This is a genomic window from Streptomyces sp. JH14 (genome assembly GCF_029428675.1).
GTDB lineage: Bacteria > Actinomycetota > Actinomycetes > Streptomycetales > Streptomycetaceae > Streptomyces.
Genome location: NZ_JAJNEL010000001.1, coordinates 972,754 through 1,088,096, shown reverse-complemented (window position 1 = coordinate 1,088,096; position 115,343 = coordinate 972,754). Strand labels below are relative to the sequence as shown.

The 115,343-nt window shown below is 70.5% G+C and carries 99 protein-coding genes, 1 tRNA gene and 2 pseudogenes (2 of these 102 only partly in view); 63 read left to right on the top strand and 39 right to left on the bottom strand.

From position 1 onward, the window contains the following. The first annotated feature begins 117 nt into the window (after positions 1-117). Both LRD69_RS04925 and LRD69_RS04920 read left to right on the top strand, forming a co-directional pair. On the top strand, positions 118-1,407 hold the full coding sequence (locus LRD69_RS04925) for a glucarate dehydratase family protein (protein WP_277325317.1): 1,290 nt from the start codon (positions 118-120) through the stop codon (positions 1,405-1,407). 105 nt (positions 1,408-1,512) lie between these two features. Further along, entirely contained in the window at positions 1,513-2,448 is a 936-nt protein-coding gene (locus tag LRD69_RS04920) for an NADP-dependent oxidoreductase (protein WP_277325316.1), read from the top strand. Positions 2,449-2,518: 70 nt separating this feature from the next. Here the strand turns inward: LRD69_RS04920 and LRD69_RS04915 are convergent, their stop codons facing one another. The 4 genes from LRD69_RS04915 to LRD69_RS04900 all read right to left on the bottom strand — a co-directional run bounded on the left by LRD69_RS04915 (position 2,519) and on the right by LRD69_RS04900 (position 4,922). Then, positions 2,519-2,830: a DUF202 domain-containing protein gene (locus tag LRD69_RS04915; protein ID WP_277325315.1), complete on the bottom strand. Its 312-nt coding sequence runs from the start codon at positions 2,828-2,830 to the stop codon at positions 2,519-2,521. Continuing rightward, positions 2,827-3,222, bottom strand: coding sequence for a DUF202 domain-containing protein (locus LRD69_RS04910; protein ID WP_277325314.1), 396 nt, complete (start codon positions 3,220-3,222; stop codon positions 2,827-2,829). Before LRD69_RS04910 ends, LRD69_RS04915 begins: the two co-directional genes overlap by 4 nt. Positions 3,223-3,231: 9 nt before the next feature. Further along, positions 3,232-3,777, bottom strand: a complete 546-nt coding sequence (locus tag LRD69_RS04905) for an NUDIX domain-containing protein (RefSeq protein ID WP_277325313.1) — start codon at positions 3,775-3,777, stop codon at positions 3,232-3,234. Between the two features lie 251 nt (positions 3,778-4,028). Next, positions 4,029-4,922 (bottom strand): DMT family transporter, encoded by an 894-nt coding sequence (locus LRD69_RS04900; RefSeq protein WP_277325312.1) that lies wholly within the window; start codon positions 4,920-4,922, stop codon positions 4,029-4,031. Positions 4,923-5,147: 225 nt separating this feature from the next. Between LRD69_RS04900 and LRD69_RS04895 the strand changes: the two genes are divergently transcribed. Further along, positions 5,148-6,806, top strand: a complete 1,659-nt coding sequence (locus LRD69_RS04895) for an FAD-binding dehydrogenase (RefSeq protein WP_277325311.1) — start codon at positions 5,148-5,150, stop codon at positions 6,804-6,806. A 22-nt stretch (positions 6,807-6,828) separates the two neighbouring features. Here LRD69_RS04895 and LRD69_RS04890 read toward each other — a convergent pair whose 3' ends face one another. Continuing rightward, entirely contained in the window at positions 6,829-7,275 is a 447-nt protein-coding gene (locus LRD69_RS04890; RefSeq protein WP_277325310.1) for an ASCH domain-containing protein, read from the bottom strand. A gap of 249 nt (positions 7,276-7,524) precedes the next feature. On the opposite strand from LRD69_RS04890, the gene LRD69_RS04885 reads away from it, so the two are divergent. The 4 genes from LRD69_RS04885 (at position 7,525) to LRD69_RS04870 (ending at position 11,565) form a co-directional block, all read left to right on the top strand. Further along, complete coding sequence (locus LRD69_RS04885; RefSeq protein ID WP_277325309.1) at positions 7,525-8,484, top strand: hypothetical protein; 960 nt, start codon at positions 7,525-7,527, stop codon at positions 8,482-8,484. An 87-nt stretch (positions 8,485-8,571) separates the two neighbouring features. Further along, positions 8,572-10,134, top strand: coding sequence for an APC family permease (locus tag LRD69_RS04880; protein WP_277325308.1), 1,563 nt, complete (start codon positions 8,572-8,574; stop codon positions 10,132-10,134). A 137-nt stretch (positions 10,135-10,271) separates the two neighbouring features. Next, the gene (locus tag LRD69_RS04875) at positions 10,272-10,937 is read left to right on the top strand and encodes a molybdopterin-dependent oxidoreductase (RefSeq protein ID WP_277329626.1); all 666 of its coding nucleotides are present in this window, start codon (positions 10,272-10,274) and stop codon (positions 10,935-10,937) included. After that, complete coding sequence (locus LRD69_RS04870) at positions 10,879-11,565, top strand: cytochrome b/b6 domain-containing protein (RefSeq protein ID WP_277325307.1); 687 nt, start codon at positions 10,879-10,881, stop codon at positions 11,563-11,565. The genes LRD69_RS04875 and LRD69_RS04870 overlap by 59 nt, the downstream gene beginning before the upstream one ends. Here the strand turns inward: LRD69_RS04870 and LRD69_RS04865 are convergent. Both LRD69_RS04865 and LRD69_RS04860 read right to left on the bottom strand, forming a co-directional pair. After that, the gene (locus LRD69_RS04865) at positions 11,562-12,959 is read right to left on the bottom strand and encodes a gluconate:H+ symporter (RefSeq protein WP_277325306.1); all 1,398 of its coding nucleotides are present in this window, start codon (positions 12,957-12,959) and stop codon (positions 11,562-11,564) included. The genes LRD69_RS04870 and LRD69_RS04865 overlap by 4 nt on opposite strands. A gap of 11 nt (positions 12,960-12,970) precedes the next feature. Continuing rightward, entirely contained in the window at positions 12,971-13,480 is a 510-nt protein-coding gene (locus LRD69_RS04860) for a gluconokinase (RefSeq protein WP_277325305.1), read from the bottom strand. 144 nt (positions 13,481-13,624) lie between these two features. Here LRD69_RS04860 and LRD69_RS04855 point away from each other — a divergent pair, with 144 nt between their 5' ends. Continuing rightward, on the top strand, positions 13,625-14,326 hold the full coding sequence (locus LRD69_RS04855) for a FadR/GntR family transcriptional regulator (RefSeq protein WP_277325304.1): 702 nt from the start codon (positions 13,625-13,627) through the stop codon (positions 14,324-14,326). A 106-nt stretch (positions 14,327-14,432) separates the two neighbouring features. Here the strand turns inward: LRD69_RS04855 and LRD69_RS04850 are convergent, their stop codons facing one another. Continuing rightward, a complete protein-coding gene (locus LRD69_RS04850; protein ID WP_277325303.1) occupies positions 14,433-15,161 on the bottom strand; it encodes a TetR/AcrR family transcriptional regulator in 729 nt (242 codons plus the stop codon). A 100-nt stretch (positions 15,162-15,261) separates the two neighbouring features. On the opposite strand from LRD69_RS04850, the gene LRD69_RS04845 reads away from it, so the two are divergent. From LRD69_RS04845 to LRD69_RS04830, 4 genes are all read left to right on the top strand, one after another. Continuing rightward, positions 15,262-16,767 carry an APC family permease gene (locus LRD69_RS04845; RefSeq protein WP_277325302.1) on the top strand — a complete coding sequence of 502 codons (1,506 nt, stop codon included), beginning with the start codon at positions 15,262-15,264 and terminating at the stop codon, positions 16,765-16,767. 48 nt (positions 16,768-16,815) lie between these two features. Next, positions 16,816-18,459: an amidohydrolase gene (locus tag LRD69_RS04840; protein WP_277325301.1), complete on the top strand. Its 1,644-nt coding sequence runs from the start codon at positions 16,816-16,818 to the stop codon at positions 18,457-18,459. Between the two features lie 165 nt (positions 18,460-18,624). After that, positions 18,625-19,710, top strand: coding sequence for an S-(hydroxymethyl)mycothiol dehydrogenase (locus tag LRD69_RS04835; protein WP_277325300.1), 1,086 nt, complete (start codon positions 18,625-18,627; stop codon positions 19,708-19,710). Beyond that, positions 19,710-20,339, top strand: coding sequence for an MBL fold metallo-hydrolase (locus tag LRD69_RS04830; RefSeq protein ID WP_277325299.1), 630 nt, complete (start codon positions 19,710-19,712; stop codon positions 20,337-20,339). The genes LRD69_RS04835 and LRD69_RS04830 overlap by 1 nt, the downstream gene beginning before the upstream one ends. A gap of 10 nt (positions 20,340-20,349) precedes the next feature. Here the strand turns inward: LRD69_RS04830 and LRD69_RS04825 are convergent, their stop codons facing one another. After that, positions 20,350-21,285, bottom strand: coding sequence for a pseudouridine synthase (locus LRD69_RS04825; RefSeq protein ID WP_277325298.1), 936 nt, complete (start codon positions 21,283-21,285; stop codon positions 20,350-20,352). Positions 21,286-21,476: 191 nt separating this feature from the next. After that, a complete protein-coding gene (locus LRD69_RS04820; RefSeq protein ID WP_277325297.1) occupies positions 21,477-24,362 on the bottom strand; it encodes a glycoside hydrolase family 2 TIM barrel-domain containing protein in 2,886 nt (961 codons plus the stop codon). Positions 24,363-24,782: 420 nt separating this feature from the next. Here LRD69_RS04820 and LRD69_RS04815 point away from each other — a divergent pair, with 420 nt between their 5' ends. Beyond that, positions 24,783-25,622 (top strand): SDR family oxidoreductase, encoded by an 840-nt coding sequence (locus tag LRD69_RS04815; RefSeq protein ID WP_277329625.1) that lies wholly within the window; start codon positions 24,783-24,785, stop codon positions 25,620-25,622. Positions 25,623-25,913: 291 nt separating this feature from the next. Here LRD69_RS04815 and LRD69_RS04810 read toward each other — a convergent pair. After that, a pseudogene (locus LRD69_RS04810) lies at positions 25,914-26,366 on the bottom strand (glycoside hydrolase family 15 protein); the annotation flags it as partial. A 409-nt stretch (positions 26,367-26,775) separates the two neighbouring features. On the opposite strand from LRD69_RS04810, the gene LRD69_RS04805 reads away from it, so the two are divergent. Both LRD69_RS04805 and LRD69_RS04800 read left to right on the top strand, forming a co-directional pair. Further along, on the top strand, positions 26,776-27,699 hold the full coding sequence (locus LRD69_RS04805; RefSeq protein ID WP_277325296.1) for an aldose 1-epimerase family protein: 924 nt from the start codon (positions 26,776-26,778) through the stop codon (positions 27,697-27,699). Positions 27,700-27,792: 93 nt separating this feature from the next. Further along, a complete protein-coding gene (locus tag LRD69_RS04800) occupies positions 27,793-29,583 on the top strand; it encodes a cation:proton antiporter (protein WP_277325295.1) in 1,791 nt (596 codons plus the stop codon). Between the two features lie 233 nt (positions 29,584-29,816). On the opposite strand, the gene LRD69_RS04795 is transcribed toward LRD69_RS04800, so the two are convergent. Beyond that, positions 29,817-29,904: transfer RNA gene (locus LRD69_RS04795), tRNA-Leu, on the bottom strand. A gap of 183 nt (positions 29,905-30,087) precedes the next feature. Here LRD69_RS04795 and LRD69_RS04790 point away from each other — a divergent pair. The 3 genes from LRD69_RS04790 to LRD69_RS04780 all read left to right on the top strand — a co-directional run bounded on the left by LRD69_RS04790 (position 30,088) and on the right by LRD69_RS04780 (position 32,774). Continuing rightward, positions 30,088-31,413 (top strand): M20/M25/M40 family metallo-hydrolase, encoded by a 1,326-nt coding sequence (locus tag LRD69_RS04790; RefSeq protein ID WP_277325294.1) that lies wholly within the window; start codon positions 30,088-30,090, stop codon positions 31,411-31,413. A gap of 141 nt (positions 31,414-31,554) precedes the next feature. Beyond that, positions 31,555-31,788: a chaplin gene (locus LRD69_RS04785; RefSeq protein ID WP_277325293.1), complete on the top strand. Its 234-nt coding sequence runs from the start codon at positions 31,555-31,557 to the stop codon at positions 31,786-31,788. Positions 31,789-31,925: 137 nt separating this feature from the next. After that, a complete protein-coding gene (locus LRD69_RS04780) occupies positions 31,926-32,774 on the top strand; it encodes a chaplin family protein (RefSeq protein ID WP_277325292.1) in 849 nt (282 codons plus the stop codon). A 70-nt stretch (positions 32,775-32,844) separates the two neighbouring features. On the opposite strand, the gene LRD69_RS04775 is transcribed toward LRD69_RS04780, so the two are convergent. Further along, on the bottom strand, positions 32,845-33,033 hold the full coding sequence (locus LRD69_RS04775) for a DUF5703 family protein (protein ID WP_277325291.1): 189 nt from the start codon (positions 33,031-33,033) through the stop codon (positions 32,845-32,847). Positions 33,034-33,080: 47 nt separating this feature from the next. On the opposite strand from LRD69_RS04775, the gene LRD69_RS04770 reads away from it, so the two are divergent. Further along, positions 33,081-33,740: a hypothetical protein gene (locus LRD69_RS04770; protein ID WP_277325290.1), complete on the top strand. Its 660-nt coding sequence runs from the start codon at positions 33,081-33,083 to the stop codon at positions 33,738-33,740. Positions 33,741-33,812: 72 nt separating this feature from the next. Here the strand turns inward: LRD69_RS04770 and LRD69_RS04765 are convergent, their stop codons facing one another. After that, on the bottom strand, positions 33,813-36,074 hold the full coding sequence (locus tag LRD69_RS04765; RefSeq protein WP_277325289.1) for an ATP-dependent RecD-like DNA helicase: 2,262 nt from the start codon (positions 36,072-36,074) through the stop codon (positions 33,813-33,815). After that, positions 36,071-37,054 carry an aldo/keto reductase gene (locus LRD69_RS04760; RefSeq protein WP_277325288.1) on the bottom strand — a complete coding sequence of 328 codons (984 nt, stop codon included), beginning with the start codon at positions 37,052-37,054 and terminating at the stop codon, positions 36,071-36,073. The genes LRD69_RS04765 and LRD69_RS04760 overlap by 4 nt, the downstream gene beginning before the upstream one ends. A gap of 140 nt (positions 37,055-37,194) precedes the next feature. Between LRD69_RS04760 and LRD69_RS04755 the strand changes: the two genes are divergently transcribed. Both LRD69_RS04755 and LRD69_RS04750 read left to right on the top strand, forming a co-directional pair. Beyond that, positions 37,195-38,244 carry an LLM class F420-dependent oxidoreductase gene (locus tag LRD69_RS04755; protein WP_277325287.1) on the top strand — a complete coding sequence of 350 codons (1,050 nt, stop codon included), beginning with the start codon at positions 37,195-37,197 and terminating at the stop codon, positions 38,242-38,244. A gap of 210 nt (positions 38,245-38,454) precedes the next feature. Beyond that, the gene (locus tag LRD69_RS04750; RefSeq protein ID WP_277325286.1) at positions 38,455-39,243 is read left to right on the top strand and encodes a ferritin-like domain-containing protein; all 789 of its coding nucleotides are present in this window, start codon (positions 38,455-38,457) and stop codon (positions 39,241-39,243) included. A gap of 26 nt (positions 39,244-39,269) precedes the next feature. Here LRD69_RS04750 and corA read toward each other — a convergent pair whose 3' ends face one another. Next, positions 39,270-40,265, bottom strand: coding sequence for a magnesium/cobalt transporter CorA (gene corA / locus LRD69_RS04745; protein WP_277325285.1), 996 nt, complete (start codon positions 40,263-40,265; stop codon positions 39,270-39,272). A gap of 60 nt (positions 40,266-40,325) precedes the next feature. Between corA and LRD69_RS04740 the strand changes: the two genes are divergently transcribed. From LRD69_RS04740 to LRD69_RS04720, 5 genes are all read left to right on the top strand, one after another. Then, positions 40,326-41,024, top strand: a complete 699-nt coding sequence (locus tag LRD69_RS04740) for a histidine phosphatase family protein (protein WP_277325284.1) — start codon at positions 40,326-40,328, stop codon at positions 41,022-41,024. Between the two features lie 108 nt (positions 41,025-41,132). Further along, positions 41,133-41,723, top strand: coding sequence for a DUF3090 domain-containing protein (locus tag LRD69_RS04735; RefSeq protein WP_277325283.1), 591 nt, complete (start codon positions 41,133-41,135; stop codon positions 41,721-41,723). Then, a complete protein-coding gene (locus LRD69_RS04730; protein ID WP_277325282.1) occupies positions 41,687-42,532 on the top strand; it encodes an SCO1664 family protein in 846 nt (281 codons plus the stop codon). The genes LRD69_RS04735 and LRD69_RS04730 overlap by 37 nt, the downstream gene beginning before the upstream one ends. 310 nt (positions 42,533-42,842) lie before the next feature. After that, positions 42,843-44,072, top strand: coding sequence for a cysteine--1-D-myo-inosityl 2-amino-2-deoxy-alpha-D-glucopyranoside ligase (mshC, locus tag LRD69_RS04725; protein WP_277325281.1), 1,230 nt, complete (start codon positions 42,843-42,845; stop codon positions 44,070-44,072). Positions 44,073-44,181: 109 nt separating this feature from the next. Next, positions 44,182-47,226: an NPCBM/NEW2 domain-containing protein gene (locus LRD69_RS04720; protein WP_277325280.1), complete on the top strand. Its 3,045-nt coding sequence runs from the start codon at positions 44,182-44,184 to the stop codon at positions 47,224-47,226. A 64-nt stretch (positions 47,227-47,290) separates the two neighbouring features. Here LRD69_RS04720 and LRD69_RS04715 read toward each other — a convergent pair whose 3' ends face one another. Then, positions 47,291-48,358 (bottom strand): PAC2 family protein, encoded by a 1,068-nt coding sequence (locus LRD69_RS04715; protein WP_277325279.1) that lies wholly within the window; start codon positions 48,356-48,358, stop codon positions 47,291-47,293. 256 nt (positions 48,359-48,614) lie between these two features. On the opposite strand from LRD69_RS04715, the gene LRD69_RS04710 reads away from it, so the two are divergent. The 5 genes from LRD69_RS04710 (at position 48,615) to LRD69_RS04690 (ending at position 54,444) form a co-directional block, all read left to right on the top strand. After that, positions 48,615-49,961, top strand: coding sequence for an enolase C-terminal domain-like protein (locus LRD69_RS04710; protein ID WP_277325278.1), 1,347 nt, complete (start codon positions 48,615-48,617; stop codon positions 49,959-49,961). Beyond that, positions 49,958-50,737, top strand: coding sequence for an SDR family oxidoreductase (locus LRD69_RS04705; RefSeq protein WP_277325277.1), 780 nt, complete (start codon positions 49,958-49,960; stop codon positions 50,735-50,737). The genes LRD69_RS04710 and LRD69_RS04705 overlap by 4 nt, the downstream gene beginning before the upstream one ends. 88 nt (positions 50,738-50,825) lie before the next feature. Beyond that, a complete protein-coding gene (locus LRD69_RS04700; RefSeq protein WP_277325276.1) occupies positions 50,826-51,866 on the top strand; it encodes a sugar ABC transporter substrate-binding protein in 1,041 nt (346 codons plus the stop codon). A 2-nt stretch (positions 51,867-51,868) separates the two neighbouring features. Further along, a complete protein-coding gene (locus tag LRD69_RS04695) occupies positions 51,869-53,395 on the top strand; it encodes a sugar ABC transporter ATP-binding protein (protein WP_277325275.1) in 1,527 nt (508 codons plus the stop codon). Beyond that, on the top strand, positions 53,392-54,444 hold the full coding sequence (locus LRD69_RS04690; RefSeq protein ID WP_277325274.1) for an ABC transporter permease: 1,053 nt from the start codon (positions 53,392-53,394) through the stop codon (positions 54,442-54,444). The genes LRD69_RS04695 and LRD69_RS04690 overlap by 4 nt, the downstream gene beginning before the upstream one ends. Before the next feature lie 57 nt (positions 54,445-54,501). Here the strand turns inward: LRD69_RS04690 and LRD69_RS04685 are convergent, their stop codons facing one another. The 5 genes from LRD69_RS04685 to LRD69_RS04665 form a co-directional block, all read right to left on the bottom strand. Beyond that, entirely contained in the window at positions 54,502-55,173 is a 672-nt protein-coding gene (locus LRD69_RS04685) for a FadR/GntR family transcriptional regulator (RefSeq protein ID WP_277325273.1), read from the bottom strand. A gap of 313 nt (positions 55,174-55,486) precedes the next feature. After that, a complete protein-coding gene (locus LRD69_RS04680) occupies positions 55,487-57,097 on the bottom strand; it encodes a glycerol-3-phosphate dehydrogenase/oxidase (RefSeq protein ID WP_277325272.1) in 1,611 nt (536 codons plus the stop codon). A 5-nt stretch (positions 57,098-57,102) separates the two neighbouring features. Next, complete coding sequence (glpK, locus tag LRD69_RS04675; protein ID WP_277325271.1) at positions 57,103-58,629, bottom strand: glycerol kinase GlpK; 1,527 nt, start codon at positions 58,627-58,629, stop codon at positions 57,103-57,105. 55 nt (positions 58,630-58,684) lie between these two features. Beyond that, positions 58,685-59,476 (bottom strand): MIP/aquaporin family protein, encoded by a 792-nt coding sequence (locus tag LRD69_RS04670; protein ID WP_277325270.1) that lies wholly within the window; start codon positions 59,474-59,476, stop codon positions 58,685-58,687. A 230-nt stretch (positions 59,477-59,706) separates the two neighbouring features. Continuing rightward, the gene (locus LRD69_RS04665; protein ID WP_277325269.1) at positions 59,707-60,471 is read right to left on the bottom strand and encodes an IclR family transcriptional regulator; all 765 of its coding nucleotides are present in this window, start codon (positions 60,469-60,471) and stop codon (positions 59,707-59,709) included. A 239-nt stretch (positions 60,472-60,710) separates the two neighbouring features. Here LRD69_RS04665 and metH point away from each other — a divergent pair, with 239 nt between their 5' ends. The 3 genes from metH (at position 60,711) to LRD69_RS04650 (ending at position 67,010) form a co-directional block, all read left to right on the top strand. Further along, a complete protein-coding gene (gene metH / locus LRD69_RS04660) occupies positions 60,711-64,223 on the top strand; it encodes a methionine synthase (RefSeq protein WP_277325268.1) in 3,513 nt (1,170 codons plus the stop codon). A 120-nt stretch (positions 64,224-64,343) separates the two neighbouring features. Further along, positions 64,344-65,045, top strand: a complete 702-nt coding sequence (locus tag LRD69_RS04655; RefSeq protein ID WP_277325267.1) for an HAD family phosphatase — start codon at positions 64,344-64,346, stop codon at positions 65,043-65,045. A gap of 363 nt (positions 65,046-65,408) precedes the next feature. After that, positions 65,409-67,010, top strand: a complete 1,602-nt coding sequence (locus LRD69_RS04650) for an ABC transporter substrate-binding protein (RefSeq protein ID WP_277325266.1) — start codon at positions 65,409-65,411, stop codon at positions 67,008-67,010. A gap of 45 nt (positions 67,011-67,055) precedes the next feature. Here LRD69_RS04650 and LRD69_RS04645 read toward each other — a convergent pair whose 3' ends face one another. Next, positions 67,056-67,727: a response regulator transcription factor gene (locus tag LRD69_RS04645; protein ID WP_277325265.1), complete on the bottom strand. Its 672-nt coding sequence runs from the start codon at positions 67,725-67,727 to the stop codon at positions 67,056-67,058. Positions 67,728-67,736: 9 nt separating this feature from the next. Further along, a complete protein-coding gene (locus LRD69_RS04640; protein ID WP_277329624.1) occupies positions 67,737-68,582 on the bottom strand; it encodes a PD-(D/E)XK nuclease family protein in 846 nt (281 codons plus the stop codon). 171 nt (positions 68,583-68,753) lie between these two features. Here LRD69_RS04640 and LRD69_RS04635 point away from each other — a divergent pair, with 171 nt between their 5' ends. From LRD69_RS04635 to LRD69_RS04625, 3 genes are all read left to right on the top strand, one after another. Further along, positions 68,754-69,998, top strand: a complete 1,245-nt coding sequence (locus tag LRD69_RS04635) for a site-2 protease family protein (protein WP_277329623.1) — start codon at positions 68,754-68,756, stop codon at positions 69,996-69,998. Between the two features lie 119 nt (positions 69,999-70,117). Beyond that, a complete protein-coding gene (locus tag LRD69_RS04630) occupies positions 70,118-71,023 on the top strand; it encodes a tRNA (adenine-N1)-methyltransferase (RefSeq protein WP_030918422.1) in 906 nt (301 codons plus the stop codon). Between the two features lie 258 nt (positions 71,024-71,281). Continuing rightward, the gene (locus tag LRD69_RS04625) at positions 71,282-71,863 is read left to right on the top strand and encodes a hypothetical protein (protein WP_277325264.1); all 582 of its coding nucleotides are present in this window, start codon (positions 71,282-71,284) and stop codon (positions 71,861-71,863) included. A 39-nt stretch (positions 71,864-71,902) separates the two neighbouring features. Here LRD69_RS04625 and LRD69_RS04620 read toward each other — a convergent pair whose 3' ends face one another. Next, a complete protein-coding gene (locus LRD69_RS04620) occupies positions 71,903-72,214 on the bottom strand; it encodes a ferredoxin (protein WP_277325263.1) in 312 nt (103 codons plus the stop codon). 241 nt (positions 72,215-72,455) lie between these two features. Between LRD69_RS04620 and arc the strand changes: the two genes are divergently transcribed. The 6 genes and pseudogenes from arc (at position 72,456) to prcA (ending at position 78,273) form a co-directional block, all read left to right on the top strand. Continuing rightward, positions 72,456-74,222 (top strand): proteasome ATPase, encoded by a 1,767-nt coding sequence (arc, locus tag LRD69_RS04615; RefSeq protein WP_277325262.1) that lies wholly within the window; start codon positions 72,456-72,458, stop codon positions 74,220-74,222. 236 nt (positions 74,223-74,458) lie between these two features. After that, positions 74,459-75,970, top strand: coding sequence for a depupylase/deamidase Dop (dop, locus tag LRD69_RS04610; RefSeq protein WP_346771897.1), 1,512 nt, complete (start codon positions 74,459-74,461; stop codon positions 75,968-75,970). A 120-nt stretch (positions 75,971-76,090) separates the two neighbouring features. Beyond that, positions 76,091-76,309, top strand: coding sequence for a ubiquitin-like protein Pup (locus tag LRD69_RS04605; RefSeq protein ID WP_037701567.1), 219 nt, complete (start codon positions 76,091-76,093; stop codon positions 76,307-76,309). Positions 76,310-76,409: 100 nt separating this feature from the next. Then, positions 76,410-76,598: pseudogene (locus LRD69_RS04600) on the top strand (endonuclease domain-containing protein); the annotation flags it as partial. After that, on the top strand, positions 76,550-77,395 hold the full coding sequence (prcB, locus tag LRD69_RS04595; RefSeq protein ID WP_277325261.1) for a proteasome subunit beta: 846 nt from the start codon (positions 76,550-76,552) through the stop codon (positions 77,393-77,395). The pseudogene LRD69_RS04600 and the gene prcB, both read left to right, overlap by 49 nt. Positions 77,396-77,454: 59 nt before the next feature. Next, positions 77,455-78,273, top strand: a complete 819-nt coding sequence (gene prcA, locus LRD69_RS04590) for a proteasome subunit alpha (protein ID WP_277325260.1) — start codon at positions 77,455-77,457, stop codon at positions 78,271-78,273. A gap of 54 nt (positions 78,274-78,327) precedes the next feature. On the opposite strand, the gene LRD69_RS04585 is transcribed toward prcA, so the two are convergent. Further along, a complete protein-coding gene (locus LRD69_RS04585; RefSeq protein ID WP_277325259.1) occupies positions 78,328-79,359 on the bottom strand; it encodes a LacI family DNA-binding transcriptional regulator in 1,032 nt (343 codons plus the stop codon). Between the two features lie 141 nt (positions 79,360-79,500). On the opposite strand from LRD69_RS04585, the gene LRD69_RS04580 reads away from it, so the two are divergent. From LRD69_RS04580 to LRD69_RS04525, 12 genes are all read left to right on the top strand, one after another. Beyond that, positions 79,501-80,760 (top strand): MFS transporter, encoded by a 1,260-nt coding sequence (locus LRD69_RS04580; RefSeq protein WP_277325258.1) that lies wholly within the window; start codon positions 79,501-79,503, stop codon positions 80,758-80,760. Positions 80,761-80,769: 9 nt separating this feature from the next. Further along, a complete protein-coding gene (gene pafA / locus LRD69_RS04575) occupies positions 80,770-82,131 on the top strand; it encodes a Pup--protein ligase (RefSeq protein ID WP_277325257.1) in 1,362 nt (453 codons plus the stop codon). A gap of 126 nt (positions 82,132-82,257) precedes the next feature. Continuing rightward, positions 82,258-83,202 carry an FKBP-type peptidyl-prolyl cis-trans isomerase gene (locus LRD69_RS04570; RefSeq protein ID WP_277325256.1) on the top strand — a complete coding sequence of 315 codons (945 nt, stop codon included), beginning with the start codon at positions 82,258-82,260 and terminating at the stop codon, positions 83,200-83,202. A 43-nt stretch (positions 83,203-83,245) separates the two neighbouring features. Next, entirely contained in the window at positions 83,246-83,617 is a 372-nt protein-coding gene (locus tag LRD69_RS04565; protein ID WP_277325255.1) for an FKBP-type peptidyl-prolyl cis-trans isomerase, read from the top strand. A gap of 137 nt (positions 83,618-83,754) precedes the next feature. Further along, a complete protein-coding gene (locus LRD69_RS04560) occupies positions 83,755-84,708 on the top strand; it encodes a WYL domain-containing protein (protein WP_277325254.1) in 954 nt (317 codons plus the stop codon). Positions 84,709-84,723: 15 nt separating this feature from the next. Beyond that, the gene (locus LRD69_RS04555) at positions 84,724-85,680 is read left to right on the top strand and encodes a WYL domain-containing protein (RefSeq protein WP_277325253.1); all 957 of its coding nucleotides are present in this window, start codon (positions 84,724-84,726) and stop codon (positions 85,678-85,680) included. 18 nt (positions 85,681-85,698) lie between these two features. Beyond that, positions 85,699-85,968 carry a hypothetical protein gene (locus tag LRD69_RS04550; RefSeq protein ID WP_277325252.1) on the top strand — a complete coding sequence of 90 codons (270 nt, stop codon included), beginning with the start codon at positions 85,699-85,701 and terminating at the stop codon, positions 85,966-85,968. Between the two features lie 42 nt (positions 85,969-86,010). Continuing rightward, positions 86,011-86,208, top strand: a complete 198-nt coding sequence (locus tag LRD69_RS04545; protein WP_266745226.1) for a hypothetical protein — start codon at positions 86,011-86,013, stop codon at positions 86,206-86,208. Positions 86,209-86,448: 240 nt separating this feature from the next. Beyond that, positions 86,449-86,739 (top strand): Sec-independent protein translocase subunit TatA, encoded by a 291-nt coding sequence (gene tatA / locus LRD69_RS04540; protein ID WP_277325251.1) that lies wholly within the window; start codon positions 86,449-86,451, stop codon positions 86,737-86,739. 63 nt (positions 86,740-86,802) lie between these two features. Next, positions 86,803-87,753, top strand: coding sequence for a twin-arginine translocase subunit TatC (tatC, locus tag LRD69_RS04535; RefSeq protein WP_277325250.1), 951 nt, complete (start codon positions 86,803-86,805; stop codon positions 87,751-87,753). 18 nt (positions 87,754-87,771) lie between these two features. Continuing rightward, positions 87,772-88,659 carry a diacylglycerol kinase gene (locus LRD69_RS04530; RefSeq protein WP_277325249.1) on the top strand — a complete coding sequence of 296 codons (888 nt, stop codon included), beginning with the start codon at positions 87,772-87,774 and terminating at the stop codon, positions 88,657-88,659. 50 nt (positions 88,660-88,709) lie between these two features. Beyond that, positions 88,710-91,553, top strand: a complete 2,844-nt coding sequence (locus LRD69_RS04525) for a DEAD/DEAH box helicase (RefSeq protein WP_277325248.1) — start codon at positions 88,710-88,712, stop codon at positions 91,551-91,553. A gap of 188 nt (positions 91,554-91,741) precedes the next feature. Here LRD69_RS04525 and LRD69_RS04520 read toward each other — a convergent pair whose 3' ends face one another. The 4 genes from LRD69_RS04520 to LRD69_RS04505 are packed head-to-tail and all read right to left on the bottom strand — an operon-like array spanning position 91,742 to position 98,372. Next, on the bottom strand, positions 91,742-93,403 hold the full coding sequence (locus tag LRD69_RS04520; RefSeq protein WP_277325247.1) for an allophanate hydrolase: 1,662 nt from the start codon (positions 93,401-93,403) through the stop codon (positions 91,742-91,744). Between the two features lie 9 nt (positions 93,404-93,412). After that, the gene (locus LRD69_RS04515; protein WP_277325246.1) at positions 93,413-96,937 is read right to left on the bottom strand and encodes a 5-oxoprolinase/urea amidolyase family protein; all 3,525 of its coding nucleotides are present in this window, start codon (positions 96,935-96,937) and stop codon (positions 93,413-93,415) included. Continuing rightward, positions 96,934-97,557 (bottom strand): urea amidolyase associated protein UAAP2, encoded by a 624-nt coding sequence (locus LRD69_RS04510; RefSeq protein WP_277325245.1) that lies wholly within the window; start codon positions 97,555-97,557, stop codon positions 96,934-96,936. The genes LRD69_RS04515 and LRD69_RS04510 overlap by 4 nt, the downstream gene beginning before the upstream one ends. Then, entirely contained in the window at positions 97,554-98,372 is an 819-nt protein-coding gene (locus tag LRD69_RS04505; protein ID WP_277325244.1) for an urea amidolyase associated protein UAAP1, read from the bottom strand. Before LRD69_RS04505 ends, LRD69_RS04510 begins: the two co-directional genes overlap by 4 nt. A 159-nt stretch (positions 98,373-98,531) precedes the next feature. On the opposite strand from LRD69_RS04505, the gene LRD69_RS04500 reads away from it, so the two are divergent. Further along, a complete protein-coding gene (locus LRD69_RS04500; RefSeq protein ID WP_277325243.1) occupies positions 98,532-99,164 on the top strand; it encodes a TetR/AcrR family transcriptional regulator in 633 nt (210 codons plus the stop codon). Positions 99,165-99,524: 360 nt separating this feature from the next. On the opposite strand, the gene LRD69_RS04495 is transcribed toward LRD69_RS04500, so the two are convergent. The 6 genes from LRD69_RS04495 to LRD69_RS04470 form a co-directional block, all read right to left on the bottom strand. Then, positions 99,525-99,980: an SPW repeat protein gene (locus LRD69_RS04495; protein ID WP_277325242.1), complete on the bottom strand. Its 456-nt coding sequence runs from the start codon at positions 99,978-99,980 to the stop codon at positions 99,525-99,527. Between the two features lie 111 nt (positions 99,981-100,091). Next, positions 100,092-101,051 carry an ADP-ribosylglycohydrolase family protein gene (locus LRD69_RS04490; protein ID WP_277325241.1) on the bottom strand — a complete coding sequence of 320 codons (960 nt, stop codon included), beginning with the start codon at positions 101,049-101,051 and terminating at the stop codon, positions 100,092-100,094. Positions 101,052-101,242: 191 nt separating this feature from the next. Further along, positions 101,243-102,811 (bottom strand): amino acid permease, encoded by a 1,569-nt coding sequence (locus LRD69_RS04485; protein WP_277325240.1) that lies wholly within the window; start codon positions 102,809-102,811, stop codon positions 101,243-101,245. Positions 102,812-102,860: 49 nt separating this feature from the next. Continuing rightward, on the bottom strand, positions 102,861-103,241 hold the full coding sequence (locus tag LRD69_RS04480) for a hypothetical protein (RefSeq protein ID WP_277325239.1): 381 nt from the start codon (positions 103,239-103,241) through the stop codon (positions 102,861-102,863). A gap of 321 nt (positions 103,242-103,562) precedes the next feature. After that, a complete protein-coding gene (locus tag LRD69_RS04475; protein WP_277325238.1) occupies positions 103,563-104,927 on the bottom strand; it encodes a deoxyribodipyrimidine photo-lyase in 1,365 nt (454 codons plus the stop codon). Further along, complete coding sequence (locus LRD69_RS04470; RefSeq protein WP_277325237.1) at positions 104,924-105,205, bottom strand: hypothetical protein; 282 nt, start codon at positions 105,203-105,205, stop codon at positions 104,924-104,926. Before LRD69_RS04470 ends, LRD69_RS04475 begins: the two co-directional genes overlap by 4 nt. A gap of 190 nt (positions 105,206-105,395) precedes the next feature. On the opposite strand from LRD69_RS04470, the gene LRD69_RS04465 reads away from it, so the two are divergent. The 3 genes from LRD69_RS04465 to LRD69_RS04455 all read left to right on the top strand — a co-directional run bounded on the left by LRD69_RS04465 (position 105,396) and on the right by LRD69_RS04455 (position 108,082). Further along, on the top strand, positions 105,396-106,058 hold the full coding sequence (locus tag LRD69_RS04465; RefSeq protein WP_277325236.1) for a PadR family transcriptional regulator: 663 nt from the start codon (positions 105,396-105,398) through the stop codon (positions 106,056-106,058). A gap of 234 nt (positions 106,059-106,292) precedes the next feature. Then, entirely contained in the window at positions 106,293-107,306 is a 1,014-nt protein-coding gene (locus LRD69_RS04460; protein WP_277325235.1) for an ATP-binding cassette domain-containing protein, read from the top strand. Continuing rightward, complete coding sequence (locus LRD69_RS04455) at positions 107,303-108,082, top strand: ABC transporter permease (RefSeq protein ID WP_277325234.1); 780 nt, start codon at positions 107,303-107,305, stop codon at positions 108,080-108,082. Before LRD69_RS04460 ends, LRD69_RS04455 begins: the two co-directional genes overlap by 4 nt. Positions 108,083-108,174: 92 nt before the next feature. Here LRD69_RS04455 and LRD69_RS04450 read toward each other — a convergent pair whose 3' ends face one another. Both LRD69_RS04450 and LRD69_RS04445 read right to left on the bottom strand, forming a co-directional pair. After that, a complete protein-coding gene (locus LRD69_RS04450; RefSeq protein WP_277325233.1) occupies positions 108,175-109,017 on the bottom strand; it encodes a siderophore-interacting protein in 843 nt (280 codons plus the stop codon). A gap of 46 nt (positions 109,018-109,063) precedes the next feature. Continuing rightward, a complete protein-coding gene (locus LRD69_RS04445; protein WP_277329621.1) occupies positions 109,064-109,972 on the bottom strand; it encodes a 5'-3' exonuclease in 909 nt (302 codons plus the stop codon). Between the two features lie 287 nt (positions 109,973-110,259). Between LRD69_RS04445 and LRD69_RS04440 the strand changes: the two genes are divergently transcribed. The 4 genes from LRD69_RS04440 to LRD69_RS04425 form a co-directional block, all read left to right on the top strand. Then, a complete protein-coding gene (locus tag LRD69_RS04440; RefSeq protein WP_277329620.1) occupies positions 110,260-111,327 on the top strand; it encodes a glycine betaine/L-proline ABC transporter ATP-binding protein in 1,068 nt (355 codons plus the stop codon). Beyond that, positions 111,320-113,947: an ABC transporter permease/substrate binding protein gene (locus LRD69_RS04435; RefSeq protein ID WP_277325232.1), complete on the top strand. Its 2,628-nt coding sequence runs from the start codon at positions 111,320-111,322 to the stop codon at positions 113,945-113,947. Before LRD69_RS04440 ends, LRD69_RS04435 begins: the two co-directional genes overlap by 8 nt. A gap of 152 nt (positions 113,948-114,099) precedes the next feature. Then, positions 114,100-114,645, top strand: a complete 546-nt coding sequence (locus LRD69_RS04430) for a helix-turn-helix domain-containing protein (protein ID WP_277325231.1) — start codon at positions 114,100-114,102, stop codon at positions 114,643-114,645. 11 nt (positions 114,646-114,656) lie between these two features. Beyond that, on the top strand, positions 114,657-115,343 hold the 5' portion of the coding sequence (locus tag LRD69_RS04425; RefSeq protein ID WP_277325230.1) for a helical backbone metal receptor. 42 nt of this gene lie beyond the right edge of the window; only the first 687 of its 729 coding nucleotides appear in the window; its start codon is at positions 114,657-114,659; the stop codon falls past the right edge of the window. Then, positions 115,324-115,343: the 3' portion of a TDT family transporter gene (locus LRD69_RS04420; RefSeq protein ID WP_277325229.1), read on the bottom strand. Its footprint extends 1,123 nt past the window's final position; 20 of the gene's 1,143 nt are visible here — the last part of the coding sequence; its start codon lies off the right edge, out of view — the gene reads right to left on this strand; its stop codon occupies positions 115,324-115,326. The genes LRD69_RS04425 and LRD69_RS04420 overlap by 62 nt on opposite strands.

Here is a 115,343-nt window from a genome sequence, read left to right as displayed (position 1 = left end):
CATGATGCCGACCAGTCGGTATGTCGTCCAGTGGACTCCCGGAATCCGGTACGCGGACTCCGGTCCGAGCGACCCCGCACCCTGGCGTCGGGTCGTATCCCTGAATAGGGTTCACGTATGAATGCCGCGCTGCTGATCGACGAAGTCCGGCTCATCCCGATCCTCATAGCCGATCCGCCCCTGCTCAACACCCAGGGCGTCCACCAGCCGTACACCCCGCGGCTCATCGTGGAAGTCATCACGCGGGACGGGACCACCGGCATCGGGGAGACCTATGGCGACGGCACGTACCTCGAACTCGCCGAACCGCTCGCCCAGGCCCTCGTCGGCCGCTCGGTCAGCGATCTGAACGGCCTCTTCGCTCTCGCCGAGGAGGTGTGCGGTGATTCGCGCGCCGCCGATGCGCGGATCGACGCGGGCGGGCTGCGCGGCGTCCAGACCGCCGACAAGCTCCGGCTCTCCGTCGTCTCGGGCTTCGAGGTCGCCTGCCTGGACGCCCTGGGCAAGTCCCTCGGCCTGCCCGTGCACGCCCTGCTCGGCGGCAAGGTCCGCGATAGCGTCGAGTACAGCGCGTACCTCTTCTACCGCTGGGCGGCCCACCCCGAGGGCGGCGAGCAGGACGACTGGGGCGCCGCCCTCGACCCGGCCGGAGTCGTGGCCCAGGCCCGGCGGTTCGCCCGCGAGCACGGTTTCTCCTCCTTCAAGCTCAAGGGCGGTGTCTTCGAACCCGACCAGGAGATCGCCGCGGTCCGCGCCCTCGCCGAGGCGTTCCCCGGACAGCCGCTGCGACTGGACCCGAACGGCGCCTGGTCCGTCGAGACCTCGCTGTACGTCGCCGAGCAGCTGAAGGACGTACTCGAATACCTGGAGGACCCGGCGAGCGGCACGGGGGCGATGGCCGCCGTCGCCGCGGGCACCGACGTGCCGCTCGCCACCAACATGTGCGTCACGACCCTCGCCGAGGTTCCGGAGGCCTTCGCCCGCGGCGCCGTCCAGGTCGTGCTCTCCGACCACCACTACTGGGGCGGCCTGCACCGCACGCGTGAGCTGGCCGGGATCTGCCGCACCTTCGGCGTCGGGCTCTCCATGCACTCCAACACCCACCTCGGGATCAGCCTGGCCGCGATGACCCATGTCGCGGCCACCGTCCCCAACCTCGACTACGCCTGCGACAGCCACTACCCGTGGCAGACCGAGGACGTCATCACCGCCCGCCATGTCTTCGAGGACGGCCGGCTGACCGTCTCCGACGCCCCCGGGCTCGGCGTCGAACTCGACCGGGAGCGGCTGGCCGTACTGCACCGGCGCTGGCTCGCCGACAACGGCACGATGCGCGAGCGCGACGACGCGGCGGCCATGCGCAAGGCCGAGCCGGAGTGGGTGACACCCGCGATCCCGCGCTGGTGAGCCGGGGCGGCCCGGGACCGGGGTTCGGACGGCTCGGACCCGCGCCGTCACGAACGCGTGCTCGTCTGAGTTGCGGGCGGCCTGAGCAGCCCGGATGGTCGGATGATGAAGGCGATCAGCTACAGCGCGTACGGCGGTGCCGACGTCCTGGAGTACGGCGAGCGGCCCGACCCGAAGGTCGGCCCGGACAGCGTGCTGGTGAAGGTGCGGGCCGCGGCCGTCAACCCGGTCGACTGGAAGGCCAGGGAGGGGTATCTCCAGTCGCAGCTGGAAGCCGTCTTCCCGGTGATCCCCGGCTGGGACGTCTCCGGCGTCGTCGTGCAGCCGGGCATCGCCGTCGACGAATTCGCGGTCGGCGACGAGGTCATCGGCTATGTGCGCGAGGACTTCCTGTCCCGCGGCACCTTCGCCGAGTATGTCGCCGCCCCCGTGCGCACCCTCGCCCGCAAGCCGCTGAACCTGAGCTTCGAGGAGGCGGCGGGCCTTCCGCTGGCCGGCCTCACCGCGTACCAGGTGCTGCACCGCTGGCTGAGGATCCAGGAGGGGGAGACCGTGCTCGTCCACGCGGCCGCGGGCGGAGTGGGCTCGCTGGCCGTCCAGCTCGCCCGGCATGCGGGTGCCCGCGTCATCGGCACCGCCGGCGAACACAACCACGACCATGTGCGACAGCTCGGCGGCGAGCCGGTGGCGTACGGCGAAGGGCTCGCCGACCGGATCCGGGCCCTGGCCCCCGACGGGGTCGACGCCGCCTTCGACACCGTCGGCGGTGAGGCCCTGCGCGCCTCCGCGGACGTACTGAAACCCGGGGGCCGGCTGACGTCCATCACGGACGGCGAGGTCTTCTCGTACGGTGGCCGTTACGCCTTCGTACGGCCCGACGCGACGGACCTCGCCCAGCTGGGCGCGCTGGCCGAGCAGGGTGTCGTCTCGGTGCATGTCGACCGGATCTTCCCGCTGGAACAGGCCGCGGACGCCTACCGGCTCAATGAGGAGGGGCGTACCCGGGGGAAGATCGTCGTGACCATCCCCTGGGACGGCTGACGGCCCGGGCGGAATTCCCCGGCAGACGGTCCGACGGCACGGCGGGTGGTCAGCCGCGGCGCCGGCCCGTTCAGAAGAGCATCGCCGCGGCGAAGACCGCGAGGGCGACCGTGCACGCGGCTGCGGTCAGCGCCCCGCGGGGAGACAGGGCCTGCGGCCGGGCGGTCCCCATCCCGAGCACCCGCCGGTGCGCCACGAGCAGAAAGCCCAGCCAGGCCAGCACGCTCAGCGACAGGGCGACGACGCCGGCGGGGGTCGCACCGGCGTGCAGGGCCTGCTTGCCCGCCAGCAGGGCCACGACCGTGCAGGACAGGGTGGTACGCCGCCACGCCAGCCTGGTCCGTTCGGGCTGCAGCCCGGGGTCCCGCTCGACGGCGGTCACCGGCCCTCCCAGCCGAAGACGACCACCACCACCATCGCGAGCGCGACGACGGCGACCGCGATACCCAGCAGAGTCGGGAAGCGGGAGACCGGCAGGTCCTCCCCGCGCCGCATCGCCCGCTCGCACCGCACCCAGTGGTTGACCGCCCGCAGCGCGCACAGCACACCGGCCGCGAGCAGCGCGAGGGCCAGCCCCGCCCTGACCCCCCAGGCCAGCTCCGGCAGGAACTGATCGACGGCGAAACCGCCGCCGATCAGTGCGAGGGCCGTCCGGATCCAGGCGAGGAAGGTGCGCTCGTTGGCGAGCGAGAAGCGGTAGTCGGGGGTGTCGCCCTCTTCCCGGATCCGCTCGGGTGCGAACCAGAGCCGCAGGCCTTGCACGAAGTCGTTCACGTCCGAACCCTAACCAGCGCTTTGTCGCCGATCGCCCGCCGGGGCGCGGCCTGCCCGGAACGCCCGCAGCCGGTGGTGCGCATCCAGGCCGTCCGGTACCCACGGCCAGTCGCCGAGCCGCTCCGTCAGCTCGTCATCGGTGAGGAAGGTGTGCCAGGCGACCTCCTCCACCTGGGGGTTCACCGGCAACTCGCACCGCACCTGGTAGATGTACGACCACCAGGTGTGCTCCGGGCCCGCGTAGAGGAACTTGAAGAGCGGCTCGGGGCGGGGGAGCCCGCTGACACCGAGCTCCTCCTCGGCCTCGCGCAGCGCCGCCTCGTCGTACGACTCGCCGGCGCCGACCACCCCGCCGACGAACATGTCGTAGTGCGAGGGGAAGACCAGCTTGGTCGAGGTCCTGCGGTGCACGAAGAGCCGGCCCTCGGCGTCCCTGGCCTCGATGAAGACGCAGCGATGGCGCAGGCCCCGCGCGGTCGCCTCACCGCGCGGGGCCTGTCCGACGACCTCGTCGTTCTCGTCGACGATGTCCAGGATTTCGTCAGCAGCAGTCATGAGCTCATCCAACCCCAGGTCCGGGGCCCAGGGCCGCTCGTCTGGATCAGGCTGGGCTCGCGGGGTCGGGCACGCACATCTGCCGCGTCGTCGTCAGTTTTCCCCAAGCTCTCGGCTTCGCTCGAGCAGGGGAGACCCCATGCGCTCCGCGTCGGCTCCTTCCTCCGCCTTGCAGCTGCACGCACCCGACCCCGCTCCCTGATCCAGCCTGATCCGAACGAAAGGCCCCGGAGGGGACGCCGGCGACCGGTTCACTGCGGCAGGAGGCTGCGCTTGTGGCGTTGGTGACCGTGTCCCTCCGGCATCGCGGGATGCAGCCCCAGCAGCACGATTCCGACGACGATCGCCGCCAGCCCGGCCGCCTGCCAGGCCAGTGCACCCGCATCGGTGCGCACCTGGTCGCCGAGGAAACCGATCCCGCAGGCGATCCCCGCCAGCGGCTGGGAGGCCGTCAGCGCCGGCAGCGACATCCGCAACGGCGCCGTTTCGAACGCGCTCTGTACCAGGATCAGGCCCGTCACACCCAGCACCACCACCGCGTACGGCTGCCAGCTCGTCACCAGCGTCGCCCACCCGCCGTCCGACAGCAGCTGCCCGCTCATCCGGGTCAGCGCGTCCTGGAGGCCGTACAGCAGCCCGGCCGCCACCGCGAGCAGGGCGGGGGCCGCTCCGTGCCCCGAGCGCTTGGCGAACGCGGTGAGTATCAGGGCTATGCCGACGACCACGCCGACCACCAGCCAGTGCCGGAGCGGGTTCGTGATCATCTCGCCGCCCTGCGGCCGTCCGCCCAGCAGGAAGGCGGTGACCCCTCCGGCCAGCAGCCAGAGCCCGGCCCAGCCCTGCCTGCCGAGCCGCTGCCCGGTGCGATGCCGCGACAGGGCCATGGCGAAGAGCAGATTGGTCGCGAGGAGAGGTTCGACGACGGACACCTCGCCCTTGCCCAGGGCCACCGCCCCCAGCGCCATGCCGCAGACCATCAGGCCGACGCCGGCCAGCCAGCTCGGCACCGCCATCAGGTCGAGCAGCAGCCTGGGGGAGAGATAGTCCCTTCTCGGGGCGTGCCGGGCGGCGGCCTGTTGCAGGACAAAGCCGAATCCCAGACAGCAGGCGGCGCTCACGGCGAGTACGAGCACCAGGACCGACACGCTTCTCTACCTCAAGTCCGGCCAGGAGAGGGTGATTTGTTTCGACGATAGCGCCTCCGGGCGCAGGGTGCGGCCTGAGCGCGGCCGACCGGGCGGTTGACGGAGCGGCGACCGATGCCGAAGATCTGACGCACCAGTAACTTCTGGTGACCGGACCGGCATGCTCGTCGGCCGCCCCGACTGTCCCCGCCCTGCCCCGACTCGCCCCGACAAGGATGGAACGCCATGGCGTACGACGCTGATGTGATTGTGATCGGGGCAGGGCTCGCGGGTCTTGTGGCCACGGCCGAGCTCGTCGACGCGGGCCGCACGGTGATCCTGCTCGACCAGGAGCCCGAGCAGTCGATCGGCGGCCAGGCGCACTGGTCCTTCGGCGGTCTCTTCCTCGTCGACTCACCCGAACAGCGCCGCATGCGGATCAAGGACAGCCACGAGCTGGCCCTCCAGGACTGGCTCGGCACGGCCGGCTTCGACCGCAAGGAGGACGACTGGCCGCGGAAGTGGGCCGAGGCGTACGTCGACTTCGCGGCCGGTGAGAAGCGGTCCTGGCTGCACGCCCAGGGGGTGCGGTTCTTCCCCGTCGTCGGCTGGGCCGAACGTGGTGGCTACGACGCCAACGGCCACGGCAACTCCGTACCCCGCTTCCACATCACCTGGGGCACCGGGCCCGGTGTCGTGGCCCCCTTCGAACGCCGGGTGCGCGAGGGCGTCGCCAAGGGGCTCGTCCAGCTGAAGTTCCGCCACCGGGTCACCGGCCTCGGCCGCACCGCTGGCGCCGTCGACACGGTGACCGGCGAGATACTCGAACCGAGCGGCGCCCAGCGCGGCACCGCGAGCAGCCGTGAGGCGACGGGTGCCTTCGAGCTGAGGGCCCAGGCGGTGATCGTGACCTCAGGCGGCATCGGCGGAAACCACGACCTCGTCCGCGCCCAGTGGCCCGAGCGGCTCGGCACTCCGCCCGCGAAAATGCTCTCCGGGGTCCCTGCCCATGTCGACGGGCTGATGCTCGGCATCACCGAGGAGGCCGGTGCCCACCACATCAACCGCGACCGGATGTGGCACTACACCGAGGGCATCGAGAACTGGAACCCAATCTGGGCCAAGCACGGCATCCGGATCCTGCCCGGCCCCTCCTCGCTCTGGCTGGACGCCCGCGGCAAGCGGCTGCCGGTTCCGCTCTTCCCCGGCTTCGACACGCTCGGCACCCTCGAACACATCATGAGGACCGGCCACGACTACACCTGGTTCGTCCTCGACCAGAAGATCATCGGCAAGGAGTTCGCGCTCTCCGGCTCCGAGCAGAACCCCGACCTGACCGGTAAGTCCGTCCGCGGCGTGATCGGCCGGGCGCGCGCGGACGTGCCGGGCCCGGTGAAGGCGTTCATGGACCACGGGGTGGACTTCGTCGTCGAGAAGGACCTCGACGCGCTGGTCCGCGGCATGAACGCGCTCACCGGCGAACCTCTGATCGACGCGGACGGGCTGCGCCGCGAGATCACGGCGCGGGACCGCGAGATCGCCAACCCGTTCACCAAGGACCTCCAGATCACCGCGATCCGCGGGGCGCGCGCCTATCTGGGCGACAAGCTGATCCGTACGGCGGCGCCGCACCGGATCCTGGACCCCGCGGCCGGCCCGCTGATCGCCGTCCGGCTGAACATTCTCACCCGCAAGTCGCTCGGCGGGCTGGAGACGGACCTCTCGTCACGGGTGCTCACGGCGGACGGCACGCCGCTCGCCGGGGTGTACGCGGCGGGGGAGGCGGCCGGTTTCGGCGGTGGCGGCGTGCACGGATACCGCTCGCTCGAAGGGACGTTCCTCGGCGGCTGCATCTTCTCGGGCCGGGCGGCGGGCCGAGCCGCGGCCGAGGCGGTCGGCAGCTGAGGGCCGCGGCCGTCGGCGCCCGTCAGCCCTGGGTGCCGGCGACGGGATCGAGCAGCTCGACGACCCGGAACCGTTCGGCGACGACCAGCGTGTCGTCGTCGACCGTGAAAGCCGGGTCGCCGAGCGCCTCCCGCATCTCCTCGCCCTGCCAGAACCGTTCGTGGGTCGCCCGCCATGCGGCCACCGAGGTGTCGCCCTCGCCCTCGTCGATCGCGTGCTGGAGGTCGACGTCCCCGAGCCGCAGGATCCGTACCTCGGTCACCTCGACGACCGCGATCTCCCGGCCGGCCGAGTCGATCACTGCCGACCGCTCGCCCACCGGGGGCAGCTCCTCCCTCTCCGCCTCGTACTCCGCCAGCAGCCCCGTCGTCGACACCTTCGCGCCGGAGAGCACCGCGGCGACGAGCCGGTCGCGCAGCGGCCCGGGAAAGGCGAGGAGAAAGGGCTTGAGAGGCTCACGGTTCGACATGGCGCAAGTCTGGCATGTCGCGTCGCGTGCGTGACGACGGCTCAGAACGTCGGGTTCCGGCCAACTCCTCTGAAAATGACTGGAGTTGATCAAAGCCGACTCTTGACGCGGAGCCGCGCCTACCGCTTGGCTGGCCGCATTCGACCATGCGCGTTCCACATGCGCCCCCGACGCGCACCCCCGTTCTCGCCACAGCTGCGACCTCCCCGTCCGTCCGTGCCCGTACCCGTGCCGTAAAGGAAGCCAGCGGTGTCCCCGCCCCCGCCGCCCCTGGGCCGCTCCCGACGACGGGGCGGGCACCCCGGCCACCTCTTCGACCCGGCGCTCGACGACACCGAACTCGTCGAGGTGCGAGGACAGTTCGCCCAGGGACGGTGGACCCGGGCCCGTTCCCTCCTGGCCGGGACCGGCAGCGACTGGGACCGCCGCGGCCATCGCGTCGTCGCCCTCGCCGAGACGCCGTCCGCCGCCGGATGGGCCCGCGACTGGCTGCTCGCCGAACCCGACAGCGCCGACGCCGCCACCCTGCTCGCCTGCGCCGTCGTGGTCCGCGCCCTGCAGGGCAAACAGCCGCCCGAGGTGGCACGCGAGGCATGCCTGCACGCCGCGCGGCTGGCCCCCGACGACCCCACGCCCTGGCTGGGGCAGCTGATGCTGGCCCGTGTGCACGGCACCCAGGAGGAGACGGGGAAGCTCTTCGATGCGGTCCGCATCCGTCACGCCGACCACCACCACGCGCACCATCTGATGACGGCCCGGCTGGCCGAGAACCATCCCGACAGCGGTCAGGACCCGCTGCACGAGGTCTACGACTTCGCCGCCTGGGCCGCCGAACAGGCCCCCGCCGAATCGCCGCTCGCCGTCCTCCCGGTCGTGGCGCACGCCGAGCGCTACCGCGTCCTGGTCGCCGCCGGCAGCGAATCCGGCGACCCGGTGCGCTCCGGGCACTGGTCGGGGCGACGGGCCCGGCAGGTGATGAAGGCCGCGTTCGACTGGTGGCTGGAATGGGAGCGCGAGGACCACCCGCGCAACCGCGCCGACCTCAACTTCCTGGCCCACGCCAAATTCTGCGAGGGCAGGCCCGCCGAGGCCGCCGCCCTCTTCCTCCGCATCGGGCCCCACGCCACGGCCGCACCCTGGTCGTACGCGGGCCGGGACCCGTACCGGGCCTTCCTCGCGGCGCGGGCCACCGCGCTCGGTACGCCGTGAGGAGCCGCCCGCCGCAGAGCCACCCGCTGCTGTGCACCTCTCAGTGTTTCTCCCCTGTTTCTCCTCAACGAAGGGACGACCCCCGCCATGTCGACGGGCAGTTCGAGAACGAGTGAGACCGGCGCGACCGGCGATCCGGGCGGCATAAGCACCTACAAGGGCGAGGAGCGGGCCCTGCGCGCGGACCGCCTCGGCACCGCGGGTCTGCTGCTCTCGGTCCTCGCCGCCAGCGCCCCCCTGATGGTCGTCGCCGGGGTGATGCCCACCGTCTTCGGCGTGATGGGCATCGTCGGCCAGCCCCTGCTGTACGTCATCCTCGGCATCGTCCTGATGCTGTTCAGCGTCGGTTACGCGGAGATGAGCCGGCACGTGCACAACGCGGGTGCCTTCTACGCGTACATCGCCCGCGGGCTCGGCCCGACCGCGGGCGCGGGTGCCTCGCTCGTCGCCCTCGTCGCGTACAGCGCCATGCAGGTCGGCATCTACGGCATCCTCGGCTTCGAGGTCTCCGGGCTCTTCGCCACCTACCTCGAGATCGAACTGGCCTGGTGGATCCCGGCCGTCGTCGCCGTCCTGGTCGTGGGTGTCCTGGGCTGGCTGAAGATCGACCTCAACGCCAAGGTCCTCGGGGTGCTGCTGGTCGTCGAGTGCGCCCTCGTCGTGATCTTCGACATCGCCGCGGTCTCCAAGCCCGGTCCGGAGGGCCTGTCCCTGCACGCCTTCGATCCCGGCACCCTCACCGGCGCGGGGCTCGGCACCGCACTCTGTTTCTGCATCGCCGCGTTCGTCGGCTTCGAGCAGGCGCCGGTGTACGCGGAGGAGACCAGCCGTCCGCAGATCGTCGTCTCCCGGGTGATGTTCCTCGCCGTCGGCTACGCCGCACTGTTTCTCGCGCTCAGCTCCTGGGCGCTGACCGTCGCCGCGGGCCCCGGCTTCATCGCGGACTCCTCGCTGAAGGAGGGCCCTGCCCTGCTGTTCGGGCTCACCGAGGAACGGCTCGGCACGACCTTCACCGACGTGCTGCACGTCCTCTTCGTCACCGGCATGTTCGCCGCGCTGCTCAGCTTCCACAACGTCGTCGCCCGCTACGCGTTCGCGATGGGCCGCGAGCGACTGCTGCCCGCCGCGTTCGCCCGTACCAACAGGTCCAGTGGCGCCCCGGGCACCGGATCGCTGCTCCAGTCCGTCGTCTCCCTGGTCATCGTGCTGGCCTTCGCGTTCACGGACGACATGCCGGTCGGTGACCCGACCGCCCCGGTGCTGCACCTGTTCACCTGGATGGGCAACGTGGGCGCGCTCGGCGTCATCGTGCTGATGGCCGCAGCCTCCTTCGCCGTGATCGCGTTCTTCGTCAAGCGCGGTGCGGGCCGGGCGCAGCTGTGGCGGCTGATCGCCTCCGGCCTGGCCGGTGCGGCGATGGTGGCCATCGCCGTCTTCACGGTCAGGGACTTCGACGTACTCGTCGGATCCGGTCCCGGCTCGGTGCTCAACTGGCTGCTGCCCGGAGTCGTCGTGGCCTCGCTCGTCATCGGCCTGGTGTACGGGGCGGTGCTGCGTGCGACGAAGCCGGAGGTGCACGCCAGGATCGGGCTCGGCAACGAGGCGTTCCAGCTGGAGAAGGCGGCGGGGAGCGGTTCGGTCCACGTCTGAGCCCGGTCGCCTTACCGATATATGACGGAGGCCCGCCGCCCCTGGTGGCGGGCGGCCGCGGGTGCTCGAATGGACGGGTGAACAGTCGTCCTCCCGATGCCGAAGGCGCACCCGTCGGCCGCCGCCTCGTCCTCACCATGCTCGGTCTCGGCGCCGCCGGGGTCGTGGCGGCGCCCGCCCTGCAGCGAGTGATGGAGTCCGGGCTGGGCGCCGTCGCCGACAAGGACCCCACCGGCCTGACCGGGCTGCTGCCCAACGGCGGCGGCTTCCGCTACTACTCCGTCACCTCCTCCGTGCCGAGGAAGAGCGCCGCCGACTACCGGCTGACGATCGACGGCCTGGTCGACCGGCCCGCCACGTACACCCTGGAACAGCTCGGGGCCCTGCCGCAGACCCGGATGGTCCGCGATGTCCAGTGCGTCACCGGCTGGCGGGTGCCCGAGACCCCGTTCGAGGGCGTCCGGCTCTCCGCGCTGCTGGACGCGGCCGGGGTACGGCCCGGGGCGAAGGCGATCCGCTTCACCTGCTTCGACGGCGCGTACAGCGAGAGCCTCACCCTCGACCAGGCCCGGCGCCCCGATGTGATGGTCGCGCTGCGCATGCAGGACAAGCCGGTGGCCCATGCGCACGGCGGCCCGGTGCGTCTCTACGTCGCCCCGATGTACTTCTACAAGTCGGCGAAATGGCTCTCCGGAATCACCGTCACCGACTCCGTGAAGCCCGGTTACTGGGAGGAGCTCGGCTATGACGTCGATGCCTGGGTCGGGCGGTCCAACGGCCGCGACGACGCCCCCACCGGCTGAGGCCACCGGCCGGATCCATCGCTTCAGCCGGGCCGAGCGCTGGGTGCACCGCACCACCGCCTGGCTGATGCTGCTGTGCGTGGCGACCGCGGCCTGCCTGTACGTGCCCCAGCTCGCCGAACTCGTCGGCCGCCGCCATCTCGTGGTCACCGTGCACGAATGGTCCGGGCTGGTGATCCCCGTACCGCTGCTGGCCGGTCTCGCCTCCCGGGCGCTGCGCGCCGACCTGTCCCGGCTCAACCGGTTCGGGCCGCACGACCGGGAGTGGCTGCGGGCGGTACGCCGCCGCGATCACCGGCGGGCATCGAGGCCGGCCGGGAAGTTCAACGCGGGACAGAAGCTGTACGCGGCCTGGATCGCCGGCGCCGTGCCGGTCATGACCGGCACCGGACTGCTGATGTGGTTCACCGGTCTCGCCCCGCTGATGTGGCGCACCGGCGCCACCTTCGTCCACGACTGGCTGGCCCTCGCCATCGGGATCGTGCTGGCCGGACACATGGCAAAGGCGCTCGCCGACCCGGAGGCACGCCGTGGCATGCGCACCGGGTCGGTCGAGCGCCCTTGGGCGCGGGCCGAACACCCGCTGTGGGAGGAATCCACCGAGAGGCCGGAGGATCCGAAGCGCTAGAGGATCAGCGACAGCAGCAGGATGAAGGCCAGCGAGACCACGGAGATGATGGTCTCCATCACCGACCAGGTCTTCACCGTCTGGCCGACGCTCATTCCGAAGTACTCCTTCACCAGCCAGAACCCCGCGTCGTTGACGTGGCTGAAGAAGAGCGAGCCCGCACCGACGGCGAGGACCAGCAGCGCCGCGTGCGACGTCGACATGTCGGCGGCGAGCGGGGCGACCAGACCGGCCGCCGAGATCGTGGCCACGGTCGCCGAACCCGTCGCGAGCCGGATCGTGACGGCGATCAGCCAGCCCAGCAGCAGCGCCGGGATCGACCAGTCCTTGGAGAAGTCCAGGATCATCTGACCCACACCGGCGTCGATGAGGGTCTGCTTGAAGCCACCGCCCGCACCGACGATCAGCAGCACACCCGCGATCGGGGCGAGGGACTTCTCGACGGTGGTGGAGAGCCGCGCCTTGGTGAAACCGGCGGCCCGGCCCAGCGTGAACATGCCGACTATGACGGCCGCGAGGAGAGCGATCAGCGGCGAGCCGATCACGTCGGTGACCTGCTGGACGTGATTGTCGGGGTTGTCCACGACGATGTCGACGAGGGCCTTGGCCAGCATCAGCACGACCGGCAGCAGGATGGTCGCCAGCGTGGCGCCGAAGCTGGGGCGGTGCTCCAGCTCCTCGGACGGACGCTGCGGAATCATCTTCTCCGGCGCCTTGATGTCCACCCAGCGGGCCGCGTAGCGGGAGAAGACCGGACCCGCGATGATCACGGTCGGGATGGCGACCAGCACACCGAGCGCCAGGGTGACACCGAGGTTGGCGCCGAGGGCGTCGATCGCGACCAGCGGACCGGGGTGCGGCGGGATCAGCCCGTGCATCACGGAGAGACCGGCGAGCGCCGGGATGCCGATCCTCATCAGGGAGTAGTTGCCGCGCTTGGCGACGAGCAGCACCACCGGGATCAGCAGCACGATGCCGACCTCGAAGAAGAGCGGCAGACCGATGATCGAGGCGATGAGGACCATCGCCCACGGCATGGCGCGCCCGCTCGCCTTCGCAAGGATCGTGTCGACGATCTGGTCCGCGCCGCCGGAGTCGGCGAGCAGCTTGCCCAGAATGGCACCGAGCGCGATGAGGACGCCGACGCCCGCGACCGTCGAGCCGAGGCCGGCGGTGAAGCTGGCGATCGTCTTGGCGGGCGCGGCACCGGCGAAGGAGCCGAGCGCCAGCGAGCCGATGGTCAGCGCCAGGAACGCGTGCAACTTGAACTTGGTGATGAGCAGAACGATGACGGCGATGCCCGCCAGGACGGCAATGCCCAACTGGGCATTGCCGGCCGACGTGATCGGTTCGACGGCATCCGCTGCCAGCGTCTCGACGCTGAGACTGGTCACGGTGATGATCCTTAGGCTCCGAGCCGGCGCAGCGCGGCGACGGCTCGCTGGGTGATTTCTTCGGGGGTGCCGGACACGTCGACGGCGACGCCGGCCTCGTCCTCCTGCAGCGGCTGCAGGGTGGCGAACTGCGAATCGAGCAGGGCGGTCGGCATGAAGTGGCCCCTGCGCTCCGCCATCCGTCCCTCGATGAGGGCGCGGTCGCCGGTCAGATGGAGGAAGACGGCACCGGGGGCCTCGGCCCGCAGCCGGTCACGGTAGACCCGCTTGAGCGCCGAGCTGCTGACGACGCCGCCGAGCCCGGCCCGGCCGTGCGCCCACTGCCCGATCGCGTCGAGCCAGGGCCACCGGTCGGCGTCGTCCAGCGGGGTGCCGGCCGACATCTTGGCGATGTTCGCCGCGGGATGGAAGTCATCGCCCTCGGCGTACGGAACGCCGAGTTCGGCGGCGAGCAGGGGACCGATCGTGGTCTTTCCGGTCCCTGCTACGCCCATCACCACGACGACGTGTGGGGTGCTCATTGGTGGTGCCTCGCTGTCTCCGTCGACGTCTTCCTCGACATCGGTCCGTCGCGCTACTGAAACCCATACGTACGACTTATTCAAGATGGTGTGACATAAACGTCGTACTTTTTGTTCCCGAGAGGCGCCCCGTAGGCTTTGTCCATGACCACACAGGGCCCCGGGCTGCATACACACGTGCTGGACACCCTGGGCCTGGAAATCGCCGCGGGGGACTTCCCGCCGGGCCAGGTGCTGCGTACCGACGAGCTGGCCCAGCGCTTCGACGTCTCGCGCACGGTCGTACGCGAAGTGATCCGGGTCCTGGAGTCCATGCACCTGGTCGAGTCCCGGCGCAGGGTCGGTGTGACGGTGCAGCCGACCGAGGCCTGGAACGTCTACGACCCGCAGGTCATCCGGTGGCGCCTGGCCGGCGCCGACCGGCCGCGCCAGCTGCGCTCCCTGACCGTGCTGCGTTCGGCGATCGAACCGGTCGCCGCCGGCCTCGCCGCCCGGAACGCCACGCCGGAGCAGTGTGCGGCCCTCACCGAATGCGCGCTCGGCATGGTCGCGACCTCACGCGGCCAGCAGCTGGAGCGGTATCTGGAACACGACATCGCGTTCCACCGGATCGTGCTCAACGCCTCCGGCAACGAGATGTTCGCCCGGCTCGGGGACGTCGTCGCCGAGGTACTGGCCGGGCGCACCCACCACCAGGTGATGTTCGAGGACCCCGACCCGGCCGCGGTCACGCTGCATGTACGGCTCGCGGAGGCGGTGCGCGAGGGGGATGCGGTGAAGTCGGAGCGGCTGACGAAGGAGATCGCGGTGGGGGCCCTGCACGAGCTGGACGTCCTCGCGCCCTGAGCTCGTACCCCAAGACGCCCTGCGCGAGTCGGACGTCCCCGCGGCCCGAACTCGTGCCCCGCAGCTCCTGCGAGGGCTGGACGTCCTCGCGCCCCGAGCCCGGGCCTCACACGTCGGACGGGCTCGCTGTCACATGCTGCAGCCGCGCCGCGGCCGCCGCGAGCATCATCTCCAGCGCCGCCGGATAGCCGCTGCGGCCCATCTCCGCCACCAGTACCGGCGCGGTCGCCGCGATGTGCGGATGCGTGGTCCGCTCCAGTCGCGCATACGTCTGCGGCCACGTCTGCACCTCCAGCGCACGGGCCCGCTCCGACAGCACCAGCGTCGACGCGTCCAGCGCCGCGAAGGACAGCGTCTGGTCGACGAACACGTGATAGATCCGCACCGCCTCTGCGTCCGGGAAGCCCGCCCCGCGCAGAATCCCGAGAATGGTCTCCACGGCCTGGATCTCGTGCGTACGGCCGGTGACCCGGGCGCACGTCAGCAGGGCCGCCTGCGGATGCGTCAGATAGTCGGCGTGCATCCGCAACCCCAGGTCGCGCAGGTCGGCCCGCCAGTCACCGGTCGCCCGCCAGCCGGACAGCGTACGGCCGATCAGCTCGTCGGCCACCGCGAGCAGCAGCTCGTCCGTGTCCCGGAAGTACCGGTAGATCGCGCTCGGATCGCACCCCAGGGCGGCGCCGAGCCGGCGCACGGTGAGCGCCGCCGCACCGTGCTCGCCGATCAGCCGCAGCACCGTCCCCACGATCAGCTGTTCCGACAGAACCGTGCCCTGCTTGGTGGGGCGCCTGCGGCGGCGCGCCCCCTCCGCCACCACCCGCTCGCTCGCGTTCATGCGGCGCACCTTATGACAACAGCGTTGACGTGCGGAACCCCCGAGGAGTTCGATGTGCCGCCATCGGGGCCGAAGAGTGCCCCTCGGCGAAGGAGCCACCGTGACGGACTCACCCACCCCCTACGGCAGCGACCCACCAGCAGCCGCGTCCCTCAGGAAGAGCCTCGGCGTCGTCGACGGCTTCGCCATCGCCGCGTCCTCCACCGCCGCGACCACGAGCATCGGCATCGGTCTCGGCGTCACCGCGGGCGCCGTCGGCCTCCATCTGCCGATCATCATGCTGCTCGGCTTCCTGCCCGTCCTGGGCATCGCGAGCGCCTACTCCCGGCTCAACAGGGTCGAGCCGAACATGGGCAGCGGCTATGTCTGGGTCGGCCGCTCCCTCAGCCCCTGGCTCGGCTTCCTCGTCGGCTGGATCGGCATCGTCTCCACGGTCGTCTTCCTCTCGTACACCACGACGGTCACCGGCTCCGCCCTGCTCCAACTCGCGGGCGAGGGCGGGCTGCACACCCTCGCCGGGCTCCGCCTCGACCCGGACTCCACCGCCCAGTCGACCGCCCTCGGCATCGCCGTCCTGATCGCCGTCACCCTCACCGCGATCACCGGCACCCGCTCCGCCGCCAACCTGCAGAAGTACCTGCTCGTCTTCGAGTACGTCGTGCTGCTCGGGTTCTGCGGGTACGGACTGGTCGTCGGCCCGCACCCGTTCAGCCTGGACTGGATCAACCCGTTCACCATCCCCTCCGGACAGCAGCTCGCCCAGGGGCTTCTTCTCTCGGTCTTCTGCTACTGGGGGTTCGAGTCATCGTTCAGCGTCAACGAGGAGGTCCGCGACCCGCAGGACGCCTCCAGGGCCGGGCTCATCACCCTCTTCACCATGCTCGGCCTCTTCCTCCTCGGCTCCTTCGCCTTCCAACGGGTCCTCTCCCTGGACGAATTGACCGGGCACGGTGCCCAGGGGCTCACGTACTTCGGCGACCGGCTCGCCGATCAGCCGCTCGCCGCGCTCCCGCTGATCGCCCTCACCTTCTCCGCCGTGGCCTCCCTCCAGTCCGGCGTGATCCCGACCGTGCGCGGCATGTTCGCGATGAGCCGGGACCGCACGCTCGGCCCGCTCTGGACCAAGGTCAGCCCGCGGTTCGGCACACCGGCGGCCGGAACGGTCGCGATCGGCTGTGTCGCCGCCGCCATCGCCGTTCTGTCGCTGGTCATCCCGAAGGTCGGAGACCTGATCCTGGCGTCCGTCAACGCGATCGGCGTCGTCGTCTCGGTCTACTACGCGCTCACCGCGCTGGCCGCGGCCGCCCGTTTTCGCGGCCTGCTGCGCCAGAGCCCTGCCGAGGCGCTGCGTGCCGTCGTACTCCCGGTGCTCAGCGCCGTCGCACTGCTCGGCCTCGGCGGCTACCTCTGCTGGTCCTTCTACACCTCCGCCGACCACTTCGCGATCAGCCCGGACAACGGCTGGTTCATGCTCTTCTGCCCGGCGGCCATGCTGGTGACCGGCGTGGGTGCGGCAGCCTGGGCCAAGTGGATAAGAAAGTCACCGTATTTCGTCACCGGCCGCTCCCTCGCCCCTGCCGAACCCGCGGTCACCGAGGCGGCCTGACCCCGCAACGCGCGCCACCCCACGACTCCCACGGAAACGGAACCACTGATGCACCACACCCCCGCCGATCTCGTCCTCACCGGCGGCCCCATCCTCACCATGGACTCGGCCCGCAGCCGCGCCACGACCGTGGCCGTCACCGGCGACCGCATCACCGCGGTCGGCCACGACGAGGTGCGTGAACTGATCGGCCCGAAGACCGAAGTCGTCGATCTCGCCGGGCGGCTGCTCGTTCCCGGTTTCCAGGACGCGCACATCCACCCGGTCACCGCCGGCCTCGAACTCGCGCAGTGCAACCTCACGGACTCCCGGACGGCGGCGGACACCCTCGCCGCGGTACGGGCCTACGCCGACAGCCACCCGGACCAGGAGTGGATCACCGGCGGCGGCTGGTCCATGGAGGCCTTCGACGGCGGCAGCCCGACCCGGGACCGGCTCGACACCGCCGTACCCGACCGCCCCGTCTTCCTGGTCAACCGCGACCACCACGGCGCCTGGGTCAACACCCGTGCCCTCATGCTCGCCGGCATCACCCGCGACACCCCCGACCCGGCCGACGGCCGTATCGAACGCGACGACCGGGGCGAGCCCACCGGACTTCTCCAGGAGGGAGCCATGGACCTGGTCGCCCAGCACACCCCGCGCTCCACCCCCGCCGACCGGCTCGCCGCTCTGCTCCGTGCCCAGCGTCTCCTCCACTCGTACGGGATCACCGCCTGGCAGGACGCCATCGTCGGCGTCTACGGTTCGATGGACGACGCCTCCGACGCCTATCTGACCGCAGCCCGCGACGGATCGCTCACCGCGCGGGTCGTCGGCGCCCTGTGGTGGGAGCGCGAGCGTGGCTCCGAGCAGATACCCGAACTCGTCGCCAGGCGGCGGGAGCTGACGGGCGGACGGTTCCGGGCCGGGTCGGTGAAGATCATGCAGGACGGGGTCGCCGAGACGGGCACCGCAGCTCTGCTCACGCCGTACCTCGACGCCTGCGGCTGCGCCACCGCCAACAGCGGCACCAGCTTCGTCGACCCCGTCGAGCTGCGCCGGTACGTCACCGAACTGGACGCCCTCGGCTTCCAGACCCACTTCCACGCCCTTGGCGACCGCGCGGTGCGCGAGGCACTCGACGCCGTCGAGGCCGCCCGCACCGTCAACGGCCGCACCGACACCCGGCCCCACCTCGCCCATCTCCAGATCGTCCACCCCGACGACATCCCGCGGTTCCGTGAGCTCGGTGCCACAGCCAACATCCAGCCGCTCTGGGCCGCCCATGAGCCACAGATGGACGAGCTGACCATTCCCTTTCTCGGCGACGAACGCGCCGCGCTGCAGTATCCGTTCGGCGCGCTGCTGCGGTCCGGTGCGACCGTCGCGGCGGGCAGCGACTGGCCGGTCAGCAGCGCCGAGCCGCTGCACGGCATCCACACCGCGGTCAACCGGATCGCCCCGGACGGCGAAGGACCGGTCTTCCTGCCCGGCGAGCGCATCGGACTCACGGCCGCCATCGCCGCGTACACGGCCGGATCGGCCCATGTGAACCACCTGGACGACACCGGCTCCATCCGTACCGGAGCCCTCGCCGACCTGGTGGTCCTGGACCGCGACGTGTACGCGGGCCCGCCCGAGGAGATCGGCACCACCCGCGTCCTCCAGACGTATGTCGGCGGACGCCGGGTCCACGACACGGAGGCCTGACGCACGGCGGGCGGCTCCCGCGGAACCTCCGGTGGGGCCGCCCGCCGCGCTCCGACGCGCCATCGCTGCCGGGACACCCGCACAGCGCGTACGGTTGTCCGCGTTCGATCACCGGTATCGGTCGGACATCTCAGAAGCCGGGACCGTCACGAAGGAGACCGCGGTATGGCGCAGCAGGTACAAGGGGTCATCGCACCGGGGAAGAACGAGCCGGTGCGCGTCGAGACGATCGTGATCCCGGACCCCGGCCCCGGTGAGGCCGTCGTGAAGATCCAGGCGTGCGGCGTCTGCCACACCGACCTGCACTACAAGCAGGGCGGCATCAACGACGACTTCCCGTTCCTGCTCGGCCATGAGGCCGCGGGCATCGTCGAATCCGTCGGCGACGGCGTCACGGACGTCGAGCCCGGCGACTTCGTCATCCTCAACTGGCGTGCGGTCTGCGGGCAGTGCCGGGCGTGTCTGCGCGGCCGCCCCTGGTACTGCTTCAACACCCACAACGCCCAGCAGAAGATGACGCTGCTGGACGGTACCGAGCTGTCGCCCGCGCTCGGCATCGGTGCGTTCGCGGAGAAGACCCTGGTCGCCGCGGGCCAGTGCACCAAGGTCGACCCGGAGGCCTCCCCGGCCGTCGCCGGGCTGCTCGGCTGCGGCGTCATGGCGGGCATCGGCGCCGCCATCAACACCGGCGGGGTCGGCCGCGGGGACTCGGTCGCCGTCATCGGCTGCGGCGGGGTCGGCGACGCGGCCGTCGTCGGCGCGCGGCTGGCCGGAGCCGCGAAGATCATCGCGGTGGACATCGACGACCGCAAGCTGGACACGGCGAAGAAGATGGGCGCCACCCACACCGTCAACTCCCGCTCCACCGACCCGGTCGAGGCGATCCGCTCCCTGACGGGCGGCAACGGCGCCGACGTCGTCATCGAGGCGGTCGGCCGCCCGGAGACGTACAAGCAGGCCTTCTACGCCCGCGACCTCGCCGGCACCGTCGTCCTGGTCGGCGTCCCCACCCCGGAGATGCAGCTCGAACTGCCGCTCCTCGACGTGTTCGGCCGCGGCGGCTCGCTCAAGTCCTCCTGGTACGGCGACTGCCTGCCCTCGCGCGACTTCCCGATGCTCATCGATCTGCACCAGCAGGGCCGTATCGACCTCGGCGCATTCGTCACCGAGACCATCGGACTCGGCGACATCGAGCAGGCCTTCACCCGGATGCACGAAGGCGACGTGCTGCGCTCGGTGGTGGTCTTCTGATGGCCGCCCGCATCGACCACCTCGTCACCTCCGGCACGTTCGCCCTCGACGGCGGCGAGTGGGACGTCGACAACAACGTCTGGATCGTCGGCGACGACACCGAGGCGATCGTCATCGACGCCGCCCATGACGCCGCCGCCATCGAGGCCGCGCTCGCGGGCCGCACGCTGCGCGCCATCGTCTGCACGCACGCCCACAACGACCACATCGACGCGGCTCCGGCCCTCGCCGACGCCACCGGTGCACCGATCCTGCTGCACCCCGACGATCTGCCGCTGTGGAAGCAGACCCACCCGGACCGCACCCCCGACGCCGAACTGGCCGAGGGGCAGGAGCTGGAGATCGCCGGGACCGCGCTCCAGGTCCTGCACACGCCCGGTCATGCCCCGGGAGCGGTCTGCCTGTACGCCCCCGAGCTGGCCACCGTCTTCACCGGGGACACCCTCTTCCAGGGCGGACCCGGCGCCACCGGACGGTCGTTCTCGCACTTCCCGACGATCGTCGCGTCGATCAGGGACCGGCTGCTCGCCCTGCCGGCCGAGACAACCGTCCGTACCGGGCACGGGGACTCCACGACGATCGGCGCGGAGGCCCCGCACCTCGACGAGTGGATCGCCCGCGGTCACTGACCGCCGGGACTCACCGGTCCGGCCACGCCGAGAGCCGCAGCCCGCTCTCGAAGCGGCGCGGCCCACCCGTGACCGGATCGGTGAACTCCAGCACCCGCGCCAGGAGTTGCAGCGGACGCGTCCAGTCGTCCGTGGCGCCCTCCGGCTCCACCACCGGATAGACGGGATCGTGGACGAGGGGCAGGCCCAGGCTGTTCATGTGCACGCGCAGCTGGTGGGTCCGCCCGGTGGCGGGCAGCAGCCGGTAACGGCCCAGTCCCTCCCGGTGTTCCAGCAGCTCGATCCGGCTCTCGCTGTTCGCCTCGCCCGGCTCCTCCCGGGCGGCGATCACCCCGCGCTCCTTGACGATCCGGCTGCGTACCGTACGCGGGAAGGCGATCGAGGGGTCGTACGGTGCCACCGCCTCGTACTCCTTGCGCACCCGCTTGTCCCGGAACAGCGTCTGGTACGCCCCCCGGTCCTCGGGCCGTACGACGAAGAGGACGAGGCCCGCGGTGAGCCGGTCCAGCCGGTGCGCGGGCTGCAGCGACGGCAGCCCCAACTCCCGGCGGAGCCGCGCCACGGCCGTCTCGGTGATGTGGCGGCCGCGCGGTGTCGTGGCGAGGAAGTGCGGCTTGTCGGCGATCACGAGATGCGCGTCGCGGTACACGACGCCGACCGGGAACGGCACCGGCTCCTCGGGCGCGAAGTCCCGGTGGAACCAGAGATACCGCCCCGCCGTGTACGGCTCGTCGGGGGCCACGGGCCCCTGCACCGAGACGAACCGGCCCCCGGCGAACATGGCGTCCACCCGGTCCGCCCCGATCGCACCGGCGAACCGCGCCAGCAGATGATCGCGGACCGTCGCCCACTCCTCGCCCGGATCCTCGGGGAGCCGCACCCGGACCGGATCGATCCCGTCCCGCTGCGGCAGGGGCGCCGGCGGAGGCTTCGCGCGGCCTCTCATCGCGGCGGCCCTGCCGGTGCGTCGATGTCCGGGGCGCGGCGGCTGACGGTGCTGATGGTCATGGTGGCGACCATCCTGTCACGCGTCGCCGCAGGTCACCGACGGCTGCACGGTCACAGCCCACCGGTACCGGTCACGCCCACCGGCAGCCGGCCGGTCACGCGGTGCCGTCACCGTCCGCGGCCCCTGTCTCACCCCACCGCCGAGAACACGAACGAGAACTCCGCGGCCGCCGCGTCGAGCCGGTACTGCGGCAGCACCCCCGGCCCGCACGACTGCGACCCGATGCCCTGCACCGCATGGTCCAGGTTGACCCAGACGGTCTCCCCGGGCACCAGTTCCGGGCCGTGCTCCGCCGCATCCAGTTGCTCGCTCGTCCACCGCCGCGCGGTGAACCAGAACGGCACACCCCCTTCGGCCCGCAGTCCCGCACCGTCGCCGTGCGTCAGCTCCGCCCACCGGACATCGGCCCGCGCACCGTTCTCCTGCGGCCGGACGTACGGGGTCTGCATCGCGTCCACGGGCATCTCCCATCGCCCGAGCACCGACGCCGCCCGGGTGTCCGGGTACGCCTCGCCCGGCCCGCCGCCGAACCACCGCGCCCGGCCGTACGCAGCGGGCAGCCCGAACCGGATCCCGAGCCGGGGCAGCGGCACCCGCCACTCGCCCTCCGGCACCACGGACACGGTGAGCCCGAGCCGCGCCCCGTCGTCGGTCCACCGGTACGCCGTACGCAACCCCAGGTCCGCCCCGGCGGGCGCCACCCGCGTCCGTACGGTCAACGACTCCTCGCCCACCTCCACGGCGTCGATCCGATGGCGCATCCGATGCAGCCCCAACTCCCGCCACCGCAGTCCGTACCGCTCGTCCGGCTGCCAGGCCGCACCGTTGTCGTTGTCGGTGGGCGCCCGCCACACATCGAGCCGCAGCCCCTGCACCGGCACGCCGCCGAGCCGTACCGGTGCCCCGGTCGCCGCGTCGAAGACCCCGCTCCCGAGCGTGATCACCCCCGCGCCCGCCTCCGGCCGCGATCCCACCACGGCCGTGACCGGGGCCGCCGCACCGACCTCCACCTGCCCCCACGCCATCACATGCCCGCGCTCGGCCCACGCGGTGTCCTCGGCGAGCAGCGCCCGGACGGTCCACACACCCGGGCCGTTCCCGGGAAGCCGTACCTCGGCGTGGGCTCCGGGGGCCAGGGCGGGCACGGCGAGCGGACCGGTTCCGCGGAGCTCGCCGTCCACCTCGTGCGACCAGACGAACTCCAGATGATCCAGCCCCGCGAAGTCGTACCCGTTGCCGATCCTGACCGTGCCCGCCGACGTCCCGGCCTCGATCCGTACCGGCTCGACGACCTTCTTGTACTCGATCAGCCCGGGGGAGGGGGTGCGGTCGGGGAAGAGCAGCCCGTCGCAGACGAAGTTGCCGTCGTGCAACTCCTCGCCGAAGTCCCCGCCATAGGCGAAGCCGTGCTCCGGGTGGGCGAGACCGTGGTCGATCCACTCCCAGACGAACCCGCCCTGGCAGCGCTCGTACTGCTCGAAGAGGCGCTGGTATTCGCTCAGCCCGCCCGGGCCGTTGCCCATCGCGTGTCCGTACTCGCACATGATGAACGGCATGGCGCGCCGCCTGGCGTCCAGTTCCGGGTCGCCCCACGGGGCCTCGGCCCGCTTCCCGATCAGCTCGACCTCCGCGTGCGCCGGATACATCCGCGAATAGACGTCGACGTCCTTGCAGGACAGGTCGCCCTCGTAGTGCACCAGCCGTTCCGGATCCCGGCCCTTGATCCACTCGGCCATGGCGGTCAGCCCGCGTCCCGTCCCGCACTCGTTTCCCAGCGACCAGATGATCACCGACGCGTGGTTCTTGTCGCGCTCGACCATCCGCGCGGCCCGGTCGAGGAGCGCCGGGGTCCACCGATCGTCGTCGACCGGGTTGTCGCGCCACTCCAGTCCGGCAAAACCATGGGTCTCCAGATCGCACTCGTCGATCACCCAGAGTCCGAGCTCGTCGCAGAGATCCAGGAACGCCGGATGCGGCGGATAGTGGCTGGTCCGTACGGCATTGATGTGGTGCTGCTTCATCAGCACCAGATCGCGCCGCATCGTCTCCGCGTCCACGGCCCGCCCCGTCTCCGGGTGGAACTCGTGGCGGTTCACCCCACGGAACAGCACGCGCCGGCCGTTGACCTCGACGACGCCGTCCTCGACGACGACGGTACGGAAGCCGATCCGCAGCGGGATGCGCTCGCCGGGGGTCACCAGCTCACCGTCGTACAGCCGGGGCGTCTCGGCGGTCCACGGCTCGACCGGCACGGTCACCGCCTCACCCGTCGCGGCGTCGACCCCCAGCTCGGGCACGACGACCCGGCCCCTGGTCCCTTCGCACTCCACCCGCAGGGTCCCGGCACCGGCGCCGTGGTCGTAGCCGGCGTGGACGAAGAAGTCCCGGGGCGCTTCCTGGGGCCGGTGCGCGAGCGTGACGTCCCGGAAGATCCCGGGGAGCCACCACTGGTCCTGGTCCTCCAGATAGCTCCCGGACGACCACTGATGCACGCGGACGGCCAGGACGTTGCCCTCGGCCCGCACGATGCCGCCGACCGCGAACTCGTGCGGCAGCCGCGACCCCTTGAAGTCCCCCAGCTCCTCGCCGTTGAGCCAGACCCGGGCGGCGGACTCCACCCCGTCGAACCGCAGCACGGCGTCGCCGCCCGCCGGCCATCCGTCGGGCAGATCGAAGGTGCGCAGATGGTCCCCGGTCGGGTTCTCGGTCGGCACGTGCGGCGGATCGACCGGGAACGGGTAGACGACATTGGTGTACGCGGGCGCTCCGCCGGCCCCCTGCAGCACCCAGTGCCCGGGCACCGCGACCGTTCGCCACCCGGACGCGTCGAACCCGGGCCGGGCGAACGACGTGTCCTCGGCGGTCGCGGTCGGCGAGAGCCGGAAGCGCCATTCCCCGTTCAACGACATCCGCGGGGCGTCCGACCCGGCATACCAGGACCGGGGCGGCAGTCCGCCCGATCCGGGGGCCACGTCCACGTGCCAGGGGAGGGAGTAGCTCGGTGTACGGCTCATGATGCTCCTTGCTCGGCAACACCTGCGTCGCTGCTGGACGTTAGCCACGCCCGGAGCGCTTCGACAGAGGGCCGAGGGGCGGGCGCCGGATCTCCGGGGCGCCTTTGGTGCGGCTGCCTCGAGGCGGGAGACGGCATGCGGTGAGGAGTGCAGGGCGGCCCGGTCGGGTCATTGGCCCGGTTGCGTGACATTCCCGCCCCGCCGGGAACGCCCTGCGTGCCGGGTCCGGGCCGCCCGCCGCGTTCGGTGTTCCCTTCCTGAAGAAGGCGGCGCGGTGCGGAAGGGCTCGCTTCCGGTCCTGGCGGGACGGTGCGGTGACCCCGCGTCGTCCTTCCCGTGAGCGACTGCCGGTCCAGCGGCCCGGCCGGCGGCGACGTCCGCCGGCCGGCGGGCCGTCCGAGTGCCGAAGGAGAAGCCGTGGTGGCTGGAAGTACCGGTGAGGTCCGGGGCGCACTGTCCGCGCGGCTCGTGGCAGGGCAGAAGGCGCTGGTGACCGGGGCCGGTTCGGGCATCGGCAGGGCGACCGCGATCGCACTCGGGCGGGCCGGTGCGGATGTCGTGGTCAACTACGTCGTAGGCGAGGACGAGGCCGAGAAGGTCGTCGCGGAGATCAGGGGACTCGGCGTCCGCGCCTACGCCCACCAGGCCGATGTCTCCGACGAGGACCAGGTCGTCGGCATGGTCGCCCGCATGGTCGAGGAGTTCGGCACCATCGACATCATGGTGGCCAACGCGGGCCTCCAGCGGGATGCGCCGAGCGTGGAGATGACGCGCGCCCAGTGGCAGAAGGTCATCGACGTCAACCTCACCGGCCAGTTCCTCTGCGCGCGGGAGGCCACCAAGGAGTTCCTGCGGCGCGGCGTCGTACCGGAGGTCTCCCGGTCCGCGGGGAAGATCATCTGCATGAGCTCGGTCCACCAGCTCGTCCCCTGGGCGGGCCATGTGAACTACGCCGCCTCCAAAGGCGGCGTCGGCATGATGATGGCGACCCTCGCACAGGAACTGGCCCCCCAGGGAATCCGTGTGAACGCCATCGCGCCGGGCGCCATCCGCACCCCCATCAACAGGAGCGCCTGGGACACCCCCGAGGCCGAGGCCGACCTGCTGCGACTGATCCCGTACCGCCGGGTCGGGGAGCCGGACGACATCGCCAACGCCGTCGTCGCGGTGGCGTCCGATCTGCTCGACTACCTCGTGGGCGCCACGCTGTACGTGGACGGCGGAATGACACTCTTCCCCGGCTTCGCCACCGGAGGCTGACACCCGGCCGGCAGCGCGGGCCGCGCCCCGCACGGAGAGGGACCCGTCGGGGCCGTCGCCGGCCCGCCACAGCCAACGGTCGTCGCGACCGTGCTGACCGGGCCCGCTCTGGTCCTGCTCTACTGGATGGACACGCACGGCGAGCTGGACTCTTCCACCGACGCCGGCACACAGGCCGGCCGGGCACCCGGTGACCCGTTGTAGGCCTCCCACCGCACGTCGGCGGAGCCGTCCGTGAACCTCTCGGAGGCCCGGCCGGGCGGTCTCCCGGCGGCTGCCGGGACGGCAGGGTCAGCGGCCCTCCTCGCGGTCGAGCGCCTCGTCGAGCGTGGTGGAGGCCATGATCAGGGACAGGTGCGTGAACGCCTGCGGGAAATTGCCCAGTTGCTCCCCGCTCGGGCCGATCTCCTCGGCGAAGAGCCCGACGTGGTTGGCGTAGGTCTGCATCTTCTCGAAGGCGTATCGCGCCTGCGGGAGCCGGCCCGCGCGTACCAGCGCGTCGACGTACAGGAAGGTGCGGAGGCTGAACGTGCCCTCGGCGCACCGCAGTCCGTCGGGCGAGGCCGCCGGGTCGTAGCGGTGGACGAGGCTGTCCGAGACGAGTGTGCGGTCGATGGCGTCCAGCGTGGACAGCCAGGCCGGGTCCTTCGAGCAGCGCGGCGAAGATGCTGGGCGAATCGAACCGGGGGCGGCGAACCCGTCGATGACCCCCCGGGAGGAGACGAGCGCGGCCGTCTGCAGATCGCCGATCAGTCCGTGCTCGGCGATCGGTGGATAGCGCTCGTCCATCGTGGCTCCGGCGGGTAGGAAGCCCCCGACCCCACTATCCGGGAGAACGGAAACCCGCGCCTGCGCTGCACGGTCCACGGGATCCTGCCCCGGCAGGCCGTCCACCGCCCCTTGGGCGGGCTTCGGGGCATGACCCGCTCGGCCGCTCTGCCGCCCCGTGCAGGGGGTGGGCAGCCGGGCCGTGTACCGCCAACGCATGCCCCCGGTGGGCGAACCTGCCTGGCCATTGGGGGCAGGGCGCCCGTGTCCCGCTTGACTCGGCAGGTCGTTGTCCGCACGCTCCCGAGAGGCGGCCGACGGACCGGCCACCACCCAGCCCGGGCGTGCGGGCCGTCCGCCTTCGGGCACACCGAGGAGGCCACGCGTGCACGAGAGCCGGACCGGGCGGCAGCTGACTCTCCGCCATGGGAACCGGAGGGCCGTGATCGTCGAACTCGGCGCGGCCCTGCGTCATTACGCCGTCGGCGACCGGCTCGTACTCGACGGCTTCGCACCGGACGACCGGATCACCGGCGGGCGCGGGCAGATCCTCGCGCCGTGGCCCAACCGGATCCGGGACGGCCGCTACCGCTGGGACGGGCAGGACCAGCAACTGCCACTGACCGAACCGAAGAACGGCAATGCCATCCACGGCCTGCTCCGCTGGACATCGTGGCGGATCGTCGAGGCGCAGGACGACCGCGCGGTGCTCGACGTCTCCCTGTGGCCTCAGCCCGGCTACCCCTTCCACCTCCGGGTCCGCGCCGAGTACACCCTGGGCGAGGACGGCCTCGGCGTGGCCGTCACCGCACTCAACCTCGGCGACGACGCCGCTCCCTACGGGGTCGGCCAGCACCCCTACCTCAGGGTCGGCGGCACCGGGACCGTGGACGACGCGCTGCTGACCGTACCGGCGCGGACACGGCTGCGCACCGACGAACGGGGGCTGCCGGTGGCCGCCGAACCGGTCGAGGGGACGCCCTACGACTTCCGTACGCCACGCACCATCGGGACCCAGCAGCTGGACACCCCGTTCGCCGATCTCGACCGGGATGCGCGCGGGCGGGCCGTGGTGAGCCTCGCCCATTCCTCCGGCGCGTGGGGCACCGACGTATGGCTCGGCGAGGGCACCGATCACGTTCAGCTGTTCACCGGCGACACCCTGCCCGAAGGGGAGCGGCGCCGATCCATTGCCATCGAGCCGATGTCGTGCCCGCCGGATGCGTTCCGCAGCGGTACGGGACTCGTCGTACTGGGACCCGGTGAGGAGCACACGGTCCGCTGGGGGATCACCCCGTGGCAGGAATGACGGTTGCGCCGTGGTGCTCGATCCTGCTGCGTTCCCGGGCCGCCGGCCGGAGCATCCGCCGCGTCGGAAGGCCCGGCACCACGGAGGTACTGCGTGACGACGAATCAGGTCCTCATCGGCGTGGGGCTGACCCTGGTGCTTGCCGTCGGGTCGCAGATCCTGGCGGGCCGGCTGCGTATCCCGGCACTCATCGTGCTGCTGCCGGTCGGGTTCGCCGCCGGCGCGCTGGTGGACGAGCTCGATCCGCAGCGGCTGCTGGGCCCCGCGTTCTCCCCTTTGGTGTCGCTCGCCGTCGCGGTGATCCTCTACGACGCCGGCCTCGGGCTCGATCTCAGAAAGCTCAAAGGCCACACCCGCCGCGTCGTCGTCAGGCTGATCTGGGTCGGAACCCTGATCACCTGGGTGCTCGGCACGCTGCTCGCCGCGCCGCTGCTGGGCATGGACCGGCGGGCGGCCCTCATGCTGGGCGCGATTCTCGTGGTCTCCGGGCCGACGGTGGTCGGGCCGCTGCTCGGCTTCGTCCGGCCGAAGGAACGGCTGCAGCACGTCCTGGTCTGGGAGGGCTCCCTCATCGACCCGGTCGGCGGCATCCTGGGCGCCCTCGTCTTCCACCTCGTCAGCGCGAGCACCGAGCGTCATGTCGGCAGCGGAGCCGTCGAGTTCATCGCGAGCGTGGGGGTCGGACTGGCAGGAGGCGTCGTCGGATCCTGGCTGCTGTGGGTACTGCTGCGCCGGCTCCGGCTCGGCGAGATCCTCGGGACCACGGCCCAGCTCGCCGCAGTGATAGCGGTGGCGGCGTTCTGCGACGTCGTCCGTGAGGACTCCGGGCTCATCGCCGCCGTGATGATGGGTCTGGCCGTTGCCAACCTCCCGCAGTTCGACGTCCCGGCGCGCCGGCCCTTCTTCGAGACCCTGGTCAGTCTGATCCTCGGTCTGCTCTTCATCTCGATCTCGGCCACCGTCACCCCGCAGTCGCTGCGGCACGTGGTACTTCCCGCGCTGGCGCTCACCGCTGTGCTCGTACTCCTGGTCAGGCCGCTGGTGGCGTTCGTGTCGACGCTCGGCACGGACCTGACCAGGGGCGAGCGGGGCTTCATCGGCTGGATGGCGCCCCGCGGCATCGTCGCGGCGGCGACCGCCTCGACGTTCTCCGCCACCCTGGTCGCGAAGGGGATCGGAGGGGCTTCGAAGATCCTTCCGGCCACCTTCGTCGTCATCGTGGCCACGGTGACGCTGTACGGGCTGACGGCTTCGGCCGTCGCCCGGCGCCTGGACGTCGTACGGCCGGCCCGCTCGCGCCCGCTCCTGGTCGGCGGCGAGCCATGGGTGGTGGACCTCGCGGTGGCGCTGCGGACGGCGGGGCTGGAGGTACTGATGTGGGCCGGCCCGGATCGCCAGCGTGAACGCATCGGCCGGGCCGGGCTCGAACTGGCCCCGGGGGAGCTGCTGTCTGCCGCCACCGGGGAGGAGGCCGAGCTGGAAGGCATCACAGCGGTGTTCTTCCTGACCGCCGAGGACGACTTCAACGTGCTGGCGGCCACCATCCTGCGCGGCAGCATCGAGGGATCCGTCCATCGTGTCGGGTCCCAGCGCGAGCGTCTGGGGGTCGTGGCCCCGTTCACCGGCGGCGAGGTCCTGTTCGGTACGGAGCTGACCGGGGCGGCGCTGACCCGCAGGTACGAGGAAGGGGCGTCCATCGTGACCCGGTCGGCGGACCGGGACGCGCCGGCCGACTGGGACCTGCTGTTCCTGGTGCGGGGCGACGGGCGGCTCACCCCGGTCACCGAGGCGAGCCGCCCGCTGCCCCGGCCGGGCGACGTCGCCGTCCTTTTGACTCCCGCCGCGCCCGGCGGCCGGACCGCACGCCTCGCGGCCGGGCCGTGACACCGGCAGGAGCGTCCGGTCCGAGACCGACAGGCCTGGAGGACGCTGACCAACACCTCCGCCGAGTCGATGACCTTCACCATCACCGCCAACCCTGGGTGCTGCCGCCCCCGGGGACGGTGGAGAACCAGGTGCCGGTGCGGTACTTGCCGCACAACGCGATGTGGCTCCAGTGCAAGCACTGGAGCCACATCGCGTGAGAGAAAGAGAAACGATCTTGCGAACGTTCCCTCTGGTGTCCGAGGGGGGACTTGAACCCCCACGCCCGATAAAGGGCACTAGCACCTCAAGCTAGCGCGTCTGCCATTCCGCCACCCGGACAAGGTGTCTGTCTCGCGGGCCGTGCCCGTTCCGACGTGGAAAACAATAGCAAACATTCGGGGGTGCTCGATCACGCCACTGGCCGCGTGAACGGCGCATGACGAGGCATGGGCGGCCTTGGGCCGGCGGGCGGGGCGCGGGAGGATGAGGGGCAGCACCTGGGTGACAGTGGAAGGAAGCAGTGTGAGCGAGACGCATACGGTCGGCGGCCCCGCCGGCGAGGACGAGGTCGTGGACCTCTGCCGCGAGCTGATCCGGATCGACACCAGCAACTACGGAGACCACTCGGGCCCGGGCGAACGGGTGGCCGCCGAGTACGTCGCCGAGAAGCTCGCCGAGGTCGGGCTCGAGCCGAAGATCTTCGAATCCCACAAGGGCCGCGCCTCGACCGTGGCCCGGATCGAGGGCGAGGACCCGTCGAGGCCCGCGCTGCTCATCCACGGCCACACCGATGTGGTGCCGGCCAATGCCCATGACTGGACGCACCACCCGTTCTCGGGCGAGATCGCGGACGGCTGCGTCTGGGGACGCGGCGCGGTCGACATGAAGGACATGGACGCGATGACCCTCGCCGTCGTCCGTGACCGGATGCGCAGCGGCCGTAAGCCCCCGCGCGACATCGTGCTGGCCTTCCTCGCCGACGAGGAGGCCGGTGGTACGTACGGTGCGCGGCATCTCGTCGACAATCATCGCGACCTCTTCGACGGCGTCAGCGAGGCGATCGGCGAGGTCGGCGGCTTCTCCTTCACCGTCAACGAGAAGCTGCGGCTCTATCTCGTCGAGACGGCCCAGAAGGGCATGCACTGGATGAAGCTCACCGTGGACGGCACCGCCGGGCACGGCTCGATGACCAACGACGACAACGCGATCACCGAGCTCTGCGAGGCCGTCGGGCGACTCGGGCGGCACAAGTGGCCGGTCAGGGTGACCAAGACCGTACGGTCCTTCCTCGACGAGCTGTCCGACGCGCTCGGCACCCCGCTCGACCCCGAGGACATGGACGCCACGCTCGCCAAGCTGGGCGGCATCGCCAAGATGATCGGCGCCACCCTGCGCAACTCCGCCGCCCCGACCATGCTGGGTGCCGGCTACAAGGTGAACGTGATTCCCGGCCAGGCCGTCGCCCATGTCGACGGCCGCTTCCTGCCAGGCTTCGAGGACGAGTTCCTGGCCGACCTGGACCGGATTCTCGGCCCGCGGGTCAGGCGCGAGGACGTGCACGGCGACAAGGCGCTGGAGACCAGCTTCGACGGCTCGCTGGTCGATGCGATGCAGGTCGCGTTGAAGGCGGAGGATCCGATCGCCCGAGCCGTCCCGTACATGCTCTCCGGTGGCACGGACGCCAAGTCCTTCGACGACCTCGGCATCCGCTGCTTCGGTTTTGCTCCGCTGAAGCTGCCGCCGGAGCTCGACTTCGCGGGCATGTTCCACGGTGTGGACGAGCGCGTTCCGGTCGACGGCCTGAAGTTCGGTGTACGGGTGCTCGACCGGTTCATCGACAACTGCTGAATTATCTCGCGGTAATCGTCAGCATGTGCGTACGTGACCGGAACGAGTGAAAGGATCCATACGCTCGTAGCCCCATTACTTCTTCCTCGTTACAGGTGATGCGGTCCGCGGCTGGGGCCGTATTGCCAACTAGGAGGAATAATGATCAAGAAGATCGTCGCCGCTGCGGCAGTCACCAGTGGTCTGGTGCTCGCCGGTGCGGGCATGGCCGTCGCCGACTCGGGCGCCCAGACCGCCTCCATCAGCAACCACGGCCTGCTCACGGGCAACGTGATCCAGGCCCCCGTGCACGCGCCGGTGAACCTGTGCGGCAACACGATCTCCGTGATCGGGCTGCTGAACCCCACCTTCGGCAACGCCTGCGTCATCCGCTGAACCTGAGCGTCAACCCGTAAGGGTTTGAGTCCGGTCGCCCCGGAGTGCACACCATGCACGCCGGGGCGACCGGGCACTTCGCCCCCGCACGGTCAGGTCCGGGGGTATTTCCGGAAGGTAGAAGGCAGGAACAACCTATGCGACAGGTCACGCGTAAAGGCCTGATCACCATGGCGGCCGCGGGCGGAGTGCTCGCGCTGAGTGGTGGCTATGCGCACGCCGACGCGGGAGCGAACAGCGGCGCATCGAATTCCTCGGGGGTGCTGTCAGGGAATTCGGTACAGATCCCGGTGCATGTACCGGTCAACGGCTGCGGAAATTCCGTGAGCGTCGTCGGACTCCTCAATCCGGCGGCCGGAAATTCCTGCCGAAACGGTTCGGGACATGCGGCGACGGACCGGTACGACTCCGACGCCCACGCATCGGGCACCCACGGATCCGGCGACCAGGACTCGGACCACTGGCCCTCGGGCCCGTCGGATCCGGACCACTGGCCGGACCACGGAGTGGGTACCGGCAAGCACCGGGCCGATGACCACGATGGCCACAAGGGGCACGGCTACGGGGGCCACCGTCACGGCGGCGGGGCGAGGGCGGAGGGGTACACGCACGGCTCGCACGGCATCCTCTCGGGCAACAACATCCAGGCGCCCATCGACATCCCTGTGAACGCCTGCGGCAACAGCATCACCATCGGCGGACTCCTCAACCCCGCCGGCGGCAACAAGTGCCAGAACGGGACGGACGTCACGCCGCCGGTCACGCCCGAGACCCCGGTCACGCCGGACGAGCCGGTCACGCCGGACGAGCCGGTCACCCCGGACGAGCCCGAACCGCTCCCCGCTCCGAACACGCCGGAGCCCCAGACCGTCGAGCTCGCACACACCGGAGCGGGCGGGCTCGACCTGCTCATCCCGGCGAGCGCGGGTCTGCTGCTGGCCGGTGCGGGAACGGTGCTCTACCGCCGCTCCCGAACGGCCGCGTAGCGGTACACGTCGGAACCGGCACAGGCGGTAACGACCGAGCGGGCCCCGCGGATGCGGGGCCCGCTCGTTTTCACCAGGTGGCCCGTAGCTGGCGGATGATCCGTCGGCGCAGCCGCACCCTGCGGCTGCCGTCACGGCGCAGCGTCAGTCGGTCCAACTCCCAGTGCCCGTACTCGGCATGGTCGGTCAGCAGGCGGGCCGTCTCCTTCCGGGACATCCCGCGCGGCACGTACACGTCGACAAATTCGTATTCCGGCATCGCATCTATTGTGCGGGCAGAGGCTGTGTACGGATAGCGTCTGCACTATGTCTGATGCTGCGCAGCCCACCGCTGCCGAGGTACGCGCCGCCGCCGAAGCCGTCAAAGCCGCGCTCGACCAGCACCTCGAGGCGGTCGAGCGTCGGTCGGGGGACGACGACCCGGCCGTCTACGACGCGTTCAACGCACTGGCCGCTGCGGCCGAGGTCTACGACGAACTCCTCTACGACCGCTACGACGAGGTCACTCCCTTCGAGATCCCCGGTGCCGGCGACTCGCTGCCGCCCTACACCGGCCCCGAGGAGCCGAACGCGCTCAGCGTGCTGATCCGCCGTGACTACGCGGTGGTGGAGCCGCCCCGGCTGCTCGCACAGGCGCAGCGCATCGCGGACGCGGACCCCGACGACCGCGACAAGCGGACCGGTGCCGTCGTCGGCAGCAGCGTTCATGCGGCGCTCGGGGTGCTCTTCGGTGAGTACGAACCGGACGAGATCGCCTCCCGGCATCAGGAGTTCGGCCTGGAGGAGGGCGACTCCACACTCTGGGTCTCGGCGGCCGAGGAGCTTCCGGAGGCGGGGGAGTGGCTCAGTGCCCCCTTCGACGACGCCGACCCGCAGAGGGTGGTCTGCCGCTTCGACATCAGCTCCGTCTTCGACGAGGACGAACTCGACGAGGAGCTGGACGACCTGGCGACCGACAGCTCCTGACCGCGTCCCGTCCCGTACGGAGCCGGATCCGGGGGGCGGCGCCCTGTGCCGGGCGCCGCCCCCCTTCGGCCGTCAGACGGTGGCCGCCGGCCATGCCTCCAGCAGGGCGCGCAGCCGGGTCGTGCGGTCCTGGGACGGCGACTGGGCCACCGCGCGCGGCAGCGCCTGGTCCACCCCGTGCACCACGGACAGATGCCGCTCCGCACGGCTGAACGCGGTGTACACCCACGCCCGGCTCAGCCCCTGCGCGGCGTCACCGGGCAGCACGACGACCACCGCGGGCCAGCGCATCCCGGCCGCCTGGTGGGCGCTGAGGGCCCAGCCGTGGCGCACGGACGACTCGACGCGCTCCTGCGGCACGACGACCGGCGTGCCCGCACAGTCCAGGTGCAGGCCCTCGGCGTCGGCCGAGACGACCACACCGGGGACGGTCCTGCCGGGCGTCGGGACATGCACCGCCCGGTCGCCGGGGTCGAAGCCGCCGAACCGCCCGGGGCCGGGGTTCAGCCGCTGCTTGAGCGCCGCGTTGAGCGCCCGGGTGCCCGCCGGGCCGCCGTGCCCGACGGTGATCACCTGGGTGTCCGCCGGGGGTACGCCGATGGCGCGCGGCACCGAGTCGGCGACCAGCTGCACGGTGCGGTGCACCGCCTCGCCCGCGTCGTGCACGGGGACGATCACCACTTCCTTGCCGGGCGCCGCCACCTGGTTCAGCTCGCCGATCCCGATGCCGGAGACCAGCTCGCCGATGGGACCGGGATCCGGCGTGCGGGAGACGACCTGCGGGCATGCCCGGGCGGCCAGCACATCCGCGAACACCCGGCCCGCGCCTGCCGACCCCAGCACCCCGGGATCGCCGCTCAGCACCAGCCGGGTGCCGTCGGCGAGGGACTCCACCAGGATCGCGGCCGTCTCGACGTCCAGCTGCGGGGCGTCCAGCACGACCAGCAGGTCGACGGCGATCGCCCCGTCCTCGTCCCGGCCGGGACCCTCCGTGCCCGCCAGGAGTCCGGCGAGTGTGACGGCCGCCGACGGGTCGTCGAGCGCCTCGGCCAGCCGCCGCCTGCCGTCCACGCTGTGGGTGGCGCCGAGGGCCCGCAGCCCGAGGGAGCGGGCGGCGGCGATCAGCGCGGCGGGCTCGGCCCTGGCCGCCTCGCCGCCGGTGTGCACGACGAGTCCACCGGCTGCCACCGCACGGATCAGCTCGGCCGCCGACGGGGAACCGGCGGCCGCGGCCTGCTGCGACCAGTCGGCGTCCTTCTCACCGGCGTTGACCAGCCGGGCCAGACCGTCGGCGAGGCTCTCCTCGGCGAGCGCATACCGGTCGAGGCCGAGCAGTACCTGTGGGGGCTCCTGCCCGGTCCCGGCGGCCGCCCCGTCCTGCTCGCCGGACTCCGACGGTTCTTCGGCGTCCTCGTCGTCCAGCTCGTCCGGACCTTCCTGGAAGACCAGCACGACGCCCTCGGCGACGGCGTGCTGCACGGCTGCCTCGGGGTCGGTCACCGCACGCTCGGCGAGCGCGGCACGCACCGCAGAGGCGTCCAGCGCGGTGTGGCCCTGCAGCGCGGCGCGCTCCAGCAGCCAGCCGACCAGCGCCGCCGTCCGCCGTTCGTCGTCCGGACCGCAGCCGTCGCCCAGCAGCGCCCGGGCGAAGCCGTCGGCCTGCTCCGGCCGGACGCCGGGGACGGCCAGCAGCTGCCACGGGTCCGCACGCAGCACATCGGCCGCCTGCGCGCCCAGCGCTTCCGCGGCGGGGGCTGCCAGAGCCTGCGGCGCCCCGCCGTCGGCCAGGACGGCCGCGACCTCGGCGACCGCCTCCGCGGATGCGCCCTGCGGGGCGCGGACCGGCTCGGGTGCGCGGGGGCGTGCCGGCGCGGGAGCGGGAACGGCCCGGCGGGGGGCGGGCGCCGGCGAGTCGAAGAACGCCGTCCCGGCCTTCTCGCCGCTCTCCACCGCCCGTACCGCCGCCAGCAGATCGGCGGCCTGCCCGCTCAGCTTGGCGCCCGCCGTGATGGGACCGTCCTTCTCGGCCTTGCGCTTCTCGATCTTCTCCCGCAGCTCGCGCTGTGCGGCGAGTTCGGCCTCGGCCTCGGAGAGCGCGGCAGCGGACTCGCCGTCGGCCGCCTCACCGGCGTCGGATGCGCCGGCCGCGTCCGCTCCGCCGGACTCCTCCGTCCCGTCCGGCTCCACGGCATCGGCGGCCGTCGCCGCCCCGCTCTCATCGGCTCCCGCGTCCCCTGCGGAAGGGCCGGGTGCGGCGGCAGAGGGGTCCGCGACGCCGGTGTCGTCGGCGGCGGCCGGGGGACCGGGGGTTTCCCCCCGGGGAAGCGCAGTCACAGCGTGCTCCAGTCCTGGTCGGGATAGCGGTGCACGGGCGCCGACACATCGTCGAGCGCCTGGCAGATCTCGTCAGGAAGACTAAGCGCCTCCACTGACAATGCCTCCGTGAGCTGCTGCGCGTTGCGCGCGCCGACGATCGGGGCCACCACCCCCGGCCGGTCCCGGACCCACGCGAGCGCCACCTGCAGGGCCGTCGTGGCCAGGCCGTCGGCCGCCGTCGCCACCGCGTCCACGATGCGGCTGGCCGGGTCGTCGAGATACGGCTCGACGAACGGGGCCAGCAGCTCCGAGGCGCCGCGCGAGTCCGCCGGGGTGCCCGTCCGGTACTTCCCGGTCAGCACCCCGCGGCCCAGCGGGGACGACGGCAGCAGCCCCATGCCCAGATCGAGCGCGGCCGGCAGCACCTCGCGCTCCACGCCCCGCTGCAGCAGCGAGTACTCCATCTGCGTACTGGCCAGCCGGGTGCGCACGCCGGGCGAGGCGAGCTGCCAGGTCGCCGCCTTCGCCAGCTGCCAGCCGCAGAAGTTGGACACCCCCGCATACCGGGCGCGGCCGGTGGACACCGCCCAGTCCACCGCCTGAAGGGTCTCCTCCAGCGGAGTCACCGGGTCGAAGGCGTGGACCTGCCACAGATCCACATGATCCGTACCGAGCCGGGTCAGCGAGGCGTCCAGCGCGGCCAGCAGATGCCCGCGCGAGCCGTCGAAGCGGCGGTACGGATCGGCCACGCTGCCCGCCTTCGTGGCGATCACCAGATCCTGCCGCGGCACCAGCCCCTCGACGAGCTGCCCCAGCAGATATTCGGCCTCACCACCGCCGTACACATCGGCCGTGTCGACCAGCGTGCCCCCCGCCTCCCAGAAGACTTTCAGCTGTTCGGCGGCGTCGTGTTCATCGGTGTCCCGGCCCCAGGTGAGGGTGCCGAGCCCGATCCGGGACACGCGAAGGCCGGTGCGGCCGAGATGCCTCTGCTCCATGGGCGCTGAGATTACTGGCCAGAGCCCCACTCGGCGGAGGCCTGTGGGCAACCCGGCATCCGGTCGCCCCTGCCGGATCCCGCGGACGCGCGCTAGAGTCCCCGGCACACGGACGTTACTGATCAGTAAAGGGAGCGGCTATGCGGCTCGGCATCAATCTCGGTTACTGGGGCGCGGGAATGGACGGCGACAACCTCGCCGTCGCCCAGGAGGCCGACCGGCTCGGCTACGACGTCTGCTGGGCGGCCGAGGCGTACGGCTCCGACGCCCCGACCGTGCTGTCCTGGGTCGCCGCCCAGACCGAGTCCATCGACATCGGCTCGGCCATCATGCAGATCCCGGCCCGCCAGCCGGCCATGACGGCGATGACCGCCGCCACCCTGGACTCCCTCTCCGGCGGCCGGTTCCGCCTCGGCCTCGGCGTGTCGGGACCGCAGGTCTCCGAGGGCTGGTACGGCGTCAAGTTCGACAAGCCGCTGGCCCGCACCCGTGAATACGTCGAGATCGTCCGCCGGGCGATGTCCCGCGAGCGGCTGTCGTACGAGGGCGAGCACTGGACGCTCCCCCTGCCGGACGGCCCGGGCAAGCCCATCAAGCTCACCGTCCACCCGCAGCGCGAGCACATCCCGCTCTACATCGCCGCGATCGGCCCGAAGAACCTGGAGCAGACCGGCGAGATCGCCGACGGCGCGCTGCTGATCTTCCCGTCCGCCGAACACCTCGAGGACACCGCCGTCAGGTACCTGCGGGCGGGCCGCGAGAAGGCCGGGAAGACCATGGAGGGCTTTGACGTCTGCCCGACGCTGCCGCTGGCCGTCGGCGACGACGTCAACGGTCTCGCCGACATGTTCCGTCCCTACACCGCGCTGTACGTGGGTGGCATGGGCAGTCGCAAGCAGAACTTCTACAACCAGCTCGCCCAGCGCATGGGGTACGAGAAGGAGGCCGCCGAGATCCAGGACAAGTACCTGTCCGGCGACAAGAGCGGTGCCGCGGCCGCCGTACCGCACCAGCTGATCGACCAGACCACCCTGCTCGGCCCGGTCGAGCGGATCGCCGAGCGGATGCAGGCGTACGCCGCCGCCGGTGTCACCACGCTGACCCTCGCCCCGGCCGGTTTCACGCTCGACGAGCGGCTGGCCGCCCTGCGCGCCGGTACGGACGCCCTGGAGCGGGCCGGACTCGCGTAACCGTCTGCGCGGATCCACCAGGAGACAGCACTGCGGCCGTGGTGGGGGCTCGGGGGTCTTCCCCGCCACGGCCGTCTCCCAGCACAACGCGCCACGCCGCCATCGGTTACGCCTCGCCCGTTCGGCCCTGTCGCACGGGGCACCTGTTGCCGACTTCCCCGTACCGCACTTGACTTTCCTTCCGCGGACACCGGTACGGAGGCACCAGCGATGCTCTCGGCGAAGACGCTGTTCCAGGAGATCCTCGACAACGACGAGTCGTTCCGGCTCTTCCGCTCCATCGCTGCCGGCGGCGAGTCCCAGGGAGGCTGGGAGAACGGCCGCATCGCCGCCCTTGCCCCCGTGAGCCAGCGCGCCCTGGTCCCCAAGATCGCCAGACACGGCGCCGACGAGGACAAGCACGGCCGGATCTTCAACGCTCTGCTGAGGAAGCGCGGGCTGGCGCCGGCCGACGTGCCGCACGAGACCAACTACACGATGCTCCTGGAGCGGTACGGCATCGGCCTCGCGCACGAGCAGCTGAACGGCGACGAACCGCTCACCGAACAGGACATCATCACGTATCTCGCGCACAGCCGTGTCACCGAGCAGCGTGCCTCCGAGCAGATGGCCATGCTCCGCAAGCACTTCGCGCACCACCCCGACCTGGGCCGTGCGGTGAAGCTGATCGCGAGCGACGAGGACAACCACCTCGCGTACTGCCACGAGGAGTTGCTCCGCTTCGCCCGGTCCGGCCACGGCCGTACGATCCAGCGCATCCTGCGGGAGTGCGCGCTCACCGAGATCCGGGTGTACCGCGATGTCAGCCTCGCCGTGATGGGCCACATGGGGCGCATCCTGGGCTGGTCCCGGGCCAGGGCGGCGGTGCTGGCCGCCGGGATCCATGGTGCGTACGCGTACGAACGCCTCGTCGGCTGGCGGCGCATGGTCAGCCTGGCACCGCCCGAGCGGCGCGATGCGCTGGGCGGCCCGCCGGTGCCGGCGCCCGAGTACGCCTGAGCGCTGCCGCCGGGTCCGCTGCCCCGTCAGAGCCAGCCGCGGCGCTTGAACCCGCGGTGCAGACCGACGACCGCACAGATCATCAGCACGATGACCGCCGGGTAGGTCCACACCCAGTGCAGCTCGGGCATGTGGTCGAAGTTCATGCCGTAGATGCCCGCCACCATGGTCGGAACGGCTGCCATGGCCGCCCAGGCCGAGATCTTCCGCATGTCGTCGTTCTGCCGCAGTCCCGTCTGCGCCAGATGCGCGGAGAGGATGTCGGAGAGCAGCCGGTCCAGACCCTCCACGTGCTCGTTGGCGCGCGTCAGATGGTCGTTCACGTCCCGGAAGAACGGCTGCGAGTGCTCGTCGACGAACGGCACGGTGGCGCCCGCCAGCCGGATCATGGGCGCGCTCAGCGGGCCGGTTGCCCGGCGGAACTCCAGCACCTGCCGCTTGAAGGTGTAGATGCGCGACGCGGTGTTCTTGGTGTCCACGGAGGCGCTCGGTGCGAACACCTCCGCCTCCAGCTCCTCCAGGTCGACCTGGAGCTCGGCGGCCACATCGATGTAGTGGTCGACGACGGCGTCGCTGACCGCGTACAGCACCGCGGTCGGCCCGTGCCTGAGCACCTCCGGTTCGGCCTCCAGCCGACGGCGTACCTGGGCGAGCGGTGCACCCTCCCCGTGCCGGACCGTCACGACGAAGGAATCACCTATGAAGATCATCAGCTCGTCGGTGGTGACCGTGTCGCTCTCGGGCTCGTACACCACCGGTTTGATGACCGCGAAGAGCGAGTCGTCGTAGACCTCCAGCTTGGGCCGCTGGTGTGCGCACAGCGCGTCCTCCACAGCCAGCCGGTGCAGCCCGAACTCGCTGCTGACCAGGTCGAACTCCTTCTGTGTGGGCTCGTGCAGCCCGATCCAGAGAAATGCGTCCCCGGTGGCCCGTGCCTGGGCGAGGGCATCGGAGAAGTCGGCGGGTCCGTCCGTACGACGCCCGTCCCGGTAGATGGCACAGTCCACGATCACGGCGCGCATTCTTCCTTGCTCCGGTCCCTGACGCATCTCCTGGGGGTCGTCGGGCCTACGCTGGCTCGTATGCCCACCCTGATCCTCGTACGTCACGGACGCTCCACGGCCAACACGGCCGGGGTGCTCGCGGGCCGTACCCCCGGAGTCTCCCTCGACGAGCGCGGCGTCGCCCAGGCCGCCGCACTGCCCGGGCGACTCGCCTCACTGCCGCTCGCCGCCGTCGTCAGCAGCCCCCTGCAGCGGTGCCGGGAGACCCTGCAGCCGCTGCTCGACGCCCGGCCGGGGCTGCCGCTGCACACCGAAGAGCGGATCAGCGAGTGCGACTACGGTGACTGGGCGGGGCGCAAACTCGCGGAACTCACCGACGAGCCGCTGATGGCCGTCGTCCAGCAGCACCCCTCGGCCGCGGCGTTCCCCGGCGGCGAGTCGATGCGCGCCATGCAGGCGCGGGCGGTCGACGCCGTGCGGGACTGGAACGCCCGGGTCGAGGCCGAGCACGGCGAAGGGGCCGTGTACGTGATGTGCTCGCACGGCGACATCATCAAGTCCCTCGTCGCCGACGCGCTCGGGATGCATCTCGACCTCTTCCAGCGGATCCAGGCCGAACCGTGCTCGGTCACCGCGATCCGCTACACCCGGCTGCGGCCCTTCCTGCTGCGGCTGGGCGACACCGGCGACTTCGCCTCGCTGGAGCCGCGCGAGCAGAGCGCCGGCGCGGATGCGGAGACGGATGCGGCGGTCGGCGGCGGCGCTGGGGCGCCGTGATCAGTTCGCGCAGTAGGGTGGACGCGCCGTAGGCGCCTCTCCGGGGACCCCCTCCCCCCGGACACCGGCCGCCGCCTCATAGCCGTCAATACTCAAGGGAGACAGGACGTGTCCCGTCAGGTGTTCCTCTACGACCCCCCGGACCGTTTCGTGGCCGGTACGGTCGGGCTGCCTGGACGTCGTACGTTCTTCCTGCAGGCCTCCTCAGGCGGACGTGTCACCAGCGTGGCCCTGGAGAAGACTCAGGTGGCCGCGCTCGCCGAGCGGATCGACGAACTCCTCGACGAGGTGGTGCGGCGGACCGGCGGGAACTCGCCGGTGCCCGCGGTGGCGCCGATGGACGTCACCGACACCGCGCCACTCGACGTGCCCGTCGATGAGGAGTTCCGGGTCGGCACCATGGCGCTCGCCTGGGACGGCGAGGAACAGCGCATGATCGTCGAGGCGCAGGCACTCGTCGAGCTGGACGTGGACTCCGACGACGATCTCGCGGCGGCCGAGGAACGCATGCTGCAGGACGAGGAGAACGGTCCGCCGATGCTCCGGGTCCGGCTCAGCGGGGCGCAGGCCCGCGCGTTCGCCAAGCGCGCCCTGGACGTCGTCAACGCCGGACGCCCGCCGTGCCCGCTGTGCAGCCTGCCGCTCGACCCGGAAGGACACGTATGCCCGCGCCAGAACGGATATCGCCGGGGGGCCTGACGCACCCCGAGCTGATCACCCTGCTCACCAAGGGCCGGCTCACCGTGCGCGGTCGGATCCGCGGCGCATCCAACGCGGTGCTCTACTGCACGGTCGCGTACGAGGGCGAGGAGCGCACCTGCGTCTACAAGCCCATCGCAGGGGAACAGCCGCTGTGGGACTTCCCCGACGGCACGCTCGCCCAGCGGGAGGTGGCCGCGTACGAGATCTCGGAGGTGACGGGATGGGGGCTGGTGCCGCCGACCGTACTGCGGGACGGGCCGTACGGGGAGGGCATGTGTCAGCTGTGGATCGACGGGCCGCCCGAAGAATCGGCTGACGGTGAGCCCGCGCTGCTGGCGCTCGTCGAGGACGAGGAGCCGGCGGAGGGGTGGAAGGCCGTTGCTCTCGCCGAGGTGGGTGAGGGGAAGACGGCCCTGCTGGTGCACGCGGACGACCCCCGGCTTCGGAGGCTCGCGGTGCTCGACGCGGTGATCAACAACGGTGACCGCAAGGGCGGGCACCTGCTGCCCGCGCCGGGCGGCCGTCTGTACGGGATCGACCACGGTGTGACATTCAACGCGGACGACAAGCTGCGCACGCTGCTGTGGGGGTGGGCGGGCGAGCCGTTGACGGCCGAGGCCGTCGAGGTGCTCGGCCGGCTGGCGGCCGAGCTGATGCCGGGTAAGGCGCTGGTCACCCGGTTGGCGGAGCTGATCACTCCGGAGGAGATCGAGGCGTTGCGGGGGAGGGTGGAGGGCTTGCGCTCGGCGGGGCGGCATCCGGAACCGGGCGGGGGGTGGCCGTCCATACCGTGGCCACCGGTGTGAGGGGGCGAGGTTCCCCTGCCCGCCCCTTTTCCCCGACCGGGCCCGGCCAGGGGCCCCGCTGCCCTCGGCGGCCGCCTGGACCGCCTTCCAGGGCCTCCGCCCCGGGGGTGGCCGGATCACGTCCGTCCGGCGAGCGACGCCGTCCTTCGGCCCCCGGCCTTCGACGGCGTATTTGAGGGGCCAGGGGCCCTGCCCCGAGCCGGAATGGGGAGGGGCGGGGAGAGACCGTCCCGCACGCGCAAGACCGTCTCTCCGGCCAGGATCCCCCTCCGGTTCGTATCCGGAAGCATCGTCCGGTTACGCTCATGACATGCATGCCTGGCCCGCTTCTGAGGTCCCCGCCCTGCCTGGCAAGGGCCGCGACCTTCGGATCCACGACACCGCGACCGGCGGACGGATCACCCTTGACCCCGGTCCCGTCGCCCGCATCTACGTCTGCGGCATCACGCCGTACGACGCGACCCACATGGGTCATGCGGCGACCTACAACGCGTTCGACCTCGTTCAGCGCGTGTGGCTCGACACCAAGCGGCAGGTTCACTATGTCCAGAACGTGACCGACGTGGACGATCCGCTGCTGGAGCGGGCCGTGCGCGACGGTCAGGACTGGACCGAGCTCGCCGAACGCGAGACGGCCCTCTTCCGTGAGGACATGACCGCCCTGCGCATGCTCCCGCCGAAGCACTACATAGGCGCGGTGGAGGCGATACCCGGCATCGTCCCGCTCGTCGAACGGCTCCGGGACGCCGGCGCCGCCTATGAGCTCGACGGCGATGTGTACTTCTCCGTCGAGGCCGACCCGCACTTCGGCGAGGTGTCCAACCTGGACGCCGAGGCGATGCGACTGCTCTCCGCCGAGCGCGGTGGCGACCCCGAGCGCCCGGGAAAGAAGAACCCGCTCGACCCGATGCTCTGGATGGCCGCCCGCGAGGGCGAGCCGAGCTGGGACGGGGCCTCGCTCGGCCGCGGCCGGCCCGGCTGGCACATCGAGTGCGTGGCCATCGCCCTCGACCACCTCGGCATGGGCTTCGACGTCCAGGGGGGCGGGTCCGACCTCGCCTTCCCGCACCACGAGATGGGTGCCTCGCACGCCCAGGTGCTGACCGGCGAGCACCCGTTCGCCCAGGCGTACGTGCATGCCGGCATGGTCGCCCTGGACGGCGAGAAGATGTCCAAGTCCCGCGGCAACCTGGTCTTCGTATCGGCGCTGCGCCGCGACGGTGTGGACCCGGCCGCGATCCGGCTGGCCCTGCTCTCGCACCACTACCGGTCGGACTGGGAGTGGACCGATCAGGTGCTCGCCGACGCCGTCGAGCGGCTCGGGCGGTGGCGTTCCGCCGTCTCTCGGCCCGACGGGCTCTCCGCCGACGCGCTGGTCGAGGAGGTCCGCGAGGCCCTCGCCGACGACCTGGACGCACCGGCGGCCCTGGCCGCCGTGGACCGCTGGGCCGAGCGTCAGCTCGCCGAGGGCGGTACGGACGAGGGGGCACCGGGTCTCGTCTCGCGCACCGTCGACGCGCTGCTGGGCGTCGCGCTGTAACAACCTGCTCACTTCTGCCGGTCGGCCGGCCCTGGACTTCGTCATGAAGTTCAGGGCCGGTCCCGTTTTGTCCATGGTCAAGTGCTCGGTCATGCGCTAAAAGCTCTCTATGCAATCATCAACGCGCATCAGAGTGGCGGCAGTTGCAGCTCTGCTGGGACTGGTCGCCGTGTTCGCGGGACCCGGCAGCGCCCAGGCCGAGACCGCCGCGCCCGAGGCCACGTCGGTCGGTGATCTGAGCGGATTCTCCGCGGACGGGTCCGTCTACCACCTCAGGGCCGGTTCCGCCGAGGCCCGGGTCAGTTTCGTCTCCGACGAGACCTTCCGTATCGAACTCGCCCCGGACGGCACGTTTTCCGACCCGACCGGCGACGACATAGTCCTGCCGCAGGGCGCCCCGCCGCGCACCCGGTGGAAGGAGAGGAGCGACCGTTACGAGCTGTCCACGGACAGCGTCACGCTGCGCGCCTACAAGTCGCCGCTGCGCTTCGAGCTCCACCGGGCCGACGGCAGCCTCGTCTGGTCCGAGGCCAAGGGGCTGAGCTGGGACTCGGAGCGGACCACCCAGACCCTGGCCCGCGGCGCCGACGAGCAGTTCTACGGCGCCGGGATGCAGAACGGGCGCGGCAACACCTCGCACCGCGACCAGACCGTCGAGGTCGGCGTCGACTACAACTGGGACGACGGGGGCCATCCCAACTCCGTGCCGTTCTACCTCTCCTCGGCCGGGTACGGCGTCTTCCGCAACACGTACGCACCCAACACCTATGCGTTCACCGACCCGGTGACCACCAGCGCGCAGGAACAGCGCTTCGACGCCTACTACTTCGCGGGCGATGCCAAGGGCGTCATCGGGCAGTACACGAAGCTCACCGGCAAGCCCTTCCTGCCACCCGTGTACGGGATGGAGATCGGTGACGCGGACTGCTACCTGCACAACGCCAACCGCGGCGAGCGCCGCACCCTGGACGCGCTGAAGATCGCCGACGGCTACGTCGAGCACGACATGCCGAACGGCTGGATGCTCGTCAACGACGGCTACGGCTGCGGTTACGAGGATCTCGCCGAGGCCGCCAAGGGCCTCCAGGACCGTGGCATGCAGCTCGGGCTGTGGACCGAGGACGGCATCGACAAGATCGCCGACCAGGTGAAGGCCGGTCAGCGGGTCGCCAAGCTCGATGTCGCCTGGGTCGGCTCGGGCTACAAGTTCGCTCTCGACGGCTGCAAGGACGCGTACCAGGGCATCGAGGACAACAGCGACGCCCGTGGCTTCACGTACGCCCCCGAGAGCTGGTCCGGCGCACAGCGCTGCGGCGTCCAGTGGTCCGGCGACCAGTACGGCACCTGGGACTACATCCGCTGGCAGATCCCGACCTATGCGGGCGCCACGATGTCCGGACTGGCCTACACCACCGGTGACGTCGACGGCATCTTCGGCGGCAGCGCCAAGACGTATACCCGTGATCTCCAGTGGAAGATGTTCCTGGGCACCACGATGACCATGGACGGCTGGGCGGCCAGCGACAAGCAGCCCTACCGGTACGGCGAGCCCTACACCTCCATCAACCGCGACTACCTCAAGCTCAAGGAGTCGCTGCTGCCCTACCAGTACTCGTACGCACACGAGGCGACCGAGACCGGCGTCGGCATGGTCCGCCCGCTCGTCCTCGAATACCCGGACGACCCCAGGGCGGCGACGGACGCGGCGAAGTACGAGTTCATGTCCGGCGAGGACTTCCTCGTCGCGCCCGTCTACCAGGACAGCACCCGGCGCGACGGGATCTACCTGCCGAAGGGGACCTGGATCGACTACTGGAGCGGCCGGACGTACGAGGGGCCGACCACCGTCGACCACTACAACGCTCCGCTCGACACCCTGCCGCTGTTCGTGAAGGCCGGCGCCAGTGTGCCGATGTGGCCGGGCATCCGCTCGTACCGGGACCGCACCGCGGACTCCCCGCTGGCCTGGGACATCTACCCGCAGGGCCGCTCGTCGTTCACGCTGTACGAGGACGACGGCGTCACCCGCGAGCACCGCGACGGGAAGTACGCCACCCAGCGGGCCGACGTCGAGGCACCGGTCCGGGGGCCGGGCGACATCACCGTGAACATCGGTGAGAGCAAGGGGAACTTCACCGGCAAGCAGAGCAGGCGCCCGTACGAGTTCACCGTGCACACCGGATCGGCGCCGAGCGCCGTCAAGCTGACCGGCAAGCTGCCCCGGCTGAGCTCGGCGGCCGCGTACAAGGCCGCGAAGCAGGGCTGGTGGTACGACCAGGACGACCGCGGCGGCGTGGTGAAGATCAAGACCGCGCCGCTCGACACCGGCAAGAAGTTCAGGCTGAGGCTGGAGAACACCAGCGCCGTCGGCGGGAAGAAGGCTTCCGCCACGGCCGTCGTCTCCACGCCGGACGGGCAGGAGGCCGGGGCGGGAGTCACGGGCACCGTGGCCGTCGACGTCACCGCGGGCAGCGCGGATGTGACGGACGCCTCGGTCACCCTGGACGTCCCCGAGGGCTGGCAGGTCACCCCGGCCGAGGCCGTGGACCGGATCCCGGCGGGCACCACCCGGCGGGTCGAGGTGGCGGTCACCCCGGCGAAGGACGCCGCAGCGGGGGAGGCCCGGATCACCGCGGTCGCCCGCTACCGGGCGGCGGGTGAATCCCGCACCACCGTCCAGCGTTTCGCAGCCGCGGTGATGCCCCAGCCACCGACCGCCGACGCCTGGGCGAGCGATCTGGTCTGGCTGAGGTCGGTCAACGGCTACGGGCCGGCCCAACGCGACCGCAGCAACGGTGAGTCGGGCGCGGCCGACGGGCACACCCTCACCCTCGCCGGGAAGACGTACGAGAAGGGGATCGGGGTCCATGCCGACTCCGACATCGAGGTCTACCTCGGCGGGCGCTGCACCAGGTTCACCGCCGATGCGGGGATCGACGACGAGATCAACGGCTACGGCGAAGTGGCGTTCTCCGTCGAGGCGGACGGCAAGGTGCTGTGGACGTCGCCGAAGGTGACCGGGGCGTCGGCGACCGTGCCGGTCGACGTGGACGTCGCGGGTGCGCGCCATGTGCACCTGAAGGTCACCGACACCAATGGTTCCAAGACCGGTGACCACGGGGACTGGGCCGCGGCGCGCTTCAGCTGCTCCTGACAGCGCGGTGCCGGGCGGGGCTGCCCGCCCGGCACTCCTGCGGCCGTGTCCTCGGACCGTAGGGTCAGTCCTCCGACGAATCCTCGGGGCCGGTGTCCTCCTCGGAGGACTGCTCTCCGGCGGACCCCTGCTCGGCTGATCCCCTGCCGGCGGTTCCCTGGTCGGTCCCGGGCGGTGGCCCCGGCTCCGGCTTCGGCGGCTTCGGCGGTCTGGTGCGGCCGCTCGAGGTGTCGCGCAGATACGTCGCGTCGCCGCTCTCCGTCGCATGACCTCCCGGCCCCTGGCCCGGCGCGATGTCCCGGCGCCGCAGATACCGCTCGAACTCCCGGGCGATGGCCTCACCCGACGCCTCGGGAAGCTCCGCGGTGTCCCGGGCCTCCTCCAGCGTCTGCACGTACTCGGCCACTTCGCTGTCCTCGGCGGCCAGTTGGTCGACCCCGAGCTGCCAGGCCCGCGCGTCCTCGGGCAGTTCGCCCAGCGGGATGCGCACCCCGATCAGGTCCTCCAGGCGGTTCAGCAGCGCCATGGTCGCCTTCGGGTTCGGCGGTTGCGACACATAGTGCGGCACCGCGGCCCACAGGCTCACCGCGGGCACACCCGCGTGCGTGCAGGCCTCCTGGAGGATGCCGACGATGCCCGTCGGCCCCTCGTACCGGGTCTCCTCCAGGTCCATGGTCCGCGCCAGATCCGGGTCGGAGGTGACTCCGCTGACCGGCACCGGGCGAGTGTGCGGGGTGTCGCCGAGCAGCGCGCCCAGCACCACGACCATCTCCACGCCCAGCTCATGGGCGAAGCCCAGGAGCTCGTTGCAGAACGAGCGCCAGCGCATCGAGGGCTCGATACCGCGGACCAGGACGAGATCACGGGGCTTGTCCCCGCCGATGCGGACCACGGAGAGCCGGGTGGTGGGCCAGGTGATCTTGCGCACCCCGCCGTCCAGCCAGACCGTCGGGCGGTTGACCTGGAAGTCGTAGTAGTCCTCGGCGTCGAGCGCCGCGAACACCTCGCCCTTCCACTCCCGGTCCAGGTGCGCGACCGCCGAGGAGGCGGCGTCACCTGCGTCGTTCCACCCCTCGAACGCGGCCACCATGACCGGGTCGATCAGCTCGGGTACCCCCTCGAGCTCGATCACCCAGGCCTCCTTCCGAAGTTCCCTTGCGTACGCACCAACCTTACGGCTTCCGGCCTCTAGGGCCGCAGCCCCTGTGCACGGCCGGGTGAACCTGGCCGCAAGGGGTGCATCACCGGCCCAACCGGGCATGGGTCCCTGAATTCATCCGAGCTGTGATGGGGTGATTTCGTCCCGACCCCTGGACTTTGAGGCTCCCGCACCGCTATACATCGGATGACCGAAACAGAGGTCCGATGTTATTCCCCTGGGGGTGCACATGAGTCAGACCGTCACGGACTTCGAGGTCCACGACATCCGCTTTCCGACCTCGGAGCAACTGGACGGCTCGGACGCCATGAACCCCGATCCCGACTACTCCGCCGCCTATGTCGTGCTGCGTACCGGCACCCCGGAGGGCCAGGACCGCTCCGGAGCCGCCACCGAGGGCCATGGCTTCTGCTTCACCATCGGACGTGGCAACGAGGTCATGGCAGCCGCCATCGAGGCGCTGCGCCCGTACGTGGTCGGGCGCCCGGCGCCCCGTACCGCGGCCGACCTCGGGGCGCTGCACCGCGAACTCACCCATGACTCGCAACTGCGCTGGCTCGGCCCCGAGAAGGGCGTGATGCACATGGCGGCCGGCGCCGTCGTCAACGCCGCCTGGGACCTGGCCGCCAAACAGGCGGGCAAGCCCGTCTGGCAGTTCCTCGCCGAGATGACACCGCAGGAACTCGTCTCCCTCATCGACTTCCGCTACCTCACCGACGTCCTCACCCCCGGCGAGGCACTCGACATCCTGCGGGCCGCCGAACCGGGCCGCGCCGAGCGCGCCGCACGGCTGCGTGCCGAGGGCTATCCCGCGTACACCACCTCGCCCGGCTGGCTCGGCTACTCCGACGACAAGCTGGTACGGCTGGCGAAGGAGGCCGTCGCCGACGGCTTCACCCAGATCAAGCTGAAGGTCGGCGGAGACCTCGGCGACGACGTCCGCAGGCTCGCCCTGGCCCGCGAGGCCGTCGGGCCCGAGGTCCGGATCGCCGTCGACGCCAACCAGCGCTGGGACGTCGCCGACGCGGTGGAGTGGATGACCGCGCTCGCGCCGTACGACCCGCACTGGATCGAGGAGCCGACCAGCCCCGACGACATCCTCGGCCACGCCGCTGTACGGGCCGGCCAGCCGGTCAAGGTCGCCACCGGTGAACACGTCGCCAACCGCGTCGTGTTCAAGCAACTGCTCCAGGCCGGCGCCGTCGACTTCGTCCAGATCGACGCCGCGCGCGTCGCCGGCGTCAACGAGAATCTGGCGATCCTGCTGCTCGCCGCCAAGTTCGGCGTGCCGGTCTGCCCGCACGCGGGCGGCGTCGGACTGTGCGAGCTGGTGCAGCACCTGTCGATGTTCGACTACGTCGCCGTCTCCGGCAGCTGGGAGAACCGCGTGATCGAGTACGTCGACCATCTGCACGAGCACTTCGCCGATCCCACCGTGATCGAAAGAGGGCGCTATGTCGCCCCCCGTTCGCCGGGCTTCTCCGCCCGGATGCTCCCCGCGTCGATCGCCGCACACCACTACCCGGAGGGCCCCGTATGGCAGGCCCGCCGCACACCCGAGGAGGTCGGCCGATGACCGGTACAAGGGACTTCGAAGGGATGTCCGCCCTGGTGACGGGTGGCGCATCGGGCATCGGGGCCGCCGTCGCGGCCCTGCTGCTGGAGCGCGGCGCACGCGTTGCCGTGCTCGACCGGGAGACCGCGGGCGCCCCCGAGGGCACGCTCGCCCTCAAGGCGGACGTCACCGACGACGGCGCCGTGCGGGACGCGGTCGACCGGGCCGCCGCCGAACTCGGCGGTCTGCACACCCTGGTCTCCAACGCGGGTATCGGCTCCATCGGCACCGTCGAGGACAACGCCGACGACGAGTGGACGCGTGTCCTCGACATCAACGTCCTCGGCATGGTCCGCACCGCCCGCCACGCCCTGCCCCATCTGCGTCGCGCGGCGGCCGACCGGCCCGGCGCCGTCTCCATCACCCAGACCTGTTCCATCGCCGCGACCGCCGGACTGCCGCAGCGCGCGCTGTACAGCGCCAGCAAGGGCGCGGTCCTGTCGCTGACCCTCGCCATGGCCGCCGACCACGTCCGCGAGGGCGTCCGCGTCAACTGCGTCAACCCCGGCACCGCGGACACCCCGTGGATCGGCCGGCTCCTCGGCCAGGCCGACGATCCGGCCGCCGAACGCGCCGCCCTCAACGCCCGCCAGCCGCTGGGACGGCTGGTGTCGGCCGACGAGGTGGCCGCCGCGATCGTCTACCTCGCGAGCCCCGCCGCCGCCTCCGTCACGGGCACGGCGCTCGCCGTCGACGGCGGCATGCAGGGTCTGCGGCTGCGGCCCGCCGCCGACTGACCCCGCTCCACCAGCTCCTGAGCCGCACCATGCACCAGTCTTTGCCGACCGACCACCGAGTCAGTACTCCACAAAGGACGGGACACCAATGAGAGTGCGTACGACGAGTGCGGCAGCCTGCGCCGTACTGCTGGCTGTGACGGCCCTCGCGGGCTGCAACCGGGAGTCCACCGACGACGGCGCGGGCGCCGGGAAGGTCGGCATCGACCTGCCGCGCAGCGACAGCGACTTCTGGAACTCCTACCAGAGCTACATCGAGAGCGGAGTGAAGGCCGGCGAGGTCAAGGCGCTGCCGCTGACCAACTCCCAGAACGACATAGGCAAGCTGGTCGCCAACGTCCAGACCTTCACCGACCAGGGCGCCAAGGCCGTGGTGATGGCCCCGCAGGACACCGGCGCCATCGCCGAGTCGCTGAACACGCTGAACGACAAGAAGATCCCCGTCGTCAGCGTCGACACCCGCCCCGACGAGGGCAACGTCTACATGGTGGTCCGGGCCGACAACAAGGCGTACGGCACCAACGCCTGCAAGTACCTGGGCGAACAGCTCAAGGGCAAGGGCAAGGTCGTCGAATTCCAGGGCGACCTCTCCTCGATCAACGGCCGCGACCGGTCCGAGGCATTCAAGTCCTGCATGGACAAGGACTATCCGGACATCGAGGTCTTCGAGCTGGCCACCGACTGGAAGGGCGACGTCGCGTCGGCCAAGCTCCAGTCGACGCTCGCCGCGCACCCCGACATCAACGGCATCTACATGCAGGCCGGCGGTGTCTTCCTGCAGCCGACGCTCGCGCTGCTGGAGCAGAAGAAGCTGCTGAAGCCGGCCGGTACGGCAGGCCACATCACGATCATCTCGAACGACGGCATCCCGGAGGAGTTCGACGCCATCAGGTCGGGCAAGATCGACGCGACGATCTCCCAGCCCGCCGACCTGTACGCGAAGTACGCGCTGTACTACGCCAAGGCGGCGCTGGACGGAAAGACCTTCAAGGAAGGCCCGACCGACCACGACTCCACCATCATCAAGATCCCGAACGGGTTTGAGGACCAGCTCCCCGCGCCCCTGGTGACCAAGGACAACGTCGACGACCCGAAGCTGTGGGCCAACCAGCTGGAGAAGAAGAACTAGCCATGAGGGACCAGGCACCACCACCTGCCGTAGAGGCGGAAGGCGTCGTCAAGCGCTTCGGGCCCACCGTGGCGCTCGACGGTGTGCAGCTCACCGTGCGGCCCGGCGAGTCCCATGCGCTCGTCGGACGCAACGGCGCGGGCAAGTCGACCCTGGTCAGCGTCCTGACGGGACTCCACAAGGCGGATGCGGGGACGGTCCGCTTCGGCGGTGAACCCGCACCCGCCTTCGGGGACACCGCTGCCTGGCAGTCGAAGGTCGCCTGCGTCTACCAGAAATCCATGGTCGTCCCCGAACTGACCGTCGCCGAGAACCTTTTCCTCGGCCGGCTGGACGAGGGCGCACGGTGGATCAGCTGGGGCAGGCTCCGCAGGCGCGCGGAGCAGCTCCTCGCCGAGTACGGGGTACAGGTCGACCCCCGTACCCGGGCCAGTGATCTCGCCGTCGAACAGCGGCAGTTCGTCGAGATCGCCCGGGCGCTGTCCTTCGGCGCCCGGCTGATCATCCTCGACGAACCGACCGCCCAGCTCGACGCCCGTGGCATCGGGCGGCTCTTCGACAAGCTGCGGGAACTGCAGAGCGAGGGAGTGGCGTTCCTGTTCATCTCCCACCATCTGCAGGAGGTGTACGAACTGTGCACCGCGGTCACCGTCTACCGCGACGCCCGCCATGTCCTGACCGCTCCGGTCGTCGAGCTCGCCAAGACCGAACTGGTCGCGGCGATGACCGGCGAGCAGGGCGGCGCATCCGCCGCCTGGCACGCGGGCGGTGGTACGGCTGCGGTACGGGACGCGTCGGCGGAACCCGTCCTGCGCACCGAAGGGCTCACCCTGGAGGGCCAGTTCGAGCCGCTTGACCTCGAGGTCCTCCCCGGCGAGGTGCTCGGCCTCGCAGGATCCGCGGCCAGTGGCAACACCGCGCTCGGCGAGACGCTCGCCGGGATGCGCAGGGCCGGCGGTGGCACGGTCCGTGTACAGGGAAGAACCGTGCGGCCGGGGAGCGTGCCGCACGCGCTGGACGCCGGAATCGGCTACATCCCCGAGGACCGGCACGACCAGGGACTCGTCCTGGGGCGCAGCGTCGCCGAGAACGCCACGCTCACGGTCACCGACCAGCTCGGGCCGTGGGGGACCGTACTGCCCTCCCGCACCCGGCAGTTCGCACAGTCGATGATCGAGTCCCTGGACATCAAGACGCAGGGACCCGAACAGCCGGTCGCCGGGCTGTCGGGCGGCAACCAGCAGAAGGTGGTGGTGGCCCGGGCCCTGGCCCGCAGGCCGAGCGTGCTGGTCGCGGTCCGGCCCACCGCGGGTGTCGACGTCAAGTCCAAGGACTCGCTGCTCGGAGTCGTGCGGCGCGTCGCCGACGAGGGCAACGCCGCAGTGGTCGTCTCGGACGAGCTGGACGATCTGCGGGTCTGCGACCGGGTGCTCGTCCTGTTCCACGGGCGCGTGGTGGCAACGTACGCAAGCGGGTGGACCGACGGGGAACTCGTCGCCGCCATGGAAGGTGTGGGGGAAAGGGAATGACCGGCACGATACGGCCGTCGGCGGCCGACGACATCAACGGCGGGCTGAAGGGCGGGCTCGGCGGCGACAGCCCGCTGAGCCGGCTCAGGCTGATCCGCTGGAGCGACTTCTCGCTGGTGCCGGTGATTCTGGTGCTGATGGTGATCGGGTTCATCGTCTCGCCGGTGTTCCTCACCTCCGACAACCTGATCAATGTCGTCCAGCAGTCCTCCGAACTCAGCCTGCTGGTCCTCGGCCAGGCACTCATCCTCATCTGCGGACGGATGGATCTGTCGCTGGAGTCGACGATCGGCATCGCGCCGGTCGTCGCGATGTGGCTGGTCCTGCCCACCGAGGGCGGCCGCTTCGCCGGACTCGGCCTGCTGCCCACCTGGTCGGCGATCCCGCTCTGTCTGCTGGTGGGCCTCGCGATCGGTGCGATCAACGGCTTTCTGATGCTGAAGCTGCGGGTCAACGGCTTCATCGCCACGCTCGGCATGCTCACCATGCTGCGCGGACTCCATATCGGCATCACCGAGGGCAAGTCCATCACCGACGTCCCGGAGTCGTTCCGCTACCTCGGCAAGAGCCAGTGGCTCGGCGTACCGGCCGCGGTCTGGATCTGCCTGGTGCTCTTCGCGGCCGGCGGCGCGGCACTGGCCTGGCTGCGCCACGGACGCTCTCTGTACGCGATCGGGGGCAACCCGGAAGCGGCGCGGGCCGCGGGCATCCGGGTCGACCGGATCACCTGGATCGTGCTCGCCGTCGGCAGCCTGCTGGCGGCCTTCGCGGGCATTCTCTACACCGGCCACTACGGGGCCGTCGCCGCGACGCAGGGCAATGGCTGGATCTTCCAGGTGTTTGCCGCGGCGGTCATCGGCGGCATCAGCCTCAAGGGCGGGCGAGGCACGCTGTTCGGCGCGCTGACCGGCGTACTGACGCTGCAGCTGGTGGTCAACGTGATGACCCTGGGCGGCGTCCCGGCGCTGTGGAACCAGTTCCTCAACGGCGCGATCATCATCGTCGCCCTGGTCATCTCGCGCTACGCGAGCGGTGAGAAGCAGGACTGACCGGGGATCCGTACGGGCCGGTGCGCGGGGTTCTGCGCGCACCGGCCCGTACACGTGTCAGAGCGTCGACCGCAGCCACTGCTCCACGCTCGCCACATGCACCGTCGCCCAGGACCGCGCAGCCTCCGCGTCCCGGTCCCGCAGGGCCGAGACGATCGCCCGGTGTTCCTGCAGCGTGCGGCTGACCGCGTCCTCCTGCGTCAGCCCGCGCCAGACGCGGGCCCGTGTCGTCGGGCCGGAGAGACCGTCGAGCAGTGAGCAGAGCACCGAGTTCCCGGACGACTGCACGATGCCGCGGTGGAATTCGAGGTCGCTGGCGACCAGCTCCTCCACCGAGGGCTGCGCGCCCAGCGCGTCCAGCTGTTCGCTCAGCGCGTCCAGTTGGGCCTCGCTGATCCGGGTCGCGGCCATCGCCGTCGCCGCCGGCTCCAGGATCCGGCGGACCGCCAGGAACTCCAGCACCGTGTCGTCGCGGTGGAAGTCCACCACGAAGCTCAGCGCCTCCAGCAGCAACTGCGGGTCGAGGCTGGTGACGTACGTGCCGTCGCCCTGGCGGACGTCGAGAATGCGGATCAGCGACAGGGCGCGGACCGCCTCGCGCAGCGAGTTGCGGGACAGCCCGAGTTCTGCCGCGAGTTCGCTCTCCTTGGGCAGGCGGTCGCCGGGCCGTAGCGCACCCGAGACGATCATTCCTTTGATCTTCTCGATCGCCTCGTCGGTGACAGCCATGACGGTCCTCCTGGATTCGGGCAGCATCGGACCCCGGAACAAGACATCCGATGTCTCCCATCATTATGGGGTCCGAAACAGGTGGATGAACCGGGTCTGCGACAGGACGTGACGGATCGCTCAGTCACGGAGCGCCGGTGGCGCCACGCGCCGGGCCGTGCCGGACGCGCGGCGGACCGGCCTACGGACGCGGCGCCGTCGTCACCCCTTCGGTGCGGGCAGGGAACGCGCCCTCCCGGTCGATCGGGGAGGGCACACGGTGCGGGGGCGACTCCCCCCGTGGAAGCCGCCCCCGCACCGTATGCCGTCCGTCTCAGCCCCTGTCGGCCAGCAGGTCCTCGACCCTGCCCCGGATCTCGTCCGTGGCCAGGCCGCGGATCGTCAGCGTCGTCCGGCGGCGCAGCACGTCGTCGGCCGTCTCCGCCCACTCGTGGTCGCGCGCGTAGGCGACCTGCGCCCAGATCTCCGGCGCGTCCGGGTGGATGCGCTCTCCCAGCGCCGGGTTCTCGTTCGCCAGCCGCGCGATGTCGAAGGAGAGCGAGCCGTAGTGGGTGGCGAGGTGCCGTGCGGTGTCGGCGGACATCCGCGGTCCGGGCGTTCCGCCGTCGATCAGCAGCCGGTGCGCGACCGCGTTCGGGTTGGCGATACCGGGCAGCGGGAGCTTCTTCGGCAGATGCGCCATCGGCTCCATGTCGTCGGCCAGCGGGTGCCCGGGAAGCGCGGCCAGCTTGTTCATCACCGTGCGGCCGATGTGGCGGAACGTCGTCCACTTGCCGCCCGCGACCGAGAGCATCCCGCCGCGGCCCTCCGTCACGACCGTCTCGCGCTTGGCCTTGGAGGTGTCGCCGGGACCGCCCGGCAGCACCCGCAGACCCGCGAAGGAGTACGTGATCAGATCGCGCGACAGCTGCTGGTCCCTGATCGAGAACGCCGCCTCGTCCAGGATCTGCGCGACGTCCTTCTCGTTGACCGCGACGTCCCCCGGATCGCCCTCGTACTCCTCGTCCGTCGTACCGAGCAGCAGCATGTCCTCCCACGGCAGGGCGAACGTGATGCGGTACTTGTCGATCGGGGTGGCCAGCGCGGCTTTCCAGGGGCGGGTGCGCTTCAGGACGAGGTGCGCGCCCTTGGACAGACGTATGGAAGGCGCGGCGTTCGGGTCCTCCATCTTCCGCAGGTGGTCGACCCACGGTCCGGTGGCGTTCAGCACGAGCCGGGCGGTGACGCCGAACTCCGTACCGTCCGTACGGTCCTCCAGATCGGCGCCCGTCACCCGGCCCCTGGTGAACCGCAGCCCGGTCACCGCGGCGTGGTTGAGGACGACCGCGCCCGCGTCGACGGCCGCGCGGACCGTCATCAGTGCCATCCGGGCGTCGTTCATCTGGTCGTCGCCGTACACCGCCACGGCCTTCAGATCGTCCGTGCGCAACTCCGGCACATCGCGCTGCGCCCTCGCCGGGCTGATCACATGGCCGACGCCGTCACCGAACGCGGACAGCGCCGAGTACGCGAACACACCCGCACCCAGCTTGGCCGCGCCGTGCGGCCCGCCCTTGTAGACGGGCAGGTAGAAGGTGAGCGGGTTGGCCAGGTGGGGAGCCACCTGACGGGACACCGCGCGTCGCTCGAAATGGTTCTCCGCGACCAGCTTCACCGCGCCGGTCTGCAGGTAGCGCAGGCCGCCGTGGAGCAGTTTGGAGGACGCGGAGGAGGTGGCGCCGGCGAAGTCGCCGGCGTCCACCAGGGCCACCCGCAGCCCGGACTGCGCGGCGTGCCAGGCGGTCGAGATGCCCAGGATGCCGCCACCGATCACCAGGAGGTCGTACGTCGCCTTGGAGAGCTGCTCCCGGGTCTCGGCGCGGCTCGGAAGGGAGCCGTGCGCCGGGTGCGTCCCCAGTGCGGGGACGCTCTGCAGGGTGGTCATGTCGGTTACTCCTCGTCTTCGATCCAGCCCATGGTCCGTTCCACGGCCTTGAGCCAGCTCTTGTACTCGCGGTCGCGGGCGTCCGCGGCCATGCGGGGGGTCCATTCGGCGGCCCGGCGCCAGTTGGCGCGCAGCGCGTCGGTGTCCGGCCAGAAGCCGACGGCGAGACCGGCGGCGTAGGCGGCGCCGAGGCAGGTCGTCTCGGCGACCATGGGCCGGACCACGGGGGCGTCCAGGAAGTCGGCGAGCGTCTGCATCAGCAGGTTGTTGGAGGTCATGCCGCCGTCGACCTTGAGGGCCGTCAGTTCGACGCCGGAGTCCTTGGTCATGGCATCGGTGATCTCGCGGGTCTGCCAGGCGGTGGCCTCCAGGACGGCACGGGCGATGTGCGCCTTGGTGACGTACCTGGTCAGACCGGCGATGACGCCGCGGGCGTCGGAGCGCCAGTACGGGGCGAACAGTCCGGAGAAGGCGGGCACGAAGTACGCGCCGCCGTTGTCGTCGACCGACAGGGCCAGGGTCTCGATCTCGGCCGCGGAGTTGATCAGGCCCATCTGGTCGCGCATCCACTGCACCAGCGAGCCGGTGACGGCGATGGAGCCTTCCAGGGCGTAGACCGGCTTCTGGTCGCCGATCCGGTATCCGACGGTCGTCAGCAGCCCGTTGTACGAGTTGACGGGGGTCTCGCCGGTGTTCATCAGCATGAAGGTGCCGGTGCCGTACGTGGACTTGGCCTCGCCCTCGGAGAAGCAGGTCTGGCCGAAGAGGGCCGCCTGCTGGTCACCGAGCGCGGACGCGACCGGGACGCCGGCCAGGGCGCCGCCCTTGGCGGTGCCGTACACCTCGGCGGAGGAACGGATCTCGGGCAGTACGGCGGCGGGGACCTCCATCGACTGGAGGATCCGCTCGTCCCACTTCATGTCGTGCAGGTTCATCAGAAGCGTGCGCGAGGCGTTGGTGACGTCCGTGACGTGGACGCCGCCGTCGGTGCCGCCGGTCAGGTTCCAGATGACCCAGGAGTCCATCGTGCCGAAGAGGATGTCGCCGCGCTCGGCGCGCTCGCGCAGCCCCTGCACGTTGTCGAGCAGCCAGCGGACCTTGGGGCCGGCGAAGTACGAGGCGAGCGGCAGCCCGGTCTCGCGACGGAAGCGGTCCTGTCCGACGTTGCGGCCGAGCTCCTTGCAGAGCGCGTCGGTGCGGGTGTCCTGCCAGACGATCGCGTTGTGGACGGGCTCACCGGTGTTCTTGTCCCAGAGCAGCGTGGTCTCGCGCTGGTTGGTGATCCCGATCGCCTTCACGTCGGCGGGGGTGATGCCCGCCTTGGCGACCGCGCCGGCCACGACCTCCTGGACGTTCTCCCAGATCTCGGTCGCGTTGTGCTCGACCCAGCCCGGCTTCGGGAAGATCTGCTCGTGCTCCTTCTGGTCGACGGAGACGATCCGGCCGTCCTTGTCGAAGATGATGCACCGGCTGGACGTGGTGCCCTGGTCGATGGCCGCGATGAACGGTCCGGTGGTGTGTGCGTCGGTCACGGTGTGCTCCTGGAGATCTGTGAGGTCTGAGGGGTACGGCTGCAGGCTGTACGTCTCACGCGAACGCGAGGTTGTACAGACCGCCCGCGATCGCACCGCCGAGGAGGGGGCCGACGACCGGGATCCACGCGTAACCCCAGTCGGAACCGCCCTTGTTCGGCAGCGGCAGCAGCGCGTGCACGATACGCGGACCGAGGTCGCGAACCGGGTTGATTGCGTAACCGGTCGGGCCGCCGAGCGAGAGACCGATGCTGACGACGACCAGGGAGGTGATCAGCGCGCCGAGCGTGCCGAGCCCGTTGCCGTCGTTGTTCAGACCCTGGGTGAGGATCGCCAGGACCAGCACGACGGTGGCGATGACCTCGGTGACCACGTTCTGCACGGCGTTGCGGATCTCCGGGCCGGTCGAGAAGATGCCGAGCACCGGACCGGCCTTCGGGGCGGCGGTCTGATCGACCATGCCCTCTTCACTCGGCGCGCTGTGCAGCGTGTCCGGGTCGGTCAGATGGGCCTGGAACTGTCCGTAGTACGTCAGCCAGACCAGCACCGCGCCGATCATCGCGCCGAGCAGCTGGGAGCCGAGATACAGGGGTACGTCACTCCACGGGGTGCCGCCCTTGATCGCGAGGCCGATCGTGACCGCGGGGTTGAGGTGCGCCCCCGACACTCCGCCGGCCAGATACGCGGCCGTCAGCACCGCGAAACCCCAGCCGAAGGTGATCGCGAGCCAGCCGGCGTTCTGGGCCTTGGAGTGCTTGAGGGTGACGGCGGCACAGACACCGCCGCCGAGCAGGATGAGCACGGCGGTACCGATGGTCTCGCCGATGAAGATGTCGGAGCTGGACACCCGCGACTCCTTTGTCGTTCGTCCAGGGAAGCCGAACCCCGGGTCACTCCGGTGGCTCGCACCCTCAGGTGAGGGCTTCACCGGCCCTGGCGCTGTCACACCCTAACGCGTATTTCCGGTAGGTGTTCGACAATGCCGACCGATGAACGGCAGTGTTTCCCCCAAATGAATGAGGCGTCAAGGGTCGTGTGTCGTATATCGCGATCGTTACCGATGATCCGCCAGAACGGTCAGAAGCGCCCGGCGCCGAGATCCCGGGAGACGGCCCGCGCGCAGTCCCGGACGGCCGCCACCAGTTCGGGCCGCAGCTCGCCGCCGGAGCAGACCCGTTCCACCGCGCCGGTCACGGCCACCGCGCCCACCGGCATCCGGCGGCGGTCGTGGATCGGCGCGGCCACCGCGGCCACGCCCTCCCAGGTCTCCTCTATGTCGGCCGCCCAGCCGCGGGCCCGGGTCAGATCGAGCACCGATTCGAACTCCTCCAGGTCGGTGACGGTCCGCGGGGTGAAGGGCCGGCGCTCGGTCTCGACGGCCTCGGTGTGCGCCACCGGGTCGTACGCCGCCAGTACCTTGCCCAGCGCCGTGGAGTGCAGCGGCTGCATCGCCCCGACCTCCAGGACCTGCCGGCTGTCGTCCGGCCGGAAAACGTGGTGCACGATCAGGACGCCCTGCTGGTGCAGGACGCCCAGGTGGGCGCTCTCGCCGCTGGAGCGGGCCAGGTCGTCCGTCCAGACCAGGGCGCGGGCCCGCAGTTCGTGGACGTCCAGATAGCTGTTGCCGAGCCGCAGCAGCTCGGCGCCCAGCTGGTAGCGCCCGGATGCCGGGTCCTGCTCGACGAAGCCCTCGTTCTGAAGCGTGCGCAGGATGCCGTGCGCGGTGCCCTTGGCCAGGTCCAGGGAGGAGGCGATGTCGGAGAGGCCCAGCCGACGTTCGCCGCCTGCCAGCAGACGCAGCATCGCCGCCGCCCGCTCGAGCGACTGGATGTTCTTGGCCATGGCGCCGTACTCCTCCACTATGGTTCGACAATGCTGAACACTATCGGCCGATACCGACCGATGCTCGGACGTGCGAAGAACTCGCCTGGCGGTCCCGACCCGGACATCCCCCGCACAGCATGCAGTCCGTTCCGTGGGACACAGTGACGCTCCGAGGCACCGCCCGGCTACTCTGGCGACGTGCGGCTTCTTCCGAAAGCCGCAAAGCCGACAGCCGTCGCATCCCAGGGAGCACATCCATGGCCTCGTCGCCGACCCTTTCCGCCGACAGCCGGAACCGAGCCGAAGCCCTCCGCGAGGCGCTCGCCACCCGAGTGGTGGTAGCCGACGGCGCCATGGGCACCATGCTCCAGGCGCAGGACCCCACGCTCGAGGATTTCCAGAACCTCGAAGGCTGCAACGAGATCCTCAACGTCACCCGCCCGGACATCGTGCGCTCCGTGCACGAGGAGTACTTCGCGGTCGGCGTGGACTGCGTTGAGACGAACACGTTCGGCGCCAACCTCGCCGCCCTGGGCGAGTACGACATTCCCGAGCGGGTCCACGAACTCTCCGAGGCCGGCGCGCGCATCGCCCGCGAGGTCGCCGACGAATACACCGCCTCCACCGGACAGCAGCGCTGGGTGCTCGGCTCCATGGGCCCGGGCACGAAGCTGCCGACGCTGGGCCACGCCCCGTACGACAAGCTCCGCGACGCCTACCAGCAGAACGCCGAGGGCATGATCGCCGGAGGCGCCGATGCCCTCCTGATCGAGACCACCCAGGACCTGCTGCAGACCAAGGCCTCGATCATCGGCGCCCGCCGCGCCCTGGCGGCCACCGGCCTGGACCTGCCGGTGATCTGCTCCGTCACCGTCGAGACGACCGGCACGATGCTGCTCGGCTCCGAGATCGGCGCGGCGCTGACCGCGCTGGAACCCCTCGGCATCGACCTGATCGGCCTGAACTGCGCCACCGGCCCCGCCGAGATGAGCGAGCACCTGCGCTACCTCGCCCGTCACTCGCGCATCCCGCTCTCCTGCATGCCCAACGCGGGCCTCCCCGTCCTCGGCAAGGACGGCGCGCACTACCCGCTGTCCCCGGCCGAGCTGGCCGACGCCCAGGAGACCTTCGTCCGCGAGTACGGCCTCTCCCTGGTCGGCGGCTGCTGCGGTACCACCCCGGAGCATCTGCGCCAGGTCGTCGAGCGGGTGCGCGGCGTCGCCGTCACCCCCCGCACCCCGCATCCCGAACCGGGCGCCGCGTCCCTGTACCAGACCGTCCCGTTCCGCCAGGACACCTCGTACCTCGCGATCGGCGAACGCACGAACGCCAACGGATCCAAGAAGTTCCGCGAGGCCATGCTGGAGGCCCGCTGGGACGACTGCGTGGAGATGGCCCGCGACCAGATCCGCGAGGGTGCCCACATGCTCGACCTCTGCGTCGACTACGTCGGCCGCGACGGGGTCGCGGACATGGAGGAGCTGGCCGGCCGCTTCGCCACCGCCTCTACCCTCCCGATCGTGCTCGACTCCACCGAGCTGCCCGTTCTGCGGGCCGGCCTGGAGAAGCTCGGCGGCCGGGCCGTCCTCAACTCCGTCAACTACGAGGACGGGGACGGACCCGAGTCGCGCTTCGCCAAGGTCACCGCGCTGGCCGCCGAGCACGGGGCCGCGCTGATCGCCCTGACCATCGACGAGGAGGGCCAGGCCCGTACCGTCGAGCACAAGGTCGCCGTCGCCGAGCGGCTCATCGCGGACCTGACCGGCAACTGGGGCATCAAGGAGTCGGACATCCTGATCGACGCCCTGACCTTCACCATCTGCACCGGTCAGGAGGAGTCCCGGGGCGACGGCATCGCCACCATCGGGGCGATCCGCGAACTGAAGAAGCGCCACCCCGACGTACAGACCACGCTCGGCCTGTCCAACATCTCCTTCGGGCTCAACCCGGCCGCCCGTGTCGTGCTGAACTCCGTCTTCCTCGACGAGTGCGTCAAGGCCGGTCTCGACTCCGCGATCGTGCACGCCTCCAAGATCCTGCCCATCGCGCGCCTGGACGAGGAGCAGGTCAAGGTCGCGCTCGACCTCATCCACGACCGCCGCGCCGAGGGCTACGACCCCCTCCAGAAGCTCATGGAGCTCTTCGAGGGCGTGAGCACGAAGTCCATGAAGGCGGGCAAGGCCGAGGAGCTCCTCGCCCTTCCGCTCGACGAGCGCCTCCAGCGCCGCATCATCGACGGCGAGAAGAACGGCCTGGAGACCGACCTCGACGAGGCACTGCAGACCCGGCCGGCGCTCGACATCGTCAACGACACGCTGCTCGAAGGCATGAAGGTCGTCGGCGAGCTCTTCGGCTCCGGCCAGATGCAGCTGCCGTTCGTGCTCCAGTCCGCCGAGGTCATGAAGTCCGCGGTGGCGTACCTGGAGCCGCACATGGAGAAGTCCGACGCGGAGGGCAAGGGCACCATCGTGCTGGCCACCGTCCGCGGTGACGTCCACGACATCGGCAAGAACCTCGTCGACATCATTCTGTCCAACAACGGCTACAACGTCGTCAACATCGGCATCAAGCAGCCGGTCTCCGCGATCCTGGAAGCCGCCGAGGAGCACCGCGCCGACGTCATCGGCATGTCCGGCCTCCTGGTGAAGTCCACCGTGATCATGAAGGAGAACCTGGAGGAGCTGAACCAGCGCAAGCTGGCCGCCGAGTATCCGGTGATCCTCGGTGGCGCGGCTCTCACCAGGGCCTATGTCGAGCAGGACCTCCACGAGATCTACGAGGGCGAGGTCCGCTACGCCCGCGACGCGTTCGAGGGGCTGCGTCTGATGGACGCCCTGATCGCGGTCAAGCGCGGTGTTCCCGGCGCCGTGCTCCCCGAACTCAAGCAGCGCCGCGTCCCCAAGCGGGACGTCGCGGTGCTCGAGGTCGACGAGCCCGAGGGCCCGGCACGCTCCGACGTCGCCACCGACAACCCCGTCCCCGAGCCGCCGTTCTGGGGCACCCGCGTCGTCAAGGGCATCCAGCTCAAGGAGTACGCCTCCTGGCTCGACGAAGGCGCGCTCTTCAAGGGCCAGTGGGGCCTCAAGCAGTCCCGCGCCGGTGACGGACCGACGTACGAGGAACTCGTGGAGACCGAGGGCCGCCCGCACCTGCGCGGCTGGCTCGACAAGCTGCACACCGAGAACCTGCTGGAAGCCGCCGTGGTCTACGGCTACTTCCCCTGCGTCTCCAAGGGTGACGACCTGATCCTGCTCCACGAGGACGGCTCCGAGCGCACCCGCTTCACCTTCCCGCGCCAGCGTCGCGGCCGCCGCCTCTGCCTCGCCGACTTCTTCCGTCCCGAGGAGTCCGGTGAGACCGATGTGATCGGCCTCCAGGTCGTCACCGTCGGCTCGAAGATCGGCGAGGAGACCGCCAAGCTCTTCGAGGCCAACTCCTACCGCGACTACCTGGAGCTGCACGGCCTCTCCGTCCAGCTGGCCGAGGCCCTCGCCGAGTACTGGCACGCCCGGGTCCGCTCGGAGCTCGGCTTCGGCGGTGAGGACCCGGCCGACGTCGAGGACATGTTCGCTCTGAAGTACCGCGGGGCGCGCTTCTCCCTCGGCTACGGCGCCTGCCCCGATCTCGAGGACCGGGCCAAGATCGCCGACCTGCTCCGGCCCGAGCGGATCGGGGTCCACCTCTCCGAGGAGTTCCAGCTGCACCCGGAGCAGTCCACCGACGCGATCGTCATCCATCACCCCGAGGCGAAGTACTTCAACGCGCGGTGACCACACGTCCGACGCACGACCACGGGTCGAGTCGTACACTGGTCGGTCCAGTGCAGGCCGGTCGCCCTTTCCTCCGGAATTGGTGACCGGCCTTCTCGTCCCTCGTGGAAGGTGTGCCGCATGACAAGTACGGTCTCCGCGTCCTTGACCCGTACGGCCGAAGGCGCCGCCCTTCAGGCCGTCTTTCTCGACATGGACGGCACCCTGGTCGACACCGAGGGCTTCTGGTGGGACACCGAGGTCGAGGTCTTCGCCGAACTCGGCCACCGGCTGGACGAGGCGTGGCGGGACGTGGTCGTCGGCGGCCCGATGACCCGCAGCGCCGGCTATCTCATCGATGTCACCGGCGCGGACATCACTCTCGCCGAGCTGACCGTGCTGCTCAACGACCGCTTCGAGGCGCGCATCGACCACGGCGTGCCGCTGATGCCGGGCGCCGCCCGGCTGCTCGCCGAGCTGGTGGCCCACGAGGTGCCGACGGCCCTGGTCTCCGCCTCGCACCGGCGCATCATCGACCGGGTGCTGGACTCGGTCGGCCACCACCACTTCGCGCTCACCGTCGCAGGTGACGAGGTCACCCGGACCAAGCCGCACCCGGAGCCCTATCTCACCGCCGCCCTCGGCTTCGGGGCCGTCCCGGAGCGCTGCGCGGTGATCGAGGACACCGCGACCGGAGTCGCCGCGGCGGAGGCCGCCGGCTGCTGGGTCGTCGCCGTGCCGTCCGTGGCGCCGATCGCACCGGCCGCCGGCCGGGTCGTGGTGGGTTCGCTCGAAGAAGTCGATCTCGCCTTTCTGCGGGGACTGGTCACCGGAAAGCATTGATTCATCTACCGAGAGTATTTCTGTGAATAAACAGCAAAACTCTCGGCGCCGTGATGTGCGTATTTCGTCGCACGCGCGTGTGTGTGCATCGGGTGCATGCCGGGGGAGAGAAATAGTTCGGGCGTGACCTTTGTCACGCCGAAGGTCATTCGGCTCTCTCAAGATCGACCCGGTTGACCGTTTTGATCCACCCAACTGTCCCGATTCGTTCTGTCGTGTACGGAACCTTCCTCGCCCGGGAAATCGACTCGAAGTCTCTTTCCTTCACCATTCGATTACGCATCGGAGAACACCGGTCCGGCATTAGCGGCGGCGCGCACTAATGTCGTTTTCTCACCGGTCGGATGAGGGAGAACGTCCAAGATGAACCGCAAGACTCTGGTGCTGCCGGCCGTCGTCGGCCTGCTCGCGCCCGTACTCGCTGCGTGCGGCGGGACGGAAGGCGGGAGCGATGGCAAGGCCGCCATCGTTGTCGGCACCACGGACCAGTTCGTCGCCACCGATGACAACCCCGCGCCGCTCGACCCCGCCATAGGCTACGAAGCAGGCGTGTGGAACGTCCTGCGGCAGACCGTGCAGACCCTGACCCACGTCCCGCGCGGCGGCGGCGAACCCGTCCCCGAGGCCGCCAGCAGCTGCACCTTCACCGACCGGGAGAACGAGAGCTACCGCTGCAAGCTGCGCTCCGGCCTCACGTTCGCCGACGGCACGGCCGTGACGGCCGAGGACGTCAAGTACTCGATCAACCGGGTCATCGACATCAAGTCCGACAACGGCCCCGTCGGTCTGCTCGCCAACATCGACACGATCGAGACGAACGGCGACAACGAGGTCATCTTCCACCTGAGCACGCCGGACGCGACCTTCCCGTACAAGCTCGCCACCCCGGCCGCAGGCATCGTGCAGAAGAGCAAGTACCCGGCGACGTCGCCGCGCAACGGCTTCCAGGTCGACGGTTCCGGCCCGTACACGATGAAGCCGGAGATCAAGAACGACCAGGTCGTCAAGGTCGTCTTCACCAAGAACCCGCGCTACAAGGGCGATCTGAAGGTCCTCAACGACAAGGTCGAGCTCGACCTCTTCCCCGACGCCGCGGCCATGGGCAAGGCGCTCGACGACCAGAAGATCGACATGATGACCCGCACCATGTCGCCCGAGCAGGCCCAGCAGATGCTGGAGAAGCCGAAGGAGGGCATCAAACTCACCGAGATGCCCGGCCTCGCCATCAGCTATCTCGCGTTCGACACCGACGATCCCGCGATGAAGGACCGGGCCGTGCGTCAGGCCATCGCCCAGGTCGTCGACCGCGGCCAGATCGCGGGCCAGGTGTACGGCACCACCGCGGAGCCGCTGTACTCGCTGATCCCGACCAGCATCACCGGGCACACCAACTCGTTCTACAACAAGTACGGCGAGCCCAGCGCCACCAAGGCCGCCGCCATCCTGCGGGCCGCGGGCATCGACACGCCGGTGAAGTTCACCCTGCACTACACGACCGACCACTACGGCCCCGCCACCGCCACCGAGTTCAAGGCCCTGCAGAAGCAGCTCAACGACACCGGACTGTTCGACGTCACGGTCGAGGGCACCCCCTGGGCGAAGTACCGCCCTGCGCAGAAGCGCGGCGACTACGCCGTCTACGGCATGGGCTGGTTCCCGGACTTCCCGGACCCGGACAACTACACGGCGCCGTTCCTCGACAAGAACAACTTCCTGAACTCGCCCTACGAGTCCGCCGAGGCCCAGAAGACGCTGATCCCGCAGTCCCGCAGGAAAGCCGACCGGGCCTCCGCCGGCAAGACCTTCGAGAAGCTCCAGGACATCGTCGCCGACGACGTCCCGGTACTCCCGATATGGCAGGGCAAGCAGTACGTCGCCTCCCGCGACGGCCTCACCGGCGTCGAGTGGTCGGTCAACTCCTCGGCCGACCTGCAGCTCTGGGAGCTCGGCCGCGGCACCGTCTGAACCGCGGCGCCACCCCGGCGTCCCGTCCCGGCCGTACCGGCCGGATCACTGGGCGCCGGGGCGCACCAGCCCGCTCTCGTACGCATACACCGCGGCCTGCACCCGGTCGCGCAGCCCCAGCTTCGTCAGCACATGGCCCACATGCGTCTTGACCGTCGTCTCGCTGACGAACAGATCGGCGGCGATCTCCGCATTCGACAGCCCGCGTGCCACCAGCTTCAGGACCTCCACCTCACGCTCCGTCAGCGTGTGCAGCGTGTCCGGCACGGAGTCCTCGCCCGACGGCAGATGGTCGGCGTACTTGTCCAGCAGCCTGCGCGTGATGCTCGGGGCCAGCATCGCCTCGCCCGCCGCGACCACCCGGATCGCCTGCACGAGTTCGTTGGCCGGAGCGTCCTTCAGCAGGAAGCCGCTGGCCCCGGCGCGCAGCGCCTCCACCACGTACTCGTCGAGATCGAACGTGGTCAGCACCAGCACCTTCGCCGGACCGTCCCGGCCCGGGCCCGTGATCTGACGCGTCGCCTCGACACCGTCCATCCGCGGCATGCGGATGTCCATCAGCACCACGTCGGGCTGCAGCGCCCGCACCTGATCGAGAGCCTGGAGACCGTCACCGGCCTCACCCACCACCGCGAGATCCCCCTCGGCCTCCAGAATCATCCGGAAGCCGGTGCGCAGCAGCGGCTGGTCATCGACCAGTAGGACGCGGATTGCCACCAGATCTCCTCATTGTCCTTCGACGGCCGCCGGCCGACCGGCCTCGGCGCGGGCCGGGCCCATTGTGCCCTGGACACCTTGCCCCGACTCCGCCGGGCGTACCGACAGCGGGTATACCGGGGGAGTCCCGCCGAATTCCGGACAGACCGCCTGGTGGTCGCACCAGCCGCAGAGCTTCGTCGGCCGCGGCCGCCACTCGCCGGTCTCCGTGGCCAGCCTGATCGCGTCCCACAGGGCCAGCAGCTTCCGCTCCACCCGCTCCAGATCCGCCACGACCGGGTCGTACGTCATGATGTCGCCGCTGCCCAGATAGACCAGCTGCAGCCGGCGCGGCACCACACCCTTCAGCCGCCAGATGACCAGGGCGTAGAACTTCATCTGGAACAGGGCGCCCTCCGCATACTCCGCCCGCGGTGCCTTCCCCGTCTTGTAGTCCACGATCCGGACCTCGCCGGTCGGCGCCACGTCGATCCGGTCGATCACCCCGCGCAGCCGCAGCCCCGACTCCAGCTCCGTCTCGACGAACAGCTCCCGCTCGGCCGGCTCCAGGCGCGTGGGATCCTCCAGCGAGAACCACCGCTCCACCAGCCGCTCCGCCTCCGCCAGCCACCCCGAGAGCCGCTCGCCCTCCGGATCCTCGGCGAACAGCTCCGACAGCTCCGGCTTCGTCTCCAGCAGCCTGTCCCACTGGCCGGGGATCAGCGCCGTCGCCCGGCCGGCCGTGCGCTCTGCCGCCGGATTGTCGAACAGCCGCTCCAGGACCGCATGCACGAGCGTCCCCCGGGTAGCCGCCTCGCTGGGCTTCTCCGGCAGCCTGTCGATGACCCGGAACCGGTACAGCAGAGGACACTGCATGAAGTCACTCGCCCGCGACGGCGACAGGGACGAGGGCGGCTGCGACGGCCGGGGCACGGAAGTCATGACGAAGACCCTACGGCCCCCCACTGACACTCCGCGGCATACCATCGACCACAGACCCTCGCACACTGCATGATCGTGCCGGACGGCACCGACCGAAGGGACCCCGTGGACGAGAGCGGCGACAGCGGGCAGCCGCAGCCCGGCGCCGGGGGAACCGGCCCCGCGCCCGAGAACGGCAAACCGCAGCGCCCCCGGGAGCCGGGCGGCGGCCTGCTGATGGGCCGGCCCTTCGGTGTGCCGGTGTACGTCGCACCCAGCTGGTTCCTCGTCGCGGCTCTCATCACCTGGGTCTTCGGCGGCCAGCTCGACCGGGTGCTGCCCGAGCTCGGCGGGGCCCGCTATCTGGTCTCCCTCTTCTTCGCGATCGCGTTCTACGCCTCCGTACTCGTCCACGAACTCGCCCACACCGTGGTGGCACTGCGCTACAAGCTCCCCGTGCGCCGCATCCAGCTGCAGTTCTTCGGCGGTGTCTCCGAGATCGAGAAGGAGTCCGAGACCCCCGGCCGCGAATTCGTCCTCGCCTTCGTCGGCCCGCTGCTCTCGCTGGTCCTCGCCGGCGTCTTCTACGTCGGCATGAAGTTCGTCGAACCCGGCACCGTCCCCGGTGTCCTGCTCGCCGGCCTGATGATCTCCAACCTGATCGTCGCCGCCTTCAACCTGCTGCCGGGACTGCCGCTCGACGGCGGCCGCATGCTCCGCGCCGTCGTCTGGAAGATCACCGGACGCCCCATGAGCGGCACCGTCGCCGCGGCCTGGGTCGGCCGCGCCCTCGCCGTCAGCGTCCTCATCGGACTCCCGCTCCTCACCCACACCGGGGGATTCGGGAACAACACCGACGAGATCAGCGGCATGGACACCGTCACCGACGCCCTCCTTGCCGCGATCCTCTGCGCCATCATCTGGACGGGGGCCGGCAACAGCCTGCGCATGGCCCGGCTGCGCGAACACCTCCCCGAGCTGCGCGCCCGCACCCTCACCCGGCGAGCCGTCCCCGTCGAGGCCGACACCCCGCTCTCCGAAGCACTGCGCCGCGCCAACGAGGCCGGCGCCCGCGCCCTCGTCGTCGTCGACGGGCACGGCGACCCGAAGGCCGTCGTCCGGGAGACCGCCATCGTCTCCGTCCCCGAACACCGCCGCCCCTGGGTCGCGGTCGGTTCCCTCGCCCAGGACCTCACCGACGGCATGAGGATCTCCGCCGAGCTGTCCGGCGAGACGCTTCTGGACACTCTCAGGAGCAGCCCCGCCACCGAATACCTCGTCCTGGAGGAGACCGGCGAGATCTACGGTGTCCTGTCCACCGCCGACGTCGAACGCGCCTTCGTCGCCGCGATGGCCCGTCCCGCGGCCTGAGGGCTGTCCCGTCCGGATCAGGCTGGACCGGGGCGAGCCCGGCATGATCCGGACGAGCGCCGCCGGAGGCCGTCCGGGCGGGCGGTCGGAGCCCCGGGAAACACCGGTACGCTGGTCACATGTCTGAACCGACCGGTGCCGCCCGCCGACGCGGGCCCTTCAAGGTCGGGGACCAGGTCCAGCTCACCGACCCCAAGGGACGCCACTACACCTTCACGCTCGAAGCCGGAAAGAACTTCCACACCCACAAGGGTTCTTTCCCGCACGACGAGCTGATCGGTGCGCCCGAGGGCAGTGTGGTCCGAACCACGGGAAACGTCGCCTACCTCGCGCTGCGCCCCTTGCTCCCCGACTACGTCCTGTCCATGCCCCGCGGCGCCGCCGTGGTCTACCCCAAGGACGCGGGGCAGATCCTGGCGTTCGCCGACATCTTCCCCGGCGCCCGCGTCGTGGAGGCCGGTGTCGGTTCCGGCTCGCTCTCCACCTTCCTGCTCCGCGCCATCGGCGACCAGGGCATGCTGCACTCGTACGAGCGCCGCGAGGACTTCGCCGAGATCGCCCAGCAGAACGTCGAGCGCTACTTCGGCGAACCGCACCCGGCCTGGCAGCTCACCGTCGGTGACCTCCAGGACAACCTCTCCGACACCGACGTCGACCGCGTCATCCTCGACATGCTCGCCCCCTGGGAGTGCCTGGACGCAGTCGCCAAGGCGCTCGTGCCCGGCGGCATCCTCTGCGCGTACGTCGCGACCACCACCCAGCTCGCACGGACCGTCGAGTCCATCCGCGAGATGGGCTGCTTCGCCGAACCGCAGCCCTGGGAGTCGATGATCCGCAACTGGCACGTCGAGGGCCTGGCCGTGCGCCCGGACCACCGGATGATCGGTCACACCGGCTTCCTCGTGACCGCACGCCGCCTCGCGGACGGTGTGGAGGCCCCGCTGCGCCGCCGCCGGCCCGCCAAGGGCGCCTACGGCGAGGACTACGACGGTCCCGGCAGCCAGAGCGGCTCGTCCCGCGGCTGATCCCGCACAACGCACCGGCGCCGCCGCCGAGTTCCACGGACCGACCCGGGAACTCGGCGGCGGCGCCATTTCGTTGCGGGTCCGGACGCCGCCGGCACGGGGACCGCCGGCCCGGAGTGGGATCCGTACCCACCCCACCGTTCCGCTGTCCTGTGAGGTGTGGCACGATGCTGGCCACCCCCACCCACGGCCGACGCCCCACCGGTCCCGCCGTCCACGGGCATCGCCGAACCACAGGAACCACAGGAGACATCCCGCGTGCAGACCTCCGACCTCCCGGACCTCGCGCACACCGACACCACGCCGATGCACTGGCTGGCCACCGCGACCGCCATGGCCGCCGTCATCGCCGCAGCGGGCATGCTCCAGCCCGACGCCGCCACCGCCTCGGCCTCGACCTCCCACCGCACGACCGCGGAGCACGGCACCGCACCTGCCGCCGCCCCCGATCCGGCCCGCGCGACCTTCCCCCTGGAGTGCGGGACGGTCGACAGCACCGTCGCCGACCAGGCGCCCGGCGACCTCGACGGCGACGGCCGGCCCGAGACCGTCGCGGTGGTCCACTGCGATGCCGGATCCGGTACCCCCCCGAGCGGCGTCTACGTCCTCACACAAGGAAGCGGGGCCGCACCCCGGGTCGTCGCGACCCTGGTGGACCCCGCCCGGAAAGTGAGCGTCGACGACCTCACCGTGCGTGACGGGATCATCTCCGCCACGCTCCTCGGCTACTCCTCGGCCGATGTTCCGCGCTGCTGCCCCGACCAGCAGGAGAAGGTCACCTGGCAGTGGCGGAACGGCGCCTTCGTCCGTGCCGGGCAGAGCGGTGCGAACAGTATCTGACCGGTCACTCGTTGCAGCCGGCCGGCCGGACCGGCGGGATCAGGCGGCCTCGGGGCCGTAGATCTCGACCCTGTCCGAAACGCGTCGTACATGAATACAGTCGCCGGGGCACTCCTTCGCCGAGTCGACCACATCCTGGAGGAGCGGCAGCGGTACCGGTGTCGTCGCTCCCTTGTCCTGCAGCAGTTCGTCCGCGCTGCTCTTCACATAGGCAAGACCGTCGATGTCCAGCTCGAAGACCTCAGGTGCGTACTGCACACAGATGCCGTCTCCCGTGCAGAGGTCCTGGTCGATCCAGACCTCGAGATCCTGTGCATCGCCCCCGGTCGGAGTGTCCTGCTGCACGGTCATTTCTCCTGCCGTTCCCTGCGTATCCGAACCAAAAATGGCCAGCCCTGACGGGTGTTGAACGGTTCGACGATACAACCGGCCGCTTTCCGATGTTGAAGGGTGGGTATTCCCCTGGCGTGAGGGAGAGCGCAAGGGTGAAGATCGGACACACTCCGGAGTCTTTGTGATCTAGGGGTTTCAATCATCACCCACCCAGGTAGGGTCAGGAAGCGTCCAGCTCCCCTTGGAGGAGGTGAGGACCGTGGCAGCCCACGACGACGACATCAACCGCGGCATCCGGCCCGGGCGGGGGTCCGAAGACCCCGCCGGCCAGGTCGCCTATCTCGAGCAGGAAATCGCCGTCCTGCGACGTAAGCTCGCCGACTCTCCGCGCCATACGAGGATTCTCGAAGAGCGGATCGTCGAGTTGCAGACCAACCTCGCAGGCGTATCGGCACAGAACGAGCGGCTCGCCAACACCCTGCGCGAGGCCCGCGACCAGATCGTGGCCCTCAAGGAGGAGGTCGACCGGCTCGCACAGCCGCCGGCCGGCTTCGGAGTCTTCCTGCAGGGCAACGAGGACGGCACCTGTGACATCTTCACCGGGGGCCGCAAGCTCCGGGTGAACGTCAGTCCCAGTGTCGAGCTGGACGACCTCCGGCGCGGCCAGGAGGTCATGCTCAACGAAGCGCTCAACGTGGTCGAAGCCATGGAATTCGAGCGGGCAGGGGACATCGTCACCCTCAAAGAGATCCTCGAGGACGGCGAGCGGGCCCTGGTTCTCGGGCACACGGACGAGGAACGGGTGGTACGGCTCGCCGAACCGCTCCTCGACATCAACATCCGGCCCGGCGACGCGCTGCTGCTCGAACCCAGGTCCGGCTATGTCTACGAAGTGGTGCCGAAGAGCGAGGTCGAGGAGCTCGTCCTCGAAGAGGTGCCGGACATCGACTACGACAAGATCGGCGGTCTGGGAGAGCAGATCGAACTGATCCGGGACGCGGTCGAGCTCCCCTACCTCCACCCCGACCTCTTCAAGGAGCACGAGCTGCGGCCGCCGAAGGGCATCCTGCTCTACGGTCCGCCCGGATGCGGCAAGACCCTCATCGCCAAGGCCGTCGCCAACTCCCTGGCCAAGAAGGTCGCCGAGGTCACCGGGCAGCCGGCCGGCAAGAGCTACTTCCTCAACATCAAGGGCCCCGAGCTCCTCAACAAGTACGTCGGTGAGACCGAGCGGCACATCCGCCTCGTCTTCCAGCGTGCCCGGGAGAAGGCGAGCGAGGGCACCCCCGTCATCGTCTTCTTCGACGAGATGGAGTCCCTCTTCCGCACCCGCGGATCCGGCGTCAGTTCGGACGTGGAGAACACCATCGTCCCGCAGCTGCTCGCCGAGATCGACGGTGTGGAGGGCCTGGAGAACGTCATCGTGATCGGCGCCTCCAACCGCGAGGACATGATCGACCCCGCGATCCTGCGCCCCGGCCGCCTCGATGTGAAGATCAAGATCGAGCGTCCGGACGCGGAGGCCGCCAGGGACATCTTCGCGAAGTACCTCACGGCCTCGCTGCCTCTGCACGCGGACGACCTCTCCGAACACTCCGGCTCCAAGGAAGCTGCGGCGCACGCGATGATCCAGTCCGTCGTCGAGCGGATGTACACCGAGTCCGAGGAGAACCGCTTCCTCGAAGTCACGTACGCCAACGGCGACAAGGAAGTCCTGTACTTCAAGGACTTCAACTCCGGCGCGATGATCCAGAACATCGTCGATCGGGCCAAGAAGATGGCCATCAAGGCCTTCCTCGACCAGGGCCAGAAGGGCCTTCGCGTCTCCCATCTCCTCCAGGCATGCGTGGACGAGTTCAAGGAGAACGAGGACCTTCCCAACACCACGAACCCCGACGACTGGGCCAGGATCTCCGGAAAGAAGGGCGAGCGGATCGTCTTCATCCGCACGCTCGTCACCGGAAAACAGGGCGCAGACACCGGTCGCTCCATCGACACGGTGGCAAACACCGGGCAGTACCTGTAGAACGCAGACCGGCTGCGGATGCCCGGCCGGGCATCCGCAGCCGGTTGCTTTCCGGACAGCTCCCACGACACCGGAGCAATGACGTAATTGATCTCCCCACCAGCGCAGAGGCGCTCTAGGCTCTTCCGTACCGCCCAGTCGCGCAGTGCGGGGGCGGGCACCGCACACGCACCGGACAAGCAGCGGTACTTGAGCGCCGATCCCGGAAGGGAACGCCGCCGGGCAAGGAGGGCCGCATGACCGTACGGCGAGTAATGGGCATCGAGACGGAGTACGGGATCTCCGTGCCCGGCCACCCCAACGCCAATGCCATGCTCACCTCGTCCCAGATCGTCAACGCCTACGCGGCGGCGATGCACCGGGCGCGACGCGCTCGCTGGGACTTCGAGGAGGAGAATCCGCTGCGAGACGCGCGAGGCTTCGACCTCGCCCGCGAGACCGCCGACGCCAGCCAGCTGACCGACGAGGACATCGGCCTCGCCAACGTCATCCTCACCAACGGTGCCCGGCTCTACGTCGACCATGCGCACCCCGAGTACAGCTCGCCGGAGATCACCAACCCGCGGGACGCCGTCCTCTGGGACAAGGCCGGCGAACGCATCATGGCCGAGGCCGCCGAACGCGCGGCCCAGCTCCCCGGCGCCCAGCCGATCCACCTCTACAAGAACAACACCGACAACAAGGGCGCCTCCTACGGCACGCACGAGAACTACCTGATGAAGCGGGAGACCCCGTTCTCCGACATCGTGCGGCACCTGACCCCGTTCTTCGTGTCCCGCCAGGTCGTCACCGGCGCCGGCCGCGTCGGGATCGGCCAGGACGGCCATGAGCACGGCTTCCAGATCAGCCAGCGCGCGGACTATTTCGAGGTCGAGGTCGGCCTCGAGACCACACTCAAGCGCCCCATCATCAACACCCGCGACGAGCCCCACTCCGACGCCGAGAAGTACCGCCGCCTCCATGTGATCATCGGCGACGCGAACCTGTCGGAGATCTCCACCTATCTGAAGCTCGGCACCACGGCGCTCGTGCTGTCGATGATCGAGGACGGCTTCATCAACGTTGACCTCGCCGTCGACCAGCCGGTGCGTACCCTGCACCACGTCTCCCACGACCCCACGCTGCAGCATCTGATCACGCTCCGCAGCGGCCGGACACTCACCGCGGTGCAGCTCCAGATGGAGTACTTCGAGCTCGGCCGCAAGTACGTCGAGGAGCGGTACGGGGCGGACGCCGACGAGCAGACCAAGGACATCCTGATCCGGTGGGAGGACACCCTCAACCGGCTGGAGAACGATCCGATGAGCCTGTCCGGCGAGCTCGACTGGATCGCCAAGCGGGAGCTCATGGAGGGCTACCGCCGCCGCGACAGCCTGGACTGGGACGCGGCCCGGCTGCATCTGGTGGACCTGCAGTACGCCGACGTGAGGGCCGAGAAGGGCCTCTACAACCGTCTGGCGGCCCGCGGGAAGATGAAGCGCCTGCTGGACGAGAACGAGGTCGAGCAGGCCCGTACGAAGCCCCCGGAGGACACGAGGGCGTACTTCCGCGGCCGCTGTCTCGAACAGTACGCGGACGACGTCGCCGCAGCCTCCTGGGACTCGGTCATCTTCGATCTGCCGGGCCATGACTCGTTGCAGCGGGTACCGACCCTGGAACCCCTCCGCGGGACCCGTAACCACGTCAAGGAGCTCCTCGACCGCTGCCGCACGGCGGAAGAGCTCGTACGGGTGCTGTCCGGCGGCTGAAACAGCCGCCGACTGGGAATCATCGAGATGGTCCCCGGGCGTTGAGAGAACTACCGGGCCAATGTCGGACCTCGTAGGTAGGGTCTGATCAAGTGCTTCGAACCGAGCGGGGTGAGCTACATGGCGACCAAGGACACCGGCGGCGGACAGCAGAAGGCGACGCGCTCCACCGAGGAGGTCGAGGAGCAGGCGCAGGACGCGCAGGCCGCCGACGACCTCAAGGAGCGGCAGGAGAAGCTGAGCGACGATGTCGACTCGGTTCTGGACGAGATCGATGACGTGCTCGAAGAGAACGCGGAGGACTTTGTGCGTTCCTTCGTTCAGAAGGGTGGACAGTAGTCCACCCATGTGAACACGGGGTGCGAGGTGGTGCGCGCGGTACGGGCGAAGGCGGCCCGTACCGCGCGGCCACAACCGGGACCGCGGAGCCCGCGGTTGCCCCGAAGTTCATGTGGATCACGGCTACGGGACGGGTAGGGTCCCTGGCGTACTGTGCTTCAACTGCAATTCGGCCATCGGCACGTTGGGAGATGATCCTGACACCTTGCGCAGGGCCATCGCTTACCTGGAGGGAAACGCGTGGAAGCCAACACTCGTAGCACCGGGCGTCTACCAGCTGCCTTCCTGACGCCGGGATCCTCTTCGTTCATGGACTTCCTGTCCGCGCAGTCGCCCGAGATGCTTCCCGGCAACCGGCACCTGCCGCCCCTGCAGGGAGCCATCGAGGCGCCGCACGGGACGACCATCGTCGCCACGACGTTCCCCGGCGGCGTGGTGCTCGCCGGTGACCGGCGCGCGACGATGGGCAACATGATCGCGCAGCGTGACATCGAGAAGGTCTTCCCGGCCGACGAGTACTCGGCGGTGGGCATCGCGGGCACGGCCGGTCTCGCGGTGGAGATGGTGAAGCTCTTCCAGCTGGAGCTGGAGCACTTCGAGAAGGTCGAGGGCGCCCAGCTCTCCCTGGAGGGCAAGGCGAACCGGCTCTCCACGATGATCCGCAGCAATCTGGCCATGGCCATGCAGGGCCTTGCCGTGGTCCCGCTCTTCGCCGGCTTCGACCTCGACCGCGAGAAGGGCCGGATCTTCTCGTACGACGTCACCGGCGGCCGCTCCGAGGAGGTCGGCTACGCGGCCACCGGCTCCGGGTCGATCTTCGCCCGCGGCTCGATGAAGAAGCTGTACCGCGAGGACCTGACGGAGGAGCAGGCGCTCACCCTTGTCGTCCAGGCGTTGTACGACGCCGCGGACGACGACTCGGCGACCGGCGGTCCGGACGTGGCCCGGCGGATCTACCCGATCGTCACCGTCATCACCGACGAGGGCTTCCGGAAGCTCACCGAGACGGAATCCTCGGAGATCGCCCGGCAGATCCTGGAGCGCCGGATGGAACAGCCCGACGGCCCGCGCGCCGCGCTGCTCTGACCCCGGTTCCCGGGCTTCCTCCGATGGACTCGTCACTGACAGAAAGGGACGGATAGCCGGTGTCGACGCCGTTCTATGTCTCACCTCAGCAAGCCATGGCCGACCGGGCGGAATACGCCCGGAAGGGCATCGCCCGTGGTCGCAGCCTGGTTGTGCTGCAGTACGCCGACGGCATTGTGTTCGTCGGCGAGAACCCGTCCCGTGCGCTGCACAAGTTCAGCGAGATCTACGACCGGATCGGTTTCGCCGCCGCCGGCAAGTACAACGAGTACGAGAATCTGCGCATCGGCGGCGTCCGCTATGCCGACCTGCGCGGATATACCTACGACCGTGACGATGTGACGGCCCGTGGGCTGGCCAACGTCTATGCGCAGACACTGGGCACCATTTTCTCCAGTGCGGCCGAGAAGCCGTACGAGGTGGAACTGGTGGTGGCCGAAGTGGGCGCCAGGCCCGAGGGCGACCAGATCTACCGGCTGCCGCACGACGGCTCGATCGTGGACGAGCACGGCTCCGTCGCGGTCGGCGGCAACGCGGAGCAGATCAGCACGTTCCTGGACCAGCGCCATCGTGACGGGATGACGCTGGCCGAGGCGCTGAAGCTGGCCGTACAGGCGCTGTCCCGTGATCCCAACGGGAGTGAGCGGGAGATCCCCGCCGAGCGTCTCGAGGTGGCGGTCCTGGACCGTACGAGGCCTCAGCAGCGGAAGTTCAAGCGGATCGTCGGCCGGCAGCTCGCGCGGCTGCTGGAGGCCGACGGAGGGGTCACGCCGACGGACGCCCCGTCGGACATCGAGGACGGCGACGGGGGCGACGCTCCCACCGACGTCACGAAGCCCTCCGCGGCCGGCGAGTCGCCGGAGTCGTCCGAGGAGTAGCGCGTCGCCTGTCCCTGTGCCCCGGTCCGCCGTCCCCGGTGGGCCGGGGCACGGTCATGACCCGGGTGGCGGGGGTGCGGAGGAGCCGCGCACGACCAGGTGCACGGGCAGGCTGCCGGGTTCGGCCGGGCGGCCGTCCAGGACGGCCAGCAGGGCGGCCATGCCGCGCTCGCCGACCTGTTCCGCGGGAAGGCGCACGGTGGTGAGCTCGGGTTCGACGGCGGTCGCCAGGGCCAGGTCGTCGAAGCCGGTGACGGAGACGTCGTCGGGGACCCGCAGCCCGAGCCGGCGGGCCGCCTTGCAGGCGCCGGCGGCCAGGATGTCGTCGTCGCAGATGATCGCGGTCGGCCGGGGACCGGGGGCGGCCAGCGCGTGCTCCGCGGCCTCCCGTCCGGACCGCACGTCGAGCGCCGCCTCCACGGTCCGTACGTCGGCGCCGGGCGCCTGCCGCACGGCGTCGCGGACGGCCCGGGCGCGGACGGCGAAGGTCCAGGAGTCGATGTCCGACGCCAGGTGGAGGAAGCGGCGGTGGCCGAGCGTCAACAGATGCTCCGTCACCTGCCGTATGCCGTCCGCGATGTCGAGGTTGACCCGGGCCGCGACGCCCGGGTCCGCGGGGTCGCTGTCCAGCATGACCAGGGGGAGGTCGGCGCCGCGCAGGGCGCCGAGGGCGTCGGCGGCCATCGAGGAGGCGATGACCCCGTCGAGTGCGGCGCGGGCGGAGGCGAAGGGGTCGCGGGCCGGGCCCATGCCCTCGGGGGAGGGGTACAGGACGACCCCGAAGTCGTGCTCGGCGGCGACCGCTGCCGCACCGGTGTAGACACGCGCGAAGAACTCGCTGGTGAGGGCGGGAACGACCAGCAGCGCCGTCCTCGTGCGCCCCAGGCGGAGGCTGCGGGCGGCGAGGTTCGGCCGGTACCCGAGGTCCTGGGTGGCGCTCCGGACGCGCTCGGCGGTGGCCTCGGAGACCCTGCCACGCCATTTGCCGCCCAGGACGAGGGAGACGGTCGCCTGCGAGACGCCTGCGGCCCGCGCGACGTCGCGACTGGTGGGCCGGGCCGGGGCGGGCTGTGGTGCGCTGGTCACGCAGACCTCCGGGCTGGTCGGGTGGGGCGCTGGTGCGTGCGGCGAGGTGGACTGTGGACTGGGCACATGGTACGTATGAACCTCGACGTTATACGTAAAACCTCGGTGTCGGAACAACGTCCGAGGGAGAAGGAGCGGGACATGGCCGCGGGATTTCTGGACATCCTCCGGGCGCGGCACGCCGCCCGGCTGCTGGTCGGCACGCTGGTGGGCCGGCTGCCGAGCGGCACCGCGCACATCGCGATCGTCCTGTTCACCCGCGCCGAAGGCGGCAGCTACACCCTCGCGGGGGCGCTCGCGGCGGTGTACGGCCTCGCCACGGCGGCGGGGCAGCCGTTGCTGGGCCGGGCCGTGGACCTGTACGGCCAGCCGCGCGTCCAGCTCCCCGCGTCCGTGCTCTCCGCGCTCGGCATGGCCGTGCTGGCCCTGGTGGGCCTCGGATCGCTGCCGCTCGCCTACGCGGCCGTGATCGTCGCCGGAGTCTGCACCCCGCCCCTGGAGGGCGGCCTGCGAGCGCTGTGGCCGACGGTCCTCGGGCGCGAGGACCGGGTGCACCGCGCCTACGCCATGGACGCGGTGGCCCAGGAGGTCATGTTCACGGTGGGGCCGCTGCTGGTGACGGTGCTCGTCGCACTCTGGTCGCCCGCCGCCGCGCTGGTCGTCATCAACGCGATCGGGGTGCTCGGGGCGCTCTCCGTGGTCGTCTCGGAGCCGTCCCGCACCTGGCGCTCGGCGCCTCGCGAGGCGCACTGGCTGGGCGCTCTGCGCTCGCCGGGCCTGCTGGCGCTGCTCGGTTCGTTCTTCTTCGTCGGGCTCGCCCTGGGTTCGATCACGGTCGCGGGTGTCGCGTACGCCGACGACCACGGCCGGGAGTCGGTGTACGGCTGGCTGATGGCCGCGCTCGGACTGGGCGCGCTGATCGGCGGTTCGGTGTACGGGGCGCGGCAGTGGGCCGGACCGCCGGAGCGCCGGCTGCGGGTCATCGTCGCGCTGCTGGCCCTCGGCTATCTGCCGCTGATGCTGACGCCCGGCCTGGGGGCGATGACCGCGCTGGCCGCGCTGGCCGGGGTGTTCCTGGCACCCGCGATCGCCTGCTCGTTTCTCGTGGTGGACCGTCATGCTCCGCAGGGGACGGTGACGGAGGCGTTCTCCTGGCTCGTGACGACGTTCGGGGTCGGCGCGGCGGCGGGAACGGCAGTGGCGGGCCCGGCCGTGGAGCTGGGCGGGACCGCGTGGAGCTTCGCCGTCGCGGGTGTCGGCGGGGTGGCGGCGCTGCTGGTCCTGCTGGCCACGGGAAGGGTCCTCGCAGCTCCCAGGCGTACGCCAGTTGCTGTGCGGGTATCGGAAAATGATCGAAACGGTGCTGTCGAACCCGGTTTCAGCCCGGGCCATCAGGCGTAATGTTCAGTCATGGACCGCCGCATTTTCGGGCTGGAGAACGAGTACGGCGTCACGTGCACGTTCAGGGGACAGCGCCGACTGTCTCCTGACGAAGTGGCGCGCTACCTCTTCCGCCGTGTTGTGTCATGGGGCCGCAGCAGCAACGTCTTTCTGCGGAACGGCGCCCGCCTCTACCTCGACGTGGGATCGCATCCGGAATATGCAACCCCCGAATGCGACAACTTGACCGAGCTGGTCACCCACGACAAGGCAGGCGAGCGCATTCTCGAAGGCCTGCTCGTCGATGCCGAACGCCGCCTGCACGAGGAGGGAATCGCGGGCGACGTCTATCTCTTCAAGAACAACACCGATTCGGCTGGAAACTCCTACGGGTGCCACGAGAACTACCTCGTGGCACGGCACGGAGAATTCTCCCGGCTCGCGGACATCCTCATTCCCTTCCTCGTCACGAGGCAGCTGCTCTGCGGCGCGGGCAAGGTGCTGCAGACCCCGCGTGGCGCGGTCTACTGCGTCAGCCAGCGTGCCGAGCACATCTGGGAGGGCGTCAGCTCCGCGACGACGCGCTCCCGTCCGATCATCAACACACGCGACGAACCGCACGCCGACGCGGAGCGGTACCGCCGCCTCCACGTCATCGTCGGCGACTCGAACATGTCCGAGACGACGATGCTGCTCAAGGTCGGCGCGACGGATCTGGTGCTCCGCATGATCGAGGCGGGCACGGTGATGCGCGATCTGACGCTGGAGAACCCGATCCGGGCGATCCGCGAGGTCAGCCACGACACCACCGGGCAGCGCAAGGTGCGCCTGGCCAGCGGCCGTGAGGCATCGGCCATCGAGGTGCAGCGCGAGTACTACGAGAAGGCCGTGGACTTCGTCGACCGCCGAGGCATCCGCACCGGCACCGTCGCCCAGGTCCTGGAGCTGTGGGGCCGTACGCTCGACGCGATCGAGACCGAGGACCTCGACCGGATCGCCACCGAGATCGACTGGGTCATGAAGTACAAGCTCATCGAGCGGTACCGGGCCAAGCACAACATGACGATGTCGCATCCGCGCGTCGCCCAGATAGACCTCGCCTATCACGACATCCACCGCCGGCGCGGGCTGTACTACCTCCTGGAGCGCAAGGGGCAGGCCGCCCGCATCTGCAACGACCTGAAGATCTTCGAGGGCAAGTCGGTGCCCCCGCAGACCACCCGTGCGCGGCTGCGCGGCGACTTCATCCGAAGGGCGCAGGAGCAGCGGCGGGACTTCACCGTCGACTGGGTCCATCTCAAGCTCAACGACCAGGCGCAGCGCACGGTGTTGTGCAAGGACCCGTTCCGTTCGGTGGACGACCGGGTGGAGAAGCTGATCGCGGGCATGTGATCCGGCACAGGACGCGCTACGGCACGTGCGCGACTCGGGCCCCGTACGTTCCTCGTACGGGGCCCTGCGCACACCCTAGAGTGTCGGGGACTGAACCATCTGTGTCGTCTGAGATCTGAGGAACCAGTGCGCCGACTTGCCGGCCTTCTCGTTGTCCCCCTGCTGCTTTTGACGGCGGCGTGCGGGAGCGACAAGGGCTCCGACTCCGATTCCGCCACCGCTTCGAAGAACGGATTCCCCGCGATCACCGCGGGTGCGAAGTTCGGCGAGAAGCCCACCCTGTCCAAGGGGGAGGGTGATCCGCCCAAGGAGCTGAAGACGACTGTCATCAGCGAGGGGACCGGCGCGAAGCTGAAGAACGGCGACGCGATCCAGGTCAACTATCTCGGGCAGGCGTGGGACTCCACGAAGCCGTTCGACAACAGCTTCGACCGCAAGCAGCCGTTCGATCTGACGCTCGGCGCGGGCATGGTCATCAAGGGCTGGGACCAGGGACTCGTCGGCCAGAAGGTCGGCAGCCGGGTCGAGCTGGTCATCCCGCCGGACCTCGGTTACGGCGCGCAGGGTCAGGGCGACATCAAGCCGAACGCCACCCTCGTCTTCGTCGTGGACATCCTGAAGGCGACGACGATCCCGGCCTCCGCCAAGGGCACCCCGGTCGCCCAGGACAACGCCGACCTGCCGAAGGTGGGCACCAACACCGACGGCAAGGCACCGACCGTCAAGATCCCCGAGAAGACCGACCCGCCGAAGAAGCTGGTCTCCAACTACATCCTGGAGTCCAAGGGCGAGGTCATCAAGGAGACCGACAGCGTCGTCGTGAACTACGTGGGCCTGCTGTGGAAGGACGGAAAGGCGTTCGACAGCACGTACACCACGGGCAAGACCCAGACCTTCCCGCTGGCGCAGGTCACCCTCAAGGGGCTGAAGAACGGTCTGATCGGCAAGAAGATCGGCAGCCGTGTGCTGCTGGTCATCCCGCCGGACCAGGCCTTCGGCGACAAGCCGCAGCAGTCCATCCCCGCCAACTCCACCCTGGTGTTCGCGGTGGACCTGCTCGCAAAGATGTAAGACTGTCCCGGTTGCCCAGTTCATCTTTTTGAGGAGCAGTTCAGTGAGCATCGAGAAGCCCGAGATCGACTTCCCGGGTGGCGAGCCGCCGGTCGACCTGGAGATCAAGGACATCTGGGAGGGCGACGGCGAGGTCGCCAAGGCCGGCGACATGGTCAAGGTCCACTACGTGGGCGTGGCCTTCTCCACCGGCGAGGAGTTCGACGCTTCCTGGAACCGCGGCACCCCGCTGCAGTTCCAGCTCGGTGTCGGTCAGGTCATCTCCGGCTGGGACCAGGGCGTGCAGGGCATGAAGGTCGGCGGCCGTCGCCAGCTGACCATCCCCGCGCACCTCGCCTACGGTGACCGCGGCGCCGGCGGCCGGATCGCCCCCGGCGAGACGCTGATCTTCGTCTGCGACCTGGTCGCCGTCTGATCCGTCCCCGGACGCATCACGAGGGCCCGTGCTGAACTGCACGGGCCCTCGTTCCGTAAGCACGGGCCCTCGCTTTTGTCCGGGCACCCCGGAGCGGTACGGTCGATCGTCGTAGAGCAAGGAAAGAAGGGGCGTCGATGGCCATTGCCAAGGCCGAGCGGCTGATGAACCTGGCGCTGTGCCTGCTGGGAACCCGCCGCCCGCTCAGCAAGCGTGAGCTGCGCGGTTCCATCGAGGCCTATCTGGAAGCGGCCTCCGACGACGCATTCAACCGGATGTTCGAGCGCGACAAGGACGATCTGCGCGAGCTCGGTCTGGTCATCGAGACCGTGGACAACCTGGACGGCGACACGGGCTACCTGGCCCGCCGGGACAGCAACCGGCTGCCGCCGATCACGCTGGACGCGGAGGAGGCCGCGGCGCTCGGTCTGGCCGCGAAGGTCTGGCAGCAGGCGCGGCTCGCCGGCGCGGCCAGTGGTGCGCTGCAGAAGCTGCGCGCCGCGGGGATGCCGGAGGCCGAGGACGCGTACGAGGTGCACAGCGCGCTCGAACCGCGCATCCCGGTGCACGAGGCCGCCTTCGAGCCGCTGATGCTGGCGTGCCGGGACCGTCGTCCGGTCACCTTCGACTACCGCAAGGCCAACGCCGCCCGGCCCGAGCAGCGCCAGGTCGAGCCCTGGACGCTGGAGTGCTGGCGCGGGCACTGGTACCTGGCGGGCTTCGACCGCGAACGCGGCGCCGAGCGGGTGTTCCGGCTGTCCCGGATCACCGGCAGGGTCCGCTCGCGGGCCGGGGCGTTCACGGCCGAGGTGCCGGACGTGGTGACCGTCCGGGAGACCGTGGAGAGCTGGGCCGGGGAGACGGCGACCCGGACCGCGCGGATCCGGCTGCGGTCCGGGTCCGGTTACCCGCTGCGATCGCGCGCGATATCGGTGCGGGAACTCGGCGACGGCTGGGACGAGTTGGAGATTCCGTACGGGCACGGTCTGGACGCCTGGCTCGTCGAGTTCGGACCGGATGTCGTCGTGGAGGAACCCGCCGATCTGCGGGCCGATGTGGTGGACCGGCTGCGCGCCGTGGCCAAGGACTGAGGGGGGACCGTATTCATGGCGACGAACGCGATCGACCAGACACGCCGGATGCTGTCCCTGGTGACGTATCTGCGGGAGCGCCCCGGCGCCCATGTGCAGGACGTCGCCCGTGCGTTCGGGATCACCGAGGACGAGCTGATCTCGGACCTCGATGTGCTGCCCATGTGCGGGACGAGTTTCCGCGGCGGCGACCTCCTGGACATCGACACCGACGGCGACCGGATCTGGTGGCACAACCCGGACGACGTGGCCGAGCCCCTGCGGTTCGCGGCGGACGAGGCGACGGCGCTGCTGGTCGCCGCACGGGCCGTGGCCACACTGCCGGGGCTGCGGGAGAGCGACCGGCAGGCTTTGCTGAGGGCCACCGCCAAGCTGGAGACGGCGGCCGGTGAAGCCGCGGCGGCGAGCTCCCGGCTCTCGGTGACCTTCGAGTCGGAGGGCGGTGTCTTCGCCGACGTCGACCGGGCGATCTCCGAGCGGCGCAGGCTGTGGCTGCGCTACTACTCGCCCGCGCGGGACGAGCTCACCGAGCGCGAGGTGGACCCGATCCGGCTCTTCGCCGTGGGGCACACGTACATGGAGGCCTGGTGCAGGCTCTCCGAGGACCGGCGTACGTTCCGGCTCGACCGGGTCGCGGAGATCCGGCTGCTGGACGAGCCGTCCGCGCCGCCGGAGCTGGAGCTGCGGGATCTGTCCGAAGGGCTGGTGCAGCCGGCGGCCGAGGACCCCGAGGTCGTGATCGAGGTGGGACCCGGTGGCCGGTGGGTCGCCGAGTACTACCCGCACGACAGTGCGGAGGAACTGGCCGACGGCGGACTGCGGATCACGCTGCGCACGCCCGATCCGGCTTCGCTGCGCAGGCTGGCGCTCCGGCTCGGCGGGGAAGGACGCATCGTCGCCCCGCAGGAGCTGGCGCGGAGCGCGCAGAGCGCGGCCCGCGCGGCGCTCGCCGCCTACGACGGCCCGGCCTGAGCGGATACCTGAGGAGATATGAGCAGTATGTCTGTGATGTCAGGTGTCTCGACGGTCGTGGTGCCCGAGTCCGTCCGGTTCAAGGCCGCCTGCCCGGACTGCCGCGGGCGCTTCGAGCTCGCGGCGGGGGCGCTGCGCCTGGCGATCGGCGGCAGCCGTCGTACGACGTTCTACTCCTTCACCTGTCCCGAGTGCGGGGCCGCTGTCCGCAAGCCGGCCGGAGAGCGGATCATCGAGCTCCTGACCGCCGGCGGGGTACGGACACTCCGCCTCCACGCCGGGCCGTAGCACTCCGCGCCCGGTCCACCTAGACATACAGAGGCTCTGCGCATGTTCTGGCCCATGCTCGCCATCGCACTGGGATTCCTCGGCATCGCCGTCCTCGGCGTGCTGGCCGTCAAGGTCTTCGTCGAGGCCCAGCGCCTGGGACACCAGGTGACCCGCACCACTCAGCGCATCAACCGGGCCGCGGAGGACCTCGAACGCGCCGCCACCGACCTCGCCGCCACCGGCGAAGCCCTGCGGTAGGGGCCGCTCGGCGGACCGGCTCGTTCCGCCGGTCAGACGAGGCCTCCAGTTTCCCGGGTTCGGAGGGTACGCTGCTCTGGCGGCCCTGAGAGCGAGGCGTGGGCCGTAATCGCAAGGATGCATGGGTATTGCCCTGCGTTTACTCCTGCGGGATACGATCGCTGACAGTACGAAGATCGGACGTCTGTCCGACGCTCGATCAGCCCCACCCCTGCTGCCTCGGTGAGAAGGTACACGCATATGTTCGGAAGGCTCGGCGCACCCGAGATCATCCTGATCCTCGTCGTCATTGTTCTGCTGTTCGGCGCGAAGAAGCTTCCTGACATGGCTCGCTCGCTCGGCAAGTCGGCCCGCATCCTCAAGAGCGAGGCCAAGGCCATGAAGTCCGAGGGCAACCCGTCGGCCACCCCTGCGGAGCCGGCGAACGACGCCGCCCAGGACCACACGGCCCCGCGCACGATCAAGGCCGCGCCCGGCGATGTGACGAGTTCGCGGCCGGTCGCCGAGCCGACCGACTCGACCAACCGCTGACAACCGGGCCGACGCAGGCACCGTGAACCGGTGACGGCCTGCTGTACGAGATGAGGACGTGGGTTGCTCAAGTCTGCCCGCAAACAGGAGACGGACCCCGAGGGCCGCATGCCCTTGGTGGAGCACCTGCGTGAGCTGCGCAACCGGCTGGCGAAGGCGCTGCTGGCGATCGTCGTCGTCACGATCGTCGCTGCCTTCTTCTACAAGGGGATCATCGAGTTCTTCACCAACCCGGTGCTGAAGGCGGTCGGTTGCGACGCGAGCTTCGCGGAACTCGCCAAGCAGGAGGACGGCACCTGTGCGCGCATCGTCCTGAACGGCCTGCTGACGCCGTTCACCCTTGCGCTCAAGGTCTCCCTGATGGCCGGCGTCGTCCTTTCGTCGCCGATCTGGCTCTACCAGCTGTGGGCGTTCATCGCCCCGGGTCTGCACAAGCACGAGAAGAAGTACTCGCTCGCTTTCGTGGGCGCGGGCTTCCCGCTCTTCCTCGCCGGCGGCTTCTTCGCGTACAAGACGCTGCCCACGATGGCGAAGGTCCTGCTGGACTTCTCGCCGGCCGGCCTGGACAACCAGCTGCCGCTCGACGACCTGCTGGACCTGATCACGCGCATGGTGGTGGTCTTCGGGCTCTCGTTCGAACTGCCGCTGCTGCTCGTGATGCTGAACCTCGGCGGGGTCATCACCGGCAAGCGGATGCTCGGCTGGTGGCGCGGGATGATCATGGGCATCACGGTCTTCGCCGCACTGGCCACCCCCAGCACGGATCCGCTGACCATGCTCGCCCTTGCCGGGCCGATCTGGGTCCTGTACTTCTGCGCGACCGCGCTCTCGCTCCTCAACGACCGTCGCAAGGCATTGCGTGCGGCCGAGGGGCCCGATGACGACGAGGCGTCGGAGCTGGACCTCACGCCCGAGGACATCGGTGAGATCGAACCGGTCTCGTCGGTCAGGTCGCTGCCCGCACAGTCGGGTCCGGACCGTGACCGGGTGAACGGTTACGACGACATCACCTGATCTTGTAAGGTCCCCCGGGTGACCAGCGAGATCACCCTCTTCGTCAATCCCACCGCAGGACGCGGCCGGGGCGCGCACGCCGCGCAGCCGGCCGCTTCCGCGTTGCGGGACGCCGGATTCTCCGTACGAACGGTCCTGGGCGAGGACGCCGACGATGCGTTGCGGCGGGCCCGGGAGGCCGTGGACGGCGGCACCGGGGCACTGATAGCCGTGGGCGGGGACGGCATGATGTCCCTCGCCCTGCAGGCCGTCGCCGGGACCAGCACTCCGCTCGGCGTGATCGCCGTCGGCACCGGGAACGACTTCGCCCGCGCTCTCGGACTGCCGATACGGGAGCCCGCCGCCGCGGGGCGGCTCGCCGCCGAGGCGCTCAAGAGCGGGGCGGTCAGGACCATCGACCTCGGCCGGGCCGGCGACCGGTGGTTCGGGACCGTGCTCGCCTCCGGCTTCGACTCCCGGGTCAACGACCGGGGCAACCGGATGCGCTGGGGCGGACGGTTCAAGTACGACCTCGCGATCCTCGCCGAACTCGCCGCGTTCAGGGCCATCCCGTACCGCATCAGGCTCGACGGCGGACCGGTCCAGGAGATCGAGGCGACGCTCATCGCGGTCGGCAACGGCTCCACCTACGGCGGCGGGATGCGGATCTGTGCGGACGCCGTCATGGACGACGGGCTCTTCGACGTGACCGTCGTGGGGGCCTGCAGCCGCACGACACTGCTCAAGGTGTTCCCCCGGGTCTACAAGGGAACGCACCTCGACCACCCCGTGGTCACCGTGCACCGGGTCTCTTCGATCGAGCTGGCCGCGGCCTCCGTCACGGCCTACGCGGACGGCGAACCGCTGGGTGCGCTGCCGCTCACCGCGACGTGCGTTCCGGGCGCTGTAAGGGTTCTTGCACAGTAAAATAAAGATCGCGCTGACTGTCAGGGGTGACGGGTAGGCTCGTAAGCAAGATGACAGAGGACCTCTCACCAGCTGAGCGATACCAGGCCTTCCGGATCCGCGCCGCCGAGCAGGCCACGGCTCTGGCGCCCTTTCGCGAGATGTACGAGTTCGGGCTGGACCCGTTCCAGATCGAGGCCTGCAAGGCCCTGGAAGCGGGTAAGGGGGTGCTGGTCGCGGCCCCGACCGGATCGGGCAAGACGATCGTCGGTGAGTTCGCCGTGCATCTCGCACTCCGTCAGGGCCGCAAATGCTTCTACACCACGCCCATCAAGGCCCTTTCCAACCAGAAGTACACCGATCTGGTCAAGCGCTACGGTGCGGACAAGGTCGGCCTGCTGACCGGCGACAACAGTGTCAACGGCGACGCCCCGGTGGTCGTCATGACCACCGAAGTGCTGCGGAACATGCTGTACGCGGGCTCGCAGGCGCTCACCGGCCTCGGTTACGTGGTGATGGACGAGGTGCACTACCTCTCCGACCGCTTCCGCGGCGCGGTCTGGGAAGAGGTGATCATTCATCTGCCGGACTCGGTGACGCTGGTGTCGTTGTCGGCGACCGTGTCCAACGCCGAGGAGTTCGGCGACTGGCTGGACACCGTCCGCGGTGACACCGAAGTGATCGTCGCCGAGAGCCGGCCCGTGCCGCTCTGGCAGCACGTCCTGGCCGGCCGCCGGATGTACGACCTCTTCGAGGAGGAGACCGACCACGGCGGCCGCGGCGCCGGCCGCCGCGAGGTCAACCCCGACCTCGTCCGGCTCGCCCGCATGGAGAACCAGCGCGGGTACAACCCGCGTGAGCGCCGCCGCGGAAAGATGGTGCGCGAGGCGGACCGCGAACGCGAGCGGCGCCAGCGCAGCCGGATCTGGACCCCGTCCAGGCCCGAGGTCATCGACCGGCTGGACGCGGAAGGGCTGCTGCCCGCGATCACGTTCATCTTCAGCCGGGCCGGCTGCGAGGCCGCCGTGCAGCAGTGTCTGCAGGCCGGACTGCGGCTCAACGACGATGCCCGACGCCGGCTGGTCCGGGAGATCGTCGAGGAGCGGACCGCCTCCATTCCCGCCGAGGACCTGCACGTCCTCGGCTACTACGAATGGCTCGAAGGGCTGGAGCGGGGCATCGCCGCGCACCACGCGGGCATGCTGCCGACGTTCAAGGAGGTCGTCGAGGAGCTGTTCGTCCGCGGACTGGTCAAGGCGGTCTTCGCGACGGAGACCCTCGCCCTCGGCATCAACATGCCCGCCCGCTCCGTGGTGTTGGAGAAGCTCGTCAAGTGGAACGGCGAGCAGCACGCCGACATCACCCCCGGCGAGTACACCCAGCTGACCGGCCGTGCCGGACGGCGCGGCATCGACATCGAGGGCCATGCGGTGGTGCTGTGGCAGCGCGGCATGGACCCGGGCGCGCTGGCCGGACTCGCGGGTACGCGCACCTATCCGCTGCGGTCCAGCTTCCGGCCCTCGTACAACATGGCCGTCAATCTGGTGCAGCAGTTCGGGCGGCACCGGTCGCGCGAGCTGCTGGAGACCTCGTTCGCACAGTTCCAGGCCGACCGGTCGGTCGTCGGGATCTCCCGGCAGGTGCAGAAGAACGAGGAGGGCCTGGAGGGCTACCGGGAAGGCATGACCTGCCACCTCGGTGACTTCGAGGAGTACGCGCGGCTGCGCCGCGAACTCAAGGACCGGGAGACGGAGCTCGCCAAGCACGGCGCCTCGCAGCGGCGGGCGGCGGCTGCGGCCTCCCTGGAGAAGCTGAAGCCCGGCGATGTCATCCACGTTCCGACCGGGAAGTTCGCCGGGCTGGCGCTCGTGCTGGACCCGGGGCTGCCGGCCGGACGGGTCAACGGCCACCGGGGGCTCGAGTACTACGACGGGCCGAGGCCGTTGGTGCTGACCGTCGAGCGGCAGGTCAAGCGGCTCGCCGCGATCGACTTCCCCGTGCCGGTCGAAGCGGTGGAACGGATGCGGGTGCCGAAGTCGTTCAACCCGCGGTCGCCGCAGTCCAGGCGTGATCTGGCGTCGGCGCTGCGGACGAAGGCCGGGCACATCGTGCCCGAACGGCACCGCAGGGGACGGGCCGAGGCCGCGGACGACCAGGTGATCGCCCGCTACCGGGCCGAGTTGCGGGCGCATCCGTGCCATGGGTGCGCCGAGCGCGAGGACCACGCGCGGTGGGCGGAGCGGTACCACCGGCTGCAGCGGGACACGAAGCAGCTGGAGCGGCGGATCGAGGGGCGGACCAACACGATTGCCCGCACGTTCGACCGCATCGTCGCGCTTCTCACCGAGCTGGACTATCTGCGGGGCAACGAGGTCACCGACCACGGGCGGCGGCTGGCCCGGCTCTACGGCGAGCTGGACCTGCTGGCGAGCGAGTGTCTGCGGGCGGGCGTCTGGGAGGGTTTGAACCCGGCGGAGCTCGCCGCGTGTGTCTCGGCGCTGGTGTACGAGGCGCGGCAGGCGGACGACGCGGTGGCACCGAAGCTGCCGTCCGGGCCGGCCAAGACGGCGATGGGCGAGATGGTCCGCATCTGGGGGCGGCTGGACGCCCTGGAGGAGGACTTCAAGATCAACCAGACGGAGGGGGTCGGACAGCGGGAGCCCGATCTCGGGTTCGCCTGGGCGGTCTACATGTGGGCGTCGGGGCGGACGCTGGACGAGGTGCTGCGCGAGGCGGACATGCCGGCCGGGGACTTCGTGCGGTGGTGCAAGCAGGTGATCGACGTCCTGGGGCAGATCGCGGCGGCGGCGCCGGGGGCCGGGGCGGCGGACGGCAGCAGTTCCGTGGCCCGGAATGCGCGCAAGGCCGTGGACGCGGTGCTGCGGGGCGTTGTGGCCTACAGCTCGGTGGGGTGAGGGGAACCGGGCGGGGCGTGGGGCCGGGTGGGGTTGGCGCCTGCGGGAACCTGCTCCCTGGCCCGCCCCTTCCCGACACTGGGTGCTGTCCCGGGCCCCCGGTCCTCGAGCGCCGGACAGGCTGAATGATGCCCTGGAACCCGGGCGGTCCTGGGGCTGCGGGGCCGAAAGCCCGGGGAGCGGGGGGGTCAGGGGGCGGTGGATCCCGGCCGGGCCAGGTAGGCACGCCAGCCGCCGTACCGCGTGATGTCCTTACCCGCGGCCAGTGCATACGGCTCGCAGAGGAAGCCGGGGGCCGTGGTGCCGTCGGCCAGTTCCACTCGGCCCAGGGCCATGGGCGACGGGAGCTCCGCCGCGAGGCGCCCCAGGCCCTCGGGGGGCAGGTGCCAGACCTCCACCTCGATCGCGGCGCCGCCCTCCCCGACCCGTTCCAGGCCCGGCTTGGGCGGGGCGGTGCGCAGGGCGTGCAGGCGGTAGACCGGGGCCGTCGTCGTCGTGTGGAGCAAACGCGCGCCCAGGGACAGGAGTTGGGGGTTCAGCGGCTGGCCCGTCAGATGGGCGCCCGCGACCGCGAGCCTGGTGGGCGCAGTGAGGAGCGCGGTGATGCGGGCCAGACGTTCGTCCGTGTGAGCCGGGCCGACCAGCATCACGCCGAAGGGCCGTCCGGCCACGTCGCCGGCGGGGGCGGCCACCGCGCACAGGCCGAAGAGGTTCGTGGAGTTGGTGAACCGGCCCAGGCGCGCATTGGCGCCCAGCGGGTCCGCTGCCACCTCCGTGAATGTGGGGTGACCCGGTGCGGTGGGCAGGAGGAGGGCATCGGCGTCGGAGAGGGCCGCCATGGCGGCTCCGCGCAGGGCCGCCAGCCGGTCCCGGTCGGCGAACAGGCGGTGGGCGGGGATGGACCGGGCCGCCGTGATGATCCCGGCGACGGTGGGGTCGAGGTCGTCGGCGGGAGCGGTGTCGATGAACGCGCCGACCGCCGTGTACCGCTCGGCCACGAACGCTCCCTCGTACAGCATCGCGGCGGCTTCGAGGAACGGGGCCGGGTCCACCGGCTGGAGGCGTGCGCCCGCCGCGCGGAGACGGTCGGCCGCCGCCTCGTACGCCTGCGCCCAGCCGGGGTCCAGTTCCCCCAGCCGCTCGGTGGGCGGGACCGCGATCCGCCAGGGGCCCGGTGCCCGGGCGGGGACGGGGTGCGGTGCGCCCGTGGCCGTCAGAGCGAGGGCCTGCTCGGCCTCGGGGAGCGTACGCGCGAAGACGGTGACGCAGTCCAGGCTTGCGCAGGCCGGGACCACGCCGTCGGTCGGGACCAGGCCACGGGTCGGCTTCAGGCCGACGATGCCGTTGAACGCGGCCGGGACCCGGCCGGAGCCCGCCGTGTCCGTACCGAGCGACAGGTCGGCGACGCCCAGGGCCACGGCGACCGCGGAACCGGAGCTGGATCCGCCGCTGATGCGCGACGGATCGTGCGCGCTGCGGACCGCTCCGTACGGGGAGCGGGTGCCGACCAGACCCGTGGCGAACTGGTCGAGGTTGGTCGTGCCGATCACCAGGGCTCCGGCCGCGCGGAGGCAGGCCACCGCCGGGGCGTCGGCCGTCGGCTTGTACGCGTACGAGGGGCAGCCCGCAGTGGTGGGGAGGCCTGCGACATCGATGTTGCCCTTGACGGCCAGCAAGCGGCCGGCGAGGGGCAGGTGTTCCCCCGCGGCCACGCGGGCGTCGAGGGTTCGGGCCTCGGCCTCCACCTCGGGAAGGGGGCGCAGATCGATCCAGATCTCGGGGCGGTCGACGGCCTCGATCCGGGCATGGGCGGCGCGGACACGGGCCAGGACGGATGCGGGCGTGGTCATGTGTGCTCCTCAGTTCGCGGCGGGCGGGGCCAGGACCAGCAGGGCCGTGCCCGGTTCCACCTGGGCGCCCGGACGGGTGAGGATCTCCGCGACGACGCCGTCCGCCGGGGCGTGGACCCGGGACTCCATCTTCATCGCCTCCAGGGCGAGAAGCGGCTGACCCGCCGTCACCGTGTCGCCGGGGGCGACGTTCAGCTGCCAGACCGAAGCGGCGAATTCGGCCTCCACGAGCCGGCCGCCCGGGGGCACGGTCACCTCGGCTGCCGGTGGCGCCGGCTCTGTGGCGGCCTCGGCCCGCGCGAACTCGCCCGCCTCCTCCCAGGCGCGGCGTTCGGCGGAGAACGCCGCGCCCTGGCGGGTGCGGAACTCGGCGATCGATGCGGCGTCGGCGGCCAGGAACTCCTCGTACCGCGCCAGGGAGAACTCGCCCTCCTCGATCCGCGGTACGAACCGGCCGGATGCGATGTCCGCGCGGAGCTCGAGGAGTTCGTCCGCCTCCACCGGATACCACCTGATCCGGTCGAAGAACCTCAGCAGCCACGGTGAGCCGGGCTCGAACGCCCCGCGCTGCTGCCACCCCGACCACACCTGGGTGGTGCGCCCGACGAACTGGTAGCCGCCCGGACCCTCCATCCCGTAGATGCAGAGGTAGGCGCCGCCGATGCCGACCGAGTTCTCCGCCGTCCAGGTGCGGGCCGGGTTGTACTTGGTGGTGACCAGGCGGTGGCGCGGGTCGAGCGGGGTGGCGACCGGTGCGCCGAGATAGACGTCGCCGAGGCCCAGTACCAGATACTCCGCGTCGAAGACCGTGCGGTACACGTCGTCGACGGAGTCCAGGCCGTTGACCCGGCGGATGAACTCGATGTTCCACGGGCACCAGGGCGCGTCGTCCCGTACCCCCGCCATGTACCGGGCGATGGCTTCGCGTGTCGCCGGATCGTCCCAGGACAACGGCAGATGCACGGTCCGCGACGGGACGGTCAGGGCATCGGCGGGCGGGAGCGCCGACTCGGTGGCGTGGAGGAGTTCCAGGAGCCGGTGCTGGGGGAGGAGCTCGGGGTCCGTCTGGATCTGGAGCGAGCGGATGCCGGGGGTGAGACCGGTGATGCCGGGCACGGCCGCTGCGGTCAGCGCCTCCATCAGTGCGTGCACCCGCATCCGCAAGGCGAGATCCAGCTGCATCGGGCCGTACTCGACCAGCACGTTGTCGTCGCCGCTACGGCGGTACGTGACGTCGTCGTCCCGGTACAGGATTCCGCCGTCGACGATGTCCGGACGCCGCTCGCCGGTGATCGTGACCGGTGTGAAGCGGACCGTGTCGCCGGGCCGCAGCTGGCCCAGCTTCCAGCGCTCGCCCGTCACCACCGTCGCAGGGCAGACGAAACCGCCCAGCGACGGCCCGTCGGGGCCGAGCAGCACCGGCATGTCGCCCGTGTAGTCGACGGCGCCCACGGAGTACGGCGTGTCATGGATGTTCGACGGATGGAGTCCCGCCTCGCCGCCGTCGGTGCGGGCCCAGCGCGGCTTGGGGCCGACCAGCCGCACACCGGTGCGGGCCGAGTTGAAGTGGACCTTCCAGTCGGCGGCGTAGAAGTCGTGGATGTCCTGCTCGGTGAAGAACTCGGGTGCGGCGTGCGGGCCTTCGGCCGCACCGATGTGCCAGGTGCCGCCGATGTGCGGGCGGTCGGTGTCCGGTACGGAGGCGCTCGACGGCCGCACCGCGCCGCCGTGCAGGACGTCTCCCGTGCGCAGGGCGCGGCCGCCGTGTCCGCCGAAGCCGCCCAGGGTGAACGTCGCCGCGCTGCCTAGGAAGCCGGGCACGTCCAGGCCCCCGCCGGCGAAGAGGACGTAGGTACGCAGACCGTGCCCGTCCGGCGCGCCGACCGCGAGTGTGGCGCCTGCCGGGACGGTGAAGGGTTCCCACAGAGCGACCGGTTCGCCGTCGACGGTCACGGGGGCGGGTGCGCCCGTGACGCAGACCGTGGTCGGGTGGGTGAACCGCAGGGCCGGTCCCTGAAGCGTGCATTCGAGGCCGGGTGCGCCCGCGTCATTGCCGAGCGCGGTGTTGCCGAGCCGGAACGACAGGTCGTCCATCGGGCCGGACGGGGGGACGCCGACCTGCCAGTAGCCGGTGCGGCCCGGCCAGTCCTGCACGGTGGTGAGGGTGCCGCCGGAGACCACCTCGATGCGCGGGGTCGGGTCGGTGACGGTGGCGAGCGTGGCCGTGGAGTGGGCGGCGGTACGGACCCGGTCGTCGGCGAGCGCGGCCCGCACCAGGCCGAGGTTGGTCTCTATGCCGTCGATCCGGGTGGCGGCGAGTGCCGTGTCCAGCCGGGCGAGGGCCTCGGCACGGTCGGCGCCGTACGCGACGACCTTCGCCAGCATCGGGTCGTACGACGTCGTCACCTCCGTCCCCGTCTCGACCCAGGTGTCGACACGTACTCCCTCGGGGAACACCACCCGGGTCAGCAGGCCCGCCCCGGGGCGGTGGTCGCGGGTCGGGTCCTCGGCGTAGACCCGGGCCTCGACGGCATGGCCGCGCGGCGTATCCGGTTCGCGTACGACATCCGTGTCGCCCTGGGCGAGGCGCAGCATCCACTCGACGAGGTCGACGCCGTAGATCTCCTCGGTGACCGGGTGTTCGACCTGGAGGCGGGTGTTGACCTCCAGGAAGTACGCCTCCGCGCGCGCCGCGTCGTACACGAACTCCACCGTGCCCGCCGAGCGGTAGCCGACCGTCGCACACAGATCCTGTGCGGAGGCGGTGAGTTGTTTGCGGACGTGCGGCGGGAGTCCCGGGGCGGGCGCCTCCTCGAGGACCTTCTGGTTGCGGCGCTGGAGCGAGCAGTCGCGGTCGCCGAAGGTCACCACCCGGCCCCGGCCGTCGCCGAAGACCTGCACCTCGACATGGCGGGCGTCCTCGACGAGGCGTTCGAGGAAGACACCGGCGGAGGAGAAGGACGCGGCGGCGACCCGCTGCACCCGCTCCCAGGCGTCGGCGAGTTCGCCGGCGGACCGGCAGGCCGACATGCCGATACCGCCACCGCCGCCGGTCGCCTTGAGCATCACGGGATACCCGATGCGGCCGGCCGCCGCCAGCGCCGACGGCAGGTCGGGGAGCAGTCCGGTGCCGGGCGCGAGCGGTACGCCCGCGGCCTCCGCGGCCGCGCGAGCGGTGTGCTTGGCACCGAACAACTCCAGCTGCTCGGCGGTCGGGCCGACGAAGACGATTCCCGCGTCCTCGCAGCGCCGGGCGAAACCGGCGTCCTCGGAGAGGAATCCGTAGCCGGGGTGGACGGCCCCGGCCCCGGTGTCCTTCGCGGCCTTCAGGACCAGGTCGGCGTCGAGGTACGACTCCTTGGCGGACGCAGGCCCCAGCCGTACCGCCGTGTCGGCGAGGCGCACATGGGGCGCGGAGCGGTCGGGGTCGGAGAAGACCGCGACCGTACGCAGTCCGAGGCGGCGGGCGGTGCGGATGATCCGTACGGCGATCTCGCCCCGGTTGGCCACCAGCAGTGTGTCGAAATTCGTCATGCGGTGGCCTCGCTGATGGTGGCTTCGACGGCCGTCGGCTCGAAGCCGTTGCAGGGGTTGTTGATCTGGGGGCAGTTGGAGACCAGGACCAGGACGTCCCGTTCGGCGCGCAGGGTGACCCGCAGACCCGGGGCGGAGATGCCGTCGACGATGCCGAGCGTGCCGTCCTTCTCCACGGGGACGTTCATGTACCAGTTGATGTTGGAGACGAGATCGCGCTTGCCGAGCCCGTGCCTGGCCCCTTCCGCGAGGAAGTTGTCCACGCAGGCGTGCTGCGACCAGGTGTGGTGCCCGTAGCGCAGGGTGTTGGACTCCTTGGAGCAGGCGCCGCCGACCGTGTCGTGCCGGCCGCAGGTGTCCTCGGTGACCGTCATCAGCGGGGTGTGCTCGTCGGACAGCAGCACGCTGCCGGTGGTCAGGAAGATGCTGCCCTGTGCGTGGACGGTGTCCGGCGCGCTGTAGCGGACGGCGGTGTCGTGGGCGTCGTACACCAGGAAGTCCACGGCCTGGTTGCCGTGCAGATCGGTCAGCGTGAGCTGTTCCCCGGCGCGGACGACGGCGGACCAGGCGGCCCGCGCGGGAATCACGTCCGAGCGGCGGACGGTGGCGGCGACGGTCATGCGAGCCCCCTGGCGGTGAGGTGGTCGAGCGTGTTGAGGAAGGCCCGGTGGCCCTCCGGGGTGGCGTCCCAGAGCGGGTCCCCGGGCGCCGTCGGGCGGGCGCGCCAGGCCAGTACCTCCAGCGGGGTGCAGACGTAGCCGGGGCGCGGGTCCAGCGGGTGCGGGACGTTGGCGATGAGCACGGTCAGGTCCTGCTCGGTGCGGAGCGTCACCGCTGCGCCGGGCCCGGCGGAACCGGTGAAGTCGAGGGCGCCGTCCTCACGTACCTCGACCCCCTGGAAGAAGGAGAGCGACGGCGGCAGATCGCGCGGCCCGAGACCGTTCTTCGCGGCGGCCAGCTTCAGCAGCTCGCGGCCTGCCGGGGACGGCGACTGCGGGGTGCCGTCGCCGTACCGCGCGGTGTTGCGGACCAGGGTCGAGGTGCCGCACAGCGCGTCGTGCCGGCCCGAGCTGTCGGCGACGACCGAGGCGAGGACCCGCCCCTGGTCGGAGAGGAGCAGCCGGTCCGCGCCCAGGTAGGCGTTCCACTGGACCTTGACCGTGTCCGCGGCGTTGAGGCGCTCCCAGGGCCGCCCGTCCGCGTACAGCAGCAGATGGGCGCAGGCGTCGCCCGCGAGGTCGGTGAGCCGGAGCTCGGTGCCGCGGGCGAGCACGCGGTGGGTGTAGTTGCCCCCGGCCACGGTCTCCGCCCAGACGGGCGCGCCGGGGGCGGCCGCGGGCCAGTCGCTCGCGGGCACCACCGGCATGGTCGCGGTGCGGGTGCCGTGCTGGGCGCGGGCGTGGTCCCGCGCTCCGTGTGTCGTCGCTGTCGCCATGGCTGGACCTCCGGCTCGGCGTGCTGTGTCGATCACGCATTTCTGTCGCACGACAGAAATTAAGGTGCGGTCGAGTCGGGGTCATTGCCCGTCCGTTGCACGGGAGTTACCGACTGCTCACCAAGATCGGAACGGGCGTGGGTGTGCGACGATCGGCCCATGTCCACCACCGGGAGAAGGGTCGGCCGCCCACGCGCGCAGCAGCGTCCCGACAGCGGGCTGTCCGCGCGCGACGAACTGCTGACCGCCGCCGCCGAGCTGTTCACCACCCGCGGATACGCGGCGACCACCACGCGGGCCGTCGCCGAACGGGCCGGAATGCGCCAGGCGACGATGTACCACTACGTGGCGGGCAAGGAGGACCTCCTCGCGGAGCTCCTGGAATCCACGGTCACGCCGTCACTGGCCCTGGCCGGGAAACTGCTCGCCGCCGAGGCGAGGCCCGCCGAGGACCGGCTGTGGGAACTCTGCCGGTCGGACGTGATGCTGCTGTGCGGCGGGCCGTACAACCTGGGTGCCCTGTACGTACTGCCCGAGGTGCGGGCCGAGCGGTTCGCCGGCTTCCACCGGGTACGGGGCGAGCTGAAGGACGCGTACGGGACGCTGCTGGCGGCGACCCGGGCGGGGGCGGCGCTGGACGAGGGGGAGCTGGCGCTCCGTACCGATCTGGTCTTCGGGCTGATCGAGGGGGTGATCCTGGTGCGTCGCTCGCGGCCGGAACGGCCGGTGGCCGCGTTCGCGGCGGCGACGGCGGATGCGGCGTTGAGAGTGGCGGGGACGGTGCCCGGCTGACCGCCGCCTCTGCTAAGGGCTGTCCCGTAATCCCTGGCGGGCGCACGACGACAGCTGCGGCACCTCGCCGCGTTGTCGGAACGCCCGAATACACACAGTATGAGGACGCTCCTCCGCCTTGCGATGCACCACATCTGACGCCGCGCGCTGATCCACCAGGGATTACGGGATAGCCCTTAGGAGCTGTGTGCCTTCGGGGCCGGGCCATGTTGCGGACGGATCATGCCTCGGCCGGCCCGCATGGTGCGGACCGGCCGACGGCTTTCCGTCCTCCGTCCGTCCCGGCGGCGATCCGCCGGGCATGTGCTGAGGGCCTCTCGTCCGGATCACGCCGGGGTCGCCTGATCCGGACGCAGGACCCTAGGTCCGAGTGGTCCGAGTGGTCCGACCGCTCTTCATCGAGGCGCCGACGCAGACCAGCCCGAGCAGGAGAGTCAGACCGCCGATGATGACGTTGTTGAGGATGACGCCCAGGTCGGGACTGTTGCCGACGATCCACGTCGACAGGATCATCCAGATGCCCATGGCGCAGATGGCCCAGCTCAGGCCGTACATCCGGGCCGGCATCACGGTGAACCCGAGTCCCAGTACCGCGATCGCGATCCCCATGATCAGGTTGTGCTGCACGAGTGTGGGCTGGCTTGCGGTGAAGTGCAGCACCCACGGTGAGATGGCGCAGTAGAGACCGACGAGGAACACCGGTGCGTCCACGAGTGCCACATCGCGACCGCCGAGCACGCGGTCATACCGTTCCCGCATTTCGGTGACATCCGGGTGACTGGTTATGTCAGCGCGGGTGTGCGAGACGTTGGACATGAGAGTCGTCTCCTTCGCTCCTGAAGGCCCGACCGCGGAGGGGTGAGGTGCGGTGGGCGCCTCCTTCCACCATTCTGCTCTTATCTGCGCCTTATGTGCACATTTCAGCCCCTATGGACGGTGCGAATCCAGGCGGCGGGCCAGAGCCGCCAGCTGGGCCGCGCGCAGGACCCGGCCCCCGTACCCCGGCAGTGGAACATGCAGCGGCTCCGTCCAGCGCGAGGGGATCGCACCGCTCCCGTACACCGCTCCGGCCAGGCCACCGGTGACGGCCGCGACCGTGTCGGTGTCCCCGCCCGCGTCGATGGCGGCCGCCAGCGCGGCCTCGAAGGTGTGTGTCGTACGCAGCGCCCAGACAGCGGTGCCCAGGCAAGGCCACACCGCCCCGTTGAACTCCGTCGCCAGGCCGGGGTGCCAGTCGGGTGCGAGGACGGTCGCCCAGCGTTCGCGCCGGTCGTCGCGGATGGCGGCCAGGGCACCCGGGACGGCGGTGAGCGGGTCGTCGCCGTTCAGTGCCACGCGGATCAGGTCATGGAGGACGGCGGTGCCCTCCCAGGCGGCTTGGTCGCCGTGCGTCAGCGCCGCGATCCGGCGGGCGGCGTCCATCGTCGCCGCCCGCGCCGCCGGCTCCGGACCGTCGGTTCGTGCGAAGTACACGGCCGAGGTCGCCGCGCGCATCAGCGAACCGTTGCCCGCCGCACGCCCGTTGACCTGGAAGTGGAGTGCCGCCGCCAGGTCCCAGGGGTCGCCGCTCGTCAGGACGTACTCGGTCTGCAGACCGATGTCCTTCGGCTCACCCGCCGCCCACCGCCGGAACCTGCCGAACATCTCGGCGGGGTCGAGCCCGTCCCGCTCCAGCAGGGACTCACCGACCAGGACAGCCATCTGGGTGTCGTCCGTCGCCTCGCCCGGATCCCAGCCGCCGCCCCCGCACATCTCACCCATGCCGTCCGGGAACCGGGTCGTGTACACACCCGCGGGACCGAACTCGAACGGCGCCCCGAGTGCATCGCCGACCGCCGAGCCGACTACGGCGCCCACCGCCCGGTCCTGTCTTTCCCCCTGGTTCATGGGGCCAGCCTAGGGAGACCGGCCTGCTCCGGTGCACGCGGTGTGCCGCGGCCGTCAGGCCAAGCGTCCTCGTTGCGTTCGGCGGGTGCTGCTCGCGGCCCGGTGCGTCGCAGCGTGGCGCACCAGGCCGCCGGGTCGAGCGCACAGGTCGTGCCCCCGCCGGTCGGCGAGGACATGGGTGCGAGAGCGGGTCAGGCGCCTTCCGACAGCAATGCCGAAGGCGCGCCCTTCGATGTGGCGTGCCCCCGATGTGCCCTCCAGCCACGCCACACAGCGCCGAGGGCCACTGTGACCAGCAAAAACAGGACCGTGAACCACTGGAAGTACCAGTGTCCGCCCGCGGGGTCGTACACCGCTGCCCGCGGCCAGGCCAGGTTGACGGTCATCATCAGCCCGTACAGCAGCGCGAGCGCATTGACCGCGATGCCCCAGCGGCCCAGCGAGAACAGCGGCCGTCCCGTCTCGTCCACGGCGTTTGTCCGCGCGGCGAACGTACCGCGCAGCCGGCGGACCAGCAGGGGGCCCGTCACCATCGAGTACGCGAGGTACAGCATCACGATGCAGGTGGTGCCGAGGGCCAGGAACGCGTCGGGCGAAACGAAGTTGAGCAGCAGCAGGGCCGCCGAGAGCACACCCACGACCACCGCGGGGGCGGTCGGCATTCCGGTGCGCGCGTCGACCTTCGACAGCAGGCCGGAGCACGGCAGCTGACCGTCGCGGGCCATCGAGAACAGCATCCGGCAGGCCGCCGTCTGCACCGCGAGGGTTGCCACGGCGATGGCGATCACGACGTCCACCAGGAGCACCCGGCCGACCCCGTCACCGAGGCTGCTGGTCAGGACGTAACTCATGCCGTCGACCGCGAGACGACCGTCGGTCAGACTGGGCGCCGCCAGCAGCCCGCCCAACACGAGCAGCCCGCCGAGGAGACCGGCAGCGCCCAGGGCGGAGAGGATCGTGCGTGGGGCGGTACGGCGCGGATTGCGGGTCTCCTCGCTCATCTCGCCCGCGCTGTCGAAGCCGATCATGACGTACGCGGCCGTGAACGAACCCACCAGCAGTGCGCCCAATACCCCCGTCCCGGCGCCGTCGGTGCGGAAGGTGACGGACGGGGTGCGTTCGGAGTGGGTCAGCAGCAGGACGACGATCAGGACGGCGCCGATGATCTCGGCGGTGACACCGATCCGGTTGATCGCCGACATCACGCGGTTGTCGACGATGTTCACCAGCGTGGTCAGAACCAGCAGGACGGTGCCGAGCAGTGCCGCGTTCATGGCACCTGTCGGGGACAGCGGTGCGGGGTCGCCGCCGATCAGCTGGAATCCCGACCAGATGGGCGGCATCACCATCTGCAGGGCCAGCGCGGCCGCGGCGACCACCACGATCTGGCCGATCACCATGATCCAGCCCGCGAACCAGCCGAAGGTGAGGTTGGACAGGCGCGACGACCACTGGTAGATCGCGCCCGATATCGGGTAGCGGGCGGCGAGTTCGGCGAAACAGGCGGCGACCAGCAGTTGGCCGATCAGTACTGCGGGCCAGGCCCAGAAGAAGACGGGGCCGCCGAAGGAGTAGCCGACGGCGAAGAACTGGAAGACCGTCGTCAGGACCGAGATGAAGGAGAAGCCGGCGGCGAACGAGGCATAGCGGCCGAGGCTGCGGTGGAGTTCCTGGCGGTAGCCGAACTCCTTGAGGGGGGAGCCGGATTCGGCGGGGGCGGGCGGGTCGGGGAGTACGTCGGTGGGGGCGGTGACGGACATGGCAGCACCTGCTCTCAGGGACGGGGAAGGGAAGGGAAGGCGGCGCCGTTCAGGCGCGAGGGGTGTGGCGTGCTTCCTGGCCGAAGGGGGAGAGGGGCAGGGCACCCGCGGGCAGCGTGATCTCGCCGGCGGCCGGCCGCTGCCCGAGATGGCCGAGGGTCTGGACGGTCTGTGCGTAGAGGTGTTCGCCGGCGACGACACCGGGGCGCGCGACCCAACTCGGCCACGGCGTACGCGCGTTCCTCGGGTCTGCCGGTGCGCAGGGCCGTGATGTCCACGACCGGGAGCTCGGTGAAGGAGGTCGGCCCTGCACCCAGGTCACGCCGGTGGTGGTGTCCCGGCGTCCGTCCGCGTCGACGAGCAGCGAACGGCGCCGGACACCGGTCGGTTCGGGGACGGACGGCGGGAGGGCGTGCTGCTTCGCGGACATGGCGGCCCCTTGCGGCGCAGCGGCCGGAGCCGCATTCCTGTCGGATGACAGAAATTAGGGAGAGCCTGTTTCCGCCGAATGACACGGCCGTGTCCGTGCGGCGCCGAAGTGCTCACTGCGGTCGTGCACGGCAGAGACCGGCCGGGGCGCAGCCCGGGCGACCGGACCGCCGAGCGTGCAGCGGGACCGCCGGGTCCCGGAGGCCCCGTGCTCGAGCACATCGTTCTGTTCTTGGCTCACAGCGGGCGTTCGTCGCCGGACGGCCCGTGGACCGGTCCGTCACCCGATCGGAGGGGGAGCGGTCGGCGCGGCAGCCCGCAGTCAGCCGAGGCCGCGCGCCCGTTCGAAACGGGCGCGGGCCTCGGTCAGTTCCACCACCGGGTCCGGGTAGCCGAGCCGCGCCCGGTCCGGGCCGGTGAGCTTCCACGGCTCGTGGATCGTCGGGCCCTCCAGTTCTGCCAGTTCCGGCACCCAGCGCCGTACGTACGTGCCCCGCGGATCGAACCGCTTCCCCTGGACCACCGGATTGAGCACCCGGTTGGGGCGGGTGTCCGTACCGGTGCCCGCCACCCACTGCCAATTGAGCTGATTGTTGGCCAGATCCCCGTCGACCAGGAGGTCGAGGAAGTGCCGGGCGCCGACGCGCCAGTCCACGTACAGCGTCTTGGTGAGAAAGCTCGCGACCAGCATCCGGCCCCGATTGTGCATCCAGCCCTCGTGCGCCAGCTGCCGCATCGCCGCATCGACCAGCGGATAGCCGGTGCGTCCGGCACGCCACGCCTCGATCTCGTCGGGGTCGGACCGCCACCGGTCGCCACGCGGGCGGTAGTCGGCCCACGCGGCGTCCGGCCGGGCGGCGAGCACCTGGTGGTGGAAGTCCCGCCAGGCCAGCTGCCGTACGAATGCGTCGGCGCCCGGTCCGCCCTTCTCCCGTGCCCGGTGCACGATCTCGGCCGCGGAGACGCAGCCGAAGTGCAGATACGGCGACAGCCGGGACGTCGCGTCCCCGCCGAGGTCGTCGTGGCCGGTCCCGTAGTCGGCCATCGGGCCGTGCAGCCAGGAGGTCAGCAGCCTGCGCCCTGCCGCCTCGCCGCCCTCGGCAACTGCCGGGGAGACGCCCGTCACCTCCGCTCGCGTCGGCAGCGGTGCGGACTTCGCGGTGTCCGGCACCCGTACCGTCCGCGGACTCGCCAGGGTGCCCCTCACCCCTGCCTCCTCCCAGCGGCGGAAGTACGGGGTGAACACCGCGAAATGGTCCCGGCCGGCCGGGACGACCCGGCCCGGGGCAAGCGCGGTGACCACTGCGTCATGCACGTGCAGCGTGCAGCCGACAGCCCCGAGAGCCGTACGCAGCCGTTCCTCGCGTTCCCTCGCGTACCCGCTCACGCCGGCCGCGATGTGGAGAGTCTGCGCACCCGTCTCCCCGGCCACGGCGCATGCCCCGGCGACCACCTCGGCGCTGCGGACGACGAGGCGGCCGCCGCGGCTGCGCAGCCCCGCGTCGAGACCGGCGAGGCAGTCGGCGAGGAACGCCTGCCGGTTCGGCGCGTCGAAACCCGCCCGGTGGATGCCGTCGTCCCGGACGAAGAGGGGGACGACGGCATCCGCCTCGCGTACGGCCGCGGACAGGACGGGGTTGTCGTGCAGCCGGAGGTCGGAGGTGAACAGCGCCACCGAGACGGTCATGACAGGGGCCCCTCATACGGTCGGGAGGTCGGCAGCGCCGGCGGCGCGGAGGCCGGCTGCGCGAAGCCGCCTGCCGGATCGACGGTGACTCCGGTGTCCGACGCCCCGTCGGCCGGCCCGTCCGGCAGCGCCGTGCGGCTCGTCTCCGCCCGGTTCATCAGCCCCGCGAACCGCACGGTCCCGCGGTCGTCGCACCGCAACCGGTACGCCTTGCCGCTGCGGGACGGCTCCGATCCCCGGGGCCGCGACCACGGCTCCGCTCTCACAGCTTCTTCCATGCGGGCTTCCTCCCAGGATGCGCATCGATTTCGTGAGGTGGTTCGGGGCCGACGGAGGCGCCGATCGGTCCGTACGGGAAACCCTTCCACGCCTCGCCGAATTCGCGATACATCGCGGTTGACGCGTAAGGGTGATCGCGATATATTCGTGAACGAGTATTCGACGGCGAAGTGAAGGGCGGTGGGGGAAGTGGCCAAGCGGCGCAAGCTCAGCAACCCACTGGCGCTGACGGTGATGGTGCTGCTCGCTGAGCGGTCCATGCATCCGTACGAGATCGCCCAGACGCTTCGCCGGCGGGGCAAGGAACACAGCGTCAAGATCAATTTCGGCTCGCTGTACACCGTCGTCCAGAACCTGGAGAAGCACGGCTACGTGGAGGTCGCCGGTGTGCAGCGTCAGGGCAATCGCCCCGAGCGCACGCTCTACGGCCTCACCGAGCCGGGGCGCGCCGAAATGGTCGACTGGCTCTCCGATCTGCTGGCTGCGCCGGCCGCCGAGTACCCGGTCTTCGGGACCGCGCTCTCGCTGCTGCCGGTGCTGCCGCCGGAGGACGTGGCGGATCTGCTGGAGACCCGGGAGGCGGCACTGGAGCTCCAGTCCGCGGCGCTGCGGGGTGTCCTCGGCCGGCTGACGGAGAAACTGCCCCGGGTGTTCGTCGTGGAGACCGAGTACCAGCTCCACATGATCGACGCACAGCTGGAGTGGATCAAGAAATTCCGCACGGAGCTCGACGAGGCCACGATCAGCGGCATCGAGGAGTGGAAGTCCTTCCACGAGACCGGTGAAGTGCCCCAGGACTGGCAGGACCTGGACGAACAGGAGATCGTCCTGGACCCGGAGCGGAAGACGTAGCGCAGTACCTCACAAGCAGCAGGAGTACTACCGGAGAAAAAAGTACCGGAGACGAGAAAAGACCCTGACGGGGCTGTTGGAGCAGCACCCGTCAGGGTCTCGAACCCCGGGCCGGCCACGCCGTGAGGGCGAGCCGGGCGATCGAGGTGCGGCACACCCAGGATAGCCCGGCGCTCTTCACGCGGATCGGTTCGGCATGCCCGAACACCCCGCTGACCACAGGAGAGCTCTGTCATGAGCACCCGTGCGCCCGCAGTAGAGGCGCGACAACTGATCAAGACCTATCCCGGCGATGTCACCGCACTGAACGGCATGGACCTCACCGTCGGTGCCGGCTCGGTCTTCGGACTCCTCGGCCCCAACGGCGCCGGAAAGTCCACCACCGTGAAGATCCTCACCACCCTCGCCCGCCCCGACTCCGGCGCGGCGACGGTCGCCGGACACGACGTCCTGCGCCATCCCGACCGGGTCCGCCGCGCGATCGGTGTCGTCGCCCAGAAGTCCGGCGCCGACCCGGTCGCCACCGGCCGGGAGAACCTGCTGCTGCAGGGCAGGCTCTACGGGATGCGGGGCGCCGCGGTGCAGCGCCGCGCCGACGAGCTGCTGGACCGCTTCGACCTCGCCGACGCCGCCAAGCGCCAGGTAAAGGGGTACTCCGGCGGCATGCAGCGCCGTCTCGACGTGGCCCTCGGTCTGGTCCACCGGCCCGAGGTGCTGTTCCTCGACGAGCCCACCACCGGACTCGACCCCGAGGCCCGCGCAGCCATGTGGGACGAGATCTCCCGGCTGGCCGGCGACGAGGGCCTCACCATCGTGCTCACCACGCACTACCTGGAAGAGGCCGACCGGCTGGCCGAACGCATCGCGATCGTCGACCGCGGCCGGATCGTCGTCGAGGGCACCCCCGACGAGCTCAAGGGTGAACTCCGGGGCGATGCCGTGCACATGGAGCTGCGCGCCGACGGCGACCGTGCGGCGGTCACCGCCGCCCTCGCCGAAGTGCCCGGGGTGTACGAGGTGCTGGCCGACGGCCGCCGGGTGAGCGTCCGCGCCGAGGACGGCGCCGCCGCCGTCCCCCTCCTGCTCACCACCCTGGAGCGGGCCGGAGCGTCGGTCGTCGCCGCCACCGTGGCCCGCCCCTCCCTCGACGACGTCTATCTGCGCTACGCCGGACGCCGCTTCTCCGAGGCCGAGGCCGCAGGTGACGGGCAGGCCCTCGCTCCGATCGCCGCAGGAGGCGCCCGATGAGCAGTCAGACCCTCGCCCAAACCTGGTACATGACTCAGCGTCAGCTGATGGCGATCATCAGGCAGCCCGTCTTCCTGGCCATCTCCCTGATCCAGCCGGTGATCTGGCTGTTCCTGTTCGGCAACCTCTTCAAGAAGGTCGTCGAGCTCGGCGGCTTCGGCACCACGTCCTATCTGGACTACCTGATCCCGGGCATCGTGGTGATGAGCGCGCTCGGATCGAGCATGTGGGCCGGGATGGGGACCCTGGAGGAGATCGAGCGGGGCACGCTCAACCGTTTCCTGACCACTCCGGTCAGCCGGAACGCGCTGATGAACGCCAACGTCGTGCAGAACGGCATCAGCACCGCCGTGCAGTCGGTGATCATCGTGCTGCTCGGCTGGGCTGCCGGCGCCAGGTATCCCGGCGGCGCCGGCGGGCTGATGATCCTCCTCGTCGCGTCGATCCTGCTCGCCACCGTCTTCGGCGCGCTCTCCAACGCTCTGGGGATGCTGGTCCGCCAGCGTGAGTCGATCATCGGCATCAACACCTTCCTGCTGCTGCCGCTGACCTTCCTCTCGTCCTCGTTCATGGCGCCGAGCCAGATGCCGTCCTGGATGCGGCACATCGCCGACTTCAACCCGGTCAACTGGGCGATGGTGGCGGGCCGTTCCGCGCTCACCGCCGACCCCGACCTGGGCCTGGTGCTCAGCCGCGGGGGAGCGCTGCTGGTCCTCGCGGTGTCGGCGGTGTGGCTGTCGACTCGCACCTTCCGCTCGTACCAGAAGTCCGTCTGACGGCGGACGCCGAGGCACGGAGCCGGTCCGGGATCGTTGTCCCGGGCCGGCTCGGCCGCGCGGACCCGCAGCGGTCCAGCGGCCGCCGGAGCCTACGCGGCGATCTGCTCCTCGCGCTCCACCTGTGCGTTCCACTCCCGCTTCACCGAGCGCCACGCGTCGTCGTTCTGGCCGAGGCGCCAGTAACCGGAGATCGACAGCTGCTGCAGCGGGATCTTCCGGTCGAGGCGCAGGTGGCGGCGGATCTCCTTCACGAAGCCCGCCTCGCCGTGCACGAACGCCTGAACCTCGCCCGCCGGGAAGTCCAGCGACTTCACCGCCGCGGTCAGGGCCTCGCCGACCGGCCGGTCACCGCGGTGCAGCCAGGTGAGCTGCACCCCTTCGGCCGCCTCGACCTTCTGCTCCTCGGAGGCGTCCGCCACCTCGATGTACGCGTGGGCCACCGCGCCCGCGGGCATCTGCTCGAGCGCCGCGGCGATCGCCGGCAGGGCGCTCTCGTCGCCGGCCAGGAGATGCCAGTCCGCCGACGCGTCCGGCCCGTAGCCGCCACCGGGGCCCAGGAACGTCACCGGGTCGCCGGGGGCCGCCCGCAGCGCCCACGGGCCTGCCAGGCCCTCGTCGCCGTGCACCACGAAGTCGATCGTCATCTCGCGGGCGGCCGGGTCCCAGGACCGGACCGTGTAGGTGCGGGTGGTGGGCCACAGCTCGCGCGGGTACTCCTCGCGGATGCGGGCCATGTCGAAGGGGTGCGCATAGTCGGCACCTTCGGGGGCGAAGCAGAGCTTGACGTAGTGGTCGGAGAACCCGGACAGCGTGAAGTCGGCCAGGCCGTCGCCGCCGAGCACCACGCGCATCATGTGCGGCGTGATCCGCTCGGTGCGCAGGACCTGGGCCCCCTGCGCCGTGGGTGCCTGCCGCGCCGGTCGTTCTGCCACGAGGTTCTCCCTGCTCCGAATGCTTAGGCTTACCTAAGCTAGCACTTCATGTGCGGAGCGTGGACAGCAGGCGCTGCAGCGCCCCGCCGAGCCCCCACCGGCCGGCCAGAGCCTCGAGGGCGGCGGGATCGCGCGGCGAGGTGGGCAGCGCGGGATCGAACGCGGGCAGCGGTACGTCACCGGCGACCCGGACCACCGTCGGTGCGACGGCCACATAGTCGCGCGCCTCGTCGAGCCGCTTGCGCTGCGAGGGGGTCAGCCGGGCCGCCGGATCGTCCACCGCTGCCATGATCCCGGCGAGATCACCGAAGGCGTCCAGCAGCTTCGCCGCCGTCTTCTCACCGATGCCGGGGACGCCCGGCAGGCCGTCGCTCGGGTCGCCGCGCAGCAGCGCCAGGTCGGCATAGCCGGAGCCGTCCACCCCGTACTTCTCGCGCAGCCACGCCTCGTCCGTCAGCTGCAGCGACCCGACACCCTTGAGCGGGTAGAGCACCCGCACCCCGCGGGCGTCGTCGACCAGCTGGTAGAGATCCCGGTCGCCGGTGACGATGTCCACCGGGCCGGTGGCGAGACGGGTGAGCGTGCCGATCACGTCGTCCGCCTCGTAGTGCGCGACACCGACCCGGGCGATACCGAGTGCGTCGAGGACGTCCTCGATCACCGGGACCTGCGGGGCCAGCGTGTCGGGGGTCTCCTCCTCGTCGGGCAGTTCCTCGGCGGTCTCCACGGCGACGCGGTGCGCCTTGTACGAGGGGATCAGCTCGACCCGCCAGTGCGGCCGCCAGTCCGCGTCCATGCAGGCCACCAGTTCGTCCGGCCGGTGGTCCTGGACGAGCCGCGCGATGAAGTCGAGCAGTCCGCGCACGGCGTTGACCGGCGTGCCGTCCGGCGCGCGCACCGAATCGGGGACGCCGAAGTAGGCGCGGTAGTAGAGGGAGGCGGTGTCGAGGAGCATCAGGCGTCGCGTCACACCCCGATCATGCCGCACCCCACTGACACCGACCGGAAGGTGAACTGGATCACTCTTCCGTTTGGCTTGTTTCGGTGGGGGCAGGCGCGCCATCGGAGCGGATCACGTCGCAGTTTCAACTACTGCATGTGCCAAGCGGACCGATTCCGCACCGCTCCACGGTCTGCAGGCGGGGGTGGCAGACCGTTTTCGGTTCAACGCGTGAGGTGTATGTGTCAAGGCTGCAAGCCGACCACCTGTACAAGGTGTTCGGCAGACGACCCGATCAAGCCGTGCGGAAACTCGAGAGCGGCACGGACCGCGACGAGCTGCGCGCCGACGGAACGACCGCAGCGGTGATCGACGCCTCGTTCACCGTCGAACCGGGGCAGATCTTCGTCGTGATGGGTCTGTCCGGATCCGGCAAGTCCACGTTGCTGCGGATGCTCAACGGACTGCTGGACCCCACAGCCGGACGCGTGCTGTTCGACGGCCAGGACCTGACCGCCCTGAGTCCCCGTGAACTCCGCCACGTGCGCTCCTCGAAGATCAGCATGGTCTTCCAGCACTTCGCCCTCTTCCCGCACCGCAGCGTCCTGGAGAACGCCGCGTACGGCCTGGAGGTCCAGGGAGTGCCGCGCGCCCAGCGCGAGAAGCGTGCCGCCGAGGCGCTGGAGCTGACCGGCCTCGCCGGCTGGGAGAAGTCCTGGCCCGACGAGCTCTCCGGCGGCATGCAGCAGCGTGTCGGCTTGGCCCGCGCGCTCGCCACGGACGCCGATCTGCTGCTGATGGACGAGTCCTTCAGCGCGCTCGACCCGCTGATCCGCCGCGACATGCAGGATCAGCTGCTCGAACTGCAGAAGAGGCTCAAGAAGACCATCGTCTTCATCACGCACGACCTCAACGAGGCCATGCGCCTCGGTGACCGGATCGCTGTGATGCGGGACGGAAAGATCGTCCAGCTCGGGACGGCCGAGGACATCCTCGTCACCCCGGCCAACGACTACGTCGCCTCCTTCACCCAGGACGTCGACCGCTCCCGGGTGCTGACCGCGGGCGCCGTCATGGCCGAGCCGCACACCGTCCTGGGCACCGAGGCGGACGACGGCACGGAGCTCCGTACCCCCGCGGACATCCTCCGGTCGGCGCCGGCCACGGTCTCCGAGTCCACCCCGATCATCGAGCTGTTCACGCCCTGCTCGCGCAGCGGAGTCGCGGTCGCCGTGACCGACGCCGACGGCGAGCTCGTCGGCGTCGTGCCCCGGTCCCGGCTGCTCGCCGTCCTCGGCGAGCCGATGAGCCCCATCGAGGTCCCGCCGGCTGCCGCCACCACCGTGAAGAAGGTGGCCGCCGATGTTTAGGATCCCGCTCGGTGAATGGGTGGACAGTGCGGTCGACTGGCTGCAGACCCACCTGGCCTGGCTGTTCGATGCGATCAGCTCGGTCGTCAGCGGCATGTTCGACGGCATAGCCGCCGTGCTCTCCGCCCCCGCCCCGCTGCTCTTCGCGGGGATCCTCGCCGTCGTCGCCTGGTGGCTGCGCGGTCTCCTCGCGGGTGTACTCGCCTTCGTGGGCTTCGCGCTCATCGACTCGATCGAGTTGTGGGACGAAGCGATGGACACCCTCACCCTGGTGCTCGTCGCCACCCTCGTCACGCTCGTGCTGGCCGTGCCGCTCGGCATCTGGGCGGCACGCTCCAAGGCCGTCTCCGCGGTGACCCGGCCGGTGCTCGACTTCATGCAGACCATGCCCGCCATGGTCTATCTGATCCCCGGCGTCATCTTCTTCGGCGTCGGCGTCGTCCCGGGCATCATCGCCACCATCATCTTCGCCCTGCCCCCGGGCGTCCGGATGACCGAGCTCGGCATCCGCCAGGTCGACGGCGAACTCGTCGAGGCGGCCGAGGCCTTCGGCACCACCTCGCGCAACACTCTGCTGCGGGTACAGTTGCCGCTCGCGCTGCCCACGATCATGGCGGGCATCAACCAGGTCATCATGCTGGGCCTGTCCATGGTGGTCATCGCCGGCATGGTCGGCGGCGGCGGCCTCGGCGGCTCCGTGTACCGCGCCATCGGCAACGTCGACGTCGGCCTCGGTTTCGAGGCGGGTGTCTCCATCGTCATCCTCGCCATGTACCTGGACCGGATGACCGGCGCGCTCGGCCGCGAGGTCTCCCCGCTGGCCCGCCGCGCGCTCGCCAGGGCCCAGTCGCTGGCCGGCGGACTGAAGATCTGGAACTACCGCCCGCAGCCCGCCGTCGCGGTCGTCGGTGTCGTCGTCCTCGCCCTCGTCGCAGGCGGCATGGGCATGTTCGGTACGGCGAAGCAGGACACCGGCGCGGCCACCTCGGCCACGGACATCGGCAAGGGCAAGAAGATCACCATGGGGTACATCCCGTGGGACGAGGGCATCGCCTCCACCTTCCTGTGGAAGGAGCTGCTGGAGCGGCGCGGCTTCGAGGTCGACGCCAAGCAGTACGAGGCCGGTGCGCTCTACACCGGTATGGCGGGCGGCCAGATCGACTTCGAGACCGACTCCTGGCTCCCGGTCACCCACGCCACGTACTGGAAGAAGTACCGGGACCGCCTGGACGACATGGGCTCCTGGTACGGCCCCACCTCCCTGGAGCTGGCCGTCCCCTCGTACGTGAAGGGCGTCGACTCGCTCGACGACCTCAAGGGCAAGGCGTCCGACTTCAAGGGCCGCATCGTCGGCATCGAGCCGAGCGCCGGTGAGACGGGCCTGCTCAAGGACAAGATCCTGCCGGGCTACGGCCTCGACAAGGAGTACAAGGTCGTCGACGGCTCCACGCCGTCGATGCTCGCCGAGCTGAAGCGTGCGTACGCCAAGAAGGAACCGATCGTCATCCCGCTGTGGTCGCCGCACTGGGCGTACAACCAGTACGACCTCACGAAGCTCAAGGACCCCAAGAACCTCTGGGGCAAGGGCGACGGCATCCACACCCTGACCCGCAAGGGCTTCGCCGACGACAACCCCGAGGTCGGCAACTGGCTCAAGAACTTCAAGATGAGCGAGGACCAGCTCACGAGTCTTGAGGCGAAGATCCAGACGACCGGCAAGGGCAAGGAGCAGGACGCGGTCCGCGCCTGGCTGAAGGAGAACCCGGGCGTCGCCGACAAGTGGACGCCCGTGGCCGCGGCGGCGAAGGGCGCGAGCGGCAAGGACGAGCGCGACCGCACGGTCGAGATGGCCTGGTTCCCCTGGGAGGAGGACATCGCCGCCACGTACCTGTGGAAGGCCGTCCTGGAGCAGCGCGGCTACAAGATCGACCTGAAGCAGTTCGAGGTCGGCCCGATGTATGCCGCGATGTCCCGCGGCCAGCTCGACGTGCAGTTCGACGGCTGGCTGCCGTACACCCAGAAGAACTACTGGAACACGTACGGCTCCCGGCTCACCGACCTCGGATCGTGGTACGGGCCGACCTCGCTGGAGATCGCCGTCCCCTCGTACGTCAAGGGCATCACGTCGTACAAGGACCTCAAGGGCCGGGGCGACGAGTTCCAGAACCGCATCATCGGCATCGAGCCCGGCACGGCCACCATGGCCAACCTGAAGAACAACGTGCTGCCCGCCTACGGCCTCGACAAGGAGTACAAGGTCGTCGACAGCTCCACGCCGTCGATGCTCGCCGAGCTGAAGCGCGCGTACGCCAAGAAGGAGCCGATCGCGGTCATGCTCTGGACGCCGCACTGGGCGTACAACGAGTACGACCTCACGAAGCTGAAGGACCCGAAGAAGGCCTTCGGCAACGGCGACACGATCCGCACGATCGCGAGCAAGGACTTCCCGAAGAACTACCCGCAGCTGACCAAGTGGTTCAAGGACTTCAAGCTCAGCGAGCAGCAGCTGGCCGGACTGGAGAACGAGATCCAGCAGCGCGGTACGGGTCACGAGGAGGAAGCCGTGAAGGCCTGGATGGACAAGAATCCGGGCATCGCGGACACGATGGCTCCCCAGTAGGGGACCGGAACAGCCGGAAGGGGTGGGCGCCGCCATGAGGGCGGGCCCACCCCTTCCGGCTGTCGCGATGTTCATTTACCGGCCGTCCTTGCGCAACCGTGTGCGTAAGGTGCTGGCAGCCGGAAGGATGATGAGTCGGGAGGGAGCTGGACATGGACGACAAGGAATCACTCCGCGTGGGCGCCGCGGTCCGCCGGCGGCGCAGATCCCTGGGGCTCACACTGGCCGCGGTCGCGAGCCGCAGCGGCCTGTCCGTGCCGTTCCTCAGCCAGATCGAGAACGAGCGGGCCCGGCCCAGCGCCCGGTCGCTGGACCGGGTGGCCGACGCCCTGGAGACCACCACGGCACGGCTGTGCGCCGCTGCCGACTCGGCGCGTGCCGTCGAGGTGGTCCGGGCGGGCGCGGGGGACGGGGTGCGCCGGGTGGTGCGCGGGCGGCACCAGCTCAGCGCGCTGGAGTTCACCGGGGAGATCGACCTCGGCCGGGAGTTCCAGCACCGCAACGACGAGGTGATGTACGTGGTGGACGGTGCCGCGGAGGTGGAGGCCGAGGGGCAGGCCTATCGCCTGGAGCGCGGCGACACGCTGTTCCTGTCGGGTGGGGTGCGGCACCGCTGGCGGGCCACGGTGCCGGGGACGCGACTGCTGCTCGTCGCGGTCGCCGAGCACGTCGACGCCACGAACGACCCGAGACGCTGAGGCCCGGACCGGTGTCCGTTCCGACGCCTGCGCTCCGCGTCGTCTCCCTGGTCCCCTCGCTCACCGAGGCCGTCGCCGCCACGGCCCCCGGCCTCCTCGTCGGTGTCACCGACTGGTGCACCCACCCCGCCGGCCTGACCGCCGCACGTATCGGCGGCACCAAGAACCCCGACGTGGCCGCCGTCGTCGCGCTCCGCCCCGATCTCGTCCTCGCCAACGAGGAGGAGAACCGTCCGCCCGACCTCGCCGCGCTCCGCGCCGCGGGCGTCGAGGTCCTCACCACCGAGATCCGCACCCTCGACCAGGCCTTCGCCGAACTGGACCGGGTCCTGGTGTCCGGCTGCGGCCTGGCCAGGCCCCGCTGGCTCGACGAGTCCGAGACCGCCTGGGCGGCGCTCCCGCCGCCGGGCGCAGCGCGCCGCGCGATCGTGCCGATCTGGCGCAGACCCTGGATGGTGCTCGGCCGCGACACGTTCGCGGGCGATCTGCTGGCCCGGCTCGGCGTCCGGAACGTGTACGCGGACCACCCCGAGCGCTACCCCCGCATCCCGCTCGACGAACTGAACGCGGCAGGTGCCGACCTGGTCGTGCTGCCAGACGAGCCGTACCGCTTCACCGCGACCGACGGACCGGAGGCCTTCCCCGCAATGCCCGCCGCGCTCGTCGACGGGCGCTGTCTCACGTGGTACGGGCCGTCA

What these genes read in the sequence shown, in the direction of transcription:
- LRD69_RS04925 (WP_277325317.1), top strand. Translation starts at nt 118, where the DNA reads ATGAATGCCGCGCTGCTGATCGACGAAGTCCGGCTCATCCCGATCCTC.
- LRD69_RS04920 (WP_277325316.1), top strand. Translation starts at nt 1,513, where the DNA reads ATGAAGGCGATCAGCTACAGCGCGTACGGCGGTGCCGACGTCCTGGAG.
- LRD69_RS04905 (WP_277325313.1), bottom strand. Translation starts at nt 3,777, where the DNA reads ATGACTGCTGCTGACGAAATCCTGGACATCGTCGACGAGAACGACGAG.
- LRD69_RS04895 (WP_277325311.1), top strand. Translation starts at nt 5,148, where the DNA reads ATGGCGTACGACGCTGATGTGATTGTGATCGGGGCAGGGCTCGCGGGT.
- LRD69_RS04890 (WP_277325310.1), bottom strand. Translation starts at nt 7,275, where the DNA reads ATGTCGAACCGTGAGCCTCTCAAGCCCTTTCTCCTCGCCTTTCCCGGG.
- LRD69_RS04880 (WP_277325308.1), top strand. Translation starts at nt 8,572, where the DNA reads ATGTCGACGGGCAGTTCGAGAACGAGTGAGACCGGCGCGACCGGCGAT.
- LRD69_RS04875 (WP_277329626.1), top strand. Translation starts at nt 10,272, where the DNA reads ATGCTCGGTCTCGGCGCCGCCGGGGTCGTGGCGGCGCCCGCCCTGCAG.
- LRD69_RS04870 (WP_277325307.1), top strand. Translation starts at nt 10,879, where the DNA reads ATGACGTCGATGCCTGGGTCGGGCGGTCCAACGGCCGCGACGACGCCC.
- LRD69_RS04860 (WP_277325305.1), bottom strand. Translation starts at nt 13,480, where the DNA reads ATGAGCACCCCACACGTCGTCGTGGTGATGGGCGTAGCAGGGACCGGA.
- LRD69_RS04855 (WP_277325304.1), top strand. Translation starts at nt 13,625, where the DNA reads ATGACCACACAGGGCCCCGGGCTGCATACACACGTGCTGGACACCCTG.
- LRD69_RS04850 (WP_277325303.1), bottom strand. Translation starts at nt 15,161, where the DNA reads ATGAACGCGAGCGAGCGGGTGGTGGCGGAGGGGGCGCGCCGCCGCAGG.
- LRD69_RS04840 (WP_277325301.1), top strand. Translation starts at nt 16,816, where the DNA reads ATGCACCACACCCCCGCCGATCTCGTCCTCACCGGCGGCCCCATCCTC.
- LRD69_RS04835 (WP_277325300.1), top strand. Translation starts at nt 18,625, where the DNA reads ATGGCGCAGCAGGTACAAGGGGTCATCGCACCGGGGAAGAACGAGCCG.
- LRD69_RS04830 (WP_277325299.1), top strand. Translation starts at nt 19,710, where the DNA reads ATGGCCGCCCGCATCGACCACCTCGTCACCTCCGGCACGTTCGCCCTC.
- LRD69_RS04825 (WP_277325298.1), bottom strand. Translation starts at nt 21,285, where the DNA reads ATGAGAGGCCGCGCGAAGCCTCCGCCGGCGCCCCTGCCGCAGCGGGAC.
- LRD69_RS04820 (WP_277325297.1), bottom strand. Translation starts at nt 24,362, where the DNA reads ATGAGCCGTACACCGAGCTACTCCCTCCCCTGGCACGTGGACGTGGCC.
- LRD69_RS04785 (WP_277325293.1), top strand. Translation starts at nt 31,555, where the DNA reads ATGATCAAGAAGATCGTCGCCGCTGCGGCAGTCACCAGTGGTCTGGTG.
- LRD69_RS04780 (WP_277325292.1), top strand. Translation starts at nt 31,926, where the DNA reads ATGCGACAGGTCACGCGTAAAGGCCTGATCACCATGGCGGCCGCGGGC.
- LRD69_RS04775 (WP_277325291.1), bottom strand. Translation starts at nt 33,033, where the DNA reads ATGCCGGAATACGAATTTGTCGACGTGTACGTGCCGCGCGGGATGTCC.
- LRD69_RS04770 (WP_277325290.1), top strand. Translation starts at nt 33,081, where the DNA reads ATGTCTGATGCTGCGCAGCCCACCGCTGCCGAGGTACGCGCCGCCGCC.
- LRD69_RS04760 (WP_277325288.1), bottom strand. Translation starts at nt 37,054, where the DNA reads ATGGAGCAGAGGCATCTCGGCCGCACCGGCCTTCGCGTGTCCCGGATC.
- LRD69_RS04755 (WP_277325287.1), top strand. Translation starts at nt 37,195, where the DNA reads ATGCGGCTCGGCATCAATCTCGGTTACTGGGGCGCGGGAATGGACGGC.
- LRD69_RS04750 (WP_277325286.1), top strand. Translation starts at nt 38,455, where the DNA reads ATGCTCTCGGCGAAGACGCTGTTCCAGGAGATCCTCGACAACGACGAG.
- corA (WP_277325285.1), bottom strand. Translation starts at nt 40,265, where the DNA reads ATGCGCGCCGTGATCGTGGACTGTGCCATCTACCGGGACGGGCGTCGT.
- LRD69_RS04740 (WP_277325284.1), top strand. Translation starts at nt 40,326, where the DNA reads ATGCCCACCCTGATCCTCGTACGTCACGGACGCTCCACGGCCAACACG.
- LRD69_RS04730 (WP_277325282.1), top strand. Translation starts at nt 41,687, where the DNA reads ATGCCCGCGCCAGAACGGATATCGCCGGGGGGCCTGACGCACCCCGAG.
- mshC (WP_277325281.1), top strand. Translation starts at nt 42,843, where the DNA reads ATGCATGCCTGGCCCGCTTCTGAGGTCCCCGCCCTGCCTGGCAAGGGC.
- LRD69_RS04720 (WP_277325280.1), top strand. Translation starts at nt 44,182, where the DNA reads ATGCAATCATCAACGCGCATCAGAGTGGCGGCAGTTGCAGCTCTGCTG.
- LRD69_RS04710 (WP_277325278.1), top strand. Translation starts at nt 48,615, where the DNA reads ATGAGTCAGACCGTCACGGACTTCGAGGTCCACGACATCCGCTTTCCG.
- LRD69_RS04705 (WP_277325277.1), top strand. Translation starts at nt 49,958, where the DNA reads ATGACCGGTACAAGGGACTTCGAAGGGATGTCCGCCCTGGTGACGGGT.
- LRD69_RS04700 (WP_277325276.1), top strand. Translation starts at nt 50,826, where the DNA reads ATGAGAGTGCGTACGACGAGTGCGGCAGCCTGCGCCGTACTGCTGGCT.
- LRD69_RS04695 (WP_277325275.1), top strand. Translation starts at nt 51,869, where the DNA reads ATGAGGGACCAGGCACCACCACCTGCCGTAGAGGCGGAAGGCGTCGTC.
- LRD69_RS04690 (WP_277325274.1), top strand. Translation starts at nt 53,392, where the DNA reads ATGACCGGCACGATACGGCCGTCGGCGGCCGACGACATCAACGGCGGG.
- LRD69_RS04685 (WP_277325273.1), bottom strand. Translation starts at nt 55,173, where the DNA reads ATGGCTGTCACCGACGAGGCGATCGAGAAGATCAAAGGAATGATCGTC.
- LRD69_RS04680 (WP_277325272.1), bottom strand. Translation starts at nt 57,097, where the DNA reads ATGACCACCCTGCAGAGCGTCCCCGCACTGGGGACGCACCCGGCGCAC.
- LRD69_RS04665 (WP_277325269.1), bottom strand. Translation starts at nt 60,471, where the DNA reads ATGGCCAAGAACATCCAGTCGCTCGAGCGGGCGGCGGCGATGCTGCGT.
- metH (WP_277325268.1), top strand. Translation starts at nt 60,711, where the DNA reads ATGGCCTCGTCGCCGACCCTTTCCGCCGACAGCCGGAACCGAGCCGAA.
- LRD69_RS04655 (WP_277325267.1), top strand. Translation starts at nt 64,344, where the DNA reads ATGACAAGTACGGTCTCCGCGTCCTTGACCCGTACGGCCGAAGGCGCC.
- LRD69_RS04650 (WP_277325266.1), top strand. Translation starts at nt 65,409, where the DNA reads ATGAACCGCAAGACTCTGGTGCTGCCGGCCGTCGTCGGCCTGCTCGCG.
- LRD69_RS04640 (WP_277329624.1), bottom strand. Translation starts at nt 68,582, where the DNA reads ATGCAGTGTCCTCTGCTGTACCGGTTCCGGGTCATCGACAGGCTGCCG.
- LRD69_RS04630 (WP_030918422.1), top strand. Translation starts at nt 70,118, where the DNA reads ATGTCTGAACCGACCGGTGCCGCCCGCCGACGCGGGCCCTTCAAGGTC.
- LRD69_RS04620 (WP_277325263.1), bottom strand. Translation starts at nt 72,214, where the DNA reads ATGACCGTGCAGCAGGACACTCCGACCGGGGGCGATGCACAGGATCTC.
- dop (WP_346771897.1), top strand. Translation starts at nt 74,459, where the DNA reads ATGACCGTACGGCGAGTAATGGGCATCGAGACGGAGTACGGGATCTCC.
- LRD69_RS04605 (WP_037701567.1), top strand. Translation starts at nt 76,091, where the DNA reads ATGGCGACCAAGGACACCGGCGGCGGACAGCAGAAGGCGACGCGCTCC.
- LRD69_RS04580 (WP_277325258.1), top strand. Translation starts at nt 79,501, where the DNA reads ATGGCCGCGGGATTTCTGGACATCCTCCGGGCGCGGCACGCCGCCCGG.
- pafA (WP_277325257.1), top strand. Translation starts at nt 80,770, where the DNA reads ATGGACCGCCGCATTTTCGGGCTGGAGAACGAGTACGGCGTCACGTGC.
- LRD69_RS04560 (WP_277325254.1), top strand. Translation starts at nt 83,755, where the DNA reads ATGGCCATTGCCAAGGCCGAGCGGCTGATGAACCTGGCGCTGTGCCTG.
- LRD69_RS04555 (WP_277325253.1), top strand. Translation starts at nt 84,724, where the DNA reads ATGGCGACGAACGCGATCGACCAGACACGCCGGATGCTGTCCCTGGTG.
- LRD69_RS04550 (WP_277325252.1), top strand. Translation starts at nt 85,699, where the DNA reads ATGAGCAGTATGTCTGTGATGTCAGGTGTCTCGACGGTCGTGGTGCCC.
- LRD69_RS04545 (WP_266745226.1), top strand. Translation starts at nt 86,011, where the DNA reads ATGTTCTGGCCCATGCTCGCCATCGCACTGGGATTCCTCGGCATCGCC.
- tatA (WP_277325251.1), top strand. Translation starts at nt 86,449, where the DNA reads ATGTTCGGAAGGCTCGGCGCACCCGAGATCATCCTGATCCTCGTCGTC.
- LRD69_RS04525 (WP_277325248.1), top strand. Translation starts at nt 88,710, where the DNA reads ATGACAGAGGACCTCTCACCAGCTGAGCGATACCAGGCCTTCCGGATC.
- LRD69_RS04520 (WP_277325247.1), bottom strand. Translation starts at nt 93,403, where the DNA reads ATGACCACGCCCGCATCCGTCCTGGCCCGTGTCCGCGCCGCCCATGCC.
- LRD69_RS04515 (WP_277325246.1), bottom strand. Translation starts at nt 96,937, where the DNA reads ATGACGAATTTCGACACACTGCTGGTGGCCAACCGGGGCGAGATCGCC.
- LRD69_RS04510 (WP_277325245.1), bottom strand. Translation starts at nt 97,557, where the DNA reads ATGACCGTCGCCGCCACCGTCCGCCGCTCGGACGTGATTCCCGCGCGG.
- LRD69_RS04505 (WP_277325244.1), bottom strand. Translation starts at nt 98,372, where the DNA reads ATGGCGACAGCGACGACACACGGAGCGCGGGACCACGCCCGCGCCCAG.
- LRD69_RS04500 (WP_277325243.1), top strand. Translation starts at nt 98,532, where the DNA reads ATGTCCACCACCGGGAGAAGGGTCGGCCGCCCACGCGCGCAGCAGCGT.
- LRD69_RS04495 (WP_277325242.1), bottom strand. Translation starts at nt 99,980, where the DNA reads ATGTCCAACGTCTCGCACACCCGCGCTGACATAACCAGTCACCCGGAT.
- LRD69_RS04490 (WP_277325241.1), bottom strand. Translation starts at nt 101,051, where the DNA reads ATGAACCAGGGGGAAAGACAGGACCGGGCGGTGGGCGCCGTAGTCGGC.
- LRD69_RS04485 (WP_277325240.1), bottom strand. Translation starts at nt 102,811, where the DNA reads ATGTCCGTCACCGCCCCCACCGACGTACTCCCCGACCCGCCCGCCCCC.
- LRD69_RS04480 (WP_277325239.1), bottom strand. Translation starts at nt 103,241, where the DNA reads ATGTCCGCGAAGCAGCACGCCCTCCCGCCGTCCGTCCCCGAACCGACC.
- LRD69_RS04475 (WP_277325238.1), bottom strand. Translation starts at nt 104,927, where the DNA reads ATGACCGTCTCGGTGGCGCTGTTCACCTCCGACCTCCGGCTGCACGAC.
- LRD69_RS04470 (WP_277325237.1), bottom strand. Translation starts at nt 105,205, where the DNA reads ATGGAAGAAGCTGTGAGAGCGGAGCCGTGGTCGCGGCCCCGGGGATCG.
- LRD69_RS04460 (WP_277325235.1), top strand. Translation starts at nt 106,293, where the DNA reads ATGAGCACCCGTGCGCCCGCAGTAGAGGCGCGACAACTGATCAAGACC.
- LRD69_RS04455 (WP_277325234.1), top strand. Translation starts at nt 107,303, where the DNA reads ATGAGCAGTCAGACCCTCGCCCAAACCTGGTACATGACTCAGCGTCAG.
- LRD69_RS04445 (WP_277329621.1), bottom strand. Translation starts at nt 109,972, where the DNA reads ATGCTCCTCGACACCGCCTCCCTCTACTACCGCGCCTACTTCGGCGTC.
- LRD69_RS04435 (WP_277325232.1), top strand. Translation starts at nt 111,320, where the DNA reads ATGTTTAGGATCCCGCTCGGTGAATGGGTGGACAGTGCGGTCGACTGG.
- LRD69_RS04430 (WP_277325231.1), top strand. Translation starts at nt 114,100, where the DNA reads ATGGACGACAAGGAATCACTCCGCGTGGGCGCCGCGGTCCGCCGGCGG.